The 112513-nt window shown below is 71.0% G+C and carries 107 protein-coding genes and 2 tRNA genes (1 of these 109 only partly in view); 52 read left to right on the top strand and 57 right to left on the bottom strand.

What is annotated here, in order from left to right:
• The 6 genes in view from ENE75_RS01260 to ENE75_RS01235 are tightly spaced (at most 17 nt apart) and all read right to left on the bottom strand, a layout consistent with a single transcriptional unit that may run on beyond the window.
• On the bottom strand, window positions 1-342 hold the 5' end (the start) of the coding sequence (locus ENE75_RS01260; RefSeq protein ID WP_128194830.1) for an enoyl-CoA hydratase. The gene continues 444 nt to the left of window position 1, outside the view; the window shows 342 of its 786 coding nt (coding positions 1-342); its start codon is at window positions 340-342; the stop codon falls past the left edge of the window.
• 2 nt (window positions 343-344) lie between these two features.
• A complete protein-coding gene (locus ENE75_RS01255) occupies window positions 345-1541 on the bottom strand; it encodes an acetyl-CoA C-acyltransferase (RefSeq protein ID WP_128194828.1) in 1197 nt (398 codons plus the stop codon).
• Between the two features lie 14 nt (window positions 1542-1555).
• A complete protein-coding gene (locus ENE75_RS01250) occupies window positions 1556-3952 on the bottom strand; it encodes a 3-hydroxyacyl-CoA dehydrogenase/enoyl-CoA hydratase family protein (protein WP_128194827.1) in 2397 nt (798 codons plus the stop codon).
• Between the two features lie 17 nt (window positions 3953-3969).
• The gene (locus ENE75_RS01245) at window positions 3970-4410 is read right to left on the bottom strand and encodes a DUF2147 domain-containing protein (protein WP_128194824.1); all 441 of its coding nucleotides are present in this window, start codon (window positions 4408-4410) and stop codon (window positions 3970-3972) included.
• Between the two features lie 11 nt (window positions 4411-4421).
• Entirely contained in the window at window positions 4422-6212 is a 1791-nt protein-coding gene (locus ENE75_RS01240; protein WP_128194822.1) for an acyl-CoA dehydrogenase C-terminal domain-containing protein, read from the bottom strand.
• 3 nt (window positions 6213-6215) lie between these two features.
• Entirely contained in the window at window positions 6216-6875 is a 660-nt protein-coding gene (locus ENE75_RS01235) for a TetR/AcrR family transcriptional regulator (protein ID WP_128194820.1), read from the bottom strand.
• A 179-nt stretch (window positions 6876-7054) separates the two neighbouring features.
• Between ENE75_RS01235 and ENE75_RS01230 the strand changes: the two genes are divergently transcribed.
• From ENE75_RS01230 to ENE75_RS01220, 3 genes are all read left to right on the top strand, one after another.
• Window positions 7055-7612: an HNH endonuclease gene (locus ENE75_RS01230; RefSeq protein ID WP_128196677.1), complete on the top strand. Its 558-nt coding sequence runs from the start codon at window positions 7055-7057 to the stop codon at window positions 7610-7612.
• Window positions 7613-7753: 141 nt separating this feature from the next.
• Window positions 7754-8230, top strand: a complete 477-nt coding sequence (locus ENE75_RS01225) for an outer membrane lipoprotein (RefSeq protein WP_128194818.1) — start codon at window positions 7754-7756, stop codon at window positions 8228-8230.
• A 195-nt stretch (window positions 8231-8425) separates the two neighbouring features.
• Window positions 8426-9160: a SapC family protein gene (locus ENE75_RS01220; RefSeq protein ID WP_128194816.1), complete on the top strand. Its 735-nt coding sequence runs from the start codon at window positions 8426-8428 to the stop codon at window positions 9158-9160.
• Window positions 9161-9293: 133 nt separating this feature from the next.
• Here the strand turns inward: ENE75_RS01220 and ENE75_RS01215 are convergent.
• Together ENE75_RS01215 and hrcA are read right to left on the bottom strand one after the other, a co-directional pair.
• Window positions 9294-9370, bottom strand: a tRNA-Ile gene (locus tag ENE75_RS01215).
• A gap of 45 nt (window positions 9371-9415) precedes the next feature.
• Entirely contained in the window at window positions 9416-10435 is a 1020-nt protein-coding gene (hrcA, locus tag ENE75_RS01210; protein ID WP_128194814.1) for a heat-inducible transcriptional repressor HrcA, read from the bottom strand.
• A 70-nt stretch (window positions 10436-10505) separates the two neighbouring features.
• On the opposite strand from hrcA, the gene ENE75_RS01205 reads away from it, so the two are divergent.
• From ENE75_RS01205 to ENE75_RS01190, 4 genes are all read left to right on the top strand, one after another.
• Entirely contained in the window at window positions 10506-11381 is an 876-nt protein-coding gene (locus ENE75_RS01205) for an NAD kinase (protein ID WP_128194812.1), read from the top strand.
• Between the two features lie 76 nt (window positions 11382-11457).
• Window positions 11458-13134, top strand: a complete 1677-nt coding sequence (recN, locus tag ENE75_RS01200) for a DNA repair protein RecN (protein ID WP_128194810.1) — start codon at window positions 11458-11460, stop codon at window positions 13132-13134.
• Window positions 13131-14027, top strand: a complete 897-nt coding sequence (gene rapZ, locus ENE75_RS01195) for an RNase adapter RapZ (RefSeq protein WP_128194808.1) — start codon at window positions 13131-13133, stop codon at window positions 14025-14027. Before recN ends, rapZ begins: the two co-directional genes overlap by 4 nt.
• Window positions 14017-14631 (top strand): LON peptidase substrate-binding domain-containing protein, encoded by a 615-nt coding sequence (locus ENE75_RS01190; RefSeq protein ID WP_128194806.1) that lies wholly within the window; start codon window positions 14017-14019, stop codon window positions 14629-14631. The genes rapZ and ENE75_RS01190 overlap by 11 nt, the downstream gene beginning before the upstream one ends.
• Here ENE75_RS01190 and mutY read toward each other — a convergent pair.
• The 3 genes from mutY to mutM form a co-directional block, all read right to left on the bottom strand.
• Entirely contained in the window at window positions 14624-15670 is a 1047-nt protein-coding gene (gene mutY, locus ENE75_RS01185) for an A/G-specific adenine glycosylase (protein ID WP_128194804.1), read from the bottom strand. The two genes, ENE75_RS01190 and mutY, sit on opposite strands and share 8 nt — an antisense overlap.
• Window positions 15671-15728: 58 nt before the next feature.
• Window positions 15729-17669 carry a dynamin family protein gene (locus tag ENE75_RS01180; protein WP_128194802.1) on the bottom strand — a complete coding sequence of 647 codons (1941 nt, stop codon included), beginning with the start codon at window positions 17667-17669 and terminating at the stop codon, window positions 15729-15731.
• A gap of 106 nt (window positions 17670-17775) precedes the next feature.
• Window positions 17776-18615, bottom strand: a complete 840-nt coding sequence (gene mutM / locus ENE75_RS01175; protein ID WP_128194800.1) for a bifunctional DNA-formamidopyrimidine glycosylase/DNA-(apurinic or apyrimidinic site) lyase — start codon at window positions 18613-18615, stop codon at window positions 17776-17778.
• A gap of 44 nt (window positions 18616-18659) precedes the next feature.
• Between mutM and ENE75_RS01170 the strand changes: the two genes are divergently transcribed.
• From ENE75_RS01170 to pth, 8 genes are all read left to right on the top strand, one after another.
• On the top strand, window positions 18660-20435 hold the full coding sequence (locus tag ENE75_RS01170) for a tetratricopeptide repeat protein (RefSeq protein WP_128194797.1): 1776 nt from the start codon (window positions 18660-18662) through the stop codon (window positions 20433-20435).
• Entirely contained in the window at window positions 20432-20950 is a 519-nt protein-coding gene (locus ENE75_RS01165) for a lipoprotein insertase outer membrane protein LolB (protein WP_128194796.1), read from the top strand. Before ENE75_RS01170 ends, ENE75_RS01165 begins: the two co-directional genes overlap by 4 nt.
• Window positions 20951-20952: 2 nt before the next feature.
• Complete coding sequence (gene ispE, locus ENE75_RS01160) at window positions 20953-21828, top strand: 4-(cytidine 5'-diphospho)-2-C-methyl-D-erythritol kinase (protein ID WP_199232223.1); 876 nt, start codon at window positions 20953-20955, stop codon at window positions 21826-21828.
• 39 nt (window positions 21829-21867) lie between these two features.
• Window positions 21868-21944: transfer RNA gene (locus ENE75_RS01155), tRNA-Gln, on the top strand.
• A gap of 50 nt (window positions 21945-21994) precedes the next feature.
• Window positions 21995-22957 carry a ribose-phosphate pyrophosphokinase gene (locus tag ENE75_RS01150; RefSeq protein ID WP_128194792.1) on the top strand — a complete coding sequence of 321 codons (963 nt, stop codon included), beginning with the start codon at window positions 21995-21997 and terminating at the stop codon, window positions 22955-22957.
• Between the two features lie 98 nt (window positions 22958-23055).
• Window positions 23056-23706 carry a 50S ribosomal protein L25/general stress protein Ctc gene (locus ENE75_RS01145; protein ID WP_128194790.1) on the top strand — a complete coding sequence of 217 codons (651 nt, stop codon included), beginning with the start codon at window positions 23056-23058 and terminating at the stop codon, window positions 23704-23706.
• Between the two features lie 94 nt (window positions 23707-23800).
• Window positions 23801-26212 (top strand): alpha/beta hydrolase fold domain-containing protein, encoded by a 2412-nt coding sequence (locus tag ENE75_RS01140; RefSeq protein ID WP_128194788.1) that lies wholly within the window; start codon window positions 23801-23803, stop codon window positions 26210-26212.
• A 100-nt stretch (window positions 26213-26312) separates the two neighbouring features.
• Complete coding sequence (pth, locus tag ENE75_RS01135) at window positions 26313-27005, top strand: aminoacyl-tRNA hydrolase (protein ID WP_128194786.1); 693 nt, start codon at window positions 26313-26315, stop codon at window positions 27003-27005.
• 306 nt (window positions 27006-27311) lie between these two features.
• On the opposite strand, the gene ENE75_RS01130 is transcribed toward pth, so the two are convergent.
• From ENE75_RS01130 to hisF, 4 genes are all read right to left on the bottom strand, one after another.
• Window positions 27312-27635, bottom strand: a complete 324-nt coding sequence (locus tag ENE75_RS01130; RefSeq protein WP_128194784.1) for a YfhL family 4Fe-4S dicluster ferredoxin — start codon at window positions 27633-27635, stop codon at window positions 27312-27314.
• Window positions 27636-27643: 8 nt separating this feature from the next.
• Entirely contained in the window at window positions 27644-28147 is a 504-nt protein-coding gene (coaD, locus tag ENE75_RS01125; RefSeq protein ID WP_199232185.1) for a pantetheine-phosphate adenylyltransferase, read from the bottom strand.
• A 68-nt stretch (window positions 28148-28215) separates the two neighbouring features.
• Complete coding sequence (gene rsmD / locus ENE75_RS01120; RefSeq protein ID WP_128194782.1) at window positions 28216-28809, bottom strand: 16S rRNA (guanine(966)-N(2))-methyltransferase RsmD; 594 nt, start codon at window positions 28807-28809, stop codon at window positions 28216-28218.
• On the bottom strand, window positions 28806-29594 hold the full coding sequence (gene hisF / locus ENE75_RS01115) for an imidazole glycerol phosphate synthase subunit HisF (RefSeq protein WP_128194780.1): 789 nt from the start codon (window positions 29592-29594) through the stop codon (window positions 28806-28808). The genes rsmD and hisF overlap by 4 nt, the downstream gene beginning before the upstream one ends.
• A 127-nt stretch (window positions 29595-29721) precedes the next feature.
• On the opposite strand from hisF, the gene ENE75_RS01110 reads away from it, so the two are divergent.
• Window positions 29722-30306, top strand: coding sequence for a CHRD domain-containing protein (locus ENE75_RS01110; protein WP_128194778.1), 585 nt, complete (start codon window positions 29722-29724; stop codon window positions 30304-30306).
• 42 nt (window positions 30307-30348) lie between these two features.
• Here the strand turns inward: ENE75_RS01110 and hisA are convergent, their stop codons facing one another.
• From hisA to ENE75_RS01040, 14 genes are all read right to left on the bottom strand, one after another.
• Window positions 30349-31089, bottom strand: coding sequence for a 1-(5-phosphoribosyl)-5-[(5-phosphoribosylamino)methylideneamino]imidazole-4-carboxamide isomerase (gene hisA, locus ENE75_RS01105; RefSeq protein WP_128194776.1), 741 nt, complete (start codon window positions 31087-31089; stop codon window positions 30349-30351).
• 38 nt (window positions 31090-31127) lie between these two features.
• Window positions 31128-31772: an imidazole glycerol phosphate synthase subunit HisH gene (gene hisH / locus ENE75_RS01100; protein ID WP_128194773.1), complete on the bottom strand. Its 645-nt coding sequence runs from the start codon at window positions 31770-31772 to the stop codon at window positions 31128-31130.
• A 33-nt stretch (window positions 31773-31805) separates the two neighbouring features.
• The gene (gene hisB / locus ENE75_RS01095; RefSeq protein ID WP_128194771.1) at window positions 31806-32402 is read right to left on the bottom strand and encodes an imidazoleglycerol-phosphate dehydratase HisB; all 597 of its coding nucleotides are present in this window, start codon (window positions 32400-32402) and stop codon (window positions 31806-31808) included.
• The gene (gene hisC, locus ENE75_RS01090; RefSeq protein ID WP_128194769.1) at window positions 32399-33484 is read right to left on the bottom strand and encodes a histidinol-phosphate transaminase; all 1086 of its coding nucleotides are present in this window, start codon (window positions 33482-33484) and stop codon (window positions 32399-32401) included. The genes hisB and hisC overlap by 4 nt, the downstream gene beginning before the upstream one ends.
• A complete protein-coding gene (locus ENE75_RS01085; RefSeq protein WP_128194767.1) occupies window positions 33481-33933 on the bottom strand; it encodes a PIN domain-containing protein in 453 nt (150 codons plus the stop codon). The genes hisC and ENE75_RS01085 overlap by 4 nt, the downstream gene beginning before the upstream one ends.
• Window positions 33930-34178, bottom strand: coding sequence for a CopG family transcriptional regulator (locus ENE75_RS01080; protein ID WP_128194765.1), 249 nt, complete (start codon window positions 34176-34178; stop codon window positions 33930-33932). The genes ENE75_RS01085 and ENE75_RS01080 overlap by 4 nt, the downstream gene beginning before the upstream one ends.
• Before the next feature lie 38 nt (window positions 34179-34216).
• A complete protein-coding gene (hisD, locus tag ENE75_RS01075) occupies window positions 34217-35539 on the bottom strand; it encodes a histidinol dehydrogenase (protein WP_128194763.1) in 1323 nt (440 codons plus the stop codon).
• On the bottom strand, window positions 35536-36174 hold the full coding sequence (gene hisG / locus ENE75_RS01070) for an ATP phosphoribosyltransferase (RefSeq protein WP_128194761.1): 639 nt from the start codon (window positions 36172-36174) through the stop codon (window positions 35536-35538). Before hisG ends, hisD begins: the two co-directional genes overlap by 4 nt.
• A 2-nt stretch (window positions 36175-36176) precedes the next feature.
• Complete coding sequence (murA, locus tag ENE75_RS01065; protein WP_128194759.1) at window positions 36177-37454, bottom strand: UDP-N-acetylglucosamine 1-carboxyvinyltransferase; 1278 nt, start codon at window positions 37452-37454, stop codon at window positions 36177-36179.
• A 63-nt stretch (window positions 37455-37517) separates the two neighbouring features.
• Window positions 37518-37775, bottom strand: coding sequence for a BolA family protein (locus ENE75_RS01060; protein WP_128194757.1), 258 nt, complete (start codon window positions 37773-37775; stop codon window positions 37518-37520).
• 107 nt (window positions 37776-37882) lie between these two features.
• Window positions 37883-39310 carry a DUF5666 domain-containing protein gene (locus ENE75_RS01055; RefSeq protein ID WP_128194755.1) on the bottom strand — a complete coding sequence of 476 codons (1428 nt, stop codon included), beginning with the start codon at window positions 39308-39310 and terminating at the stop codon, window positions 37883-37885.
• A 1-nt stretch (window position 39311) separates the two neighbouring features.
• Entirely contained in the window at window positions 39312-40154 is an 843-nt protein-coding gene (locus ENE75_RS01050; protein ID WP_128194753.1) for a DUF6502 family protein, read from the bottom strand.
• A 32-nt stretch (window positions 40155-40186) separates the two neighbouring features.
• Complete coding sequence (locus ENE75_RS01045; protein WP_128194751.1) at window positions 40187-41569, bottom strand: sigma-54-dependent transcriptional regulator; 1383 nt, start codon at window positions 41567-41569, stop codon at window positions 40187-40189.
• Window positions 41570-41583: 14 nt separating this feature from the next.
• Window positions 41584-42876 (bottom strand): sensor histidine kinase, encoded by a 1293-nt coding sequence (locus ENE75_RS01040; protein WP_233258941.1) that lies wholly within the window; start codon window positions 42874-42876, stop codon window positions 41584-41586.
• 235 nt (window positions 42877-43111) lie between these two features.
• Between ENE75_RS01040 and ENE75_RS01035 the strand changes: the two genes are divergently transcribed.
• From ENE75_RS01035 to ENE75_RS00990, 10 genes are read left to right on the top strand one after another with little or no spacing between them, the layout of a single operon-like run.
• On the top strand, window positions 43112-44398 hold the full coding sequence (locus ENE75_RS01035; RefSeq protein ID WP_128194747.1) for a glycosyltransferase family protein: 1287 nt from the start codon (window positions 43112-43114) through the stop codon (window positions 44396-44398).
• Window positions 44392-45642 carry a glycosyltransferase gene (locus ENE75_RS01030; RefSeq protein ID WP_128194745.1) on the top strand — a complete coding sequence of 417 codons (1251 nt, stop codon included), beginning with the start codon at window positions 44392-44394 and terminating at the stop codon, window positions 45640-45642. Before ENE75_RS01035 ends, ENE75_RS01030 begins: the two co-directional genes overlap by 7 nt.
• Window positions 45611-47014 carry a glycosyltransferase family 4 protein gene (locus ENE75_RS01025; RefSeq protein WP_128194743.1) on the top strand — a complete coding sequence of 468 codons (1404 nt, stop codon included), beginning with the start codon at window positions 45611-45613 and terminating at the stop codon, window positions 47012-47014. The genes ENE75_RS01030 and ENE75_RS01025 overlap by 32 nt, the downstream gene beginning before the upstream one ends.
• On the top strand, window positions 47011-49029 hold the full coding sequence (locus tag ENE75_RS01020; protein WP_128194741.1) for an alginate lyase family protein: 2019 nt from the start codon (window positions 47011-47013) through the stop codon (window positions 49027-49029). The genes ENE75_RS01025 and ENE75_RS01020 overlap by 4 nt, the downstream gene beginning before the upstream one ends.
• A complete protein-coding gene (locus ENE75_RS01015) occupies window positions 49026-50405 on the top strand; it encodes an aminoglycoside phosphotransferase family protein (protein ID WP_158288824.1) in 1380 nt (459 codons plus the stop codon). The genes ENE75_RS01020 and ENE75_RS01015 overlap by 4 nt, the downstream gene beginning before the upstream one ends.
• Window positions 50402-51574, top strand: coding sequence for a phosphotransferase family protein (locus ENE75_RS01010; protein WP_128194736.1), 1173 nt, complete (start codon window positions 50402-50404; stop codon window positions 51572-51574). Before ENE75_RS01015 ends, ENE75_RS01010 begins: the two co-directional genes overlap by 4 nt.
• Complete coding sequence (locus ENE75_RS01005; protein WP_128194734.1) at window positions 51565-53325, top strand: ABC transporter ATP-binding protein; 1761 nt, start codon at window positions 51565-51567, stop codon at window positions 53323-53325. The genes ENE75_RS01010 and ENE75_RS01005 overlap by 10 nt, the downstream gene beginning before the upstream one ends.
• Window positions 53318-54556: a glycosyltransferase family protein gene (locus ENE75_RS01000; RefSeq protein ID WP_128194732.1), complete on the top strand. Its 1239-nt coding sequence runs from the start codon at window positions 53318-53320 to the stop codon at window positions 54554-54556. Before ENE75_RS01005 ends, ENE75_RS01000 begins: the two co-directional genes overlap by 8 nt.
• Entirely contained in the window at window positions 54556-55311 is a 756-nt protein-coding gene (locus ENE75_RS00995; protein ID WP_128194730.1) for a polysaccharide deacetylase family protein, read from the top strand. Before ENE75_RS01000 ends, ENE75_RS00995 begins: the two co-directional genes overlap by 1 nt.
• Window positions 55299-56693, top strand: a complete 1395-nt coding sequence (locus tag ENE75_RS00990) for an alginate export family protein (protein WP_128194728.1) — start codon at window positions 55299-55301, stop codon at window positions 56691-56693. The genes ENE75_RS00995 and ENE75_RS00990 overlap by 13 nt, the downstream gene beginning before the upstream one ends.
• Before the next feature lie 44 nt (window positions 56694-56737).
• Here the strand turns inward: ENE75_RS00990 and ENE75_RS00985 are convergent, their stop codons facing one another.
• Both ENE75_RS00985 and ENE75_RS00980 read right to left on the bottom strand, forming a co-directional pair.
• A complete protein-coding gene (locus tag ENE75_RS00985) occupies window positions 56738-57505 on the bottom strand; it encodes an ABC transporter permease (protein ID WP_128194726.1) in 768 nt (255 codons plus the stop codon).
• Window positions 57502-58425, bottom strand: a complete 924-nt coding sequence (locus ENE75_RS00980) for an ABC transporter ATP-binding protein (protein ID WP_128194724.1) — start codon at window positions 58423-58425, stop codon at window positions 57502-57504. Before ENE75_RS00980 ends, ENE75_RS00985 begins: the two co-directional genes overlap by 4 nt.
• A gap of 55 nt (window positions 58426-58480) precedes the next feature.
• On the opposite strand from ENE75_RS00980, the gene ENE75_RS00975 reads away from it, so the two are divergent.
• The 3 genes from ENE75_RS00975 to ENE75_RS00965 are packed head-to-tail and all read left to right on the top strand — an operon-like array spanning window position 58481 to window position 61056.
• Window positions 58481-59140 (top strand): TetR/AcrR family transcriptional regulator, encoded by a 660-nt coding sequence (locus tag ENE75_RS00975; RefSeq protein WP_128194722.1) that lies wholly within the window; start codon window positions 58481-58483, stop codon window positions 59138-59140.
• Between the two features lie 22 nt (window positions 59141-59162).
• Entirely contained in the window at window positions 59163-59936 is a 774-nt protein-coding gene (locus ENE75_RS00970; RefSeq protein ID WP_128194720.1) for a tetratricopeptide repeat protein, read from the top strand.
• Between the two features lie 7 nt (window positions 59937-59943).
• Window positions 59944-61056, top strand: a complete 1113-nt coding sequence (locus tag ENE75_RS00965) for a flavin-containing monooxygenase (protein WP_158288823.1) — start codon at window positions 59944-59946, stop codon at window positions 61054-61056.
• On the opposite strand, the gene ENE75_RS00960 is transcribed toward ENE75_RS00965, so the two are convergent.
• Window positions 61057-62547 carry an indolepyruvate oxidoreductase subunit beta family protein gene (locus tag ENE75_RS00960; RefSeq protein ID WP_128194716.1) on the bottom strand — a complete coding sequence of 497 codons (1491 nt, stop codon included), beginning with the start codon at window positions 62545-62547 and terminating at the stop codon, window positions 61057-61059.
• The gene (locus ENE75_RS00955) at window positions 62544-64706 is read right to left on the bottom strand and encodes a thiamine pyrophosphate-dependent enzyme (protein WP_128194714.1); all 2163 of its coding nucleotides are present in this window, start codon (window positions 64704-64706) and stop codon (window positions 62544-62546) included. Before ENE75_RS00955 ends, ENE75_RS00960 begins: the two co-directional genes overlap by 4 nt.
• Window positions 64707-64794: 88 nt before the next feature.
• Here ENE75_RS00955 and ENE75_RS00950 point away from each other — a divergent pair, with 88 nt between their 5' ends.
• Window positions 64795-65739 (top strand): LysR family transcriptional regulator, encoded by a 945-nt coding sequence (locus ENE75_RS00950; protein ID WP_199232184.1) that lies wholly within the window; start codon window positions 64795-64797, stop codon window positions 65737-65739.
• Here ENE75_RS00950 and ENE75_RS00945 read toward each other — a convergent pair.
• Window positions 65694-66209, bottom strand: a complete 516-nt coding sequence (locus ENE75_RS00945) for a hypothetical protein (protein WP_128194709.1) — start codon at window positions 66207-66209, stop codon at window positions 65694-65696. The two genes, ENE75_RS00950 and ENE75_RS00945, sit on opposite strands and share 46 nt — an antisense overlap.
• A gap of 97 nt (window positions 66210-66306) precedes the next feature.
• The gene (locus tag ENE75_RS00940; protein ID WP_128194707.1) at window positions 66307-67773 is read right to left on the bottom strand and encodes a wax ester/triacylglycerol synthase family O-acyltransferase; all 1467 of its coding nucleotides are present in this window, start codon (window positions 67771-67773) and stop codon (window positions 66307-66309) included.
• Between the two features lie 262 nt (window positions 67774-68035).
• Here ENE75_RS00940 and ENE75_RS00935 point away from each other — a divergent pair, with 262 nt between their 5' ends.
• Entirely contained in the window at window positions 68036-68290 is a 255-nt protein-coding gene (locus tag ENE75_RS00935) for an acyl-CoA-binding protein (protein WP_128194705.1), read from the top strand.
• 25 nt (window positions 68291-68315) lie between these two features.
• Here ENE75_RS00935 and ENE75_RS00930 read toward each other — a convergent pair whose 3' ends face one another.
• Genes ENE75_RS00930 through ENE75_RS00915 form a run of 4 tightly spaced genes read right to left on the bottom strand, consistent with a single transcriptional unit; the run spans window position 68316 to window position 72458 of the window.
• On the bottom strand, window positions 68316-68882 hold the full coding sequence (locus tag ENE75_RS00930; protein WP_128194702.1) for a glutathione peroxidase: 567 nt from the start codon (window positions 68880-68882) through the stop codon (window positions 68316-68318).
• A 57-nt stretch (window positions 68883-68939) separates the two neighbouring features.
• Window positions 68940-69302 carry a polyhydroxyalkanoic acid system family protein gene (locus tag ENE75_RS00925; RefSeq protein ID WP_128194700.1) on the bottom strand — a complete coding sequence of 121 codons (363 nt, stop codon included), beginning with the start codon at window positions 69300-69302 and terminating at the stop codon, window positions 68940-68942.
• Complete coding sequence (locus tag ENE75_RS00920; RefSeq protein ID WP_128194698.1) at window positions 69277-70383, bottom strand: aminopeptidase; 1107 nt, start codon at window positions 70381-70383, stop codon at window positions 69277-69279. The genes ENE75_RS00925 and ENE75_RS00920 overlap by 26 nt, the downstream gene beginning before the upstream one ends.
• Window positions 70380-72458, bottom strand: a complete 2079-nt coding sequence (locus ENE75_RS00915) for a molybdopterin-containing oxidoreductase family protein (RefSeq protein WP_128194696.1) — start codon at window positions 72456-72458, stop codon at window positions 70380-70382. Before ENE75_RS00915 ends, ENE75_RS00920 begins: the two co-directional genes overlap by 4 nt.
• 77 nt (window positions 72459-72535) lie before the next feature.
• On the opposite strand from ENE75_RS00915, the gene ENE75_RS00910 reads away from it, so the two are divergent.
• From ENE75_RS00910 to ENE75_RS00895, 4 genes are all read left to right on the top strand, one after another.
• Window positions 72536-73666, top strand: coding sequence for an ABC transporter substrate-binding protein (locus ENE75_RS00910; protein ID WP_128194694.1), 1131 nt, complete (start codon window positions 72536-72538; stop codon window positions 73664-73666).
• A gap of 37 nt (window positions 73667-73703) precedes the next feature.
• Window positions 73704-74900: a M20 aminoacylase family protein gene (locus ENE75_RS00905; protein ID WP_128194692.1), complete on the top strand. Its 1197-nt coding sequence runs from the start codon at window positions 73704-73706 to the stop codon at window positions 74898-74900.
• Between the two features lie 4 nt (window positions 74901-74904).
• Complete coding sequence (locus ENE75_RS00900; RefSeq protein WP_128194690.1) at window positions 74905-76011, top strand: M14 family metallopeptidase; 1107 nt, start codon at window positions 74905-74907, stop codon at window positions 76009-76011.
• Between the two features lie 69 nt (window positions 76012-76080).
• Complete coding sequence (locus tag ENE75_RS00895; RefSeq protein ID WP_128194688.1) at window positions 76081-76869, top strand: N-acyl amino acid synthase FeeM domain-containing protein; 789 nt, start codon at window positions 76081-76083, stop codon at window positions 76867-76869.
• A 13-nt stretch (window positions 76870-76882) separates the two neighbouring features.
• Here ENE75_RS00895 and pgi read toward each other — a convergent pair whose 3' ends face one another.
• Window positions 76883-78529, bottom strand: a complete 1647-nt coding sequence (gene pgi / locus ENE75_RS00890; RefSeq protein WP_375138458.1) for a glucose-6-phosphate isomerase — start codon at window positions 78527-78529, stop codon at window positions 76883-76885.
• Window positions 78526-79479, bottom strand: coding sequence for a transaldolase (gene tal, locus ENE75_RS00885; RefSeq protein WP_128196670.1), 954 nt, complete (start codon window positions 79477-79479; stop codon window positions 78526-78528). Before tal ends, pgi begins: the two co-directional genes overlap by 4 nt.
• 107 nt (window positions 79480-79586) lie before the next feature.
• Between tal and ENE75_RS00880 the strand changes: the two genes are divergently transcribed.
• From ENE75_RS00880 to ENE75_RS00870, 3 genes are all read left to right on the top strand, one after another.
• Window positions 79587-80738 (top strand): right-handed parallel beta-helix repeat-containing protein, encoded by a 1152-nt coding sequence (locus ENE75_RS00880; RefSeq protein ID WP_128194686.1) that lies wholly within the window; start codon window positions 79587-79589, stop codon window positions 80736-80738.
• A gap of 63 nt (window positions 80739-80801) precedes the next feature.
• Window positions 80802-82247: a glucose-6-phosphate dehydrogenase gene (gene zwf, locus ENE75_RS00875; RefSeq protein WP_128194684.1), complete on the top strand. Its 1446-nt coding sequence runs from the start codon at window positions 80802-80804 to the stop codon at window positions 82245-82247.
• Window positions 82248-82279: 32 nt separating this feature from the next.
• A complete protein-coding gene (locus ENE75_RS00870) occupies window positions 82280-83185 on the top strand; it encodes a MurR/RpiR family transcriptional regulator (protein ID WP_128194682.1) in 906 nt (301 codons plus the stop codon).
• Here ENE75_RS00870 and ENE75_RS00865 read toward each other — a convergent pair.
• The 8 genes from ENE75_RS00865 to ENE75_RS00830 are packed head-to-tail and all read right to left on the bottom strand — an operon-like array spanning window position 83131 to window position 87569.
• Entirely contained in the window at window positions 83131-83421 is a 291-nt protein-coding gene (locus ENE75_RS00865; RefSeq protein ID WP_128194680.1) for an STAS domain-containing protein, read from the bottom strand. The two genes, ENE75_RS00870 and ENE75_RS00865, sit on opposite strands and share 55 nt — an antisense overlap.
• A gap of 2 nt (window positions 83422-83423) precedes the next feature.
• Window positions 83424-84026, bottom strand: a complete 603-nt coding sequence (locus tag ENE75_RS00860; protein WP_128194678.1) for an MlaC/ttg2D family ABC transporter substrate-binding protein — start codon at window positions 84024-84026, stop codon at window positions 83424-83426.
• A 15-nt stretch (window positions 84027-84041) separates the two neighbouring features.
• Window positions 84042-84407: a HepT-like ribonuclease domain-containing protein gene (locus ENE75_RS00855; RefSeq protein WP_128194676.1), complete on the bottom strand. Its 366-nt coding sequence runs from the start codon at window positions 84405-84407 to the stop codon at window positions 84042-84044.
• Complete coding sequence (locus ENE75_RS00850) at window positions 84404-84694, bottom strand: nucleotidyltransferase family protein (RefSeq protein ID WP_128194674.1); 291 nt, start codon at window positions 84692-84694, stop codon at window positions 84404-84406. The genes ENE75_RS00855 and ENE75_RS00850 overlap by 4 nt, the downstream gene beginning before the upstream one ends.
• Window positions 84695-84751: 57 nt before the next feature.
• The gene (locus ENE75_RS00845) at window positions 84752-85483 is read right to left on the bottom strand and encodes an MlaA family lipoprotein (protein ID WP_128194673.1); all 732 of its coding nucleotides are present in this window, start codon (window positions 85481-85483) and stop codon (window positions 84752-84754) included.
• Window positions 85480-85950: an outer membrane lipid asymmetry maintenance protein MlaD gene (gene mlaD, locus ENE75_RS00840; protein ID WP_128194671.1), complete on the bottom strand. Its 471-nt coding sequence runs from the start codon at window positions 85948-85950 to the stop codon at window positions 85480-85482. Before mlaD ends, ENE75_RS00845 begins: the two co-directional genes overlap by 4 nt.
• Before the next feature lie 30 nt (window positions 85951-85980).
• Window positions 85981-86760, bottom strand: coding sequence for a lipid asymmetry maintenance ABC transporter permease subunit MlaE (gene mlaE / locus ENE75_RS00835; protein WP_128196667.1), 780 nt, complete (start codon window positions 86758-86760; stop codon window positions 85981-85983).
• A complete protein-coding gene (locus ENE75_RS00830) occupies window positions 86760-87569 on the bottom strand; it encodes an ABC transporter ATP-binding protein (RefSeq protein ID WP_128194669.1) in 810 nt (269 codons plus the stop codon). Before ENE75_RS00830 ends, mlaE begins: the two co-directional genes overlap by 1 nt.
• 152 nt (window positions 87570-87721) lie before the next feature.
• On the opposite strand from ENE75_RS00830, the gene ENE75_RS00825 reads away from it, so the two are divergent.
• Complete coding sequence (locus tag ENE75_RS00825; protein ID WP_158288822.1) at window positions 87722-88906, top strand: VanZ family protein; 1185 nt, start codon at window positions 87722-87724, stop codon at window positions 88904-88906.
• Here ENE75_RS00825 and ENE75_RS00820 read toward each other — a convergent pair.
• The 7 genes from ENE75_RS00820 to ENE75_RS00790 all read right to left on the bottom strand — a co-directional run bounded on the left by ENE75_RS00820 (window position 88892) and on the right by ENE75_RS00790 (window position 95895).
• Window positions 88892-91288: a hypothetical protein gene (locus ENE75_RS00820; protein ID WP_128194665.1), complete on the bottom strand. Its 2397-nt coding sequence runs from the start codon at window positions 91286-91288 to the stop codon at window positions 88892-88894. The genes ENE75_RS00825 and ENE75_RS00820 overlap by 15 nt on opposite strands.
• 153 nt (window positions 91289-91441) lie before the next feature.
• Window positions 91442-91930, bottom strand: a complete 489-nt coding sequence (locus tag ENE75_RS00815; protein ID WP_128194662.1) for a hypothetical protein — start codon at window positions 91928-91930, stop codon at window positions 91442-91444.
• Window positions 91927-92229, bottom strand: a complete 303-nt coding sequence (locus ENE75_RS00810) for a nucleotidyltransferase domain-containing protein (protein WP_128194660.1) — start codon at window positions 92227-92229, stop codon at window positions 91927-91929. Before ENE75_RS00810 ends, ENE75_RS00815 begins: the two co-directional genes overlap by 4 nt.
• A gap of 29 nt (window positions 92230-92258) precedes the next feature.
• On the bottom strand, window positions 92259-93530 hold the full coding sequence (locus ENE75_RS00805) for a pyridoxal-dependent decarboxylase, exosortase A system-associated (protein ID WP_128194657.1): 1272 nt from the start codon (window positions 93528-93530) through the stop codon (window positions 92259-92261).
• Complete coding sequence (locus tag ENE75_RS00800; RefSeq protein ID WP_128194655.1) at window positions 93527-93955, bottom strand: TA system VapC family ribonuclease toxin; 429 nt, start codon at window positions 93953-93955, stop codon at window positions 93527-93529. The genes ENE75_RS00805 and ENE75_RS00800 overlap by 4 nt, the downstream gene beginning before the upstream one ends.
• Before the next feature lie 5 nt (window positions 93956-93960).
• Complete coding sequence (locus ENE75_RS00795) at window positions 93961-94203, bottom strand: hypothetical protein (protein ID WP_233258870.1); 243 nt, start codon at window positions 94201-94203, stop codon at window positions 93961-93963.
• Between the two features lie 72 nt (window positions 94204-94275).
• The gene (locus ENE75_RS00790) at window positions 94276-95895 is read right to left on the bottom strand and encodes an acyl-CoA ligase (AMP-forming), exosortase A system-associated (RefSeq protein ID WP_128194649.1); all 1620 of its coding nucleotides are present in this window, start codon (window positions 95893-95895) and stop codon (window positions 94276-94278) included.
• A 289-nt stretch (window positions 95896-96184) separates the two neighbouring features.
• Between ENE75_RS00790 and ENE75_RS00785 the strand changes: the two genes are divergently transcribed.
• From ENE75_RS00785 to ENE75_RS00730, 13 genes are all read left to right on the top strand, one after another.
• Complete coding sequence (locus ENE75_RS00785) at window positions 96185-97903, top strand: asparagine synthetase B family protein (RefSeq protein WP_233258869.1); 1719 nt, start codon at window positions 96185-96187, stop codon at window positions 97901-97903.
• 112 nt (window positions 97904-98015) lie between these two features.
• A complete protein-coding gene (locus ENE75_RS00780; RefSeq protein WP_128194647.1) occupies window positions 98016-98267 on the top strand; it encodes an acyl carrier protein in 252 nt (83 codons plus the stop codon).
• A gap of 49 nt (window positions 98268-98316) precedes the next feature.
• On the top strand, window positions 98317-99195 hold the full coding sequence (locus ENE75_RS00775; RefSeq protein WP_128194645.1) for a hydrolase 2, exosortase A system-associated: 879 nt from the start codon (window positions 98317-98319) through the stop codon (window positions 99193-99195).
• Window positions 99177-100106, top strand: coding sequence for a hydrolase 1, exosortase A system-associated (locus tag ENE75_RS00770; RefSeq protein ID WP_128194643.1), 930 nt, complete (start codon window positions 99177-99179; stop codon window positions 100104-100106). The genes ENE75_RS00775 and ENE75_RS00770 overlap by 19 nt, the downstream gene beginning before the upstream one ends.
• Window positions 100103-100828 carry a GNAT family N-acetyltransferase gene (locus tag ENE75_RS00765; RefSeq protein ID WP_128194641.1) on the top strand — a complete coding sequence of 242 codons (726 nt, stop codon included), beginning with the start codon at window positions 100103-100105 and terminating at the stop codon, window positions 100826-100828. Before ENE75_RS00770 ends, ENE75_RS00765 begins: the two co-directional genes overlap by 4 nt.
• Before the next feature lie 145 nt (window positions 100829-100973).
• The gene (locus ENE75_RS00760; protein ID WP_158288821.1) at window positions 100974-102551 is read left to right on the top strand and encodes a PEP-CTERM sorting domain-containing protein; all 1578 of its coding nucleotides are present in this window, start codon (window positions 100974-100976) and stop codon (window positions 102549-102551) included.
• Between the two features lie 190 nt (window positions 102552-102741).
• Entirely contained in the window at window positions 102742-103428 is a 687-nt protein-coding gene (locus tag ENE75_RS24795; protein ID WP_158288820.1) for a tetratricopeptide repeat protein, read from the top strand.
• A gap of 2 nt (window positions 103429-103430) precedes the next feature.
• Entirely contained in the window at window positions 103431-104402 is a 972-nt protein-coding gene (locus ENE75_RS00755; RefSeq protein WP_158288819.1) for a glycosyltransferase family 2 protein, read from the top strand.
• On the top strand, window positions 104399-105874 hold the full coding sequence (locus ENE75_RS00750) for a lipopolysaccharide biosynthesis protein (protein ID WP_128194634.1): 1476 nt from the start codon (window positions 104399-104401) through the stop codon (window positions 105872-105874). The genes ENE75_RS00755 and ENE75_RS00750 overlap by 4 nt, the downstream gene beginning before the upstream one ends.
• Before the next feature lie 293 nt (window positions 105875-106167).
• A complete protein-coding gene (locus tag ENE75_RS00745) occupies window positions 106168-106848 on the top strand; it encodes a class I SAM-dependent methyltransferase (RefSeq protein ID WP_158288818.1) in 681 nt (226 codons plus the stop codon).
• An 82-nt stretch (window positions 106849-106930) separates the two neighbouring features.
• Entirely contained in the window at window positions 106931-108133 is a 1203-nt protein-coding gene (locus ENE75_RS00740) for a glycosyltransferase family 4 protein (RefSeq protein WP_128194630.1), read from the top strand.
• 10 nt (window positions 108134-108143) lie between these two features.
• Complete coding sequence (locus tag ENE75_RS00735) at window positions 108144-109457, top strand: glycosyltransferase (protein ID WP_128194628.1); 1314 nt, start codon at window positions 108144-108146, stop codon at window positions 109455-109457.
• On the top strand, window positions 109454-110395 hold the full coding sequence (locus ENE75_RS00730) for a glycosyltransferase family 2 protein (RefSeq protein WP_128194625.1): 942 nt from the start codon (window positions 109454-109456) through the stop codon (window positions 110393-110395). The genes ENE75_RS00735 and ENE75_RS00730 overlap by 4 nt, the downstream gene beginning before the upstream one ends.
• Window positions 110396-110428: 33 nt before the next feature.
• Here ENE75_RS00730 and ENE75_RS00725 read toward each other — a convergent pair whose 3' ends face one another.
• Window positions 110429-112504 carry an NHL repeat-containing protein gene (locus ENE75_RS00725; protein ID WP_158288817.1) on the bottom strand — a complete coding sequence of 692 codons (2076 nt, stop codon included), beginning with the start codon at window positions 112502-112504 and terminating at the stop codon, window positions 110429-110431.
• Window positions 112505-112513: the final 9 nt, after the last annotated feature.

Here is a 112513-nt window from a genome sequence, read left to right as displayed (position 1 = left end):
CGTCGTGCCGATGCCGATGGCCGCGCCGGTGACGCCGGCCACCACCGGCTTGTCGATCTCCAGCAGCGCCTTCATGAACTGGAACACCGGCGCCTCCTCGGTGGCGCTGCCGCCGGCGCCCGGCGGACGCGCCATGAAGTCCTCGATGTCGTTGCCCGAGGTGAAGATGCTCGGCTGGCCGGTGATCAGCACCGCCCGCACGGCACCGTCGGCCGCGGCGGCGCGCAGCGCGTCGGCCATGGCCTGGTACATCGCGACCGTCAGCGCGTTCTTCTTCTCCGGGCGTGCGATCTCGATCGTGGCAACGCCGTTGAGCGTGGCGGTCTTGATGTACTCACTCATGGTCACACCCTTTCGAAGATGCCGGCGGCGCCCTGGCCCATGCCCACGCACATCGTGACCATGCCGTACTTCAGATTCTTGCGGCGCAGCGCATGAATCGTCGTCGCGGCACGGATCGCACCGGTGGCCCCCAGCGGGTGGCCCAGGGCGATGGCGCCGCCCATCGGGTTGACCTTGGCCGGGTCGAGCTTGAGCTCGTTCATCACCGCCAGCGACTGCGCGGCGAAGGCCTCGTTGAGCTCGATCCAGTCCATCTGCTCCTGGCTCAGGCCTGCGTAGCGCAGCGCAGCCGGAATGGCCTCGATGGGGCCGATGCCCATGATGTGCGGCGGCACGCCGCGCGCGGCAAAGCTGACGAAACGCGCCAGCGGCGTCAGGCCGAAGGTCTTCACGGCCTTCTCGCTGGCCAGGATCAGCGCACCGGCGCCGTCACTGGTCTGGCTGCTGTTGCCGGCGGTGACGCTGCCCTTGGCAGCGAACACCGGGCGCAGCTTGCCCAGGCCTTCGAGCGTGGTGTCCACGCGCGGGCCTTCGTCGATCTCCACCGTGCGGCTTTTGGCGACCACCTCGCCGCTGGCGAGGTCCGGCGTGCGGCTGGTCACGGTGACCGGCGTCATCTCGTCGGCGAACTCGCCGGCGGCGATGGCGGCCAGCGCGCGCTGGTGCGACTGCAGCGCGAACGCGTCCTGGTCCTCGCGCGAGACCTTCCACTGCGCGGCCACCTTCTCCGCCGTCATGCCCATGCCGTAGGCCAGGCCGATGTTCTCGTCGCGCGCGAACACCTCGGGGTTGAAGCTGGGCTTGTTGCCGGTCATCGGCACCAGGCTCATGCTCTCCGCGCCGCCGGCGATCAGCACGTCGGCCTGGCCGGTGCGGATGCGGTCGGCAGCCATCTGGATGGCCGTCAGGCCGCTGGCGCAGAAGCGGTTGACGGTGGCCCCGCCCACCGAATGTGGCAGGCCGGCCAGCACCATGGCCACGCGGGCCATGTTCATGCCCTGCTCGCCCTCGGGGAAGCTGCAGCCGATGATCGAATCCTCGATCGCCTTCGGGTCCAGGCTGGGCACCTGGCTCATCGCGTGCTTCACCGCGGCGACCAGCAGGTCGTCGGGGCGCGTGTTGCGGAAGTAGCCGCGGCCGCTCTTGCCGATCGGGGTGCGCGTGGCGGCGACGATGTAGGCGTCTTGAAGTTGAGTCATGTTCGTCGCTCCGATCAGTTGCGCACCGGCTTGCCGGTCTGCAGCATGCCCATGATGCGTTCCTGGGTCTTGGGGTGCTCGAGCAGGCCGCAGAAGTGCTTGCGCTCCAGCGTCATCAGGTATTCCTCGTTCACCAGCGAGCCGGCGTCCACGTCGCCACCGCACACCACGTCGGCGATCAGGCTGGCGATGTGGAAGTCGTGCGCGCTGGCAAAGCCGCCGTCGCGCAGGTTCACCAGCTGGCCCGTGATGGTGGCTCGGGCGTTGCGGCCGGCCACCGGGAACAGCGCCTTGTGCGGCGGGCGGTAGCCGGAGGCCGACATGGCCTTGGCCTGCGCGATGGCGACGAACAGCAGCTCGTCCTTGTGCGGCACGATCACGTCGTCCCACAGCAGCCAGCCGCTGGCGCGGGCTTCGATGGCGCTGGTAGCCACCTTGGCCATCGCGGCGCTGGTGAAGCCGTCGGTCAGGAATTGCAGCAGGTCGGCCTTGGCGTTGCCGGCGGCGGCCATCTCGGCCGCGCGGCGTGCGATGTAGGCCAGGCCGCCGCCGCCGGGGATCAGGCCCACGCCCACCTCCACCAGGCCGACGTAGCTCTCCAGGTGCGCCACGCGGCGCGCGCAGTGCACGGCCAGTTCGCAGCCGCCGCCCAGCGCCAGGCCGCGCATCGCGGCCAACACCGGCACCTGGGCGTAGCGGATGCGCAGCATCGCGTCCTGCAGCTTCTTCTCCTCCGGCGCGATGCCCTTGGCGCCGAGCTTCATGAACACCGGCAGCAGCGACTCCAGGTTGGCACCGGCGGAGAACACGTCGTCGGGCGACCAGATCACCAGGCCCTGGTACTTCGCCTCGGCGATCTCCACCGCCTTCAGCAGGCCCTCGGTGACCGCCGGGCTGATCAGGTGCAGCTTGGCGGTGATGCTGGCGATCAGCACCTCGCCGTCCAGGCTCCACACGCGGATCTCGTCGTTGGCGAACTCCTCGGTGCCGCTCTTCAGCGGGGCCGCGGCGCCGCTGCCCAGCACGGCCTCGGGGAAGTGCTGGCGCGCGTAGACCGGCAGCGTGCTGCGCGCCACCCAGCGCGCGGTGGCGGCGCTCCACGAACCTTCAGACCGGTGCACGCCGCCGGCGGCGGCCACCGGGCCGTCGAACACCCAGGCCGGCAGCGGCGCGCTGGACAGCGCCTTGCCGGCGTCGATGTCCTCCTTCACCCACTGCGCCACCTGGGCCCAGCCGGCCTCCTGCCAGAGCTCGAACGGGCCCTGCTTCATGCCGAAGCCCCAGCGCATGGCGAAGTCCACGTCGCGCGCGCTGTCGGCGATGTCGTGCAGGTGCACGGCCACGTAGTGGAAGCTGTCGCGCAAGATGGCCCACAGGAACTGCGCCTGCGGGTGGCTGCTCTCGCGCAGCAGCTTCAGGCGCTCGGCCGCGGGCTTCTTCAGGATGCGGTCGACCAGCGGGTCGGCCTTGGCACCACCCTTGACGTACTCACCACTGGCGGGGTCGAGGCGCAGGATGTCCTTGCCCACCTTCTTGTAGAAGCCGGCGCCGCTCTTCTGGCCCAGCGCGCCCTGCTCGATCAGCTTGCCCAGCACCGCCGGCGTGGCGTAGCTGGCGTAGAAGGGGTCGTCCTTCAGGTTGTCCTGCAGCGTCTTGATGACGTGGGCCATCGTGTCCAGGCCCACCACGTCGGCGGTGCGGAAGGTGCCGCTGCTGGCGCGGCCCATCTTCTTGCCCGTGAGGTCGTCGACGACGTCGTACGACAGGCCGAAGTTTTCGGCTTCCTTGATCGTGGCCAGCATGCCGGCGATGCCAACGCGGTTGGCCACGAAGTTGGGCGTGTCCTTGGCGCGCACCACGCTCTTGCCCACCGCGGTGGTGACGAAGCTCTCGAGCTGGTCGAGGATGTCGGGCATCGTCGCCGGCGTCGGGATCAGCTCCACCAGGCTCATGTAGCGCGGCGGGTTGAAGAAGTGGATGCCGCAGAAGCGTGGGCGGATGCTCTGGGGCAGCGCCTCGCTCAGCTTGGTGATCGACAGGCCCGAGGTGTTGCTGGCCACGATGGCGGCCGGGTTCAGCGCCGGCGCGATCCTGGTGTACAGGTCCAGCTTCCAGTCCATGCGCTCGGCGATGGCCTCGATGACGAGGTCGCAGCCGGCCAGCAGATCCAGGTGCTCCTCGTAGTTGGCCGGCTGGATCAACGCCGCGTCGGCCGCCACACCCAGCGGCGCGGGCTTGAGCTTCTTCAGGTTGTCGATCGCGCGCAGGGCGATGCCGTTCTTCGGGCCCTCCTTGGCCGGCAGGTCGAACAGCACCACCGGCACCTTGCAGTTCACGAGCTGGGCGGCGATCTGCGCGCCCATCACGCCGGCGCCGAGCACGGCGACCTTGCGGACATGGAATCGGTTCATGGGTTCTCCAGGGAAAGTCATTCGGCGCGTTGCCAGGTCTGGGTGCGGCCCAGCAGCGGCATGCCGATGTAGCCGCGCACGTCCAGGGCCTTGCCGCCACTCTTGGGCGACAGGCGCACCTTGTAGGTCTTGCCGTTGTTGGGGTCGAGGATGACACCGCCGTCCCAGACGGTCTCCTCGCTGTCGCTCTTCTTCACGCCTTCCAGGATGGTCATGCCGATGATGGGCTGACCCTTGCGCGCATCGGTGCAGGCGTCGCACACCGGGTCGGCCTTGGGCGGGTTGATGAGCTTCTCGATGCGGCCGACGAGCACGCCGCCCTGCTCGACGATGCGCACGTAGGACTTCTCGGTCTTCGTCTCGTCGTCGATGGTCTTCCACAGGCCCACGGGCGTGGCCTGCGCCAGCGCCAGGGGCGCGGCCAGGCTGAGCAGCAGGGCGGTCAGGTGCTTGCGCATCGGGTGTCTCCTCAGAACAGCGCTTCGTCCATCGCCATCAGCGGCGCCACGCCGGCGCGCGCGCTGCGGATCAGGCTGGCCGTCTCCGGTAGCAGCTTCGCGAAGTAGAAGCGCGCGGTGGCCAGCTTGGCGGTGTAGAACGGGTCGCCGGAATTCTGCTTCTCGAGCGCGATCTTGGCCATGCGGGCGAAGAAGTAGGCAAAGCAAAGGTGGCCCACCACGCGCAGGTAGTCCACCGCCGCGCCGCCCACCTCGTCGGCGTTGCCCATGGCCTTCATGCCGAGTTCCATCGTCAGCTTGGTGACCTTGTCGCCCAGGTCGGCCAGCGGGTTGACGAACCCCTGCATCTCCTCGCGCACGCCTTCGTCCTCGACGAACTGCTGGATCAGCTTGCCGAAGGCCTTGAGCTTCTTGCCGTTGTCGCCCAACACCTTGCGGCCCAGCAGGTCCAGCGACTGCACGGTGTTCGTGCCCTCGTAGATCATGTTGATGCGCGCGTCGCGCACGAACTGCTCCATGCCCCACTCGCGGATGTAGCCGTGGCCGCCGTAGACCTGCATGCAGTGGCTGGTGGCCAGCCAGCCGTTGTCGGTCAGGAAAGCCTTGATGACCGGCGTCAGCAGGGCCACGAGGTCGGCGGCCTCCTTGCGCGCGTCCTCGTCGTCGCTGCTGAGTTCCTGGTCGATCAGCAGCGCGGTGTAGATGGCCAATGCGCGGCCGCCTTCGGCGTAGGCGCGTGCGGTCAGCAGCATCTTGCGCACGTCGGGGTGCACGATGATGGTGTCGGCCGGCTGGTCGGGGTGCTTGGGGCCGCTGAGGCTGCGCATCTGGCGGCGGTCCTTCGCGTAGGCCACGGCGTTCTGGTAGGCCACCTCGGTCAGGCCCAGGCTCTGGTTGCCCACGCCCAGGCGCGCCGCGTTCATCATCACGAACATCGCGGCCAGACCCTTGTGCGGCTCGCCCACCAGGCTGCCCACGGCACCGTCGAGCACGATCTGGCAGGTGGCGTTGCCGTGGATGCCCATCTTGTGCTCCAGCGCGGCGCAGTGGATGGCGTTGCGCTCACCCACGCCACCGTCGGCGGTGGGCAGGAACTTGGGCACCACGAACAGCGAGATGCCCTTGCTGCCGGCCGGCGCGTCCGGCAGGCGCGCCAGCACCAGGTGCACGATGTTCTCGGCCAGGTCGTGCTCGCCGGCGGAGATGAAGATCTTCTGGCCAGTGAGCCGGTAGCTGGCGTCGGGCTGCGGTTCGGCCTTGGTGCGCAGCAGGCCGAGGTCGGTGCCGCAGTGCGGCTCGGTCAGGCACATGGTGCCGGTCCACTGGCCGCTGGTGAGCTTGGGCAGGTACAGCGCCTGCTGCTCTGGCGTGCCGTGTGCGTGCAGGGCCTCGTAGGCGCCGTGGCTCAGGCCCGGGTACATGGTCCAGGCCTGGTTGGCCGAGTTCAGCATCTCGTACAGGCACTGGTTCAGCGTGATCGGCAGGCCCTGGCCGCCGAAGGCCGGGTCGCAGCTCAGGCTGGGCCATCCCCCTTCCACGTAGGCGGCGTAGGCCTGCTTGAAGCCCTTGGGCGCGCTGACCTCGTGGGTGGCCTTGTCCAGCGTGCAGCCTTCGGCGTCGCCGCTGGCGTTCAGCGGCGCCACCACCTCGGCGGCGAACTTGCCGGCCTGCTCCAGCACCGCGTCGATGGTGTCGGCATCGATCTCCGCGTGGCGGGGCAGCAGCTTGAACTGGTCGGCGGCGCCAAGCAGTTCATGCAGCACGAACTGCATGTCGCGAAGCGGCGGGGTGTACGTGGGCATGGACTACTCCTGAGGAAGCGAAGCGGAAGACGGGGAGGTGGACGCAGCGGTCTGGTAGTCGGCCACGACGCGCGCGAAGCCGCGGCGCGCGCGGTCCAGCGTGCCGGGGTTGCGCAGGAAGCGCGCGTCGTGGTGCAGGGCCAGGATCAGGCCGTGGATCTCGAACAGCATCTGCAGCGGGTCGGTGTCGGGGCGAAGTTGGTTCGCTTCGATCGCCTGGCGGATCGCGCGTTCCAGTGCCGCGTGCCAGGCGCGGACCATCGAGGCCAGCGCGTCGCGCACCGGGCCGGGCCGGTCGTCGAACTCCACCGCGCCGCTGATGTAGATGCACCCGGAATCGAGTTCCACCGACACGCGTCGGACCCAGTTCTCGAACAGCGCGCTCAGGCGCGGCAGGCCACGCTCCTCGCGGATGGCGGGGAAGAAGACCTCTTCCTCGAAGCGCGCGTGGTACTCGCGGATGACGGAGATCTGCAGTTCTTCGCGCGAGCCGAAATGGGCGAAGACGCCCGATTTGCTCATGCCGGTCACCTCGGCCAGCGCCCCGATGGACAGGCCCTCCAGCCCCATGTGCGACGCCATGCCCAGCGCCGCATCCAGGATGGCGGCGCGGGTCTGCTGGCCCTTCTGCAGGGGACGGGGGGAGATCGGTGAGGTGGACACGGCGCAAGAAAACGAACGTTCGTTCTATTTTGCAGATCCGCGTGTCCAGCGCCGTGTCAAATCCGTGTGATTTCTAGGGTCGCACGTCTAGATGTCGACCCGGTGAACCGCGGGGGATGCCCTGGAAACCCAGCGGGGAGATTGAAGCCGGCACGGCATTTGCAGTACGCTACGCCGTGATGGATGTGCTGCAGCTCGACGTGTCGGGCCGTCCCCAGGCCTGGATCAGCACCCGTGAAGCCGCGGTGCTGTATGCGTGCGACAGCGTCGCCTGGACCCTGGGCGAGGCCTGCCGCGTGATGCGCGGCGGCATCCAGCGCAGCACCGGCCTGCAGTCGCGCATCGAGGTCCACCCCATCATCGCCGTCCGCGGTGTGGTGCCCAGCCGGGCTTGGCGGACCGTGCCCACGCTGAGCAACCCCAAGCTCTTCGTGCGCGATCGCAATGTGTGCGCTTACTGCGGTGGGCGCTTTGCCTTCGAGGACCTGACCCGCGAGCACATCGTGCCCGTGTCACGAGGCGGGCAGGACACCTGGATGAACTGCATCACCGCCTGCAAGGCCTGCAATGGCCACAAGGGCAGCCGGATGCCCGAAGAGGCGCACATGACGCTGCTCTACCTGCCCTATGTGCCCAGCCTGCACGAGGACATGATCCTGCGCGGCCGCCGCATCCTGGCCGACCAGATGGAGTTCCTGCTCGCCTCGGTGCCGCGCACGAGCCGACTGCACGGCTGAAAGGGTGAGAAGCGGGCGGCGCCCGACAGGGCGCGTCCCCGGTCGGACATTCACGTCACTTTGCGCGCCGGCACATTTCTTCACAGCCTGCCGGTGCACCATCGGGGCCACAATGACGTTGCGCTGCCCTGGAGGACCGACATGAAACGCCTGCTGCTTGCCCTGACCGTGGTCGCCCTGGCCGCCTGCACCACCACCAGCCCCGACGTGATCCAGCGGGGTGACGCTCAGCGCCTGTCCACTGTGACGGACGCCACCGTGCTGTCCGTCCGGTCCGTGACCGTCGACGGCACCCAGTCCGGCGTCGGTGCCACTGCGGGCGGCGTGGTGGGGGGCATCGCCGGCGCATCGCGCGGCAACAGCCGCGAATCGGTGGCGCTGGGCGTCATCGGGGCGGTGGTCGGCGGCGTGATCGGCAACGCCGTCGAGCGCAGTTCCACCCGCGAGGACGCGCTGGAGATCCTCGTCCAGCTCAAGAACGGCGAGCGCCGCGCCATCGTGCAAGCCAAGGGCGACGAGAACCTTCAGCCGGGCGACCCGGTGATCCTGGTGTCCACCGGCGGCAAGGTGCGTGTGACCAAGGCACCGCCGACCACGACCAGCGAACCGCGCAGCTGATCGGCGCGAGCAGGGGCAGGCGCCCCCGCCCGCAGACGTCAGGCCGTGCCCGGAGGCGGTGGCCTCCTTTCCACCATCGGCCTGCACCACACCTGACCCGACTTGGGTACGTGACCCTTCGCCGTCGGTGACGACCTGCTCATCTCTTGACATGCGCGCACGGCGAGAATGTCGCCGAGCCAGGAAAGGAATGCCGTGTTCGAGAAGGTCGTCCCCGTCAACCGCGAACGCCACGCCAAGACCCGCATCCGCGAGATGAAGGGCTTCGGTTTCGCCGCGAAGTTCCACATCGCCTACGTGACGATGCATGAGTTCTCGCGTGCCGCCGCCGTCTACCCCATCGTGTTCGTCGAGGACCAGGAGAAGGACAGCTTCCGCCCGGTGGCGCTGATCGGACTGGAGGCCGGCGAGAACCTGTTCGTCGGTGCCGACGGCAAGTGGGAGGCCTCCTACGTGCCGGCCATCATCCGCCGCTACCCGTTCGCGCTCGCCGCCACCGGCAGCGAAGGCCAGTTCACGATCTGCATCGACGAAGGCAGCCCACTCGTCAGCGACACCGAGGGCAGCCCGCTGTTCGACGACAAGGGCGAGCCCACCCAGGTCATCGAGAACGTCAAGCGCTACCTGGCCGAGCTGCAGCAGATGGACCAGCTCACGCAGCAATTCTGCACCTGGCTGAAGGCCAACAACATGTTCACGCCGCTGAACATGCGCGTGCGAGACCACGACAAGGTCAAGAACATCGCCGGCTGCTACGTGGTCAACGAGGAGCGGCTGAACAACCTGTCCGACGAACGCTTCCTGGAACTGCGCGGCAAGCGCTTCCTGCCGGCGATCTACGCCCAGTTGATGTCGCTGGCCCAGGTGGAGCGCCTGATCTCGCTGAAGGACCGACGGGTCGCCGAAGCTGCCAAGGCGGTCGCCGAGTAGAGGCACGTTGGCCCGAAGGACTGACACCGCTGCCGGATGCACAAACGCACGGGGCCTCCAGAGGTGCCGGAGTAGATGCGCTCCAGCCCGATGATTGCCGCACCAAGGAAAGCGCAGCGGCTCCCCTCGACATTGGTAGGCCGTGTTGGACTTGAACCAACGACCAAAGGATTATGAGTCCTCTGCTCTGACCAACTGAGCTAACGGCCCGCCAGCGTGGATTCTAGGAGGCGGGCCGGCATGGGACCGCCGAACCTACTTCTGCGACAGCGCGTGCCCCACCAGCCGCGCCGTGATGTCGACGATCTGGATCATGCGGTCATAGGGCATGCGCGTGGGGCCGATGACCCCCAGCGTGCCGACCACGCGGCCATCGACCTCGTAGGGCGCCGTCACCACGGACAGCGACTCGTAGGGCACCACCTGGCTCTCGCCACCGATGAAGATGCGCACGCCTTCGGCGCGGCTGGACACCTCCAGCAGGCGCATCAGCTCCGTCTTCTGCTCGAAGAGGTCGAACATGCGGCGCAGGCTGCCCATGTCGTCGGCCAGGTCGCTCACGCCCAGCAGGTTGCGCTCGCCGGAGACGACGACGTTGTCGCTGCTCTCCTGCATCACCTCGCTGCCGGCATCCACGGCCGCCTGCATCAGCGTGGCGATCTCGCCGCGCAGCGCGTCGATCTCAGACTTCAGGCGCGCACGCACCTCGTCGATCGTCAGCCCGGCATAGTGAGCGTTGAGGAAGTTGGTGGCCTCCTGCAGTTCACTGGCGGTGTAGTCACGGGCCGTGAAGATGACGCGGTTCTGCACGTCGCCGTCGGGCGCCACCAGGATCACGAGCATGCGCTTCTCGCCCAGGCGCAGGAACTCGATGTGGCGGAACACGCCAGCCTTGCGCGGCGCACTGACCACGCCGACGAAGTGGCTCAGGTTGGACAGCAGCGACGCCGCCTGCGTGATCACGCGCTGCGGCTGGTCGGGCTGCAGCAGGGCCGCCACCTCGGCGTCGGGCTGCGCGGCGTCCAGTGGGCGCACCGTGAGCATGGTGTCGACGAAGAGCCGGTAGCCGCGCGCGGTGGGCACGCGGCCGGCCGATGTGTGCGGGCTGGCGATGAGCCCGGCCTCCTCCAGGTCGGCCATCACGTTGCGGATGGTGGCCGGCGACAGGTCCAGCCCCGAGGCCCGCGAGAGCGTGCGCGACCCCACCGGCGTGCCGTCGGCGATGTAGCGCTCCACGAGCGCTTTCAACAGGGTTCTGGCGCGGTCGTCCAGCATGGTTTTCATTGTAGTGACGCGGCGCTCCCACGCCCTTCGCCGGCAGATTCCCTATGGTGTAATGCGCCGCATGCCGAGCCGCTTTCGACATGCTGCCATCGTCGGCAAGTACCAGGCGCGCGGCATCCGCCCGCTGCTGGAGGAGATCGCCCAGTTTCTGGTCGCCCAGGGCCTGGACGTGTCCTTCGAGCGTGACACCGCACAGGCCACCGGCGTCACCGACTACGACGTGGTCGCACCCGGCGCGCTGGGTGTGGCCTGCGACCTCGGCGTCGTCGTGGGTGGCGACGGCACCATGCTCGGCATCGCGCGCGAGGTGGCGCGTCACGGCTTGCCGCTGGTGGGCATCAACCAGGGCCGCCTGGGCTTCATCACCGACGTGCCGGCCAACCACTGGCGCGAGGCCCTGGGGCCGATGATCGCCGGCGACTACGAGGAGGAGCACCGCAGCATGCTCGAGGGCTCGGTGTGGCGCGACGGCGAGCGCATCTTCTCCGGCCTGTCGCTCAACGACGTGGTGGTCAGCCGTGGCGCCACCGCCGGCATGGTGGAGGTGCGCATCGACGTCGGCGACGACTTCGTGGCCAACATGCGCGCCGACGGCGTCATCGTCGCCACACCCACCGGGTCCACGGCCTATGCGCTGTCGGCCGGCGGGCCCATCCTGCACCCGGCCATCGGCGGCTGGGTGGTCGTGCCGATCGCGTCGCACACGCTGTCCAACCGGCCCATCGTGCTGCCCGACGCCGGCGAGGTGCGCATCGGCATCGTGCAGGGCAAGGACGTGTCGGCCAACTTCGACATGCACAACCTGGCCAGCCTGCTGCACGGCGACCAGATCCGCGTGCGCCGATCGGCGCACAAGGTGCGCTTCCTGCACCCGCGCGGCTGGAGCTACTACGCCACGCTGCGGCGCAAGCTGCGCTGGTACGAGGGCGTGGTCTGATGATGCCCCCGGCTCGCTTCGCTCGCGGCCCCCGAGGGGCGCATCAGGCCCTTCGGGCGGCCGGGCGGGCCTGACCATGCTGAGACGTCTGTCGATACGTGACGTGGTCCTGGTCACCGAACTGGACCTCGACTTCGGCCCCGGCTTCACCGTGCTCACCGGCGAGACCGGCGCGGGCAAGTCCATCCTGATCGACGCGCTGCAGTTCGCGCTCGGCGCGCGGGCGGACGCCGGCCTGGTGCGCGAAGGCGCCTCGCGGGCGGAGGTCAGTGCCGAGTTCGACCTGCCGTCCGCCCTGCGCGCCTGGCTGGACGATGCAGGGTTCGCCGCCGACGAGGGTCTCCTGCTGCTGCGCCGCAGTGTGGACGCACAGGGCCGCAGCCGCGCCTGGATCAACGGCAGCGCGGCCACCGTGTCGCAGCTGCGCGAGGCGGCCGAGGCGCTGGTGGAAATCCACGGCCAACACGCCTGGCAGAGCCTGACCAAGCCGGCGGCCGTGCGCGCGCTGCTGGATGCCGAGGCCGGTGTCGATGGCCGGGCGCTGCGCGCGGCCTGGGACGACTGGCGCGTACGGCGCGCCAACCTGGACGACGCGCGTGCGCGCCGCGACGGCCTGGACCGCGAACGCGAACGACTCGCCTGGCAGATCGGCGAGCTCGAAGCGCTGGCGCCAGCCGAAGGCGAATGGGCTGACCTGGAGGCGGAGCACGAGCGGCTGGCCCATGGGCAGGCACTGATCGACGGCGCGCAGTCGGCCATCCAGGCGCTGTCCGAAGGCGAGCCTGCGGCCGATGGCCTGCTGCAGCGTGCCATCGACGCCCTGGACGAGGTGGTGCGCCACGACGCGCAGCTGGCCCCGGTGCTGGACGTGCTGCGCAGTGCCCAGGCGCAGGTGGACGATGCGGCGCACACGCTATCGGCCTACCTGGGCCGGGCCGAGCCCGACCCGCAGCGCCTGGCGGAACTCGACACGCGGCTGGCGGCCTGGCTGTCGCTGGCTCGGCGCTACCGGCGCCAGCCCGACGAGTTGCCGGCACTCCTGGCCAGCTGGCAGGCCGAGCTTCAGGCGCTGGATGCGGCGAGCGACCTCGATGCGCTGGAGCGCGGCTGCGCGGCGGCCGAGACGGCCTGGCGACGCGAAGCCAAGGCGGTGTCGGCTCTGCGCCGCAAGGCTGCCCCGAAGCTGGCCAGCGCCGTGACGGCGGCGATGCAGCAGCTGGGCATGGACGGTGGCCGTTTCGACGTGGCCCTGGTGCCCGAGGACGCCCCGCAGGTCCACGGCTTGGAAGGCGTGGAACTGCGCGTGGCCGGCCACGCCGGCAGCACGCCGCGGGCCCTGGCCAAGGTGGCCTCGGGCGGCGAGTTGTCGCGCCTGGCCCTGGCCATCGCCGTCACCACGGCAGCGCAACAGGTGCAGGCGGGGGCGCCGGCCCCGGCGCTGATCTTCGACGAGATCGACGCCGGCGTCGGCGGGAGCGTGGCCGACAGCGTGGGCCGGCTGATGAAGCAGCTCGGCGCCAGCGTGCAGGTCTTTGCCGTCACCCACCTGGCGCAGGTGGCCGCCTGCGCCGACGGCCACTTCGTGGTCAGCAAGGCGCTGCAAGGCGAGCGCACCGTGAGCGACGTGCAGCCCGTGGCCGGCGAGGCCCGCGTCAGCGAGATCGCGCGCATGCTCGGCGGCGAACGGCTGGCGCCGGCCACCAGCCGGGCGCACGCCGAGGCCATGCTGGGCCAGGGCGGTCGAGGCCGATGAACGCACCAGCGGGCACGCCCGGCGGGGCCGAGGTGGTGCTGGTGACCGGCATGTCCGGCTCCGGCAAGTCGGTGGCGCTTCACGCCCTGGAGGACGCGGGCTACTTCTGCTGCGACAACCTGCCGCCGGAACTGCTGCGCGACTTCATCCGCCTGGAGCAGGAGCGCTTCACGTCCCGCGTGGCGGTGGCAGTGGACGTGCGCACGGCCGGGTCGCTGCCGCAATTGCTGCCCTTGGTCCGCCAGCTGCGCGACGAAGGCCAGCACGTGCGCGTGCTCTTCCTCGACGCCAGCCCGGAGACGCTGCTGCGGCGCTTCTCGGAGACGCGGCGCCCGCACCCGCTGACCGCGGTGGAGGGCGAACTCTCACGGGCCCTGGTGGAAGCGCTGGAGATGGAACGCCAGCTGCTGTCCAGCGTGCGCGACATCGCCACCGTGGTCGACACCAGCCAGCTGCGCCCGGCGCAACTGCGCACCTGGGTGCGAGACCTGGTCGGCGTGCCGCCGGCGCACCTGACCCTGGTCTTCGAGAGCTTCGCCTTCAAGCACGGCGTGCCGCTCGATGCCGACCTGGTATTCGACGTGCGCGTGCTGCCCAACCCGTTCTACATCCGCGAGCTGCGGCCGCTCACCGGCCGCGACGAACCCGTGGCCCAGTACCTGCGTGCGCAGCCCGAGGTGGAGACGATGATCGGCCAGATCGAGGCCTTCGTGCGCCACTGGCTGCCGGCGCTGCGTGCCGACCAGCGCGCCTACCTGACGGTGTGCGTGGGCTGCACCGGCGGCCAGCACCGGTCGGTCTTCATCACCGAGACGCTGGCGGCACGCTTCCGCCGCGAGGTGACGACGCTGGTGCGTCACCGTGAACTGGACGCCAAGGCCGATGGCCACTGACACCGGCACGCCGCTGCCGCTGTTCCCGCTGCAGACGGTGCTCTTTCCCGGCGGTCTGCTGGGGCTGAAGGTCTTCGAGGCCCGCTATGTCGACCTCGTCACGCGCTGCCTGCGCGAGCGTACGGCCTTCGGCGTGATCTGCCTGCGCCAGGGCGTCGAGGCCGGCCGTGGCCCGGTGGCACTGGAGCCGGTGGGCGCGCTGGCCCACATCGACGAAGTCGACAGCGAACAGGCCGGCATCCTGCGGGTGCGCTGTCATGGGGGCAGCCGGTTCGCCCTCGATGGCGACCCGGTGCAGCAGGCCGGCGGCCTGTGGACCGCACCGGTGCAGCCCGTCGAGGACGACCCGGCCGAGGTGCCAGACCCGGCCATGCTGGGCACGGTGCAGGCGCTGGCCCAGGCCATCGCCAACCTGCGCACGCAAGGGCAGCTGCCCTTCCTGGAGCCCTACCGGCTCGACGATGCCGGCTGGGTGGCCAACCGCTGGTGCGAGATCCTGCCGATACCCCTGGCGGCCAAGCAGAAGCTGATGGCGCTGGAGTCGCCAGGCCTGCGGCTGAAGATCGTCGACGAGTACCTGCGCGGCAAGCAGGTCGTCAGCTGATCAGCCTTCGTATCGGCGCCGGCAGGCCAAGCGCCAGCGCGTCGTTGCGGTCGAACCAGCGGCCCTCCAGACCGGCAGGCACCGTCGCGTCAGCGGCCAGCACCACACGCACCGGGGTCAGGGTCCAGTCGGCATGGGTCAGCACGTGCACGAAGGCAGGGTCCACCTGCGCGGCCGCGCCGGCCGCGGCTGCCAAGTCCAGCCAGACCGACACGTCGTCGGCCTGCGGCAGCGTCCACAGCCCTGCCCACACGCCGCGCGGCGGGCGCTGCACCAGCCAGACCTGCTCCCCTTGCGCCAGCCACAGCAGCGCGTGCGCCCAGGCGCGACGGCGCAGGTTGCGTGTTTTCACCGGATAGGCCTGTGGTCGACCCTGGGTCTTCGCCACGCACCGCGCCGTCAACGGGCAGGCATCGCAACGCGGCTGGCGGGTGGTGCAGACCGTGGCGCCGAGGTCCATCAGGCCCTGCGTGTAGGTCTCGATGCCGGTCTGGGGCAGCAGCGACTCGGCCAGCGTCCACAACTGCTTCTCGTGCCGCGTCTCGGCGAGGTCACCGTCGAAGCCCAGCACGCGCGTGAGCACGCGCTTGACGTTGCCGTCCAGGATGGCCACGCGCTCGCCGTGGCAGAAGGCGGCGATGGCCGCAGCCGTGCTGCGCCCGATACCCGGCAGCGTGGCGAGGCCGGCGGCACCGTCCGGGAAGCGGCCACCGTGCTGCGCCACCACCGCCTGCGCGCAGCGGTGCAGGTTGCGCGCCCGGCTGTAGTAGCCCAGGCCGCTCCACTGCGCCAGCACGTCGTCCAGCGGTGCAGACGCGAGGGCCAGGACGTCCGGAAAACGCGCGAGGAATCGCGCGTAGTAGTCCAGCACCGTGCTGACCTGGGTCTGCTGCAGCATGATCTCCGACAGCCAGACCCGGTAGGGGTCGCGGGTCTGCTGCCACGGCAATGTGTGGCGGCCATGTTGCAGCTGCCAGGCGATGACGCACTCGGCCAGACCGGCGCCCTCAGCGCCGGCAGAGGACGGCGAGCCGGACATCAGACGACCTTCGCCCTTGAAGGGCTACGGTGTGAGCGCTTGGGGCGGCCCGGCGCGCTCACGCCGCGTCGGCCGGGGCCAGCAGGCCGAGCGCGATGGAGACGGTCTCCGAGGTCAGGCGGTCCAGGCGCTGCTGCAGGTCGCGCAGGTGCACGTCCTGCGCCTCGACCTCGCCGATGCGCTGCTCCAGCTCGCCGGCGGCGGCCTGGATGCGCTCCAGCGCCTCGCGCCGGCGCTGGAAGGCCTTGCGCCGCTCGCGCAGCTGCTGCTCCACCTGCACGCCAGCGGACTTGCTCCACATCTCGATGTCGCCGGCGGCGTTCTCGAACACCACCCGCAGCTTGGACAGCAGCATGCGGCGGAACTGTTCGACGAAGCCCGGCACCGCCAGGCGCCAGGCCTGCGAGAAGCCGACATAGCGGCCGTAGTTCTGCGCGATCAGGTCCAGTTCGGCCCGGTAGCGGGCGAGGTCCGGGGCCATGCCCACGGTGAACGCGAAACCGAACTCGCTGTTGAGCTGCCCGAAGCTGCCGTCGAGCATGTGCTGCATCTCGCCGGCCTTGGCCTGCGCCGCGTCGATGGCGCCACGCAGGCGCTGGAACAGCAGTTCGAAGGGCTTGCGCGCGCTGATCGCAAAGCCCGAGGCGCCGGCGGCCGACTGCATGGCGCTAACCTCGGTGCGCAGCTGCTCGCTGGACAACCCGGCCAGCGCCTCACGCTGCAGCCGCGCCTGCACCACGCGCATGGCCTGCAGCCGCGCCGTGCAGCGCTCGAACTCGGCGGACTCGGTCTCCACGCGCTCAAGCATGAGACGCACCTTGGCACCGCTCTTGCCGCGCAGGCCGCGCAGTTCGAGCATCTGCTCGGCGTTCTGGCGCCGGCGGTCACCGAGCCGGCGCGCCGCGGCCTCGCGCATCTCGCGCAGCGTCTCCACCGTGGCCTGCGCCAGCAGTTCGGCCTGGCGCGGCAGCAACTCACCCGCCAGGGCTGCTTCCAGTTCGGGCAGCCGGCTGCGGCGCAACGCGGCCTCGTCCCCGGCCACACGCGCCGCCAGCGCCTCGCGCGCCGACAGCGGGAACACACGCCCCGGTTCCAGGCCCAGCGTCTCGGCCGTCTGCTGGCGCTGGCGGTCGATCTGGGTCTGCACGTCCTCGGCGGCCAGCAGGGGGTCGGCCAAGGCGTCGATCTTGTTGAGCACCACGAAGCGCTCGACCGCCGAACCACCCAGGTGCTCGCGCCACACCGACAGGTCCGACTTGGTGACGCCGGCGTCGGCCGCCAGGATGAAGACCGTGGCGTGCGCCGCCGGCAGCAGCGACAGCGTCAGCTCAGGCTCGGCGCCGATGGCGTTCAGGCCGGGCGTGTCGATGACGACCAGGCCGCGCTGCAGCAGCGGGTGCGGGTAGTTGATCAGCGCATGGCGCCAGGCCGGCACTTCGACCAGGCCCTCGGCATCCTGCGGTGGGTTGTCGGCCCCTTGTTCCGGGTGCCAGAAGCCCAGGCGCTGGGCCATCTCCACCGGCACCCGCTGCGTCAGCGTCACCGCGGACAAGGCACGGGCCAGTGCCTCGGGCTGGCTGGGGTCCAGTGGCATGCGCTGCCAGGGTTCGGTGCGGCCCCGAAGCTCAGCCAGCGACAGGCCGCCCAGCCGTGTCTCGATGGGCAGCAGCGACAGCGTGGGCGGCTCCTCCGCGTCGTGGAAGAGCTCGACCGGGCACATCGTGGTGCGCCCGGGCGTGGCCGGCAGCACGCGGCGGCCGGTGTCGGCGAAGAAGATGGCGTTGATCAGCTCCGACTTGCCGCGCGAGAACTCGGCCACGAAGGCCAGCATCAGCCGGTCGGCCAGCAGACGGTGGCGCAGGGCCTCGAGCCGGGCGTCGTCGCCGGCCGCGCCGAGGTCATGGTCTGCCAGGAAACGCGCGTACGCCGCCACCTGGCGGTCGAGTGACGAGCGCCAGGCGGCCTGGGTGTCCAGGCGGGAGACGAGCGGGCTGTGCATGAGCGTCCGGGTCATCCTAGCGCAGCCCTCGGCCGGCTCCCAGGGGCGAAACACTTGCTGACAGGGGAGGCGGTCCGACTGCGCACGGCATCACGAATGGCGGGCGTCAGCGCTTCTGGCAGCCTGGGCACCAGTAGGTGGCCCGCTGCGCCTGCACACTGCGGCGCACGGTCTGCCCGCACCGGTGGCAGGGCTGGCCGGCACGGCCATAGACCGCAGCGTGGTCCTGGTAGGCGCCGTCCATCCCATGGGCATCGTGGAAGTCGCGCAGCGTGCTGCCGCCCAGCGCCAATGCGCGCGACAGCGTGGCCCGCACGGCCGCCAGCAGCCGCGCCGCGCGCGGCCGGCTCAAGCGGTCGGCACGCAGGCCGGGGTGGATGCCGGCCTCGAACAGCGCCTCGCAGGCGTAGATGTTGCCGGCGCCGACGACGATGTCGCCCGCCATCAGCACCGGCTTGATCGGCGCGCGGCGCCGCTTCAGGGCCGCATGCAGGAACTCCGGCGTCAGCGCCTCGTCGAAGGGCTCATGCCCCAGCGACGACAGCAGCTTGCGCGCCGGATCCGCGTCCAGCGCGGCCGACCAGACCACGGCACCGAAGCGGCGTGGATCGGTCAGCCGCAGGGTGCCCTGCGTGGTGGCCAGCTCGAAGTGGTCGTGCGGGCCGGCCGGCGCCGGCACCGCGGGCTGGAGCGCCAGCGAACCCGACATGCCCAGGTGCAGCAACAGGCCGCCGTCGGGTGCACCACCGGCCGCGTGCAGCGGCATCCAGAGGTACTTGCCGCGTCGGGCGATCGGGCCGATGGTGCGGCCGATCAGCCGTACCGCCGGGTCGCAGCCCAGCGGCCAGCGCAAGGGTTTGCCCAGCCGAACACCGAGGATCCGTGCGCCCTGCAACGGTCCGTCGAGGCTGCGACGCGTGACCTCGACTTCGGGGAGTTCCGGCATGCGGGCATTATGTGAGAATGAATTTCAATCGACGTGGAGTGGCCATGCCTGAGGTATTGCGCGGGCGCAAGCTGCTCGCGGCCGTCGCCCTGAGCCTTGCCTGCGGGACGGCGTGGGCCGACGTGCCGGCGCAGCGCAGTGCGCTCGATGCCCCGCTGTTCTACCAGCTGCTGCTCGGCGAGATGGAGCTGCGCAACAGCCAGCCCGGGCAGGCCTATCAGCTGTACCTCGACGCCGCGCGGCGCACCCAGGACGCCCAGCTGTTCCGGCGCGCGATGGACATTGCCCTGCAGTCGCGGGCCGGTCGCGAGGCCCTGGAGGCCACGCGCGCCTGGGCCCAGGCGCTGCCCGACTCGACCGAGCCGCTGCGCCTGGAACTGCAGATCCTGACGGCCCTGAACCAGCTGGACGCCGCCGGCGAGCCGCTGGCAGCCCTGCTGCAGAAGACGCCGGCCGCCGAACGCGGCGGCATGATCGCTGCACTGCCACGCTTCTTCGAGCGTGCCACCGACAAGCGTCGCACGGCCGAGCTGCTGGACACCGCCCTGGCGGCCCATGCCGCCGACCCGGCCACACGTTCCCCGGCGCTGGTGGCGCGCGGGCGCGCCTGGCTCGCCGCGGACGACCCCGACCGCGCGCTGGCGCTGGCACGCGAAGGCGCCGCCGACGACCCTGCAGCCCCTGGCCCGGCACTGCTGGCCATGGAACTGCGCACGCAGCGCCCCGAGGCCGAAGCGCTGGTGACGGCCCATCTGGCCCGGTCCGATGCCGAGCCAGCGCTGCGCCTGGCCTGGGCACGCGTGCTCACCGCCGCACAGCGCTATCCGGAGGCCATCGCGCAGCTGGAGACCGCCACCACTCAGCAACCCGACCAAGCCCCACCCTGGCTGATGCTGGGCGCGCTGCAGCTGGAGCTGCGGCACACCGAGCAGGCCGAGGCGGCACTGAAGCGCTACGTGGCCCTGGTGCAGCCCGCCGCCCCGGCCCAGGGTGCGGCCAGCGCACCGGCAGCCGACGCCGGGCCCGATGAAGCGGCCGACACGCCCGCCGACCAGGGCCTCGTGCAGGCCTGGCTGATGCTGGCCCAGGCGGCCGAGCAGCGCGGCGACTTCCCCGCCGCCGAGGCGTGGCTGGCCCGCATCGATGATCCCCAGCGCGCCCTAGAGGTGCAGGCGCGGCGGGCCACGCTGATGGCTCGCCAGGGCAACGTCGACGCGGCCGTGGCGTCGCTGCGCCAGGTGCCGGAACGCTCGGCGGCAGACGCGCGGGCCAAGCTCGTGGCCGAGGCGCAGCTGCTGCGGGACGTCAAGCGCTGGCAGCCGGCCTACGACGTCTTCGCCCGCGCCGTGGAACGCTTCCCCGAGGACGTGGACCTGCTCTACGAACAGGCCATGGTGGCCGAGAAGCTCGACCGCCTGCCGGACATGGAACGCCTGTTGCGTCGGGTGATCGAGATCCAGCCCGAACACGGCCACGCCCACAACGCGCTGGGCTACTCGCTGGCCGATCGTGGCGTACGGCTGGAGGAAGCCCGCACGCTGATCCGCAAGGCGCTGGACCTGATGCCCGGTGACCCCTTCATCACCGACAGCCTGGGCTGGGTGGAGTTCCGGCTCGGCAACCTCGACGAAGCCGAACGCCTGCTGCGCCAGGCCTGGGCGTCGCGCCCCGACACCGAGATCGGCGCCCACCTGGGCGAGGTGCTCTGGGCCCAGGGGCGCCGAGACGAAGCACGCCGCATCTGGCGCCAGGCGCAGGCGCGCGACGATGCCAACGATGTGCTGCGCGAGACCCTGGCGCGGCTGCAGGTCGGGCTGTGAGGCTCCTCCCCCTGGCCGGCGCGGGGCTCGCCGCGCTGCTGTCGGCCTGCGCCAGCCTGCCCGAGGCCCCGCCCGCGCTGAGCGGCCGGCTGGTGGTGTCGGTGGCCGCCTCGGCCGAAGGGCCTGCCAAGGGGTTCAACGCTGCGTTCGACCTGCTGGGCGATGCACAACGGGGCCGGCTGGACCTGTCGACGCCCTTGGGGCCGCGCCTGGGCACGGCCAGCTGGGCTCCCGGCGAGGCGGTGCTGGACGATGGACGCACCACGCGGCGCTACCCCGACCTGGGCAGCCTGGCGCAGGACCTCCTGGGTGAGCGGATGCCGCTGCAGGCGCTGCCGGACTGGCTGCGCGGTCGGCCCTGGCCGGGGGCGGCGCACACCGTGACGGCCGACGGCTTCGATCAGCTGGGCTGGACGCTGGACACCTCGCGGCTGGCCGACGGTCTGCTGCTGGCCAGCCGTGCGGCGGCGCCGGCCATGACGCTGCGCGTTCGGTTGACCGGGGGCGCGTCGTGACCCTGCGCGCGCTGTTCGACCTGCCCGCACCCGCCAAGCTGAACCTGTTCCTGCACGTGATCGGCCGGCGGGCCGACGGCTACCACCTGCTGCAGTCGCCTTTCGTGCTCATCGACTGGTGCGACACCCTGCACCTCGAGCGCCGGGTCGACGGCCGGGTGCAGCGCCACGACATCGGCGCCACGCTCCCGGACGACGACCTTTGCCTGCGCGCAGCGCGCCTGCTCCAGGCCGAAGCGTCCCAGCCCCTGGGCGTGGACATCACGATCGAGAAGCGCCTGCCCTGGGGCGCGGGCCTGGGTGGCGGAAGTTCCGACGCCGCCACCGTGCTGCTGGGCCTCAACCAACTCTGGGGTCTGCACTGGCCGCGCACGCGGTTGGCCACACTGGGCGCAAGCCTGGGCGCCGACGTGCCCTTCTTCATCGGCGGGCAGGATGCCTTCGTCGAAGGCATCGGCGAACGGCTGCGCCCCTTGCAGCTGCCGCGCCAGTGGTACGCCGTGGTCAAGCCGCCCACGCCGCTGCCTACCGCGCAGATCTTCACCCACCCGGCACTCACACGCGACACGGAAGCTGTTATAGTTGAGGGCTCTCTCGACGACGCATGTCGCCAGATGGATTGGGCCGGTGGCCAGGGTCGCAACGACCTGCAGCCGGTGGCCGAATCCCTCTGCCCCGAGGTGGCGCAAGCCGCCCGGTGGCTCGAGGCCCGATTCGGCAACAGCCGCATGACGGGCTCGGGCAGCGCGGTGTTCGCGAGGGCTGGCACAGGCGACGTTCCCGTGGCGACGTTTCCGCAGGCTGAATTGCCGGCGGGCTGGGAAGGTCGGATGTGCCGGGGTCTGGGCCGGCATCCGCTTGCGGACTGGGCCGACTAGAACGGTTCGAGGGTCTCGGCGTCAGCCGGGGTCCTGTGTAGGGGAGTCGCCAAGTTGGTTAAGGCATCGGATTTTGATTCCGACATGCGAGGGTTCGAGTCCTTCCTCCCCTGCCAAATCCTCTGACCCACCGTCCGGGCCTTGCCCGGCGCCCCGGAGTCCCAGCGTGCTGTTCAACACCGTGCTCTTCACCGGCAACGCCAACCCGGCGCTGGCCCAGGAGATCGCCGGCCACCTGGGCGTGGAGCTCGGCAAGGCGGCGGTCGGCCGCTTCTCCGACGGCGAGGTCACGGTGGAGATCCGCCAGAACGTGCGCGCGCGCGACGTCTTCGTCGTCCAGCCCACCTGCAGCCCGACCAACGAGAACCTGATGGAGCTGCTGATCATGGCCGATGCGCTCAAGCGGGCCAGTGCCCGCCGCATCACCGCCGTGATCCCGTACTTCGGCTACGCCCGCCAAGACCGCCGCCCGCGCAGCACGCGCGTGCCCATCAGCGCCAAGGTGGTGGCCAACCTGCTGGAGACGGTGGGTGTGGAGCGCGTGCTGACGATGGATCTGCACGCCGACCAGATCCAGGGCTTCTTCGACATCCCGGTCGACAACATCTACGCCAGCCCGGTGCTGCTGTCGGACCTCAAGAGCAAGAACTACCGCGACCTGGTGGTGGTGAGCCCCGACGTCGGCGGCGTGGTGCGCGCGCGTGCGCTGGCCAAGCAGCTGGGCTGCGACCTGGCCATCATCGACAAGCGCCGCCCGGCGGCCAACGTTTCCGAGGTCATGCACGTGATCGGCGAGATCGACGGGCGCAACTGCGTGATCATGGACGACATGATCGACACCGCCGGCACGCTGGTGAAGGCGGCCGAGGTGCTGAAGGACCGTGGCGCCAAGAGCGTCTTCGCCTACTGCACGCACCCGGTGTTCTCCGGCCCGGCCATCGAGCGCATCGCCGGGTCGCAGCTCGACGAGGTCTGCATCACCAACACCATCCCGCTCAGCGAGCCGGCCAAGGCCTGCGGCAAGATCCGCCAGCTCTCGGTGGCCTTCCTGTTCGCCGAGACCATCCGCCGCATCAGCGACGGGGAATCGGTGACCTCGTTGTTCGCGGAGCAGAACAGCAATTTTTGACGAGAGGACGGCCTGTTCGAGGCCGTCGAAGCGGAGGGGCCGTCGGCCCTTTCTTTCTGTACGGCCCTGGTCGCGGGGCCTTTTGAACTGGAGTGAACATGAAATTCACCGCTTACGAGCGCAGCCTGCAGGGGACCGGAGCGAGCCGCCGCCTGCGCCGCGCCGACAAGGTGCCGGGCATCGTCTACGGCGCCGGCACGCCCACGATGATCGAGCTCGATCACAACGCGCTCTTCTTCGCGCTGAAGAAGGAAGCCTTCCACTCGTCCATCCTCGAGATGGAACTCGCCGGCAAGACCGAACAGGTGCTGCTGCGCGACTTCCAGGTGCACGCCTGGAAGCCGCTGGTGCTGCACGTGGACTTCCAGCGCGTGGACGCCACCACCCGCCTGCGCAAGAAGGTGCCGTTGCACTTCGTCGGCGAGGAGAACTCGCCCGCGGTGAAGACCGACAAGTGCCTCGTCAACCACGTGATGAGCGAACTCGAGATCGAGTGCCTGGCGCAGAAGCTGCCGGAATACATCACGGTGGACCTCAGCGAGCTCAAGAAGGGCGACAGCATCCACGCCCGTGACCTGAAGCTCGACGCCGGCATCAAGATCGTGCGCCACGGCAACAAGGACATCACCATCGCCAGCGTGGTCGAGCCCAAGGCCGAGGAAGAGATCATCGCCACGCCGGTGGCCGCGCCCGAGAAGGGCAAGGGCAAGGGCAAGGGCAAGAAGGACGAGAAGCAGAACAAGAAGTGAGGGCGGCGGGGCCCCGCCCCGCACGCGTCACGCACAGGCCGGCCGGGTTCACCCGCGCCGGCCTTGCTGTTTCCGGCGGGCAGAATCGCCCGCGATGTCCATCCACACCGTCGCGCCGCCCGGTGGCCTCCGGGAGGTCGTGGCCGCGGCAGCGCTTCGGCTGCTGCTCCAGGGCCTGCTCAAGCCGGTGCTGTCGCCCCGCGTGCCGCTGGCGCTGCAGCGCAGCTGGCTGCGCGGGCTGGCGGCGCTGACCCTGGCACCACGCGGCGTGCGCTTCGAGCGCAGCACCCTGGCCGGCGTGCCGGGTGAATGGGTGCAGCCGGTCGCCGCCAGCGGCGTCGGCGCCCTGCTCTACCTGCATGGCGGCGCCTACTGCATCGGTGCACCGCGCACGCACCGCGCCATCACCGGCCACCTGGCCCGCTTCAGCGGGCGGCCGGTCTTCGTGCCCGACTACCGGCTGGCGCCGGAACATCCGTTCCCGGCAGCGCGCGACGACGCGCTGGCCTGCCTGCAGGCGCTGCAGGCGGCGCACGGGCCGGTCGTGATCGCCGGGGACTCCGCCGGCGGCGGCCTGGCCCTGGCCACCGCGCTGGCGCAGCGCGACCACGGCGGGCCGATGCCGGCTGGCCTGTGGCTGCTCTCACCCTGGGTGGAACTCCCGGCAGGCCAGGCGGACGCTTCGACGGCGCCCGCGCCACCGGGCGAGGCCATGCTGTCGGCGGCCTGGGCGTCGGCCTGCGCGGCCCACTACCGCGGCCCCACGCCCGCGTCCGATCCCGGCTGCTCGCCGCTGCGGGCGGAGCTCGCGGGCCTGCCGCCGGTCTGGCTGCAGGTCGGCACCGATGAACTGCTGCACGCCCAGGGCCTGCGCCTGCACGACCGGCTGGAGGACGCCGGGGTGCCGGTGTACGCGGAGGTCGCACAGCGGCGCTGGCACGTCTGGCAGCTGCACGCCGGTGTGCTGCCGGGCGCCACGGCGGCGGTGCGGCGCGCAGCAGCGTTCTCCGCCCAGGTGCTGGCGGGTGAGCAGCCGTTGACGGCCCCGCCCGCGCCCGGCGCGGCGCGCCGCCACCGCGTGCTCGTGCTCGGCGCCGGCATGTCGGGCCTGTGCACCGCCATCCAGCTCAAGCGCGCCGGCATCCACGATTTCGTGATGCTCGAGCAGAGCAGCGGCCTGGGCGGCACCTGGTGGGACAACCGCTACCCCGGCGCGCGCGTGGACGTGCCGGCGCCGCTGTACAGCTTCTCCTTCGCGCCCTACCCGCACTGGCGCCGCCGCTTCGCCGCGGCACCGGAGATCCAGGCCTACATGGAACATTGCGCCACACGCTACGGCGTGCGGGCGCACCTGCGGTTGGGCAGCACGGTGACGGCGGCACATTGGGACGAGGCGGCGGCGCTGTGGTGCCTGCGCACGGCCGACGGCCGGACCTACGAGGCCCCCTGGTTCGTCTGCAGCACCGGGCCGCTGAGCCAGGCCCGCTGGCCGGACATCCCGGGCCTGGCGGACTTCGCCGGCACCCGGCTGCATTCGGCACGCTGGGACACCCAGGTGCCCCTGGCCGGCCGGCGCGTGGGCGTGATCGGCACGGGTTCCACGGCGTCCCAGCTCATCCCGCCTCTGGCGTCCCAGGCGACGCAGCTCACGGTGTTTCAGCGTACGGCGAACTGGGTGCTGCCGCGGCTGGACCGCCGCTATGGCGTGATCGATCGCACCCTGATGCGCGTGCCGGGCGTGGCCAGGGCGGTCCACCGGTTCTGGTATGCCGTGCTGGAATGGGGCCGGCGCGGGTTCGACGAGGGCACGGCCGCCCGCGCCAGCATGCTGCGGCTGGCACAGAAGCAGCTGGCCGTGGTGCAGGATCCGGCGCTGCGCGCGGCGCTGCAGCCACCCTACCCGCTGGGCTGCAAGCGCATCATCTACAGCAACGACTTCTACCCGGCCCTGACGCAGCCGAACGTGAGCCTGGTGACCGAGGGCATCGAACACATCACGCCGCAGGGCGTGCGCACCACCGATGGCCGCGAGCACCCGCTGGACGCACTGGTCTGCGCCACCGGGTTCGACACCACGCACCTGCTGGCATCGATCGACCTGCGCGGCCGCGACGGGCAGCGCCTGGCCGATCTCTGGCACGACGGCCCGGCGGCCCATCGCGGCGTCACCGTGCCCGGCTTCCCCAACCTGTTCCTGATGTTGGGCCCGAACACGGCCACCGGGCACACCAGCACGCTGCTGTTCGTGGAGCCGCAGGTGCGCTTCGTGATCGACGCCATGCAACGCACCGAGGCCGCTGGCCACAAGACATTCGAAGTACGGCACGACGCCTTCGACCTTCACAACGCCGGCCTGCAGGCGCGACTGCGAGGCAGTGTCTGGAGCCAGTGCCGCAGCTGGTACCGCACCGAGTCGGGCCGCATCACGGCGCTGTGGCCCGGGTTCACGGCCGAGTACGTGCGCGACCTCACTCACCCCGACTGGCGCGAGTACGACATCGCCTGAGGCGGGCGACGTCGGCGCGCCCGCCTGCGCGGGGGAGCCCATCGGGGGGCCCCGCCCGGGTGGACGCGCCGCGCGAGGTCGGCCGGGATAATCCCGGACCATGATCAAGCTCTTCGTCGGCCTGGGCAACCCGGGCGCGGAATACGAGGCCACGCGGCACAACGCCGGCTTCTGGTGGATCGACGCCCTTGCCCAGCGCTGGGGTGCCCGCCTGGTCGCCGAAAGCGGCTACAAGGGCCTGCTGGCCCGCGTGAATGGCAAGGCGGCCGACGGCGGACCGGTCTGGCTGCTCGAGCCGATGACCTACATGAACCGCTCGGGCGTCAGCGTGGCCGCGCTGGCGCGCTTCTTCAAGATCCCGCCGGCGCAGATCCTGGTCGTGCACGACGAACTGGACCTGCTGCCCGGCCAGGCCAAGCTCAAGCTCGGCGGCAGCGCCGCCGGGCACAACGGCCTGAAGGACATCCACGCCATGCTCGGCACGCCGGACTACTGGCGGCTGCGCCTGGGCATCGGCCACCCCGGCGTGAAGGCCGAGGTGGTGAACTACGTGCTCAGGAAGCCGGCGCCCGACCAGCGCGAGGCCATCGAGCGCAGCATCGACAAGACGCTGGACGCCGTGGACCTGATGCTCGCCGGCAGCATGGACAAGGCACTGGCCGCGGTGCATGCACAGCCGCCGCGGCCGAAACCGCCCAGGCCTCCCAGGCCCGCCGGACCGCCGCAGGCCGTGGCGGGCGAGCCCTCCCCTCCGCCGGCCCCGGCCGGCCCCACGCCCGGAGAGACCCCATGACGCCTCGATGCATGTTGCTGGCCACGCTGTGCCTGGCCGCCACGGTGCAGACGTCCACGGCGCAATCCATCTGGCGCTGCGGCGCCGACGGCGCCCGCTTCCAGGCCGTGCCCTGCCACGACGGCCAGGCGGTGGCGCTGAGGCCGGCGCCGGACGCCGCTGCCGTTCAGGAGGCCCGCGACGTGGCGCAGCGCGAGCGGCTGGCCCTCCAGGCCCTGGGCGAGGAGCGCCGGCAGCGATATCGCGACGCCGCAGAGCGCGGCCTGGGCCCGGCCGGCATCGAGCCGCTGCCGCGACCCGCGGCGACTAAGGCTCGGAAGCCGAAGGCAGAGAAGCCGCGGACGGCGACGCCGTGGGTGACACCTGCTGCACAGACAGCGAAGTCCCGCCCTGCAGCCTGACGTACTTGGCCATCAGCTGCTCGCGCGTCTCCACGTGCGCCGGATTGACCGGGATGCACGCCACCGGGCAGACCTGCACGCACTGGGGTTCGTCGAAGTGGCCCACGCACTCGGTGCAGCGCGCCGGGTCGATGACGTAGATCTCCGGGCCCAGCGAGATCGCCTCGTTGGGGCACTCGGGCTCGCAGACATCGCAGTTGATGCAGTCGTCGGTGATGATCAGGGCCATGAGGAGGTTCAGACCTCGGTCTGCGCGACCCGTTCCTGGAGCCGCCGCAGCACCGACGGTGCCACGAACTTGGAAACATCACCGCCGAGGCTGGCAATCTCGCGCACGAAGGTGCCGCTGACGAACTGGAACTGGTCCGACGGGGTCATGAACACCGTCTCCACCTCGGGCATCAGCTGCCGGTTCATGCCGGCCATCTGGAACTCGTACTCGAAGTCGCTCACGGCCCGCAGCCCGCGCACCACGACCTTGGCGCCGTTGGCGACGACGAAATCGCGCAGCAGGCCGCGGAAGGCGATGATCTCGATGTTGGGGTACGGCGCGGCGATCTCGCGCGCGATGTCCAGCCGCTCGCCGAGCGTGAACATGGTGCGCTTGTGGTGGCCCGCGGCCACGGCCAGGATCAGGCGCTCGAACAGGCCGGCGGCGCGGCGCATCAGGTCCTCGTGGCCCAGCGTCATCGGGTCGAAGGTGCCGGGGTAGACGGCGGTCAGCACGGTGCGGGTGGTCATCGGCGGCTCCTGGGCTCCTTGTGGTCGGGCGCGGCGCGAAGCGGTCCGGCCCGGGGCTCTCCTCGGGCTCAGTCTACCTGCAGCAGTTGGGCGCTGACCGCACCAGCGCGCAGGCGTCGGTGTTCGCGCAGCCCGGCCGGCAGGGCCGCCAGCGGCTCCGGAGCCTCCAGGTACAACCAGCCGCCGGGCACCAGCAACGGCTGCGCAGCCTGCACGGCCGGCCCGGCCAGACCGGCGTCGAACGGCGGGTCGAGCAGGATCAGCTCGAATGCGGCCGGCGCCTGACGCGTCATCCACGCCAGTGCCTCGGCCGGCACCACCTGCACCATGTCGGCCTTCAGCCGGGCCTTCACGTCCAGCAGGCCGCGCACCAGTGCAGCATCGCGCTCCAGCAGCACCACCGACGCCGCACCGCGCGAGGCGGCCTCGAAGCCCAGCGCCCCGCTCCCAGCGAAGGCATCGAGCACGCGCCAGCCGGTCAGGTCCTGGCCGAGCCAGTTGAACAGCGTCTCGCGCACGCGGTCCGGCGTGGGGCGCAGGCCGGGGCGGTCGGCCACGGGCAGCTTGCTGCGTTTCCACTGGCCGCCGATCAGGCGGACCTCGTGTGGTCCGCCGCCGACCGGGCGGCCAACGTGCGGCGCTGCCGCCCGCCGCACCGTCACTGGCGCACCGGCACGCCGTCGCGGGCCAGCAGCGCCTTGGCCTGGCCCACGGTGAACTCGCCGTAGTGGAAGATGCTGGCGGCCAGCACCGCGTCGGCGCCGCCGAGGCGGATACCGTCGGACAGGTGCTCCAGCGCCCCGACACCGCCGGACGCGATCACCGGCACCGGCACGGCGTCGCTGACGGCGCGCGTGAGCGCGAGGTCGAAACCGGTCTTGGTGCCGTCACGGTCCATGCTCGTCAGCAGGATCTCGCCGGCGCCCAACTCGGCCATGCGCGTGGCCCAGGCCACGGCGTCGAGGCCGGTGTTCTTGCGGCCACCGTGGGTGTAGACGTCCCAGCCGGCATCGGCGCCCGTCAGCAGCTGCCCGTCGGCATCGCGCCGGGCCTTGGCGTCGATGGCCACCACGATGCATTGCGCGCCGTACTTGTCCGATGCGTCGCGGATCACCAGCGGGTTGGCCACCGCGGCCGAGTTGAAGCTGACCTTGTCGGCGCCGGCGTTGAGCAGGCGGCGAACGTCGTCGACGGTGCGGACGCCACCGCCCACCGTCAGCGGGATGAAGACCTGCGAGGCCACGGCTTCGATGATGGGCAGGATCAGGTCGCGAGCGTCGCTGGTGGCGGTGATGTCGAGGAAGGTCAGCTCGTCGGCACCCTGCTCGTTGTAGCGCGCCGCGATTTCCACCGGGTCGCCGGCGTCGCGCAGTTCGACGAAGTTGACGCCCTTGACGACGCGGCCGCCGGTGACGTCCAGGCAGGGGATGATGCGTTTGGCGAGCATGGCGGCTGGATTATCCGGGTTGTCCCGGCCCCCAGTTTGACAGGCCGGGCCGGGAAGCCTCGGGAACGCCGGTGCGTGCGCCCTTCCACGGAGCGCAAGTCCGCGCGCCGATTCGACGGAGGATCCCATGCTGCCTTTGCTCACCCGAACGGCGGCCATAGCCGCGTTGCTGGCCGCCGGCCCGGCCCTGGCCCACACCGTGGTCTACGAGGCCCTGCTCGACGGCCCCAGCGACGCGCCGCCGGTGGCCAGCCCCGGCACCGGCTGGGCACGCGTGACGCTGGACGACCACGATTTCACGATGCGCGTGGAAGCCAGCTTTGCTGACCTGGTGGGCAACGTCACTGCCTCGCACATCCACTGCTGCACGGCGGCAGCGGGCAGCGGCACCGCCGGCGTCGCCACCCCGGTGCCGACCTTCCCCGGTTTCCCGTCGGGCGTGAACGCCGGCAGCTACGACATGAGCTTCGACCTGACACAGGCTTCGAGCTGGAACCCGGCCTACATCAACGCCAACGGCGGCACCACGGCCGGCGCCTTCGCGGCCCTGGCCACCGGCCTGGCCGATGGCAAGGCCTATCTCAACATCCACAGCAGCTTCGCACCGGGCGGCGAGATCCGCGGCTTCCTGGCGCCGGTGCCGGAACCGGCCACCGTGGCGATGATGCTGGCCGGCCTGGGCCTGCTGGCCGCACGGCAACGGCGCGCCTGAGCGCCCGATGGCCCGGGGCCGCTCGCGCGAAAGCGCGCGGCCTCAGGCGCCGAGTTCGTCGGCGCGCCGTTGCGCGGCGGCGAAATCCAGCGCGCCGGTGTAGATGCTGCGCCCGCAGATCACGCCGGTCACGCCTTCGTCCTCGACGGCGCACAGGCGCTCGATGTCGGCGATGCCGGCCAGCCCACCGCTGGCGATGACCGGGATCGTCAGCGCCTCCGCCAGCTTCACCGTGGCCTCGATGTTGATGCCGGTGAGCATGCCGTCGCGGCCGATGTCGGTGTAGATCACGCCCTCGACACCGTAGTCCTCGAACTTCCTGGCCAGGTCCACCACCTCGTGGCCGGTGAGCTTGCTCCAGCCGTCGGTGGCCACCTTGCCGTCCTTGGCGTCGAGGCCGACGATGATGTGGCCGCCGAAGGCGATGCAGGCCTCCTTCAGGAACCCGGGGTTCTTGACCGCGGCGGTGCCGATGATGACGTAGCTGATGCCGTCGTCCAGGTAGCGCTCGATGGTGTCGAGGTCGCGGATGCCGCCGCCCAGCTGCACCGGGATGTCGTCGCCCACCTCGCGCAGGATGGCCTTGACCGCGCCTTCGTTGACCGGCTTGCCGGCGAAGGCGCCATTCAGGTCGACCAGATGCAGGCGGCGCGCGCCGGCGTCCAGCCAGCGCCGGGCCATGGCCGCAGGGTCGTCGCCGAAGGTGGTGGCGGCATCCATGTCGCCTTGTTCCAGGCGGACGCAGTGACCGTCCTTGAGGTCGATGGCAGGGATCAGCAGCATGGCGCGGTGCGGGCCGGAAGGGTGACGCGGGGTGGAGGTCAGGGGGACCAGTCGAGGAAGTTCCGGTAGAGCTGCAGGCCGTGGGCTGCGCTCTTCTCCGGGTGGAACTGGGTCGCGAAAATGTTATCCCGCGCCACTGCGCAGGTAAAGCGATCGCCGTAGTCGCTCTCCCCGGCCACGTGGGCCGGCTGTGCCGGATCGGCGTAGTAGCTGTGCACGAAGTAGAAGTAGCTGGCGTCCGGCACATCGGCCCACATCGGATGCGGACGCTGCACGACGCGGTTCCAGCCCATCTGCGGCACCTTGTAGCGGCTGCCGTCGGGCTGCAGCCGGCCTTCGAGCCGGAAGCGCTTCACACGGCCCGGGATCAGGCCGAGGCCCGGCGTGTCCTGCTCCTCGCTGTGGTCCAGCAGCATCTGCATGCCCACGCACACGCCCATCAGCGGCTTGTGCGCGGCGGCGTGCAGCACGGCCTCGCGCAGGCCGGAGCCGTGCAGTTCGCGCATGCAGTCGCGCATCGCGCCCTGGCCGGGCAGCACGATGCGTTCGGCGGCGAACACCTCCTCGGGGTTGGCCGTCACGATGACCTTCACGTCGGCAAAGCGCGCCGCATGCGCCACGGCCTGCGACACCGAGCGCAGGTTGCCCATGCCGTAGTCGACAACGGCGACGGTGCGCGTCATCGATCGCTCTCCAGCCTGGTGGCGGCCATGACGTTACAACGAGCCTTTCGTCGACGGAATCATCCCGGCGCTTCGCGGGTCCGGCGTCAGCGCCATCCGCAGCGCACGGGCGAAGGCCTTGAACACCGTCTCGCACTGGTGGTGCGCGTTCTCGCCCTTGAGGTTGTCGATGTGCAGCGTCACGCCGGCGTGGTTGACGAAGCCCTGGAAGAATTCGTAGGTCAGCTGGGTGTCGAAGCCGCCGATCATGCCGGCCTTGAACGGCACGTGCATGTGCAGGCCCGGGCGGCCGGAGAAGTCGACCACCACGCGCGACAGTGCCTCGTCCAGCGGCACGTAGGCGTGGCCGTAACGGGTGATGCCTTTCTTGTCGCCGACCGCCTGCGCCACCGCCATGCCCAGCGTGATGCCCACGTCCTCCACCGTGTGGTGGCCGTCGATGTGCAGGTCGCCCTGGGCCTCGATGGTGAGGTCGATCAGCCCGTGGCGGGCGATCTGGTCGAGCATGTGGTCGAAGAAGCCGATGCCGGTGGCCAGCTGCGCCTGCCCGCTGCCGTCCAGGTTCACGGCCACGCGGATCTGCGTTTCCTTGGTGTCGCGGCGCAGGTCGGCCGTGCGGGTTGTGCTCACAGGGACTCCTTCAGCGCTTGCATCATGCGGTCGTTCTGCTCCGGCGTGCCCACCGTCAGGCGCAGGCAATTGGCCAGCAGCGGGTGCAGGCCGGCGATGTGCTTGACCAGCACGCCGCGCGCCTTCATGCCGTCGAAGGCGCGCTGGGATTCGGGCACGCGCACGAGGATCATGTTGGCCTCGCTGGGGAAGGCGTGCACGCCCGGCAGCGTGGCCAGTTCGGCCTGCAGACGCTCGCGCTGTTCCCGCAGCACCGCCGCCTGGCGGGCGTATTCGTAGCCGTTCTCGAGCGCAAACAGCGCCGCCTCCACGTTCAGGCTGCCCACGTTGTACGGCGGGCGCACCTTGTCCACCTCGGCGATCAGCGGTGCGGCACCGCACAGGTAGCCCAGGCGCACACCAGCCAGGCCGAACTTGGACAGCGTGCGCAGCACCATCACGTGCGGCTGGTCCGCGAGCTTGGGCATCCAGGTGCGGGACGCGAAGGGCTGGTAGGCCTCGTCGATCACGACGAAGCCGTTCTGTTCGCGCACGGCCTCGACGACGGCCTGCACGTCGGCCTCGTCCCACAGGTTGGCCGTGGGGTTGTTGGGGTAGGCCAGGTAGGTCAGCGCGGGGCGGTGTTCCGCCACCGCGGCCAGCATCGCCGGCACGTCCAGCGCGAAGTCCGCCGTCAGCTGCACGCCGACGAAGTTCAGCCCGCGCAACTGGGCCGAGAGCTGGTACATCACGAAGCCCGGCAGCGGCGCCAGGATCGTGGCACCCGGCCGCCAGCAGGCCACCGACAGCAGGTCGATCAGCTCGTCGCTGCCGTTGCCCAGCATCAGCGCGCAGCCGGCGGGCAGTTCGGCGTAGGCTGCCAGGGCGCCCTTGAGGTCGTCCTGCCGCGTGCCGGGATAGCGGTTGAGTTCCACCGCCGCCAGGCGCTCGCCGAGTGCGCGCTGCAGGTCCGGCGGCAGGGTGAAGGGGTTCTCCATCGCGTCGAGCTTGATCAGCCCGGCACTGGGTTGCACGGCATAGGCGTGCATGGACTGCACGTCCTGGCGGATCGTGGCGTGCAGGCGGTCGGCGAGCGGGGTCATGCCGTGTCTTCCAGGACCGATGGCCCGACAGTGAAGGGGTTGAGAACGCGCACGCCATCGAGCCACTGGTCGTGCTGGAGGTCTTCGCTGAGCAGGAATCCGCAGGCCTGATGCCGAGCCGCGGACACCATCAGCGCATCCCAGTAGGCGAGCCCGTACCGTGCCTCCATCGCCCAGGCCGTTTCCACCGTGGCGAAGTCGACCTGCCAGGGGCGCCACTGCTGGTAGCGCCGCACCCAGGCCTGCGCATCGTCACGCGAGACGCTGGCGCCGAACTTGCGCAGCGCGTTCCAGTAGAACTCGTTGAGCACCTGCGTGCTGAGTCGCCCGCAACGCCCCTGCCAGCAGGCAGACAGCCATTGCCGGGCCTGCTCGCGCTTGGCCGGCACGCGATCGTCCACCGCGTAGAGCAGCACATTGGTGTCGACGAACACGAGCGCGGGACTCACGGCCGCACGCTCCGCCACGATGCACGGTCGTAAATCTCGTCGCGGGTGAGGTAGCGGTCGCCCGAGAAGCCAAGGCTCTTGAACTGCAGGGCCTCGCGCATCGCACGCTCGTAGGCATCGTCGTGTCGCATCTTCTCGGCCAGCATCTCGCCAATCAGCCGGGAGACGCTGGTGTTGCGCCTTGCAGCCTCCAGCCGGGCCCATTCGGCCACATGCTCTTCCATCGTGACGGTGACGTTTTTCATGACAGAACACGAACTTCGTGCAACACGAACTCAGTGTATCACTGGATTCGTGGCTTCAACCGAAGCTCCGCCGCCTGCGCATGCGCCTGCAGGCCTTCGCCATAGGCCAGCTCGGCCGCGATCGGACCTAGCGTGTGAGCGCCCGCTTCGCTCACCTCGATGAGGCTGCTGCGCTTCTGGAAGTCGTACACCCCCAGAGGCGAGCTGAAGCGCGCCGTGCCGCTGGTCGGCAGCACGTGGTTGGGCCCGGCGCAGTAGTCGCCCAGGCTCTCGCTGGTGAAGGCGCCCAGGAAGATGGCGCCGGCGTGCTTCAACAACGGCTCCCAGCGGTGCGGGTCGGACGAGGAGATCTCCAGATGCTCCGGTGCGATGCGGTTGCTGATGGCGCAGGCCTCGGCCATCGAGCGCGTGTGGATCAGCGCCCCGCGGCCGACCAGGCTGGCGCGGATCACGTCGCGGCGCGGCATGCCCGGCAGCAGGCGGTCGATGGCGGCCTGCACCTGTGCGATGTAGCCGGCGTCCGGGCACAGCAGGATGCTCTGCGCCAGCTCGTCGTGTTCGGCCTGGCTGAACAGGTCCATAGCCACCCAGTCGGCCGGCGTGCTGCCATCGGCCAGCACCAGGATCTCGCTCGGCCCGGCGATCATGTCGATGCCCACCTGGCCGAAGACGCGCCGCTTGGCGCTGGCCACATAGGCGTTGCCGGGGCCGGTGATCTTGTCCACGCGCGGCACGGTGCCCGTGCCGTAGGCCAGCGCCCCCACCGCCTGCGCACCACCGATGGTGAACACACGGTGGGCGCCGGCCACGGCGGCCGCGGCCAGCACCAGCGGGTTGCGTTCACCCTTCGGCGTGGGCACCACCATCACGATCTCGGGCACGCCAGCCACCTGGGCCGGGATGGCGTTCATCAGCACGCTGGACGGGTAGGCCGCCTTGCCGCCGGGCACGTAGATGCCCACGCGGTCCAGCGGCGTCACCTTCTGGCCCAGCAGCGTGCCGTCGGCGTCGCGGTACTGCCAGCTGCGGCCACAGGCGTCCAGCTGGCGCTCGTGGTACTGGCGCACGCGCGCTGCCGCGGCCTCCAGCGCCGCACGTTGTGCGGGGGTGATCTGTCCGAGCGCGGCCTGCAGGGCCTCGGGGCCGAGTTCGAGATCGGCCATCGCCGCCGCGGTGACGCCGTCGAAACGCGCCGTGTACTCGAGCACGGCCGCGTCGCCGCGCTGCCGCACGTCGGCCAGGATCTCGGCCACGCGCGACTCGATGGCGGCATCGGTCTCGGCCGACCAGTGCAGCACGCGGTTGAACTCGGCCTCGAAGTCGGACGCGCGGGTGTCCAGGTGGCGGATGGCAACGCTCACGACACGGCCTTCGCGAAGACGTCGATCAGCGCGCGCACCGGTTCGCGCCGCAGCTTCAGCGCCGCCTGGTTGACCACCAGGCGCGAGGAGATGTCCATGATGTGCTCCACCTCGACCAGGTTGTTGGCCTTGAGTGTGCTGCCGGTGGACACCAGGTCGACGATGGCGTCGGCCAGGCCGGTCAGCGGCGCCAGCTCCATCGAGCCGTAGAGCTTGATCAGGTCCACGTGCACGCCCTTGTCGGCAAAGTGCTGGCGCGCGATCTGCGTGTACTTGGTGGCCACGCGGATGCGCGAGCCCTGGCGCACGGCGCTGGCGTAGTCGAAGTCGGCGCGCACGGCCACGCTCATGCGGCAGCGCGCGATCTTCAGGTCCAGCGGCTGGTAGAGACCGTCCTCGCCATGCTCGATCAGCACGTCCTTGCCGGCCACGCCCAGGTCGGCACCGCCGTACTGCACGTAGGTGGGCACGTCGCTGGCGCGCACCAGCACCACGCGCAGGTCGGGCCGGTTGGTGGCCAGGATCAGCTTGCGACTCTTCTCCGGATCGTCCAGCACGGTGATGCCGGCCGAGGCCAGCAGCGGCAGCGTGTCGTCGAAGATGCGGCCCTTCGACAGCGCCAGTGTGATGGGCATGGTCAGGACACCCGCTCGATGTGTGCACCCAGCTGCCGCAGCTTGGCCTCCATGCGGTCGTAGCCGCGGTCCAGGTGGTAGATGCGGTCCACCGTGGTCGCCCCGTCGGCCACCAGGCCGGCGATGACGAGGCTGGCGGAAGCGCGAAGGTCGGTGGCCATGACGCTGGCGCCACTGAGCCTTTCCACGCCCTGCACCAGCGCCGTGTGGCCGTCGACCTCGATTTGCGCGCCCAGGCGCAGCAGTTCGTTGACGTGCATGAAGCGGTTCTCGAAGATCGTCTCCGAGACCTTGGCCGCGCCCTCGGCCACGCAGTTCACGGCCATGAACTGCGCCTGCATGTCGGTCGGGAAGGCCGGGTACTCGCTGGTGCGGAAGCTCACCGCCTTCGGGCGCTGGTGCATGGCCACGCGCAGGCCGCCGTCCACGGCCGTGACGGACGCGCCGGATTCACGCAGCTTGTCGATCACCGCGTCCAGGTGATCGGCACGAGCGCCGCGCAGCAGCACGTTGCCGCCGGCCGCCGCCACGGCGCAGAGGAAGGTGCCGGTCTCGATGCGGTCGGGGATGATCCGGTGTGGCACGGCCGGCGCATGCAGCGCAGTCACGCCCTGGATGCGGATGCGATGCGTGCCCTGGCCCTCGATGCGCGCGCCCATGGCGATCAGCATCTCGGCCAGGTCGGTCACCTCGGGCTCCTGCGCCGCGTTCTCCAGCACCGTCTCGCCGTCGGCCAGGGCCGCAGCCATCATCAGGTTCTCGGTGCCCGTGACCGTGACCATGTCGGTGGTGATGCGCGCACCGTGCAGCCGCGCGGCCTTGGCAACGATGTTGCCGTGCTCGACCACGATGTCGGCACCCATGGCCTGCAGGCCCTTGATGTGCTGGTCCACCGGGCGCGACCCGATGGCGCAGCCGCCGGGCAGCGAGACCACCGCACGGCCGAAGCGTGCCAGCAGCGGGCCGAGCACGAGGATGGACGCGCGCATGGTCTTGACCAGCTCGTACGGCGCCTCCGGCACGATCGGTCCGGTGGCGTCGATCACCACCTCGTCGCCGGCATCGGCCGAAGCGGTGTCCACACGCTCGGCGCGCGCACCCATCGTGCGCAGCAGCTTCAAGGTGGTGGCCACGTCCTGCAGCCGCGGCACGTTGGCCAGCCGCACCGGCGCGCCGACGAGCAGCGCCGCGCACAGTTCGGGCAGGGCCGCGTTCTTGGCGCCGGCGATGGCGATTTCGCCTTCGAGCCGGCGGCCGCCGTGGATCAGGAGTTTGTCCATGCAGGTGCGTCCGTTGGGCGGCGCACTGCGTGAAGCGGGGATGGCTGCGCGACGCCCTGGTGGTCAGGTGCGGTGATGGGCCTGGGCCGAGAACTCGGCCGGGGTCAGCGTCTTCATCGACAGGGCGTGAATCTGTTCGCGCATTCTATCGCCCAGGGCCGCGTAGACCCGCTGGTGGCGGGCGATGCGGCTCTTGCCGTCGAATTCCGGCGACACGATGGTGGCGAAGAAGTGCCGGCCATCGCCCTCGACCTCGAGGTGGCTGCACGGCAGGCCGGCGGCGATGAACTCGCGCACCTGCTGGGGAGTGGGATCGGCCATGCCAGGATTATCCGCGAGGGCCACAAGGCCCTGCGGCCCGGCTGGCAAGCCGGGCCGCTTCGCAAGTCGAACAACAGTCCGCAGGGACTGTTCCGTGTCCGGGTTACTCAGTCCTCGAGTTCGAACTCTTCCCAGATGACGGTGTTGCCGCTGCGCCGGCCCTTGGCCTCGACCGGGCGGCCGTTGCCCAGCGCCGCGAAGAAGGCGGTGCGGCCGATCACCACGTCCTCCTCGCGGAAGGCGCTGTCGGGCAGGCCGGTGGTGTCGATGGTCACACCCAGGATGGTCAGCGTCGGGTCGGTGGCAGCGGAGACGCTGCCGCGCAGATCGACGTCGCTGTCGGGCGAGCGGGCCTCGAGCTCGGTGGCCACGACCAGCGCGTCGCCCACCGGGCGGCCGCGCAGGCGCACGTGCAGGCCGGGCACTACGTCGGCCAGCGAGGCCAGGTCCTTCAGCTCGGTCTGCGCCGTCAGCTGCACTTCGATGCCTGGCAGGCCGGCCAGCGTGATGCGGTCACCCACCACGGTGAGCACGTCGGCCTCGACGCGGGCACCGGCCTTGAACTCCACCTTGGTCGCCGTCATCACGCCGTCGGTAATCGGGCCTTCGGCCTCGAGCTTGGTACCGATGGCGAAGTCGGCGGCGACACCGTCCTCGAACACCGTGCTGCCGGTGGTCAGCACGCGCAGGCCGGCGACCATGAAGTCGCTGACGGTGCCGGAGACGACGTAGCCCTCGATCTCCGCCTTCGGGCTGCTGGCGATGCGCGGGCCCGACGGCTCCACCTTGCTGGCCGTGAGCGTGCCGCACACCGGCGTGCCGGCACAGGCCGACCCCTTGGCCTCCACCGCCAGGCCGACCCAGCTGCCGGCAGGCATGTCGCTGACGTCGGCACCGGCATAGGACACGGTGAGCGCGCCCACGGTGAAGGTGGACGCGGCCGTGTCGTGCGCCGCCACGAAGCCGGTGACCACGAAGGGCGGCGTGGCTAGCGTGCTCTTGCGCTCGATGTAGGTGGCCGCCACCGTGCCCGCCGTCTGCGGCAGGCCATGCACCTCCACGTAGTCACCCAGGGTCGGCCGCACGCCGTTCTCGAACCGCGTCCCGGCGTCCACCGTCACCGTCTGGCCCATCACCACGTAGCGGTCGGCAGCCGCCTGTTCGACGCGGCCCTTCAGCGCGCTGTCCACCGTGACCCGCGTGGCCGTGCCGGCCGTCGCGTCGCCTTCGACGCGGGCCACCATGCCCACGCGCAGGTCGGACTGGGAGGCGTTGTCGTCGTCGTCGCGGCGGAAGCTGGCGCTGCTGGTGTCGTAGCGCACGCCATTGACCCAGACGCTGCCGAAGCCGGTGATCTCGCCATAGGCTGCACCGGTGCCGCCGATGCCGCCACCCCCACCGCCGCCGCCGGTGCCGTCGCCGCCGGTGCCGGTCCCACCGATGCCGCCGCCGCCGCCGCAGGCGGCCAGCAGCACCGCGGTGGCCGCGGCCAGGATCGCCACCCAGCGGCGACGCGTTGTCGTGGTGATGTTCATGTCAGTTCTCCTGCCGTTGTTCGGGCGCCGCGGGCGCCTCGAAGTAGTAGATGCCCAGCCCCAGGCGCACGCGGGGCGCGTCGGGCTGGTCGGGCGGGTTGCCCACGTCGTGCTCGGCCAGCCAGGCGTCCAGCCGCTCGAGCAGCTGCTGCGCCTGACGAGCGCTGAGGTCGCGGAAGGCCGGCCGCACATCGGCCGGCATGGATCGATACATCACCTTGCGCTGGAAGCGCGCGTCGGTGCTGCCGTGCTGCAGGTTGTGGTCGATGGTGTCGATCAGGTCGCTCACGTCGCTGCCCAGGATGCCGAGCTTCTCGATCTCGCCACCCTGGGGCACGTAGGCGCGCTGCACCAGGCGCACGCGCCCGTCGCTGCCCAGCTGCACGGCGCCAACGCTGACCAGTTCGTCCAGTACCGCGCGCGCCGGCATGTCACCGCTATAGCGCCGCACCAGGGCGGCGAAGCTGGTCTCGCCGTCCTGCAGCGCCAGCAGGGCGGGCTGGCCGTCTGCCGCTTGAAAGTCCGCATCGCGGGTCCAGCCGGTCACGACGCGCGCCGCGCGGTTGTAGCCTTCCTGGCTGGCGGCGCGCACCGGTTCGGGCTCGGCCACCAGGCGCTGCACGTCCTTGCGCGTCAGGCCTGTGAGGATGGAGGCCCGGGAGATCGTCGGCTTGCGCCCGGGCAGCGCAAAGTCTTCCATCGACGCCTGCACGTAGGCATGCTTGGCCAGCTCCTCGAAGGCCGAGAAGGGCACGTGGTACCTCAGCAGCAGTCTCACCAAGGGCCGCAGCAGGCGCATCAGCGCGGCGTTCACGGCGAGGTGCAATCGGTTGGCGGCATCCATGTTTGGGAGTTTTATCCCAAACTGACCGAGTGTCAAGGCCTTTCGCCGAGCCCGTGCTTGTCGATGCGGTAACGAAGCGTGTCCCGGCTGATGCCGAGCTCACGTGCCGCGCGGCTGACGTTGCCGCCGGTGCGGGCCAGCGCCTCGGTCAACGCCAGACGCTCCATGTCGGGCAGGGTCGTGGTCGCGTCCGCCGTCAGGCGCGCCACCGGCACGGCCATGGCCTCGTCACGCAGCGCCAGGTCCTCGAGGTCGAGCGTCGCGCCACGCGCCAGCAGCACCGCCTGCTCCAGCAGGTTGCGCAGTTCGCGCACGTTGCCGGGCCAGGCGTGGCGCTGCAGCGCGTCCCGCGCCCGCGGGGTCAGCGTCGGGCAGGGCCTGCCGTAGCGTGCGGCGTGCGCGGCCAGGAAGCCGTCGGCCAGTTGCAGCACGTCGTCACCACGGTCGCGCAGTGGCGGCAGGTCCAGTTCCACCACGCGCAGGCGGAAGTAGAGGTCGGCGCGGAAGCGGCCCTCGCGCACCAGGCGGTCCAGTGGCTGGTGGGTGGCGGCGACGATGCGCACGTCCACCTGCTGCTCGCGCAGGCTGCCCAGGCGGCGCACCCGGTGCTCCTCCAGCAGCTTCAGCAGCTTGGCCTGCAAGGGCAGCTCCATGTCGCCGATCTCGTCGAGGAACAGCGTGCCGCCCTCGGCCGTCTCCACCAGGCCGAGCTTGCGCTCGCGGGCATCGGTGAAGGCACCGCGCTCGTGGCCGAAGAGTTCCGACTCCAGCAGCTGCGCCGGCAGCGCGGCGCAGTTCAGTTCGACGAACGGCCGGTCGCGCCGCGCACCGCTGAAGTGCAGCGCGCGCGCGACAAGCTCCTTGCCGGTGCCGGTCTCGCCGCGCACCAGCACCGCCGGTGGCGGCCCGTCCTGCAGGTGGGCCTCGGCCTGCAGCAACTGGCGCAGGCGGTCCTTCAGGCGCAGCATGCCGGGCGAGACACCGCGCAGTGCCTCCAGCGCGGCACCATCGGCCTCGCGTCGGCGGTGGTAGGCCAGCTCGCTGTCGCGCTGCGTGGCCCCGGCCGCGCGTTCCAGCAGCAGGCGCAGCTTGGCCAGCGGCACGGGCTTGGTCAGGAAGTCCAGCACGCCGGCCTTCATGGCCTCCACCGCCATCTCCACGTCGCCGTGGCCGGTGACCATGATCACCGCCGGCGAGGCGTCGAGTTCCCGCAGCCGCGCCAGCATCGCCATGCCGTCCATGCCGGGCAGGTGCACGTCGAGCACGATGGCATCGGGCCGGAACTCGGCCATGCGCGCCAGCGCTTCTTCCGCGCTGCCGGCGATCTCCACCTCGAAGCCGTGGCGCCCCAGGTAGGTGGCCATGTTGCGTGCGAGGACCTCCTCGTCCTCGACGATCAGCACCGCTGTCGACATGTCGTCAAGCTCCTTCAGGCCGCCGCGCGGCGCAAGGTGATCTCCACCCGGGTGCCGCCGCCGGCGGCATCGTCGATGCGCAGCTGGCCACCGTGGCGACGCAGCACCCGGCGCGCCAGGGCCAGGCCCACGCCCAGCCCCTGGGGCTTGGTCGTGAACAGCGGCTGGCCGGCGCGCTGTCGCGCCTCCTTCGACAGGCCAGGGCCGTCGTCCTGCACACCCAGCGTCAGCGTCGTGGCGTCGGCGCGCGCGTCGAAGCACACGCGGCCACCGCGCGGCAGGGCCTCCAGCGCATTGGCCAGCACGCTGCGCAGCACCTGGCCCACCAGCAGCGGGTCGGCCAGCACCGGCGGCAGGTCCTCGGGCAGTTCGGCCTGCAGTTGCACACGTCGTCGCTGGGCTGCGATGGCCACTTCGTCGCAGGCGCTGTGCACCAGCGGCGCCAGCGCCAGGGCCGCCGGCCGCAGCGGCGTGTCGGCCGCGTAGCCCAGCCATTCGCGCAGCCACGCCCCCAGTCGGTCGCATTGGGCCACGATGTCGGCCGCCTCGGTGCGCGCCGCGGGGGCCAGCTCCTGCACCAGTTCCGCCGAACTGCGGATGGTGGCCAATGGGTTGCGGATGCCGTGCGCCACCACGCTGGCCATCTCGCCCACCACCGCCAGCGCCTCGTTGTCCAGCAGCCGGCGCTCCTGACTCTGCATGATGCGGTCGGCCCGCCGCACCAGGCCGAACAGCGCCAGGAACAATAGCGCGCCGAAGGCCAGCGCACCGAGCGTGATCCAGCGGCGCAGGTCGGCCAGCAGCAGCGTCAGGCCACGCGGGTGCTTGTAGAACTCGATGGCGCCCAGGACCTCCTGCCCCGCAGCGTCCCGCACGGGCACATAGATCTCGACGAACAGTGCCTCGGGCGTGACCAGGGCCACGTGCTCGGCCTTGGTGTCGAGCTCGTCGCCGGCGTCCACCTTCTCCACCACGACGTCGCCGCGCAGGGCCAGGTCGAGTTCCGGGTTGGGCCCGAACTGGCGCCCGATCAGCGTCGGGTCGCTGGACCAGATCACCCGCCGCTGGCGGTCGTAGACGTTGGCGCGCAGCACGTCCGGGATGCGCGCGATGTGCTCGAACGACACCAGCACGTCCGGTGGCAGCGGCCCGGGAGCCGCCAGGAAGCGCTGCAGCGGCGTCTCCACCAGGATCAGGCTCTGCACGAAGTCCCGAGTTAGCGTGCCCTCCTGCCACAGCATGCGCTGGGTCACGAACCAGCCCAGCAGGCTCACGCTGCTGGCCGTGATGGCCGCCACCAGGGCCATCGACACCAGCCCGAACCAGCGTGTCAGGCGAAAGCGCCGCGCGCCCCCCTGCGCCCCCACCACCCCCTGTTCCGGGTCATTTGCCCCACCCAAGCCTGGGGCACCGGTGTCTGGCGGTTCGCCGCTTCTCAATGAAATCAACAACTTGCGCTCCTGTCCCCGGCTGGCCCGGTTCTTGTTCATGTGATTGGGACAGTTTTCCCACATTTTGGCAAGTCTGGGTTCGGGAGATTTCATGAAGCGCGTGATGATCTATTCGCACGACACCTTCGGCCTCGGCAACATCCGGCGCATGCTGGAGGTGGCCCGCCACCTGGTGGAGAGCAGCGACGACGTCTCGGTGCTGGTGATCACCGGCAGCCCGATGCTGCATGCCTTCCGCATCCCGCCGCGGATCGACTACGTCAAGCTGCCCTGCCTGGCCCGCGATGTGGCTGGCCAGTACGGCGCCCGCAGCCTGCCGCTGACGCTGGCCGCCACCGTGAAGCTGCGCGCCAACCTGATCCGCAGCGCGGTGGCCGACTTCGCGCCCGACCTGATCCTGGTCGACAAGAAGCCCTTCGGCGTCGAGGACGAACTGGCCGGCGCGCTGGCCGAACTGGCGCCGGGCATCGCGCGGCCGCGCCTGGTGCTGCTGCTGCGCGACATCCTCGACAGCCCGGAACGCACGGTGCCGATCTGGCGCAAGAACGGCTACTTCGAGGCCATCGACACCCACTACGACGAGGTGCTGGTGGTCGGCTGCCCGGAGGTCTACGACCTGCGCCGTGAGTACGCCTTTCCGCCGCTGGCCGCGGCCAAGGTCTCGTTCTGTGGCTACATCGCCCGTGAACCCGGGCGCGTCACGCGGGGCGCCGCGCGCCAGGCGCTGGGCGTTGCCGATGCCACGCCGCTGGTGCTGGTCACACCCGGTGGCGGCGAGGACGGCCACGGCCTGATCACCGCGGCACTGGCCTCGGCCGCCGACTGGCCGGCCGCCACGCGCCCGCACCTGCACATCGTCTGCGGCCCGGAACTCGACGCCGACGCGCGGGCGATGGTGCACGCCCGCGCCGCCCGGCTGCCGGCGGTCAGCGTGCAGGACTTCAGCGACGACATGATGTCGCTGCACGCGGCGGCCGACGTGGTGCTCGCGATGGGCGGCTACAACACCGTGTGCGAGCTGCTCACGCTGCGGCGCCGCGCGGTGCTGGTGCCGCGGGTGCTGCCGGGCACCGAGCAATGCATCCGTGCCGAGCGCCTGGCGGCGCTGGGGCTGCTGCGCATGGTCCACCCCGAGGCCCTGACGCCGCGGCGCCTGCGCGAGGCCCTGGAGGCCGAACTGCAGGCCCATGCCCGGGCCCTGCCGCAACCAGTGCTTCGCCGGCTCGACGGTCTGGCGCAGGTCACGCGCGCCCTGCGCACCCAGCTCGGCCTGCTGCCGCCGGCCGCCGGCGACAGCGACTTCGGCGGCCTGGACGACCCCGCCGTGCCGTCGGCCTGGCAGGCCGTCAGCCTTTCGGAGCGGCGGGCCGCATGCTGAACACCGCCCCCACGGCACCGCGGCCCCTGGCCGTGCTGGTCAAGCGCTTTCCCAAGCTGTCGGAGACCTTCGTGCTCGAGGAAGTGCTGGGGCTGGAACGGTTGGGCCTGCCGCTGTGCCTGTACACGCTGGCGCCGGCCAGCGACGAGCTCGTGCACCCGCAGGTGGCCCAGGTGCGTGCGGTGGTCGTAGGCGTGCCGGCCCGCCTGCGCGATGCGCCCGGGGCGTTCGCCTGGCGCCATGCCCGGCTGCTGGCCGGCGCCCCCTGGCGCTACCTGCGTGCGCTGCGTGAGGCGCTGCGCGCCGGCGGCCCGGGCGCGCGGGCCTTCCTGCGCGGCGGCTGGCTGGCCGCCCAGCTGCAGGACGACCGCGCGGCGCACCTGCACGCCCACTTCGTCGACGAACCGGCGGACGTGGCCGGCGTGGCCGCGGTGCTGGCCGGCCTGGCGCACTCGCTCTCGGCGCACGCCAAGGACATCTACCTGGCACCGCCGGCCGCGCTGACGCGCCGGCTGGGCGACGCGTCCTTCACCGTGACCTGCACCGAGGCCAACCGCGCCGCGCTGCAGGCGGCGCACCCGCAGGCGGTGGTGCGCCGCATGTACCACGGCATCGACGCCACGTTGTTCCATCCGGCGCACCGCACCAGCCCGGCCCTCGTGCCGCGCCTGCTGAGCGTGGGTCGCCTGCGCGAGAAGAAGGGACTCGACACGCTGATCCTGGCCTGCGCCCGGCTGCAGCGCCAGGGCATCGGCTTCACCTGCGACATCGTGGGCTACGGCGAACAGCAGGCGGCGCTGGAAGCGCTGATCGACCAGCACCGGCTCGGCGGCCACGTGCGCCTGCTCGGCAAGCTCAACCGCCCGCAGGTGCTGCAGCGCTATGCGCAGGCGAGCGTGTTCGTGCAGCCGTCCCGGGTGGCCGCCGACGGCGACCGTGACGGCATCCCGAACGTGCTGCTCGAGGCCCTGGCCTGCGGGCTGCCGGTGGTGGCCACCCGCGTCTCCGGCATCCCGGAGGTGATCGAGCCGGGCCGCAACGGCGTGCTCGTGCCGCCGGACGACCCAGCCGCGCTGGCCGACGCCATCGCCGCGCTGCTGGCCCACCCCGGCCAGGCCGCCGCGCTCGGGCGCGCCGGGCGCGCCACCGTGCTCGAGCACTTCGACAACACCCGCAACCTGCAGACCCTGATCGGCCTGCTGGAGACCCTGCATGCCCAACCCCATGCCTGCGCCGCCCACTGAGCAGCCGTCCAAGGCCACAGCCCGCGTGGCCTACGTGATGAACGCCTTCCCGCGGTTGTCGGAGACCTTCATCGCCCACGAGATCCACGAGCTCGAGCGCCTGGGTCTGCCGCTGCGCCTGTACGCCGTCAAGCGCGAGCCCGAGCCGCAGGTGCACCCGGTGGTCGCGCGCATCCGCGCGCCCCTTCAGCACCTGCCGGCGGTCACGTCGCTGGGCGGCAGTGCCTTGCTGCCCTGGCTGTGGCGCAACGCCGGCTCCTTCGCGGGCGACCACGCCGCGCTGCTGCGCCGCCGGCCCGTGGCCTGGCTGCGCACCGCCGGCAGCGCACTGGCGCTGGCCTGGCGCCACCGCAAGGCCGACGCCCAGGGGCGCACCCGGCTGCGCAAGGTCTTCGTCAAGGAGTTCCTGCAGGCCGGGCACATCGCCGCCGAGGTGCTGCGCCGCGGTGACGTCGGCCACCTGCACGGCCACTTCTGCCACGGCGTGGCCACCATCACCTGGTTCGCCAGCCGGCTCAGCGGCCTGCCGTACAGCTTCACCGCGCACGCCAAGGACATCTACCAGCCCGAGCTCAACCCCGGCCGCCTGCTGGAGCGCAAGATGGCCGGCGCGCGCTTCGTGGCCACCTGCACCTGCGCCAACGCCCAGGTGCTGCGGCAGCGGCACGTGCGGCCCGACGAGGTGCACATGGTCTACCACGGCCTGGACACCGAGGTCTTCCGGCCGCCGACCCGCACGCCCGACGACGACCGGCCGCCGCTGCTGCTGGCCGTCGGCCGCCTGGTGGGCAAGAAGGGCTTCGACCATCTCGTGCGTGCCTGTGCCCAGCTGCGCGACGCCGGCGTGGCCTTCCGCTGCCTGATCGTCGGCGAGGACGGGCCGGCACGCGCGCCGCTGGAAGCGCTGATCGCCGAACACGGCCTGCAGGCGCAGGTCGAGCTGCACCCGCCGATGACCCAGGACCGCCTGCGCGCGCTGTACGCCGAGGCACGCGTCTTCGCCCTGCCCTGCCAGGTGATGGCCGACGGCGACCGCGACGGCTTCCCCAACGTGCTGGCCGAGGCGATGGCGATGGGCGTGCCGGTGGTGTCCACCGCCATCTCCGGCATCCCCGAGATGATCGACGACGGCGTGCACGGCCTGCTCGTGCCCGAAGGCGATGCACGCGCGCTGGCCACGGCCGTGGCGCGCCTGCTGCTGGACCCGGCACTGCACGCCCGGGTGGCCGGCGCCGCCCGCCAGCGCATCGAGGAGCGCTTCGACGCCCGGCAGACCACGCGCGCGCTGCGCGACCTGTTCCTGGCCCAGCTGGTCCCGGCGCCCGCGCCGGCCCAACCGCTGACGCGCACGCTGGACGAGGCGCTGCCATGAAGCTCGACCCGCTGCTGCGCTGGCCCTGGTCGGCGCTGGACGACGCGGCGCTGCTGGCGCACTGGCGCTCGCCGCGCGACGTGCACGTGGACCTGCGCGTCGACCCCGACGAGTGCCCGCCCGAGCATGTCGAGGCGCTGATGCAGGACCGCTGGACCTTCAACGGCGAGACGCACGTCTGCCCCGACGGCACGCCCTGGCTGGACAACCCCAGTGCGGATGTCGAATGGCACATCCTGCTGCACAAGTTCTACTACGCGCCCGGGCTGGGCCAGGCCTGGCTGAGCACTGGCGACCCCGCCTATGCCCGCCGCTGGGCCGCGCTGATCGACGACTGGATCGCGCAGGTGCCGCCGGGTTTCATCGCCGCCGACGTCACCGGCCGCCGCGTGCAGAACTGGCTCTACAGCCTGCGCGCCTTCGCCGACGCGCGGGCCGCGCGGCACGCGCCGGTGGACCCGGCGTTCTTCCGCCGCCTGCTGCACGCGCTGCACGCCCAGGTCGAGCACCTCTGTGCCCACCTGACGCCCAAGCGCAACCACCGCACGCTGGAGCTCTACGCCATCTTCATGGCCGGCGTCGCCCTGCCCGAGATGCAGCGCGCCGCGCACTGGCGGCAGTTCGCGCTGGCGCAGACGCTGGAGAACCTGCGCGCCGACCTGCTGCCCGACGGCGTGCACTGCGAGCTCTCCACCGACTACCACCACCTGGCGCTGCGCAACTGGCTGCTGCTGCGTGACCTGGCCGAACGCCACGGCGAAGCCGTGCCGGCGGAGATGGACACCCGGCTCGCAGCGGCGCTGCGCTTCGCGCTGCACGTCCACAAGCCCGACGGCAACGTGCCCAGCCTGTCCGACGGCGACATGCGCGCCTACCCGGAACTGCTGGCCCGCGGCGCCACGCTGCTGGACGACCCGGCGCTGCAGTGGGCCGCCACCGGCGGCCGCGAAGGCCGACCGCCGACCGAGCGGATCGCGCACTTCCCCGACGCCGGCTACACGGTGCTGCGCAGCCACTGGGGCGACGCCGACGAAGCCTACGCCGACGCCCAGTACCTGGTCTTCGACACCGGCCCGGTGGGCGAGGGCAACCACGGCCACTTCGACGCGCTGTCCTTCGAGCTGGCAGCGCACGGCCGCTCGCTGGTCGTCGACCCGGGCCGCGGCACCTACAGCGAAGCCGGGCCGACCAACTGGCGCGTGCACTTTCGCCACACCGCGGCGCACAACACGGTGTGCGTCGACGGCCTGCCGCAGACGGCCTACCTGCCGCGGCCGGTGAAGGCGGCATCGCGCCACGCGAGCGGCGCCGTGCGCCACCGCATCGCCGGGCCCGGGCCCGACACCACCCTGTGCGAACGGCACGACGCCGATGGACTCGTGCTGCTGCACGGCCGCTGCGCCAGCCACGCCTACGACATGGTGCACGAGCGCTGCATCGTCTTCGTCGACGGCGGCTACTGGATCGTCAGCGACTGGCTGCGCGGGCCGACCGCGCACGAGGCCGTGCTGAACTTCCAGCTCGGCGCGCCGGCACTGGGCCATGCTACGCTGGCCGCCGACGGGGTGCTCGACAGCCCAGGCCTGCGCGCCGCCTCGGCCCGGCGCCCCGGCCAGGCCTGGCGCCTGGCGCCTGGCTGGGTGTCGCCGCGCTACGGGCAGATCCTGCCGGCCCCACGCTGGCAGTGCAGTACGCACGGCGGGCACATCGACTTCGACACCGTGCTGCTGCCCTGCGCCGGCACGCCGCCGCCGCTGCGGCTGAGCCTGCAGACGGTGCACGACGACACCGGCCACGAGGCCACGCTGCTGCGCATCGACACCGTGATCGCGGGCCGCCCGGTCACCGACCTCTGGTTCCACGCCCGCGGCGGCGGGACCGGCCCCTGGCCCATCGACGGGGGGCGCTTCCAGGGCCGCTGGCTGCACCGCCGTCTCGGCGACGGCGCGTGCGATCGCATGGATGCCGGCGCGCGATGGTTGTCCACCGCGGCGCCCAGCGGCGTGCCGGCATGAACCACCTGCCCCACGATCCGCTGCTGCCGGCGCTGCCGCAGGCGCTCGACGGTGCGGCCATGGCCGACACCTGGTCCACCGCCCTGGCGGGCGGCCCGTGGCGGGTGGCCCGCTGCGACGTGGAACGCGTGAAGTACCGCCCGTTGCGCAACCTGTCGGTCTGCTATCGGCTCACGTTGGGTGACGCGGCCGGCGGCCGCCACCTGACGCAACGTGTGGCCGCGCGCTTCTGCCACGGCGGGGCGGCGGCGGACCGTGCGGCCCGCGCACTGCGGCGGCCGCCGGGACGTGCGCCGATGGCCACCACCGCCGGGCCGGCCGTGACCCACCACGTGGGCCTGGACATGGTCGCGCACTGGTGGCCCTTCGACCCGCGCCTGCCTGCCGCCCGGCTGCTCGCCGACGGCACCCTGGCCCGCGACTGGCTGCCCGCCCTGCTGGCCGACGCCGGCGAGCAGGCCCGCTGCCTGCACCACCGGATCGACGTGGTGCAGGTGGTGCCCGAGCACCGCATGACGCTGCGCGCCGACGTGCTGCTGCAGGATGGCCGCCGTCGGCTGTTCTACGCCAAGGCCGACGCCGAGTGCCGTGGCCCGCGCACCCAGGCCGTGATGCAGGCCTTGTGGGATGCGCCGGCGCGCCAGGCGGGCCGGCTGCACGTGCCCCAGCCGCTGGGCTGGCAGGCCGGGAGCGGGCTGCACTGGCAGGCGGGCATCGCCGGCACGCCGTTGCTGGACCTGGAAGACCCCGTCACCGCAGCCGGCGCTGGCGCGGCCGGCGAAGGCCTCGCAGCCCTGCACGGCGTGGCCACCCCCGCAGCGCCGCTGGACGCCGACCAGTTGGCCGCGCGGCTGGCCGAGGTCGTGCAGACCCTGGGCATGGTGGTGCCGCAGGAGCGACCCCGCCTGCAGGCGCTGGCGCAGGACCTGGCGGCCCTGCCGGCCACGCTGCGCAGCCCCGTGACACTGCACGGCGACCTGCACCCACGCAACCTGCTGCGCGACGACGCCGGCCGCCTGCACCTGATCGACCTCGACAGCGCGCGCAACGGGCCTGCCGCGCTGGACCTCGGCGCCTGGGCCGCGGACGCGCTCTACCGCGCCCTGCTGGCCGGCCAGGCACCCGGCCAGGCGCTCGCGGCGGTGCACGCCTTCGTCGATGCCTACGCCCGGGTCGGCGGCACCCGGCCCGACGCCCGCACGCTGGCACGTGCCACCGCCTGGCAGCTGCTGTGCCAGCGGGCTTGGCGCTGCGCGATCAACCTCAAGCCGGGCCGCTTTGCCCTGGTGTCGCCGCTGCTGGGCCTGGCCACCGCGCTGTCCACGCAAGGCCATGTCGACGCCGCGGCCGACCTGCCCTCATCGGAGGCCGCATGATGGTCCTCGGCCTGCCCCGCGAACTCGCCGGGCTCGGCAGCGCGCTCGCGCGCCACTGGCCTTGCGGCACCCCCTACGGCCTGCGCATCACCAGCGTCCGGCGCAGCGCGTCGCGGCAGCGCGACCCCCACCCCTGGCGGCTGGCCCTGGAGGTCGACTGGCACGACGGCGCACGCCGTGGCCGCCAGCGCCTGCATGGCCTGACCTGGCGCGACGGCGGCAGCCATGCCGCCTGGGCCCAGGCCCGCACGCAAGCCTGGGCGGATCCGGCCGCCGGCCCGTCGCTGCTGCACCTGCCCGAACTCGACATGCTGCTCTGGGCCTGGCCAAACGACCCGGGCCTGCCGCAGCTGCCCGCCCTGCTCGACCCCGCGGCCTGGCCAGCCGGGCTCGGGCCGGTCGACCTGCACCGGCACCAGCCGGGCCACCGCGCCTCGCTGCGCCGCCAGGGCGTCTGGGCCAAGACCCTGGCCGCGCCCGTGGCCAGGCGGCTGGCCTGCCGCTTCCGTCACTTCGCGCAGGTGCCGGCTGCGGTGATGCACGTGCCCCGGCTGATCGCGGTTGATGCGCACACCCTGTTCCAGGCCGATGCCCCGGTGCGGCCGCTGCGCCTCGCTGACCGCCCCGCCGACCATGCCCCGGCCCTGGCCGCCGCCCTGGCCGCCGTGCACCAGGCGCCGCGCCACCTGGGCGGGCGGCGCAGCGGCGACCACTGGCCGCGGGCGATCGAGCGGCGCCGGCGCAAGCTGCGCCGCGTCCTGCCCGTTGCGGCACCGATGATCGATCGCGTGGCCGACGGGCTGCTGGCCCAGGCGCACGCCGTGGCAACAGGCCCGTCGACGCTGCTGCATGGCGACGCGCACCTCGATCAGTTCGGCGTCGATGCGCAGGGCCGGCTGTGGATGTTCGACCTCGACGAGATGTGCTGTGGCGACCCGCTGGAGGACCTGGCCGCCGTGCTCTCGCGCGATGGCCTGCCGCCGGGCATTGCCGGCCGCCTGCAGGCGGCCTACCGCGAGGCGGCCCCGGCGCTGTGGTGCCCGCAGCGCCTGCGCTGGCACCGGGGCGCACAGGCCCTGCTGCAGGCCACGCGCGCCTTCGTGTTCCAGGTGCCCGACTGGGCCGCCGTGGCCGAACGCCGCCTGCAGGAGGCCCGCTCATGGCTGTGACACCAGGCGTGCGGCGCGTGCGCCGCGTGGTGGGGGACACGCTGCGGGCCAACCGGCGCGCCGCGGTGCTGGCACTGGCAGCGCTGGCCGGCACCGTGGTGGTGGAGCTGGCGGCCCCCTGGCCGCTGAAGCTCATCCTCGACCAGGTGCTGCTGGGCCAGCCGCTGCCGGCGCACTTCGCGCCGCTGGCGCCGCTGTTCGCTGCCGGCGCCTGGCCGGCGCTGACGGCGCTGGCGCTGTCCATCGCCGCCATCGCGCTGGCCGCCGGGGTGCTGGGCTACGTGCAGCTGCTGTGCACGGCACGCATCGGCCAGCAGGTCACCTGGCGGCTGCGCGGCGAGCTGTTCGCCCACCTGCAGGGCCAGTCGCTGGCCTGGCACCGGCAGGCGCGCACCGGCGAACTGCTGACCAAGGTGGCCGGCGACACGGCGATGCTGCGCGACGTGGTGGCCGAGGCCGCGCTCACCCTGCTGCGCCATGCGCTCACGCTGGCCGGGATGCTGACGCTGATGCTGATGCTGAACCTGCGGCTGGGCCTGGTGGTGGCGGCCACGCTGCCCCCGCTGCTGCTGGCGATCTTCCTGCTCAACCGGCGCGTGAAGGAACGCGCCCGCCAGCAGCGCAAGCTCGAAGGCCGCATGGGCAGCCGGCTCGCCGAGGTGCTGTCGTCGATCGCGCTGGTGCAGGCCTTCGGGCGCGGGCAGTGGGAACAGCGCCGCTTCCGCGACGAGACCGCGGCCAACGCCGAGAGCGGCCTGCGCGCGGCGGCGGCGCATGCCGCGGTGGTGCGCACGGTGACGGTGCTGGCCGCCGCGGGCACGGCGATCACCGTGCTCTTCGGTGCCGCCGAGGTGCTGGCCGGCCGGCTGGCACCGGGTGAACTGCTGGTCTTCCTGGCCTACGTCACGGCCATGTTCAAGCCGGTGCGCGACGGGGCCAAGCTGTCGGCCCGCTTCGCCCGCGCCGGCGCCAGCCTGCAGCGCGTGCAGGCGCTGTTCGACGCCGAACCGGAGATCACCGACGCCCCCGACGCCCGCGCCATGCCGGTGCCGGCGGGCGAGATCGCCTTCGAGGACGTGCACTACAGCGCCGGCGGCCGGCCCGTGCTGCGCGGGCTGTCGCTGCGCATCGCACCCGGCGAGCACGTGGCCCTGCTCGGTGCGTCCGGCGCCGGCAAGTCCACGCTGCTGGCGCTGCTGCTGCGGCTGGCCGAACCAGACAGTGGCCGCATCCTGATCGACGGCGCCGACATCCACGGCTTCACGCGCGACAGCCTGCGCCGGCACTTCGGCGTCGTGCTGCAGGAGCACCTGCTGCTGGCGGAATCGGTGCACGCCAACATCGCCTACGGCCGGCCCGAAGCCACGCGTGCGGAGATCGTGGCCGTGGCCGAGGCTGCCTGCGCCGACGCCTTCATCCGCCAGCTGCCGCAGGGCTACGACACGGTGCTCGGTGAGCGCGGCGCGCCGCTCTCCGGCGGCCAGCGCCAGCGCCTGTGCCTGGCGCGTGCGCTGCTCTGCCGGCCCGCGGTGCTGGTGATGGACGAACCCACCGCCGCCGTCGACGACGACGCCGCCCGCGCCATGCACGCCGCCGTGGCCCGCGTGCATGCCGGCCGCACGATGCTGGTCATCACGCACGACGAGCGCGGCCTGGACCGCTGGGACCGCGTGCTGCGCCTGCACGACGGCCGTGTGAGCGAACTGCAGCCCCGACCCCCGCTGACCCTCGTGGAACCCCGCCATGCCTGAGACACCCCAGTTCACCTCACCCGCGGGCAACGCCAGCACCTTCGGGCGGCCGGGCGGTCCTCGCGACACCCGCCCCACCCTGCTCTTCTACTGCCAGCACTCGCTGGGCATCGGTCACCTGACACGCTCGTTCGCGCTGGTGCAGGCCCTGGCGGCGCACTTCCGCGTCGTCTTCCTCAACGGCGGTCCGCTGCCCCCGGGGCTGCCGGTGCCCGAGGACATGGAACGCATCGACCTGCCACCGCTGGGCATGGACGACGGCCACACCGTCGTCAGCCGCAGCAGCACCGACGTCGTGCTCGCCCGCGCGCGGCGGCGCGCGCTGATCGAGACGGCGGTGCGCGTCACCCGGCCGGCCGTGCTGCTGGTGGAGCTGTTCCCCTTCGGCCGCAAGAAGTTCGTCGGCGAGATCGTGCCGATGATCCGGCAGGCGCGCGAACAGCCCGGCGGGCGGGCGCTGGTGGTGTGCAGCCTGCGGGACCTGCTGGTCGACGCCCGCCCCGACCAGGCCCACCACGACGACCGCGCGCGCTGGATGGCCGACCGCTGGTTCGACGCCGTGCTCGTGCATGCCGACCCGGCCTTCGCCCGCCTGGAGGACAGCTTCCGCCCCCACCAGCCGCTGCGCACGCGCGTGGTCTACACCGGTTTCGTCCAGCCGCAGCGTGCGCCGGTGGCCAGCGCGGCGCCGGGCCGGCACCTGCTGGTCTCCGCCGGCGGCGGCCTGGTCGGCGAGCCGCTGTTCCAGGCCGCCATCGCGGCCCGCGCCCACTGGCCCGACGCGCCGCCGATGCGCATCGTCGCCGGCCCGTTCCTGCCCGACGCCGCCTGGCAGGCGCTGCAGGGACACGACGGCGTGGAGGCCGTGCGCCAGGTGCCCGACATGGTGGCCGAGATGCGCCTGGCGCGCGCCAGCCTCAGCCAGTGCGGCTACAACACCGCGATGGACCTGCTCGCTGCCGGCGTGCCGGCCCTGGTGGCGCCTTACGAGACGGCCACCGAGAACGAGCAGCGGCAACGCGCGGCCCGGCTGGCGGCGCTGGGCGCGCTCCAATGCCTGCCCCCCGGCGATACGACGCCGACGGCACTGGCACGCGCGCTGCAGGCCCTGTGGCACTTCACGCCGCAGCCGGCGGCGCTGAACCTCGACGGTGCACGTCGCAGCGCCGACTGGCTGGCCGCCCGCGCGGTCAGCCGCGACGCCGGCACCACAACACGGAGGGTCGCGTGATGGCCGACGCCCTGATCCAGGCCCTCGACCGCGCCGCCGGCCCGCATGGCCTGTTCATCCGCTGCGACGACGGCGGCTGGGATGCGCCGGCCCTGTTCGCGCTGATCGACGTCACCGCCGCCCACGGCGTGCCGGTGGACGTGGCCATGATCCCGGCGGCCACCGAGGCACCGCTGGCGCAGGCGCTGGCCGCCCGCCACGACGCTGCGCCGGCGCTGCTGGGCCTGCACGTGCACGGTTGGTCGCACACGAACCACGAACCCGAGGGCCGCCGCTGCGAGTTCGGCCCGGCGCGCCCGGACGCGGTGCTGCGCGGCGAACTCGCCGCCGCACGCCAGCGCCTGCACGCCCTGCTCGGCGACCGGCTCGACCCGATCTTCACCCCGCCGTGGAACCGCTGCACCGACCGGCTGCCGCCGCTGCTGGCCCAGGCGGGCTGGCTGGCGCTGTCGCGGGAATCGCGTGCGCCGGCACAGGCCGCATTGCCCGAGCTGCCGGTGCACGTGGACTGGAGCCGGGTGTGGCGGGACGCCGTGGCCGCCGGCGCCGACCCGGCGCCTTGCCTGGCGGACGCCATGGCGCGGGCCGTGGACACCCACGAGGGCCCGGTCGGCCTGATGCTGCACCACGCGGCGATGGACGCCCGGCAGCGTCGTCTGCTGTCGGCACTGCTGGCCCGCTGGGCCGGCCACCCGAAGGCACGCTGGGCGCGCATGCGCCACTGGCTGGAGGCCATGCAGCCATGCGCCGCCTGAAGACCTGGCTGGTGGCCGCGGCGGTGGGTGGCGCGGCAGGTGCGTTCGCGGCAGGTGCGTTCGCGGCAGGTGCGTTCGCGGCCGGTGACCCGCCGGTCGCCCGTGGCGACCGCACGCGCAGCGCCGCCCCGATCAGCGGCCAGTGGCGCGGCGCCGACTACAGCTGGCACTTCGGCTACGAGCTCACGCTGGGCCAGCGCCGCAACCTGGACCTCGACGACACGCGCGACCGCGACCGCCGTCTGCGCGACCAGGAAGCCACGGCGGCGCTGGCGCTGCGCTGGTCACCGACGCTGGATGCCGCGCTGGAACTCAAGGCCGTGAGCGAACGGCGGCGGCGGCCCGGCACGCTGCAGGTGCGCGACGGTCTGCAGCGCGGCGAAATGTGGCTGCGCGTGGGCGCGCCGGCGGACGGCCTGTCGCTGCAGGCCGGCCGCGTGCCCTGGGTCGAAACGCGCGGCTGGTGGTGGGACGACGACCTCGACGGCCTGCGCCTGCACTGGCAGGGCAGCGACGGGTCGGCCACGCTCGGGCTGGCGCGCGAACTGGCCGCCAGCGACTCGGCCGACGGCGGCATCGCGCCCGAACAGCGGGGCGTCACCCGCGTCTTCGCCCAGGCCGGCCGCACCCTGGGTGGTCTGCACCTGGACCTGTTCTGGCTCCACCAGACCGACACCAGTGGCCAGCCGGCGGCGGGCACATCCGTGTCCGACGACCGTCAGGACAGCACCGACCTGGACGCCGACTGGCTGGGCCTGCGCGTGGGCGCCAACGGCCGCTTCGGCGACGGTGGCCACCGGCTGGCAATGTGGGCCGACTTCGCGTGGCTGTCGGGGCAGGCGCAGGTCACCGGCTTCGACGGCGCCGTGGCGGGCGCCACCGCATCGCGGCGGCAGCGCGGTCATGCCGTCGACCTCGGCCTGCAGTGGCGCTCGCCCTGGCCCGGCAGCCCCGGGCTCGTGCTCGCCTGGGCCCGCGGCAGCGACGGCTTCCGCCAGACCGGCCTGCAGGAGAACAAGCAGCGCTGGCTGGGCGTGAAGCGGTTCAGCCGCTACGGGGAACTGCTGGACCCCGAACTCGCCAACCTGCAGGTGCTCAGCATCGCGGCCGGCCTGCGCCCGACGCGGCGCAGCTCGGTGGACCTGGTGTGGCACCGCTATGCGCTGGCGCAGGCCGACCAGCCGCTGGTCGACAGCCGGCTCTCGGCCACGCCCGACGGCCACCACCGCGACCTGGGCCAGGCCTGGGACCTGCTGCTGGCCTGGCGCGAGTGGGAGCACGCGTCGCTCACGCTGACGCTGTCGCGCTTCGCGCCCGGGCCGGCGTTCGCCCCGCGCGACGCGGCGCGCGGTGTCGAACTGGGCCTGGACCTGGCCTTCTGAAGCGGGCGGGCGGCCGGCCGCGACAGTGCCGCGTCAGTGCCGCGTCAGTGCCGCAGCTTGTAGCCGCTGGCCAGCAGCCGCAGCGCGATCGCGGCGGCGACGGCAAAGGCCGCGGCCACACCCGCCAGGCTCAGCCAGGGCGAGACGTCGCTGACGCCGAAGAAGCCGCGGCGGAAGCCGTCGATGATGTAGAAGAAGGGGTTCAGGTGGCTGGCCGTCTGCCAGAAGTCGGGCAGCGAGTGCACCGAATAGAAAACGCCGGAGAGCATCGTCATCGGCATGATCAGGAAGTTCTGGAACGCGGCCATCTGGTCGAACTTCTCGGCCCACAGGCCGGCGATCAGCCCCAGGCTCCCCATGATGCCGGCGCCCAGCGCCCCGAACGCCAGGATCCACCACGGCTCGGCCAGCCGCAGCGGCACGAACCACACCGTGACCGCCAGCACGCCGGCGCCCACCGCCAGGCCCCGCACCACCGACGCGCCCACGTATGCCACGAACCAGGCCCAGTGCGACAGCGGCGAGACCAGCAGGAACACCAGGTTGCCGGTGACCTTGCTCTGGATCAGCGAACTGGAGCTGTTGGCGAACGCGTTCTGCAGCACGCTCATCATCACCAGCCCCGGGATCAGGAAGCTGGTGTAGGCCACGCCGGGGTAGACCTCGACCCGCCCTTCGAGCACGTGGCCGAAGATCAGCAGGTACAGCAGCGCCGTGATCACGGGCGCGGCCACGGTCTGGAAGGCCACCTTCCAGAAGCGCAGGATCTCCTTGAGGAACAGCGTGCGCGCGCCCGCCAGCAGGTTCGTCATTGCTGCCCCTGCATGATCTCGAGGAACACGTCCTCCAGGTCGGCGCGGCCGATCTCCAGGTCCTCCACGCGCACACCCGCCGCGCGCAGCCGGCCCAGCATGGTTTCCACCTCAGCCGCATCGTGTGCCGTCACCTGCGCGATGCGGCCAGTCACGCGCGCCTGCGCCGCGATGTCGTCCGGCAGCGCGTCATCGGTCTTGAAGCGCAGCATGGTGCTGGCCGTGCCGGCGAGCAGGTTGGCGGTGCGGTCCAGGGCGACCACCCGGCCCTTCTTGAGCATGGCGATGCGGCTGCACAGCGCCTCGGCCTCTTCCAGGTAGTGCGTGGTCAGCAGCACGGTGTGACCCTGCTTGTTCAGCTTCGCCACGAACTGCCACAGCGTCTGGCGCAGTTCCACGTCCACACCCGCGGTGGGTTCGTCGAGCACGATCACCGGCGGCCGGTGCACCAGGGCCTGGGCCACCAGCACGCGCCGCTTCATGCCGCCGGAGAGCTGGCGCATGTTGGCGCCGGCCTTGTCGGCCAGGCCCAGGCCTTCGAGCAGCTCGTCGATCCAGGCGTCGTTGCCGCGCACACCGAAGTAGCCGCTCTGGATGCGCAGCGTCTCGCGCACGCTGAAGAACGGGTCGAACACCAGCTCCTGCGGCACGATGCCCAGCGCATGGCGGGCGGCCACGTAGTCGGCGCGCACGTCGTGGCCCATCACCGTGACCTGGCCCTGCGTGGCGTGCGCCAGGCCGGCCAGGATGGAGATCAGCGTGGTCTTGCCGGCGCCGTTGGGGCCCAGCAGGCCGAAGAACTCGCCGGGGGCGATGTCGAAGCTCACGCCGTCGAGCGCCTGCAGCGGCCCGCGGGGGGTGGTGTAGACCTTGGAGACGGCGTCGAAACGGACGGCTGGTGCGGAAGCGGGGGCGGGCATGAGGGGCGCGATTCTACGGAAGGCCCTTCGCGCCTGCCGGTGCCAGAATGGCCGCATGCCGCCGAAGAAGCCGCCGCGCCGCACCGCCGAACGCATCCTGGAGGTGACGCTGACGCTGTTCAACCGCTTCGGCGAGCCGAACGTCAGCACCACGCTGATCTCGGCCGAGCTGAACATCAGCCCCGGCAACCTGTACTACCACTACCCGGCCAAGGACGAGCTGGTCAACTCGCTGTTCGCGCGCTACGAGACGGCGCTGGACGAACTGCTGCAGGCGGCGGAATCGGTGTCCAACGTCGAGGACGCCTGGCTGTTCTTCCACATGCTCTTCGAGCTGATCTGGCAGTACCGCTTCCTGTACCGCGACCTCAACGACCTGCTGAGCAAGAACCGGCGGCTGGAGACGCACTTCCAGCGCCGCCTGCAGCAGAAGGTGCGTGCCGTGCGCCAGGTGATCGACGGCCTGTCGCGCCACGCCGCGGTGCAGATCGACGCCGAGGCCGCCGGCCCGGCCGCCGAGGCCATGGTGGTGGTGCTGACCTACTGGCTGAGCTACGAGTACGTGCGCGACCCGCGCAATGCGCTCGAGCCCGAGAGCGCCGGTGCGGCGCTGGGCCGCGGCGCCTGGCACGTGCTGAGCCTGCTGCACCCGTACCTGGACCCCGGCTCGCGCGCGCACCTGCGTGCACTGGCCGACCCCTACATCGGCAACTGACATTCACCGAGGAGACCCTGCCATGGCCAAGTGGACCGCCTTTCCGTACAAAGACAAGTCCTACACCTACGACACCGCCGCGCTGAAGAAGCAGTGGGCCCGGCTGCACGCCGGCGACGCCGAGCCCTGGCCCAAGGACGAGGCGGTGCAGGCGGCGTGGGCGCTGTTCCATGCCGGCGAGTTCCAGAAGGCCTTCGACGCCGGGCTTGCCGCCGGCGGTGCCGGCATCACGGTGGCCAACAAGGCGCAGTGCATCTACGCCAACTACCTGGAGAAGAGCGAGAAGGCGCGCCTGGCGATGTTCCTGGAGGCGTCGGAACGCGCCGAGGCGCAGCAGGCCACCGAACCCAAGAACCCCAACGCCCACTACTGGCAGGCCTACGCCCTGGGCCGCTACAGCCAGGGCATCAGCGTGGCCAAGGCGCTGGCGCAGGGTCTGGGCGGCAAGGTCAAGACCGCGCTGGAAACGACGATCTCGCTCGCGCCCAAGCATGCCGACGCGCACATCGCGTTGGGCTCCTTCCACGCCGAGGTCATCGACAAGGTGGGCAAGCTGCTGGGCCGCACCCAGGGCGCCGACACCGCCACCGGCCTGAAGATGTTCCAGCAGGCCATCAAGCTCAACCCGGGCAGCGCCATCGCGATGATCGAATACGCCAACGGCCTGGTCATGCTGGAGGGCGAGAAGAAGATGAAGGACGCCGAGAAGCTCTACGCCGACGCCGCCGCCTGCGCGCCGATGGACGCGATGGAGCGGCTGGACGTGGAGATGGCCAAGGCCGAGCTGGAGGAATGAGCGCCTGGTGTCCGATGTCCTGATCGTCGGCGCCGGCCCGGCCGGTCTGGCCGTGGGCGGCGCGCTGGCGATGGCCGGGCAGCCGTCGGTGCTGTTCGAGCGCGGCCCGTCGGCCGGCACCGCCTGGCACCACCACTACGCGCGGCTGCACCTGCACACGGTCAAGGAACTGTCCGCGCTGCCCGGCCTGCCCTTCCCGCCCGACGCGCCGCGCTACGTGCCGCGCCAGGGCGTGGCCGACTACCTGGCGGCCTACGCCGCCCACTACCGGCTGGAACTGCGCTACGGCCAGGCCGTGACCCGCATCGTGCGCGACGGTGCCGGCTGGCAGGTGCACATGGTCGACGGCACGGCGCATCGCTCCCACGCCATCGTGCTGGCCACCGGTGCCAACGCGACACCGGTGCGGCCAGCACTGCCGGGCGAGACCGGGTTCGGCGGTCGCATCCTGCACAGCCATGCCTACCGCGACGCGTCACCCTTCGCCGGCCAGCGCGTGCTGGTCGTGGGCATGGGCAACACCGGCGCCGAGATCGCGCTCGACCTGGCCGAGGCCGGGGTGGCCACCACGGTCTCGGTGCGCTCGCCCATCAACGTGGTCAGGCGCGACGTGCTCGGCCGGCCGACGCAGCGCACCGCCATGCTGCTGGCCAAGCTGCCGCCCGCCTGGGGCGACCGCCTGGGCGTGTGGCTGCGCGACCTGACCGTGGGCGACCTGACGCCGCTGGGCCTGCGCACGCCGGCCCTCTCGCCGCTGCGCCAGCTGCGGGAGACCGGCCGAACGCCGGTGATCGACCTGGGCACGCTGGACCTGATCCGCGCCGGCCGCATCGCCGTGCGGCCGGGCGTCCGGACCCTCACGCCGACCGGGGTGCAGTTCACCGATGGCCGGGAAGAAGCCTTCGACGCCCTGCTGCTGGCCACCGGCTACCGGCCGGCGGTGCAGGCACTGTTCCCGGACCTGGCCCTGCCAGTGGACGCACGCGGTCTGCCGCGCGAGGTCGTGGGCACCGGTGACGCCGCGGGGTTGTACTTCGTCGGCTTCGAGCTGACGCGTCCGGGCGGCCTGCTCAACACCATCGCCGACCAGGCGCGCACGGTAGCCCGGACGCTGGCCTGATCAGCGCGCCGGCACCGGCTTGCGTCGGTAGAAGCGCACCGGCTGCTCACGCGGCGGCCGCGGTGGTGCGCCATGGGCGGCCAGCGTGGCGTCCAACGCACGGCCGGCGTCGTCGGCCAGCGCGGCTTCCCGCGCCGCGCGCACGGTGGCCGCGTCACGCGTGGCCAGCACGTCCACGATGTGCAGCAGGCTGGCCTGGCCGCGTTCGTTGGTGCTGCCGTAGCCCTTGATCAGACGGCCGCACAGCGCCAGTTCCAGGCCCAGCGCCGGGTCGCGCTGCGCACCGGCCTGCACGGCCGCCAGCCATCGCTCGATCAGCGCCTGCTCGCGCGCGAAACGCTGGCCACGGCGCCGCCAACCCTTGAGCCCCGCCACGAAGCGCAGCGCCAGCGCGCCGCGCAGCGTGTGCGTGCCCACCTTCAGCGGCAGCGCCCAGGGGTCGCGGCCGGCGGCCACGCGCCGGCGGTCCCAGGCCTGCAGCCGCGCGGCCAGTCGCTCGGGCAGCAGCGCGGCGAACTCGGGCACGCCGGGCTTGAAGTGGTCGTAGAGCTTGACGATCTCGTCGTCGCCGGCCTTCACCTCGCGCCGCACGCGGGCCTGGCGGCTGGCGGCGAGCTTGAGCGCGGCCACGCGCACGATGTCGTCGAAGGCCATCCACAGCGCCAGCCAGCGCGCCAGTTCCTGCTGCACCGCCGGCCAGGCGGCGAAGCGGTCCAGGCGCTCATCGTACAGCCGCGCATAGGCCTCGTCCTGGTAGCTGGCCACGCGGGCGCGGCCCAGGGCGCGCAGGTCCGGGGCCGGTGCGGGCTGCAGTGCCGCCTCCACCGCGGTCCGCTGCTCGCGCTGCCGCGTCACCGCGTCGAAGGCGAGCGCAAAGCCGCGCAGGCTGGGTTCGACACCCTTGCCGCCGGCGCGGATGGTGTCCTCGTAGACGCCGCGGGCGAAGGGCAGCACGCCGCTGGCGGCGATGGCGCCCAGCATCACGGCGCTGATCACGGTGCCGGCCTGCTGCGCCAGCGCCGCCAGGTCCAGCAGTTCCGCCTGCTTCGCGTGGCGCTGCAGCGCGGCCACCAGCGCGCCGGTGTCGGCCCGGCCGTCGGTGGGCTGCATCTTCTCGGCGGTGGTGAGGGTGCGCGCGGTGGAGCTGATGACCACGGTGCGGTCGGCGCTGACCATGCCGTTCGCGACCTGTCGCGCCGTCTCCAGCAGCTCCGACGACACCAGCAGGTCCACGCCCCCGGGCACCGGGTTGAGGCTGAAGACCGGGCGCCGGCCCGGGTGCGTGGACGCCGGCTGCGGCCAGACCTCGATGTAGTACGTGGTGGCACCGGTGCGCTGCGCCACGCCGGGCACCGAGGTGCTCTGCGCCGCATGGCCGGCGCGCACCGCGGCGCCGTACAGCCACTCGGCGAGCACGCCGCCTCCTTCGCCGCCGAGGGCGCAGATCAGGACGCAGGTGGGGCGCATGGGTGTGACTTGTGCGGTGCTCATGCCACCACCTCCGGGCGCAGCCAACTGGTGACCGTCTCGCGCCATCGGGCGACGAAACGCTCCCAGCCGCCGGCGTTCTTCACCACCTCGGCGCGGTAGAAGCTCGGGCACAGCGTGGCCGCATGCGCGTTGGCACCGCACAGGCCGCAGCCCACGCAACCGTCGATCACGGTCGCCACCGGGTCCACCCGCAGCGGATCGGGGTTGTCCTTGACCGTCAGCGTGGGGCAGCCCGACAGGCGGATGCAGGCGTGGTCGCCGGTGCAGACGTCCTCGTCGACACCGTACTTCACGCGCTCCACGCGCTCGCCGCGCTTGAGGCGCCCCGCCACGAAGGGCTTGAGCCGCCGCTGGCGCTCCAGCTGGCACTCGCCCTCGGCGACGATGACCTTCAGGCCGGCGAAGTCGGTGGTCAGCGCCTCCTCCACCGTACGCCGCATCGCATCGACCTCGTAGGTGTGCACGGTGCGCAGCCAGGGCACGCCCATGCCCTTGAGCGTCTGCTCGATGGTCTGGTTCTTGTGCGCCAGGCTCTGGTGCACGGCGGCGTTGCGTTCGGCCTCGGCCTTGGCCTCGTCGTCGGGCGTGCTGATGATGTCCTGCGTGCCGGTGGCCGAGGTGTAGCCGTTCTTCATGATCATCAGCACCGCGTCGTCGCCGTTGAACAGCGCCGCCTGCACGCCGGTGAGCAGGCCGTTGTGCCAGAAGCCGCCGTCACCCATGATGGCCAGCGTGCGCTGGGCCATCAGCGGGCCCACGCCGGCGCGGCTGGCCAGGCTCATGCCGTAGCCCAGGATCGAGTGCCCCGAGTGGAAGGGCTCGAAGGTGGCCAGCGCGTGGCAGCCGATGTCGGCCGCCACGTGCACGCGGCCCACCTCCTGCTGCGCAAGTTTCAGCGCGCTGAACACCGGGCGTTCCGGGCAGCCGACGCAGAAGCCCGGCGGGCGCGGCGGCAGCGACGCCACCGGCACGTCGGCCCGGCGCTCGGCGTTGGCGGCCAGCCAAGCCTTCGCCGCGGCCAGGTCCACCTGCGGCAGGTGGCGCTCGCCAAAGGCGATCAGGCCCTGCACCAAGGTCTCGACGTTGTATTCGCCGGCCGGCGGCATCAGGTCCTTGCCGTGCACCGCAGTGTTCAGGTCCTGCCGCCGCAGGGCCTGGATCACGTCCTTCTCGATGAACTCCGGCGTGCCCTCCTCCAGCACCAGCACGGCGCGCTTGCCGGCCGCGAAGGCGCCGATGGACTTCGGTGCCAGCGGGTAGACGACGTTGAGCACGTGGATGGGCACCCGGCTGTCGCCGAAGGCATCGGCCAGGCCCACCGTCTGCAGCGCGCGCTGCAAGGCGTTGTAGAGGCCGCCCTGCACGATCAGGCCGACGTCTGCCAACTCGCCTTCGAAGGTCTCGTTGAGCCCGTGCTGCTCGATGTAGGCCTGCGCCGCCGGGATGCGCTGCTCCACCTTGAGCTTCTCGTGGCGGAAGGTGACCGGCGGGTGCGCCAGCTTGCCGTAGTCGAAGGGCGCCGGCTCGTCGATCCACGCATGCGTGCCGTGCCGGGGCGCCACGTTGTCCTGCGCCTCGAAGCTGCCACGCACGTGGCAGGCGCGGATGCGCAGGCCCAGCATCGCCGGCATGTGGCTGGCCTCGCTGAGCGCGAAGGCGTGCTGCACGCAGTTCACCATCGTCGGCAGGTCGGGCCGCGGGTCGAACAGCGCCATCGTGCTCTTCATCGCAAAGGCGTGCGTGCGCTCCTGGATCACGCTGGCGCCTTCGCCCGTGTCCTCGCCCACCACGATCAGCGTGCCGCCGGTGACGCCCGGCGACGCCAGGTTGCTCAATGCATCGGCCGCCACGTTGGTGCCGACGATGCTCTTCCACGTAACACAGCCGCGGACCGGGTAGTGCAGGCTGGCCCCCAGCATGGCGGCGGCCGAGGCCTCGTTGGAGCAGGCCTCCACGTGCACGCCCAGCGTGTCCACGTAGGGCTTGGCCTGCACCATCACGTCCAGCAGGTGCGACACCGGCGCCCCCTGGTACCCGCCGATGTAGGCCACGCCCGACTGCAGCAGCGCCTTGGTGATGGCCAGGATGCCTTCGCCATGGAAGGCCTGCCCGGCACCGAGCTGCAGCTGCTTGATCTGTTCGGTGAACTGGACTTCCATCGCCATCGTCTCCCGGAAGGATCGCGGCACTCTAGGCAGCGCCCGGGTCGGCGTCCATGCCGCCGCCTTTGCATCTACCATGCACAGCATGAATGTCGGTGACATCGACCTGAATTTGCTGCATGTGTTTGCGGCGGTGCACCAGACCGGCAGCGTCAGCCGCGCCGCCGAACGGCTGGGCCTGTCGCAACCGGCCGCCAGCCACGCCCTGACCCGGCTGCGCCTGCTGCTGCACGACCCGCTGTTCGTGCGCGCGCCCGGCGGCGTGCGACCCACGCCGCGCGCCGAGCGGCTGGCGCCACAGGTGGTGGCCGCGCTGCAGCTGCTGGATGCAGCGCTGCAGGAGAGCGACCGTTTCGACGCCGCGAAGGCACGCCGACGCTTCGTGCTGCACATGAGCGACATCGGCGCCGACGAGTTCCTGCCGCTGCTGCTGCGCGACCTGGCGCAGGACGCGCCAGGCGTGACGCTGGAAGTGGTGCAGCGGCCGGCGGACGCGATCGGCCCGGCGCTGGAACAGGGCCGGCTGGACCTGGCCTTCGGCTACCTGCCGGGGCTGGCGGGCAGCGAACAGGCCACGCTGCTGACCGAGCGCTACGTGGTGCTGCTGCGCCGCGGCCACCCGCTGTCGCGCGCGCTGCGCGGGCGGGCGGCGCTGCAGACGCTGGAGTTCGTGGTCGTGCACAGCCATGCGGTGCCGGCGCGCGCGCTGCAGCAGCTGGGGCTGGAATCGCGCATCCGCCTGACGCTGCCGCACTTCATGGTGGTGCCGCCCATCCTCGAGGCCACCGACCTCGCCCTGGTGCTGCCCCATCGCCCGGCCGCTCGCTTTGCCGCCCGCCATGCGCTGCAGGTGGTGGAGGTGGACCTCGGCCTGCCGCCCTTCCCGGTGGCCATGCACTGGCACTGGCGGCACACGGCCGACCCTGGCCACCGCTGGCTGCGCGAGCGCGCGCTGGCGATGCGTTTCGGTCCGGCCGCTGGTGTTCAGCGCAGCGCTGCGTCACGACCGAAGGCCACGCGCACGAGTTGAATGAGCACGCCACCGTCCTGCGGCGACAGCGACACGGTGCGGATCTCCTCGTCGTCGACGCCGGCCTTGAACAGGTAGCCACCGGCCGGCGGGTCGCCCTTTCCGCAGCTCGGGCCATCACCGGCGGCGGGCTGGCTGCAGTCGCGCCACGGGCCGCGGCGGGCCATGGCGCTGCGGTAGAAGCGGGCCACCTCGGCGATCGGCGCATCGCTCTGCAGCTTCACCACCGCCAGCCGGAAGCCCAGCGAGCCCCCCCATATGCTGACGTTCAGCGCCGGCTTGTCGCCGCCGTCGTGCGGCGACACCAAGCGCGCGCCGGGGTAGAGCGGCAGGCCGATGTCGGTGGCGTCGACGCTGCCGCTGAAGTCGGCCCCGGCATACGGGGGCGGCGGGGAAGGCGGTGCGGCGCAGGCGCACACGGCCAGGCTGGCCAGCAACGGGGCGAGAAGGCGGGAGATGGCGTTCGGCATGGCGGCCTCCGGGGATCGATGGCGTCAGCATCGTCCCGATGCCGTCGCCGATCCAGCCGGGTGCGACAGGCCGCACCGCGGGCCGACGGACCCGCGCCTACACGTCCTCGCCGGACCAGGGCAGCATCAGCGTCAGCCAGGTCAGCTTCTCGAACTCCGGCGCAAAGCGGTCGATGATGGCCTGCGGGTCGGGGCACAGCGCACGGTCGGTGATGAGACCGAACTGCACGCCGCCGCCGTAGCTGAGGATGGACACGCCCACGCCGATGTCGCCCGACGCCGGCACCCAGAACATGGTCTGCTTGAGCGTGCTGCCGCAGAGCTTGAGCGGCTGCGCCGGACCGGGCACGTTGGTCATCACCGCGGTGGCCTTCTTCGCGAACATGCCCAGCACCAGGTCCTGCATCGGCTTGATGAACAGGCCCGACAGCGCCAGCACCCCAAAGGCCAGCAGCGGCTGGTAGCTGCCCTTGAGCTCGTTCATGCGGGCGCGCACGGCGAACACGCGCTCGACCGGGTTCTCGATGCCGATGGGCAGCACCAGCGGCGCCAGGCCGAAGCGGTTGCCCAGCTTCCAGGCATGCTCCAGCGGCCGCAGGTTCACGGGCACCATCGCGCGGATGGCTTTGTCGGCCGGGTCGTCGCCCTGCCCGGCCAGGTACTCGCCGATGGCGCCGGCGGCGCAGGCCAGCAGCACGTCGTTGACCGAGCAGCCCAGGCCCTTGCCGACGATCTTGACCTGGTCCAGCGGCAGCGGCTCGCTCCAGGCCACGACCTTGTGGCCCGCGGGCTTGCGCTTGAGCAGGGTGGGCGAGTCGTCGGCCATCAGTGCCAGCGCCGCCACGTCGTTGACCGCCTGCATGCCGATGCGCGCCACGTCCATCGGCGCCGCAGCGCCGGCCAGCGCCTGCGGGCTGGACAGCCATTCCAGCGACTTGGCCACGCCGCTGCCGTACATGCCGATGGCCTTGACGGTGAGGTCGGTCATCGGCTCCAGCACGGCGCGGGCCAGCCAGTCGCCTTCGGACGCGTGCTCGCGCAGTGCGGCCTTCTCGCGCCGGCGGCGCGTGGGTGGGTCGCTGCCGCCGTCGGTGAGGCTCATCATCACCGAGATCAACGCGATGCCGTCGCCGATGCAGTGGTGCACGCGAGCGATCATGGCGCTGCCGCCGTCGTAGGTCTCGACCAGGTGCATCTGCCACAGCGGGCGCGCAGGGTCCAGCGGCGTCATCGCCAGCTCGCCGCACAGGGCCTGCAAGGCATGCTGCGCCTGCAACGGTGTGTGGCCGTCGGCTGGCAGGTCCAGCACCGCGGGCACCACGTGGCGGGTGATGTCGAAATCCTCGTCCTCGACCCACAGCGCGCCCATGGCGTCGTGCACCGCCTTCTGGCGGAAGCGGTCGTACTTCAGCAGCTTGTCGGCCATGCGCTCGCGCAGGGCCTCGAGCGACACCGATGGCTGCAGCAGCCAGACACCGACGATCATCATCAGGTTGACGTCGTTGTCCATCCGCAGCCAGGCGGTGTCCACGCGCGACATGCGCTCCGGGGCGGCGGCGGGCATCGGGGGTCTCCTGGGGTAGGCGCTCTAGAGTGGCAGGGACGATGCTGGGTAACATCGTCAGCGTCAACCCGAGAGTTTCACTCAGAGGGTGGGCGTCCATCCGGCGTGCACGAGCAGACGATCCAAGCGGTCCGAATCTAGGCGCAAAGCGCAGCCATAGCTCGGGCTATGGCGAGCATTTGCAACGACGAGTCGGACCGCTTGGGTCGGATGAGCGGGCATGCGGGATGGGCTCTCACCCTCTCACCACACGGAGTCCTGTATGGCCGACCTGAAAGCCGCGTTCGAGAAAGCCGTCGCCGAGAGCAAGCAGTTGCCGGAGAAGCCGGACAACATGACGCTGCTGAAGATCTACGCGCTCTACAAGCAGGCCACGCAGGGCGACGTGGAAGGCAAGCGCCCGGGCTTCACCGACATGGTGGGCCGTGCCAAGTTCGACGCCTGGGCCGAACTGAAGGGCAAGTCGGGCGACGAGGCGATGCAGGACTACATCGACCTCATCGAAGGCCTGAAGTAGGCCCGGCCGCCTGGGCGGCGCCGATTCAGCGCGCCGCCAGGGCCTGCTCGATGGCCGCCGTCAGCGCCGGCCCGGTGGGTTCGGCGTTGCTGCCGAAGTGCGCCACCGGCTTGCCATCGCGGCCCACCAGGTACTTGTTGAAGTTCCACTGGGGCGCCGTGCCGGTGGCCTGCGCCAGCTGGCGGAACAGCGGCTGCGCCGCCGCGCCGCGCACCGGCCCGGTGGCGAACATCGGGAAACTCACGCCGTAGTGATTGAAGCAGACCTCGGCCGTCTTGGCCGCGTCGGCATCCTCCTGGCGGAAGTCGTTGCTGGGGAACCCCAGCACCGTGAAGCCGCGGGCGCCGTAGCGTTTCTGCAGCGCCTCCAGCCCCTTGAACTGCCCGGTGTAGCCGCAGTAGCTGGCGGTGTTGACGACCAGCACCACCTTGCCGGCCTGCTGGCACAGCGACTGCGGTTGCTCGTCCTGCAGCCGGGGCAGGGTGTGGTCCAGCAGCGGCGGGCAGGCGGCGAAGGCCGGCGTGGCGAGGCCGGATCCGAACAGCGCGGTGACGGCGGCGGCGGCCAATATGGAACGGCGGCGGTTCTTCATGCCCGCATCGTGCCGCGCCGACGCCGTTGCTGCAGCGTCAGGGTCTTGACCCGAGCCTCAGTCCGACGACTTCTTGCGCGCCGGCTTGGCCGCGGCCTTCTTGGCAGGTGCCTTGCCAGCCGACTTGGCCGCGCCCGCCAGCAGGCTGTCCAGGTTCTTCTGGATCTCGCCCTCGATGGTCTTGCTGAAGGCCCCGAGCAGGAAGCCGAGCTTGGCGTCGAGGTCGAAGTGGTCGGCGGCGACGATCAGCCGGCCGTTGCAGCCGCTGCGGCGGAACTCCACGGTGTCGCTGGTCTCGCCCTCGATCACCGAGCATTCCATGTCGAACTTGCGCTCGACCTCCTCGGCCCATTGCCAGGCGATCTTGCGCGCCTTGGCCAGGCCCAGGCTGTGTTCACGGTGAATGCGGATGTCGGGCATCGGAGACTCTTTCGTCGGACAGCGCCGCGAGTGTGGCGGCTCGTTCGGCCTTCGGCAAGCCGGCGAGCCGGCGCACGGCGGCGTAGAAGCGGGTGAAGTCGGCGCCCTCGCGCTCGAAGAGACGGAGGAAGGCGTCGACCTGGCCATCGTAGGCCGCCTGGATGCCGAAGGCGGCGTTGTTGGCCTCGGCGAACCAGCGGTCGTAGCCGGCAAAGCCGCCCCAGCGCTCGGTCTTCATCGCGGCGTGGTCGGCCTGCAGGCGCGCCAGGCGATCGGCCTTGGCGGCGCGCCTGGCCGTGTCGTCCAGGGTCGGGTCGGTGTAGATCGCCGCCAGGTCGTCGCGCACCGCCAGCGTCAGCGCCCGGAAGTCGCGCCGGCGGGCGTCGAAGGCTGCGTACTCGGCGCGTGCCGCGTCGGTGGACTGCGCCAGCCAGCGCTGGCCGCCCAGCCGTTCCACCGCGGTGGCGAAGGACTCGTTGAACATGGTGTCGCCCTCGGCGTAGGCCACCTGGTGCGCCAGTTCGTGGAAGATCAGGCGGGCCAGTTCGCCCTCGGGCCACTGGATGAAGGTGGACAGCAGCGGGTCCCCGCCCAGCCACTCGGTCTTGCCCAGCGTGGAATACGCGGGCACGCCGTAGACCTTGACCTCCCAGCCCTGGGTCTTCAGCGTGGCGGCCAGCGCGTCGGCTTCGGCGCGGTCGTAGTAGCCCCGGTAGCCCACGCAGCCCACCACCGGGAAGCACCAGGTCTTCAGTTGCAGCGACAGCTCCGGTGCCGCGACCACGTTCCACACCGCGGCCGGGCGGTCCAGCGCGGCGTAGCGCCGGTAGCTGGCGCCGTCGGGCAGCTTCAGTTCGGCCACCGCGAAGTCGCGCATGCGGCGCGCCAGCGCCAGCCGCTCGCGCAATGCCGGCGGCGTGTCTGCGGCGGCGATCCAGTCGTCCACCGGCTTCGCACGCCAGACGATGTCCAGGTGGCCGGTGACCGACTGCCGCAGGTAGCCGGCCTCGGCCAGCGTGTCGCAGCCGGCCAGGCCCACCGCCGACAGCACCGCCAATGCGGCAGCGGTCCAGCGCCTCACGCCGGGGCCACCTCCACCAGGCAGTCGTAGAAGCTCGGGGCGCGGCCGATGTCGGTGAGCCGCTGGTGGGTGAGCTGGTTGACGTTGGTGCCGTCCAGCCCGAACTTGCGCCACCAGATGCCCAGGCCGTTGACCACGCCGGGGCGGGCCCGCGTGCTCACCTCGGCCTTGCAGCGGTACTCGCCGCGGTCGTTGAACAGGCGCACGACCTGGCCGCTGGCGATGCCGCGGGCCTCGGCGTCCAGCGGGTGGATCTCCACCAGCGGCTCGCCCTCCACCGAACGCAGGCTCTTGACGTTGACGAAGGTGGAGTTCAGGAAGTGGCGTGCCGGCGGCGAGATCATCGCCAGCGGGTAGCGCGCAGCCAGGTCCGGCGCGACCTCCGCGCATTCGTGGTTGGGCACGTGGTCGGGCAGGTCCCAGCCCGACGGCGTGACACAGGCGCGGCCATCGGGGGTGGGGAAGGCGCCGTCGGCGAACGGCGCCTCCGGCAGCTTCAGCTTGACCCAGCCCCGCTCCTGCAACGCGGCCCGGTCGACGTGCGACGGCTTCCAGGCCTGCGCCGCGAGGGTCTCGTCGTCGTCGGCGAAACACGGTTCGTTGAATCCCATGCGTTCGGCCAGCGCGCGGAAGATGGCCGTGTTGGGCCGCGCCTGGCCCAGCGGCGCAACAGCCGGGTGGTTGTCCAGCACGTAGGTGTGGCCGTAGGCGCCGTGGGTGTCGCGGTGCTCCAGCTGCGTGGTGGCGGGCAGCACGATGTCGGCGTGGTCGGCGGTGTCGGTGAGGAAGTGCTCCAGCACCACGGTGAACAGGTCGTCGCGCCGGAAGCCGGCGACGACCTTGGCACTCTCCGGCGCCACCGCCACCGGGTTGCTGTTGTAGACCACCACGGCCTCGATCCTCGGGCCGAAATCAGGCGACGACTCGCGCAGCAGGTCGTCGCCGATGGTGCTCATGTTGATGGTGCGCGACGAGCGCTGGCCATGGTGCGTGGCCAGCAGATCCGGCCGCTGCAGCGCGGCATCGTCGCGCGCGGCCTTGAACCAGCCGGAACTGCTGAGCAGCAGGCCACCGGCGCGGTGGCGCCAGGCGCCGGTGAGGCAGGGCAGCAGTGCGATCAGCCGGGCCGCATTGCCACCGCCGTGCACGCGCTGCATGCCGTAGTTCAGGCGGATGGCCGCGGGCTCGAGCGTGCCGTAGTCCCGCGCCAGCGCGCGGATCTGCTCGGCCGGCACGCCGCAGACGGCGGCGGCGCGCTCCGGCGGCCACTGCAGCGCCCGCTCGCGCAGCGCCGGCCAACCGCCTTCGCCCTGCTGCACGTGGCGGGCCACGTAGTCCTCGTCGACCCAGCCATGGACGACCAGTTCGTGCATCAGGGCGAGCGCCAGCGCGCCGTCGGTGCCGGGGCGCAGCGCGAGGTGGTGGTGGCACTTGTCGGCCGTCTCGGTGCGCCGCGGATCGATGCACCACAGCACCGCACCGGCCCGCTTGGCCTGCTGGGCGAAGGTCCAGAAGTGCAGGTTGGAGGCGATGGAATTGCTGCCCCAGACCAGGATCACCCGGCTTTCGGCGAAGTGTTCCAGGTGCATGCCCAGCTTGCCGCCGTAGGTGGCGGCCAGCGCGTCGCCGCCGGCGCTGGCGCAGATGGTGCGGTCCAGCAGCGACGCGCCCAGGCGGTGGAAGAAGCGCGCCGCCATGCTCTCGCCCTGCACCAGGCCCATGGTGCCGGCGTAGCTGTAGGGCAGGATGGCGCGCGGGTCGCGCGCGGCGATGGCGCTCAGCCGCGCGGCCACAGTGTCCAGGGCTTCGTCCCAGCCGATGGGCTCGAAGCGGCCCTCGCCCTTGGCGCCGACGCGCCGCAGCGGCGTCAGCACACGCTCGGCGTGGTAGGTGCGTTCCGGGTAGCGGGAAACCTTGGTGCACAGCGCGCCGTGGGTGGGCGGATGATCGGGGTCGCCCGACACCCGCACCACGCGGCCCTGCTCCACCTGCACCCGCAAGGCGCAGGTATCGGGGCAGTCGTGGGGACATGCACCGTGAATCGTTCTCGACTCGCTCGACTTATCGGCCAGCATTGACGAACTATTGCACATCGCCCCATGACAGGGCCCATGTGGCCTTTACATTGCGCGCTTTCCAGAGTCAGACCGCCATGACCTCGCTGAACCGTCGCCAGGTGCTCCGTGCTGCCGGGGCCACCGCCGCCGCCCTGGGCCTGCCTGCGCTGGCCCAGAGCACCCGGATCGTGCTCGGCCAGTCCTGCGCCACCACCGGCCCGGCGGCCCAGTTGGGCCTGCAGATGAACCGTGGCGCGCGGCTGGTGTTCGACGCCGTCAACGCCGCCGGTGGTGTCAACGGCCAGACGATCGACCTGCGCCTGCTCGACGACGGCTACGAGCCCGACCGCTGCAAGGCCAACACCGAGAAGTTCATCGGCGACGAGGTCTTCGCGCTCTTCGGCTACGTCGGCACGCCGACCTCGCTGGCCGCGCTGCCGCTGGTCAACGACGCCAGGATCCCGTTCTTCGGCCCCTTCACCGGCGCCGAGGCGCTGCGCGACCCGTTCAGCCGCTGGGTCTTCCACGTCCGGGCCTCGTACTTCGACGAGACCGAGCTGCTGGTTCGCCAGCTCACGTCACTGGGGCTGACGCGCATCGCCGTCTTCCGCCAGAACGACAGCTACGGCCAGGCCGGCCTGGACGGCGTGGTGCGGGCGCTGAAGGCGCGCAACCTGGAACCGGTGGCCGTGGGTGGCGTCGACCGCAACACCGTCAACGTGGCCGACGCAGTGAAGGCCATCGTGCCGAAGATGCCGCAGGCGGTGGTGCAGATCAGCGCGTACAAGAGTTGTGCCGCCTTCATCCGCGCCGCGCGCAAGGCCGGCTACGGCGGCACTTTCTACAACGTGTCCTTCGTCGGCACCCAGGCCCTGGCCGACGAACTCGGCCCCGATGGCGCCGGCGTGGTGGTCAGCCAGGTCATGCCCTACCCGTTCAACACCACCACGGCCATCGCGCGGGAGTACCGGGCGGCGGTGGAGAAGGTGCCCGACGCCAAGATCGACTACGGCAGCATGGAGGGCTACGTGGCGGCCAAGGTGTTCGTCGAAGGCCTGCGGCGGGCCGGCCGTGCGCCGACCCGAGACGCCCTGGTGAGCGCCATCGAGTCGATCCAGCGCCTGGACCTCGGCGGCTTCCACGTCGGATTCGGGCCGCGCGACCATTCGGGCTCGCACTTCGTGGAGATGTCCATGCTGACCGGGGACGGGCGCGTGCGCCGCTGATCCCGCAGGGGCATCGGGGCGGTCGTACACTGCCCCGATGCAGCTCATCGACAGCATCCTGGCCGACGCGCAGGCCATCGCAAAGATCCGGCGCGACATTCACGCCCACCCGGAACTCTGCTTCCAGGAACAGCGCACCGCCGACGTCATCGCCCAGGCACTCACGGACTGGGGCATCCCCATCCACCGCGGCATGGGCAGCACCGGCGTGGTGGGCATCGTGAAGAACGGCACCTCCAGCCGGGCCGTCGGGCTGCGTGCCGACATCGACGCGCTGCCGATGACCGAGCACAACCGCTTCGCCCATGCCAGCAAGCACCCGGGCAAGATGCACGCCTGCGGCCACGACGGGCACACCGCGATGCTGCTGGCGGCGGCCAAGCATTTCTCGAAACACCGCAACTTCGACGGCACGGTGTACCTGGTCTTCCAGCCGGCCGAGGAAGGTGGCGGCGGTGCGCGCGAGATGATCAAGGACGGGCTGTTCGAGCAGTTCCCGATGGAGGCCATCTTCGGCGCCCACAACTGGCCCGGCATGGCCGCCGGGCAGTTCGCCGTGAAGACCGGCCCGGTGTTCGCCAGCTCCAACGAGTTCAGGATCACGATCCGCGGCAAGGGCGCGCACGCCGCGCTCCCGCACAACGGCATCGACCCGGTCCCGGTGGCCTGCCAGATGGTGCAGGCCTTCCAGACCATCGTCACGCGCAACAAGCGGCCGATCGACACCGCGGTGATCTCGGTGACGATGATCCACGCCGGCGAGGCCACCAACGTCATCCCCGACAGCTGCGAGATCCAGGGCACGGTGCGCACCTTCACCACCGAGGTGCTGGACCTGGTGGAGCAGCGCATGCAGCGCATCGCCGAGGCCACCTGCGCCGCGTTCGATGCCGAGTGCGCCTTCGAATTCCACCGCAACTACCCGCCCACGGTGAACCACCCGGCCGAGACGGACTTCGTGCGCCGCGTGCTGGGCGAGGTGGTCGGCCCGCAGAATGTGCAGGAGTTCGAGCCGACGATGGGTGCGGAGGACTTCAGCTACTTCCTGCAGGCCAAGCCCGGCTGCTACTTCCTGATCGGCAACGGCGACGGCAACCACCGCGAAGGCGGCCACGGCATGGGCCCGTGCATGCTGCACAACCCCAGCTACGACTTCAACGACGAACTGATCCCGATGGGCGCCACCGCCTGGGTGCGCCTGGCCGAGGCCTGGCTGGCCCAGCCGCGGGGCTGAGCGCATGGCCGCGGCCGACAGCGACAGCGCCGAGCGCTTCTTCGCGCAGACCTACGCCGAGGCCCGCGCCGGCTTCCTGGCCGCGGCCGATGCGGGCGGCCTGGACGTGCAGTCGCACACCCACCCGCTGCGCGGCCCCGACGGCGAGGTGCTGGCCATGGACGTGGTGCGCGATGGTCCTGCCGACGCTGCCGCGGTGCTGCTGGTCTCCAGCGCCTGCCACGGCGTCGAGGGCTTCTGCGGCTCCGGCGTGCAGCGTGCGTTGCTGGCCGATGCCGGCTTCCGCGCCATGGCGGCCAGCGCCGGCGTGGCGGTGCTCTACATCCATGCGCTGAACCCCTGGGGCTTTGCGTGGTGGCGGCGCACGACGCACGAGAACGTCGACCTCAACCGCAACTTTCACGACTTTCACGGGCCGCTGCCGGAGAACGCCGCCTACGACGAACTGGCCACCGCCATCGTGCCCGCGCAGTGGCCGGCACCGGAGGCCGACGCGCGGCTGGCAACGTACACCGCGACGAATGGCGACCGCGCGCTGCAGGCGGCCATCACCGGCGGCCAGTACAACCATCCGCAGGGCCTGTTCTACGGTGGCCGCGCGCCCACCTGGAGCCAGCAGACGCTGCGCCATGTGCTTCAGGACCACGGCCGCCGCTGCGCCCGGCTGGGCTGGATCGACCTGCACACGGGCCTCGGCCCGAACGGCCATGGAGAGCGCATCTTCGCCGGCGGGAACGACGAAGCAGTGCTGGCTCGGGCCCGCGCCTGGTGGGGGGAAGCCGTGACGTCGATCTATGACGGCTCGTCGACCTCGGCCCTGCTCAGCGGCCTGATGTGGCTGTCGGCTGACCAGGAGTGCCCCCAGGCCGAGTACACCGGCATCGCGCTGGAGTACGGCACAGTCCCGATGCCAACGGTGATCCAGGCGCTGCGGGCCGACCAGTGGGCCGAGAACCATCCGGAAATCGACCCCGCCCTGCGCCAGCGCCTCCGTCGCCAGGTGCGCGACGCCTTCTACACCGACACGCCCGCCTGGAAGGCACAGATCGTGGCCCAGGGCCTGGAAGCCGCCCGGCAGGGCGTGACAGGCTTGGCGGCACCGCCCCCCTGATCGGGGGTGTGCTGCCGGGGCCGGGGCGTACACTCGACGGCTCACTGCCCTCCGGCTGCATCACCTGTCATGGCCGACGACTATCCCAGCACGCTGATCGCAGCCTCGCTGCTCACGCGGCGCAAGGCCAAGGGCATGCTCGTCGAAGGCACGCGGCTGGACCTGCTGCCCGATGGCGCAGACGGCCCGCCGCGCTTCAAGATCAAGGCGGCCGAGCAGGAGTCGCGCCGCAGTTTGATCGGCGGCCTGCTGCGCAGCCGCTACGCCTGGCGCGGCTACCAGTCGGTGTCTCTGGCGGCGTCGCAGACGCTGGACCGGTTCACCCTGGTGGCGCTGGACGACGAGCAGCCGCTGGGCACCATCACCGTGGGTTTCGACATGGGCAAGGCGCTGAGCGCCGACGACGCCTTCCGGCCCGAACTGAACCAGCTGCGGGCCGAGGGCAAGCGGCTGTGCGAGTTCACCAAGCTGGCCGTGGACCCCACCACGGCCACCAAGCGGGTGCTGGCTGCACTCTTCCACGTGGCCTACATCGTGGCCCACCGCGTGCGCGGCTTCGACCACCTGGTGATCGAGGTCAACCCGCGCCACCAGCGCTACTACGAGCGCATGCTGGGCATGACGCAGCTGGGGCCGGAGCGCATCAACCGCGGCGTCAATGCACCGGCGATCCTGCTGACCACGCCGTTCGCCCACATCCGCGAGCAGATCGCGATCTACGGTGGCCAGCCGGAACGCACGTCGGAGGTGCGTACGCTCTACCCGTTCGCGTTCTCGGCCGACCAGGAGGCCGACGTGGTGCGGCGCCTGGAGAACATGTCCGACCGGCAGACCTTCGTCGGCGACACGACGATCTGAGCGGCTCCGGCCGTCAGGCCCGCACCCGGGCCAGCAGGCCGGCGGTCGATGCGTCGAGGCCGGTGGCGTCGCCACTGTCCAGACGCGGCAGAAGTTCCCCCGCCAGCGCCTTGCCCAGTTCCACCCCCCACTGGTCGAAGGCGTTGAGGCCCCAGACCGCCGCGCTGGTGAAGACGCGGTGCTCGAACATGGCGATCAGTGCGCCCAACGACGGCGGCGTCAACGCGTCCAGCACGAAGGTCGTGCTCGGTCGGTTGCCCGGGAAGCTGCGGTGGCGCGCGATCATGGCCGGATCGGCGCCCGGCGCGGCGGTGGGCGGGCGTTCGCGTGCCGCGTCGGCGGCGGTCTTGCCTAGCATCAGTGCCTGGCTCTGCGCCAGGCCGTTGGCCAGCAGCTTGGCATGCTGGCCGGTCAGGCTGTCGCGCACGGCGGCCGGCAGGTCGGCACGGTCGTGGGCCGGCATCTTCACGAGGATGAACTCCACCGGGATCACGTCCGTGCCCTGGTGCAGCATCTGGAAGTAGGCGTGCTGGCCATTGGTGCCCGGCTCACCCCAGACCACCGGACTGCTGCCCGCCGCCAGCGGCTGGCCGGCCAGGTCCACACCCTTGCCGTTGGACTCCATCTCCAGCTGCTGCAGGTAGGCCGGCAGGCGCTTCAGGCCCTGGTGGTACGGCGCCAACGAGCGGCTGGTGAAACCATGGAAGTTGCGGTACCAGACGTCCAGCAGGCCAAGTTGCACCGGAAGGTTTTGCGTCAGCGGTGCGGTGGCGAAGTGCCGGTCCATCGCGTGCGCGCCGGCCAGCAGCGCGCGGAAGTGCTCGGCGCCGATGGCGATGGCGATCGGCAGGCCGATGGCGCTCCACAGCGAGTAGCGGCCGCCCACCCAGTCCCAGAAGCCGAAGGTCTCGGTGATGCCGAAGTCGGCCGCGGCCTTGACGTTGGTGGTGGCGGCCACGAAGTGGCGCGCGATGTCGGCGACGCCCAGCCCGCTGGCCGGGCCGGCGTCCAGGAACCAGGCCCGCGCCGTCTGCGCGTTGGCCAGGGTCTCCTGCGTGGTGAAGGTCTTGCTGGCGACGATGAACAGCGTGCGCGCCGGGTCCAGGCCACGCAGCACCGGCACGATGTCGTGGCCGTCGACGTTGCTGACGAAGTGCAGCCGCAGGCCGCGGTGCGCGTAGGCGTCCAGCGCCGGCACCACCATCGCCGGGCCGAGGTCGCTGCCGCCGATGCCGATGTTGACCACGTCGGTGATGCCGCTGGTAGCGGTGTCGCGCACGCGCTCGGCCAGCGCCAGCATGCGGTCCAGCACGCCGTGCACGTCGTCGCTGAACGGCCCCTGGCCGCGCGGCGCGCGCAGCGCGGTGTGAAGCACGGCGCGGCCTTCGGTGGTGTTGATGGGCTGGCCGGCGAACATGGCATCCCGCCGGGCCTCCAGCCCGCACTCCGCCGCCAGGTCCAGCAGGAAACGCCGCGTGGCCACGTCGATCAGGTTCTTCGACAAGTCAGCGAAGACCTCCGGCGCCTGCAGGCTGAAGGCAGCGAAGCGGCCCGGGTCGCGGGCGAAGGCCTCGCGCAGGTCCAGGCCCCGGCCGTGGGCCTCGAAGTGGCCGCGCAGCGCGGTCCAGGCGCGCGTGGTCTCGGGCCGCACCACCGTCACGCCTTGGCCTCCTCGATCAGCCGGTCGAGCTTGATGGCGTCGGCGGCAAAGGCGCGGATTCCCTCGGCCAGCTTCTCGGTGGCCATGGCGTCCTCGTTGAGCGACCAGCGGAAGGCCGGCTCGGCATGGCTGACGGCGTGGATCGTCGCCGCCTTGGCCTCGGCGGCGTCCAGCTGGCGCGGCACCGGCGCATCGGACGCCTGCAGCGCCGCCAGCAGCTCCGGGCTGATGGTCAGCAGGTCGCAGCCGGCCAGCGCCAGGATCTGGCCCACGTTGCGGAAGCTCGCACCCATGACCTCGGTGGCGATGTCGTAGTGCTTGAAGTAGCGCCAGATGCGCGCCACCGACTGCACGCCGGGGTCGTTGACGCCGGCCATCGCCGCGTCGTCCCAGGCCGCACCGGCGGCCTTCTTGTGCCAGTCGTAGATGCGACCGACGAAGGGCGAGATCAGCGTCACGCCCGCCTCGCCGCAGGCCACGGCCTGGCAGAAGGCGAACAGCAGCGTCAGGTTGCAGTGGATGCCCTCGCGCTCCAGCGCGCGGGCGGCCTGGATGCCTTCCCACGTCGAGGCGATCTTGATCAGCACCCGCTCGCGGCCGATGCCGGCCTTCTCGTACAGCCCGATCAGGTGCCGCGCACGGGCCACCGTGGCGGCGGTGTCGAAGGACAGGCGGGCATCGACCTCGGTGCTCACGCGCCCCGGCACCACCTTCAGGATCTCCAGCCCGAAGCGCACCAGCACCTCGTCGACGATGCCCGCCAGCGGCGCGCCGCGGTGCGCGGCCACGGTCTCGTCCAGCAGCGGCCGGTAGTCGGGCTGCTGCACGGCCTTCAGGATCAGCGTCGGGTTGGTGGTGGCGTCGCGCGGCGCGTACTGGGCCAGCTGGCGGAAATTGCCGGTGTCGGCCACGACGGTGGTCAGGGCCTTCAGGGCGTCGAGCTGGTTCACGGGCGGTGTGGCGGTGGCACTCATGTGCAAATTAGACCGCATCCCCCGGGCCTGGCGGCGACAACGCGGTTACATCTGGTCAGCGCGCCGGCATACTGCGCGCCGTGATGCGCCACCTCGTTCTCTCCGCGGCCCTGGGGCTCGGCCTCCTGATACCGTCGTCCGCCTGGGCGGAGACCCTCATCGTCGGACCCGAGGGCGTGCCGATGGCCCTTGGGGAAGCCCTGAAACAGGCGCGGGACGGCGACGTCATCGACCTGCTGCCCGGCCTCTACAAGGGCACCGTGGGGGTCATCGAGCAGAAGCGGCTGACGATCCGCGGTGTCGGTGATAGGCCGGTGGTCGAGGCCGATGGCCGCCACGCCGAGGGCAAGGCGATCTGGGTCGTCCGCAACGGCGACGTCACGATCGAGAACATCGAGTTCCGCGGCACCCGCGTGCCCGACGCCAACGGCGCCGGCATCCGCTTCGAGAAGGGGCGGCTGACGGTGATGCGCTGCCGCTTCGTCGACAACCAGACCGGCCTGCTGACGGCCAACTTCCTCGACGCCGAACTGCGCATCGAAGACAGCGAGTTCGTGCAGGCCGTGCGCCAGGAAGGCAGCCTGCCCCACCTGCTGTACGTGGGCCGCATCGGCCGCTTCGAGATCACCGGCAGCCGCTTCCACCAGGGCTTCGAAGGCCACCTGATCAAGTCGCGTGCCAAGGTCAACCGCATCGCCTACAACCTGATCGTCGATGGGCCGGACGGCAGCGCGTCCTACGAGATCGACCTGCCCAACGGCGGCGATGCCGTGGTGGTCGGCAACATCCTGGCGCAGAGTGCCCAGACGCAGAACCCGGTGATCGTGTCCTACGGCGCCGAAGGCAAGGCCTGGGACACCAATCGGTTGCTGCTGTCGCACAACACGCTGGTCAGCGACTACCCGCTGGCCTGGTTCCTGCGCAGCTGGCCCGAGAAGCTGGGCGAAGGCACCAGCATCCGCGCCGTCAACAACCTCACCGTGGGGCCGGGCGTGTTCTCGTTCGGGTCCGCCGGCCGCTTCGACGGCAACTGGCCCACCGTGGCCTCGTCGCTGGTGGAACCGATGCTGCTGGACTTCGCGCTCAAGCGCGACAGCTGGCTGCGCGGCCGCACCGACGACCCGCGCGGCCTGGCCGGCGACGAGGCCGTGCCCACGGCCGAGTTCACGCTGCCCGTGGGCACACGGCCGCTGGCGCCGCCGGCGGCCTGGTCGCCCGGCGCGCTGCAGCGCTGATTGACCCGCCCGGGCAACTCGGGCATCATCGCGAACGTAATTTAGTTACATCGCGAGCACGCCATGTCCTTCGACCTCGTCTTCTTCGGCGGCACCGGGGACCTCACCTGGCGCAAGCTGATGCCTGCGCTGTTCCAGGCGTTCCGCCACGGCAAGCTGCCGGCGGGCGGTCGCATCCTGGCCGTGGCGCGCGACGAGCGCAGCGACGACGCGTACCGCGATTTCATCCGCGAGCGCTTCGCCGAGGTGGACAGCGCCAAGCGCCCCAGCGACGCGGAGTTCGCCGAGTTCGCGCAGCTGCTGCACTACCGCCGCATGGACCTGAGCCAGCCCGAGCACTACGCCGGGCTGAAGCAGTGGGTCGACGCCCGCGGTGCGGACACCGTGGTGCTGTACCTGGCCACCAGCCCCTACCTGTTCCCGGTGATCTGCGAGCAGCTCGGCGCCGCCGGCCTCAACGGCCCGAACGTGCGCGTGGTGCTGGAGAAGCCGCTGGGCCACGACCTGGCCAGCGCGCTGGAGATCAACCGCGTGGTGCGCTCGGTGTTCGCCGAGTCGCAGGCGCTGCGCATCGACCACTACCTGGGCAAGCCGGCGGTGCAGAACCTGATGGCGCTGCGCTTCGGCAATGCGCTGTTCGAGCCGTTGTGGCGGCGCGAGAGCATCGCCAACATTCAGATCACCATCGCCGAGAGCCTGGGCGTGGGCACGCGCGGCGATTACTACGACAAGACCGGCGCGCTGCGCGACATGGTGCAGAACCACGCGCTGCAGCTGCTGACGATGATCGCGATGGAGCCGCCGAGCACCAGCGACGCCGACGCCATCCGCGACGAGAAGCTCAAGGTGCTGAAGTCGCTTAGGCCCTTCACGCCGGAGACGGTGGCGCGCGACGTGGTGCGCGGCCAGTACCGCGCCGGCGCGGTGGACGGCAAGGCCGTGCCGGGCTACCTCGAAGAGGTGAAGGTGCCACCCGACAGCCGCTGCGAGACCTTCGTGGCGCTGCGCACCGAGGTGCAGAACTGGCGCTGGGCCGGCGTGCCTTTCTACCTGCGCACCGGCAAGCGCCTGGGCGCGCGCAACGCACAGATCGTCGTCACCTTCCGCGAGGTGCCGCACCCCATCTTCCCGGGCACGCGCTGCGCCAACAAGCTGGTGATCAACCTGCAGCCCGAAGACGGGCTGGAGCTGCACCTGCTGGCCGCCAAGGGCAGCGGCAACAACGACCTGCTCTCGCCAGTGTCGCTGGACCTGGACTTCGACAAGGCCTTCCCCAGCGAGCGCGTCGGCGCCTACGAGAAGCTGCTGCTCGACGCCATCGCCGGCCGGCTGAACCTGTTCGTGCGCAGCGACGAGCAGGAACAGGCCTGGCGCTGGGTGATGCCCGTGCTCGAGGCCTGGGCCGCCGACCCCACGCCACCGCGGCCCTATGCCGCCGGCGGCTGGGGCCCGGCCGCGGCCAGTGCGCTGGTGGCGCGCGACGGCTGCACCTGGGCCGAGGAGCAGTAGCCGCCCACGCGGCTGCGCCCACAATCGCGGCCATGCTCGACCGCATCCGCGCCTCCATCCCCGCCCTGCCCCCGGCCGAGCAGCGCGTGGCGCGGCTGGTGCTCAGCGACCCGCGCAGCTTCGCGTCGCTGCCGGTGGGCGAACTGGCCGAGCGTGCCCACGTCAGCAAGCCCACCGTGGTGCGCTTCTGCCGCAGCGTGGGCTACGACGGCCTGGCCGACTTCAAGCTCAAGCTCGCCGGCACCGTCAACGAGGGCGTGCCCTTCGTGCACCGCGCGGTGGACGACGACGACAAGGCCGGCGACATCATCGTCAAGGTGGTCGACAACGCGGTCAGTGCGCTGCTGAAGTACCGCAACAGCGCCGCCGGCGGCGCCGTGGAACAGGCCATCGCGCTGCTCACCGAGGCCGGGCGCCAGGGCCGGCGCATCGAGTTCTACGGCGTCGGCAACTCCGGCATCGTGGCGCAGGACGCGCAGCACAAGTTCTTCCGCCTGGGCGTGCACGCGGCCGCCGTCAGCGACGGCCACGTGCAGGTGATGAGCGCCACCATGCTGGGGCCGGGCGACTGCGCCGTGATCATCAGCAACTCCGGCCGCAGCCGCGACCTGGTGGACGTGGCGCAGATCGCGCACCGCAAGGGCGCGGCGGTGATCGTCATCACCGCCAGCGGCAGCCCGCTGGCCCACCTGGCGCTGCAGCCGGGTCACGTGCTGCTGGCGGCCGACCACCCGGAAGACTTCGACCGCTACAGCCCGATGGTCTCGCGGCTGCTGCACCTGATGATCGTGGACATCCTGACCACCGGGGTGGCGCTGCGCCTGGGCAGCGAGAAGCTGCGGCCGACGCTGCAGGAGATCAAGAAGAACCTGCGTGCCCGGCGCTATGCCGAGCCGGCGCCACCACCGTTGCCGTCGAGCAGCGACCCGACGCCGTAGAGCTTCGCCAGCGCCATCAGCTTGGGTGGCGCGCCGGCGAGCGTGAAGCCCACGCCACGCGCCTGCGCCAGCCGGCGCGCCTGCAGCAGCAGGGCCACGGCCGCGGTGTCCACCTCCTGCAGCGCCGACGCATCGACCGCCAGGTCGCCACCCGCGGCCAGCGACGCCTCGATGGCCCGCAAGGCCACCGACGCGTCGTCCATCGTCACCGACGCCGGCAGGGTGACGGACGCCATGCTCACTTGCCCGCCGCCTTGTTGCGCTCGGCCAGCTTGGCGATCAGGCCGTCGATGCCGCCGGCCTTGATCTCCTGGCCGAAGCTGTTCTTGTACTGGTTCACCAGCCAGATGCCGAGCACGTTGACGTCGTAGATCTTCCAGCTGTCGCCGGCCTTCTCGAGCCGGTAGTCGAGCTGGATGGGCTCGCCCTTGCCCTTGACCTCGGTACGCACCAGCACCTCGGTGTCGTCGGGGTTGGCGCGGAACGGCTTCATCTGCACCGTCTGCTCCTTCACCTGTGCCAGCGCACCTGCGTAGGTGCGCACCAGCAGCAGCTTGAACTCGGCCTGCAGCTTCTCTTTCTGCTCCGGCGTGGCCTGGCGCCACGGCAGGCCCACGGCCGAGGCCGTCATGCGCGGGAAGTTCAGGTAGGGCAGCACCTTGGCGTCCACCAGCGCGATGACCTTGCCCACGTCGCCGGCCTGGATGGCCGGGTCGGCCTTCACGGCGTCGATGACCTCGTTGGAGAGGTCGCGCACCAGGGCATCGGGCGCCACGGCGGCGAACGCGGTGCCCAGTGTCGTCACAGAGAACACCAGGGTCGCGAGGAGTTTCTTCAGCATCAGGGTAGGTTCCTTCTAGAAGAGGTCGAGACCGGCCGCAGCCGCCAGGACATGCGCCTTCAGCGCAGGCAAGTCGTTGCGCACGGTGCGCCAGACGACGGGCAGGTCAACCTTGAAGTAGCCATGCGCCACGGCGTTGCGCATCTGATACGCGGCGGCCAACGGGAGTTCCGGATGGGCAGCCGCAAACTCAGGGGCATGCCGCTCGATGTTGCGGCTGGCTTCACCAATGATCTCCAGATTGCGGACGACAGCATCCTGGGTTCGCTCGTCGTCAAGAAACACGGGTTCTGTCATGTCGCCGGTGTAGCGCTCGATGCGCTCGATGGCCGTGACGACATGCCCGAGATAGTCCTTGAGACGATTCGGATGGGCCGTCAAAGTGGTCGCGCCTGTTCGAGGACTTCGTCTCTGAACGCCAATGGCAGGGCACCCGGTGTCACCACATCGACCGGCACGCCCAACAACTGCTGCAGCGCATGGCGTATGGCGCCGATGTCCATCAACGTGGTCTCCGGCGTCGGGTCCACCAGCAGGTCGACGTCGCTGTCACCATGAGCGGCCCCCGATGCCACGGACCCGAAGACACGCGGATTGCTGGCGCGATGTGCAGCCACGACGCGTTTCACGTCGTCGCGCCGCTGATGAAGGATGTCGGCAGGGTCCATGGCAGGCACAGGCTGCAATTGTGTTCCAGGCCTCAACGCTGAACGCCCCCTACCGGTTCACTTCGGCTCGTCGAACCGCTCTTCCGGGGGATTCCCGTCGTAGACCTGGTTCAGCCGGCGCGCCAGGTAGGCGTCGCGGATGAAGCTGTAGCGGTCCAGCGCAATGTCGTCCAGCAAGCGCGTGGCACCGAGCAGGCTGGCGCGCGTGTCGACCACGTTGAGCGCCAGCGCGCCGTTGCGCACGGCTTCGTCCTGCGTGTAGCGCGGCGCGGTTTCCGGCTGCATGTCCACCACGCGGCCGGTGGTGTCGCGCAGCGTGGAAGGCCCGAACAACGGCAGCACCAGGTACGGCCCTGGGGGCACGCCCCACACGCCCAGCGTCTGGCCGAAATCCTCGCTCTGGCGCTCCAGGCCCGCTTCGCCAGCCACGTCCAGCAGGCCGCCCAGGCCGAAGGTGGTGTTCACCGCCATGCGCAGCGTCATGTTCAGCGCCGGCTCCAGCTTGCCCTGCAGCAGGTGGTTCACCGCCGACCAGCCGTCGCCCAGGTTGCCGAAGAAGTTGCCGATGGCCGTGCGCGCGAACTGCGGCACCACGTCTCGGTAGGTGGTGGCCACGGGCTTGAGCACCGCGTTGTCCACACCGTCGTTGAAGGCCTGAACGCCGCGGTTGAAGCCCTCGAACGGGTCGGCCGGGTTGCCGTCATCCTGGGCCGCCGCGGCCGTGGACAGCAGCGCCAGCGCCAGGCACAGCGGCAGCGCGCGCGACGTCAGGTTGGCGCGCGGCCTCACTGCCCGCTCCCCGCCTTCTCGGCCGAGTTGGCCAGGAACTGGCCGATCAGGTTCTCCAGCACCACGGCCGACTGCGTCTGCGAGAAGCGGCCGCCGTCGGCCACCATCTCCTCGGCCGGGCCGGGCTCGAGGCCGATGTACTGGTCGCCCAGCAGGCCGGAGGTCAGGATCTTGGCGGCCGTGTCCTTCGGGAACTTGAAGTCCTGCTGGAGCTTCATCGTGACCACGCCTTCATACGTGACGGGATCGAGGCCGATGGACGTGACACTGCCCACCTTCACCCCGGCGCTGCGCACCGGCGCCCGCGGCTTCAGGCCGCCGATGTTCTGGAACTTGGCCGTCACCGTGTAGGTGGCCCCACCGTTGAAGTTGCCCAGATTGGCCGCGCGGAAGGCCAGGAAGACCAGCGCCAGCAGGCCCAGCAGCACGAAGAAGCCGACCAGGGTTTCGATGCCTTTGCGTCCCATGTTTCCTTTGTCCCTTGTTGGCCGACGTCCTTACGGCGTGGAGAACATCAGCGCCGTGAGCACGAAGTCCATGCCCAGCACGCCCAGCGAAGCGATCACCACGGTGCGCGTCGTCGCATAGGCCACGCCTTCGGGCGTGGCCTCGGTCTCGTAGCCCTGGTACAGCGCCACGGCCGTGCAGATGACGCCGAACACCGCGGCCTTGACGATGCCGTTGCCCACGTCGCGCCAGACGTCCACGCCGCTCTGCATGATCGACCAGAAGTTGCCGCCGTCCACGCCGATCAGCCCCACGGCCACCACCCAGGCCCCGAGGATGCCCACCGCGGAGAACATCGCCGCCAGCAGGGGCATGGCGACGATGCCGCCGATGAAGCGCGGCGCCAGCACACGCTGGCGCGGGTCCACCGCCATCAGCTCCATCGCCGCCAGCTGCTCGCCGGCCTTCATCAGGCCGATCTCGGCGGTCAGCGAGGTGCCGGCGCGGCCGGCGAACAGCAGCGCCGTCACCACCGGGCCGAGTTCGCGCACCAGCGACAGGTTGACGATCAGGCCCAGGCTCTCGGTGGCGCCATACGTGACCAGCGCGTAGTACATCTGCAGCGCCAGCACGAAACCCACCGCCAGCCCCGACGCCAGGATGATCAGCAGCGAGCGGTTGCCGATGGCGTGGATCTGGTGCACCACCAGGTAGAACCGCCGCAGCGCCCCGGGCAGCACGCGCAGCAGGTCCAGGAAGAACACCGCCGCATGGCCGAGGCCCTGCAGCATGGCCAGCGTGCGGGCACCGAGGCCAGCGACGAGGTTGATCACGGCCGCACCCCGAAGTCGTCGGCCAGTTCCGGCGCCGGGTAGTGGAACTTCACCGGCCCGTCGGGTTCGCCACGGACGAACTGGCGCACCTCGGGGTCGGTGGAGTCCATCAGATCCTTCGGCGTGCCCTGGGCCACGATGCGGCCGCCGGTGGCCATCAGCACCACCCAGTCGCTGATGGCCATGCACTCCGGCACGTCGTGCGAGATCACCAGCGACGTGGCGCCGGTGGCGTCGTTGAGCGTGCGGATCAGCTGCGCGGCCACCCCCATGCTGATCAGGTCCAGCCCGGCGAAAGGCTCGTCGTACATGATCAGCTCCGGATCCAGCGCGATGGCGCGCGCCAGCGCGATGCGCCGTGCCATACCGCCGGAGACCTCGGAGATCCTCAGCCCCGCCGCACCGCGCAGCCCCACCGCGTTGAGCTTCATCAGCACGATGTCGCGGATCATCGCCTCGGGCAGGTCGGTGTGCTCGCGCAGCGGGAAAGCCACGTTGTCGAACACGCTGAGGTCGGTGAACAGGGCGCCGAACTGGAACAGCATGCCCAGCCGCCGGCGCACGCCGTGCATCTGCGCCTTGTCGCGGATGTCGAGCACCTGGCCGTCGAAGACCACGCGGCCGCTGTTCGGCGCGTGCACGCCGCCGATCAGGCGCAGCAGCGTCGTCTTGCCGCAGCCCGAGCCGCCCAACACCGCCGTGACCTTGCCACGCATGAAGCGCAGCGACACGTCGTTGAGGATGGTGCGGCGTTCGTCGTAGCCGAACGTGACGCGGTCGATCTCAATCAGGGCGTCGGAAGGCAAACCGGGCGGGTGCAGGCCCGGCGGCCCGCGGTGATGGACAGGTCCGAGGATTGTGTCATGGGGTCCTCGACCCTCCGGGTTCGCCCGGATTTCGCGATGTAAAGCGATGTGTGGGGTTGCATGCCGGCACGCACGGGGAGAATCCGGGCGCCGTGACCCCTGCCCTGCCCCCCGCGCCGCCGCCAGCCGACGCCGCGCCCCGCGCCGAGTCCGGCGCCTGGGCGTGGACGAGCGGGGTCGTGGCCGCGCTCATCCTCTACGGCAGCTGGTTTCCGTTCCACTGGATCCACCCGCATCCGGACGAGGCGCTGTGGGCGCTCACCAACCTGGATCTCTGGACCAGCCGTGAGGACTTGCTGGGCAACGTGGTCCTGTTCCTGCCCTGGGGGTTGGCTGCGGCCATGGCCGCCACGGCCCGCCGTGGCCGCCCCTGGGCCTGGGTCCTGCTGGGCGGCGCCGGGCTGGCGTTGCTGGCGCAGGCTGGGCAGTTCTTCGAGGCGCACCGGGACCCGCGCTGGGCCGACGTGGTGTGGAACCTCGTCGGCGCCGGGCTGGGTTGGGCTGCGTCGGGCATAGTGCCGCGGCGGGCCGGCCAGGCCGGCACCGCTGCGTGGGCGCTGCTGGCCGGCAGCGCAGGGGCCGCGTGGCTGCCCTGGTGGCCGAGCCTCGACCCGGCGCGGTTGCAGTGGCACTGGGCCCGGCTGACGGAGCTGGGCGCCTGGCAGGGGCCTGAGGCCGCGATGATGGCCGGGCTGACGCTGGTGGCCGGCTGCGGCGCCGCGTGGCTGCTCGGCGGGCCGACCACATCCCACGGGCCAGGCCGCACACCGGTCAGCGCCATCGTCGCGGCCGGCCTGGTGGTGGTGCTGGGTCAGGCGCTGGTGCCGGGCAGCCGCTTCAGCGCCGGCGGCGTGCTCGGCGGCCTGCTCGGCATCGGCTTGGCGCTGGGCCTCTGGCGCCATCCGCGTGCCACGGCCGTGGCGCTCGGCACGCTGCAGGTGCTCGGCGGCCTGGCGCCGTTCGACCTCCAACCGCAGCCGGTGCAGGCCCTGCACTGGCTGCCGTTCGAGGCCCTGCTGGGCGGCTCGATGCTGGGCAATGCCCAGGCCCTGGCGCGCGACGCCTGGCTGTGGGGCTGCGCCCTGTGGTTCGCCCGCCAGGGCGGCTGGCCGCTGGCGCCGGCCACCGCCGTCTGTGCCGCGCTGGCACTGGCGGTGGAGGCGGTGCAGTGCTGGATGCCGTCGCGCACGGCCGACGTGACGCCGGCGCTGATCGTGCTGGGGCTGGGGTGGGGGCTGGCAGCCTGGCGCGCAGCCCACCGGTCATCGCGAGGCTGACCGCGCCGTGGACGCCGGCCGCGGTACCGCCGCGGCAGGGGCGGGTGATCGCAGCGTGGCCGCCAACCCGAGCAGCCACAGGAACGCAAACGCCACGCGCGGAATGTCCAGCAGGCTGTCGAAGGCGCCCACGATCAAGAAACCGACGATGCCTGCCAGCAACGGTGGCGTCAGCGGGTGGCGGCGGGCACGGCCCAGCGTCAGCCGGGCCACGGCGAACACCAGCAGCGCCGCGAACCCCAACAGCCCCAGCCAGCCCTGCTCCACGCGCAGGTGCAGGCCCAGGTTCTTGGCGTGCCAGGGCAGGTGGTGGCGGTCGCTGGACGGCAGCCAGCGCGCCAGACCATCGTCGAAGCCGCCGTTGTGCAGCAGGCGGCGGCCCAGGCTGTCGGTGACTTCGATCTCGTCCAGGCGGATCCACCCGCCCCGCGTGTCCAGCGCCACCGAAAACACCGGCGACTGCCAGCCCGGCGCCGCCTTCAAGGTCAGTTCGCCGGTGTGCCAACCGGGCTGCGGTTCGCGCGCCGTGCCGCCCACCGGGGCCTGGGCCGTGCGACAACCGGCGTCGTAGAGCAGGTGCTTGCTGCAGATCTCCACGTGCAGGCGCACCGGCGCCGGCGCCTCGGCGCGCCAGCGCACGCGCACGGCACCCTCGGGCGCAGCGATGCGCTGCGACAGGCGGAACAGTTCGCCGAAGCCCAGCGTGTGTTTGCCGCCGGTGAGCACCAGCGTGCCGCCGCCATCAGGTCCCGCCTGCCAGCGGTAGTCGCCGACCTGGTCGGTGGCCTCGCCGCTGAGGGCGAAATGCGCTGCGAAGCGCCCCGGCCCGATGCCCCACCAGTTGGACGCCTCGTCCTGCGCCAGCGACAGGCTGCGCTGCCAGTGGTGCAGCCGCCCCTGCCAGTCCTCCCCGGCCGTCGCCAGCCGACCTTCCAGGTAGCTGCCGCCCGCAAAGGACCCCACCACCATGCCGGCCACCGCCATCGCGCCCAGGGCCGACCCGCGCCAGCGGCCGCCCGGCGCCCCGCGCCAGCGCGGCCAGGCCGCGCCGCAGGCCGCCGCGGCAGCCAACAGCAGCACGCTGGCGGCCATGCCCCAGCGCGCTGCGCTTTCGCCCCAGTGCAACGCCACGCCCAGCGCCGCCACCGCGGCCGCTGCCCACGCCGCCCAGCCCAACGGTGCGGCCCAGGCGCCCGTCTGCCGGCGGCCCGGCGCGCTCCAGGCGGCGGCGCAGGCCAGGGCGCACACCGCGTAGAGCACGTATGGTGCCTTCAGCGCACCGGGCAGCGCCAGCGCCAGCGCCGCGGCCAGGGCCCCCAGCACGGCCCCCACCGCCACGACGCCCGCGGCCCGGCCCGCCGACGGCCCGCCGTGCTCCTGCGCCGGGTCCTGCTGCCAGTGCCAGAAGAGCAGCAGCATCAGGCCGTACAGCGCCGCCAGCCCGCGCCAGCCGCTGCCAGAGAAGGCCAGCGCCGCCGCCACACCGAACACCGCCACCCAGCCCAGCAGCACGCCAGGGCCGGTGGACGGCCCACCCGCCGCGGCGGGCACGCGCGGCGTCATCAGCCACCAGACGACCACGCCCGCCAGCGCGCCGGCGTACAGGCCGCGCGAGAACGTGGTGAGTACCGCATAACCCGCCAGGCACAGCACGCCCACCGACAGCAGCACCGCACGCCGCCCGTGCGTCGCCGCAGCGGCCCACAGCCCGAACGGCAGGGTCAGGGCCAGGAAGCCGTCCAGCGCCGCGCCGCCGATGTGGGCTTCCCAGAACAGCGCGGTGGTGCGGTAGTCGGTGCTGAAGTTGGTCAGGCCGGGCCAGGCCCAGCGCTCCCAGGTGGCCACGGCGGCCACCACGGCCAGGCCCGCCCAGGCGCCGTGGCCCACGACGCGCGCAGCGGCCTCCGGGGCCCTGGCCTGCAAGGCCTGCCACAGCGGCCAGGCCAGCAGCGCCCAGGCCAGCGGCTTGACGGTGCGCAGCACGTTCATCGGTTCGCGCCAGCCCTGCCACCAGCCCCAGGCGAAGCCGTCGGCGTCCCAGGCGCCGGCGTCGTGCAGGCCGCGCCAGGTACCCACCGCCGTCAGCCCCACGACCATCAGCACCAGCAGCCACCACACGCGCGCCGCACCGTCGGTGGCGGGCTGACGCGTCGGCAGGCCCACGGGCCAGGCCAGCCGGGCCCAGCCGCCGGCCAGCAGCGCCAGCAGCAGCAGGTCGAATTCCTCGGCCAGCATCCAGCCGGTCCAGGGCGCCAGCCCAGCCACCGGCAACAGGGCCAGCAGCGCCACGGGGATCCACAGCGGGCGCCAGGCGGCGAGCACGGCCAGCAGGATGAGCGCGGCCGCTGCAAGCGCGGGCGCCAACGGGTGATGGGCCGACATCCAGAGCGCTGCCGAAGCGCAGGCCAGTGCGCACAGGAGGGCCAGCCCCCGGCCCATCGGCGATGGCGATCGGCTCGCTTCCGTCACCGCAGGCGCTGGCATGCGGAGCGCCACGGATGTTCGGGCGTCAGGCAGTGCAGGATCACCGGAGCGTCAGATCAGCCGGCGCTCGCGCGCATATCGCGTGCACCGCTCGGCGAAGGCCACCAGCATCGGCACCGCGTCGTGTGCCCCGGTGACGGCCTCGGCCAAGGCCTCGGGCTTGCGGATGTACTCATGCACCATGCGGTTGCGCAGCGCTCTCGCCGCCAGCCAGGCTTCGCTGCCTTCGGCGAGCAGGCCCAGTCGCGCCGCCCGCTCCAGGTTGTCCAGCACACTGCCGACCGGCTCACCCAGCCGGACCAGCAGCGCGGGCAACAGCTTGTCCCCTGCGGTGTCCTGCAGGCGCGAGAAGCGCGCCACGAACGCATCCAGCCGCTCCGAGAGGTCATCATCGGTACGCAATGCCTTCGCGCGATCCGCCGTGAAAGGCACGGAGAACAGGCGCCCGTCGGTGGTGCGCAGGTGTTCGGACTCCAACGCCACCGTCTCCAGCAGGAAACGCAGCCGGGTGGTCTGTGCGTCGAGGCCGGGCGCCGTCACGACAGCCGCACGCCCTCGGCCAGCGCCACGGCGTGAACCGGCTCCGGCGTCGTGCGCGGGTCCAGAACGAGCACATCGATCTTTCGATCACCGAGCAGGCGTTGCAGGCGTGCGGTGATCCGCGCAGCCAGCCAGACCGGCCTGTCCACCGGCACGGGCGACTCGACCAGCAGGTCGATGTCGCCGCCCTGAACATCGTCGCGCAGCCTCGAGCCGAAGAGCCGCACCTGCACGCCCGGCCCGGCCAGGTCGCGGGTGGCTTCTACGATGATCCGGCTCTGCTCCGGGCTGATGCGCATGCGCGGGATGGTAGCCCGGTGCGCGGGGTTCAAACCAGCACTTCCGTCACCACCGGGTGCCCCAGGAAGGCCTGCGGGCTGGCGCTGGCACCGTAGGCGCCGGACTGGAAGATCACGGCCAGGTCGCCCACCTCGGCCACCGGCAGGTTCATGCGGTCGGCCAGCAGGTCCAGCGGCGTGCACAACGGGCCGACCACCGACGCCACCTCGCGCGCACCGCCTTCGGCCGACGAACCGGAACGCGTCACCAGCGTCGCCGGGTAGTTCTTGCGGATGACCTGGCCGAAGTTGCCGCTGGCCGACAGGTGGTGGTTCAGCCCGCCGTCGCAGACCAGGAAGACCTGGCCGCAGGAGACCTTGCGGTCGACGATGCGCGTCACGTAGAGGCCCGCCTCTCCGACGAAGTAGCGCCCCAGCTCGATGACGATGGCCGCCAGCGGCAGTTGCGTCTTGGCTCGTGCGCAGATGTCGTCCAGGTTGGCCCCGATGGGCGCCAGGTCCAGCCGCTGCTCGCCCGGGAAGTACGGGATGCCGAAACCACCGCCCAGGTTCAGGAACTTCACCGGCGTGGGCGCACCCTCGGCCAGGCGCAGCGCCAGCTCGTAGCTCTTGCGCTGCGCTTCGCAGATGCTCTCGGCACGCAGGTTCTGCGAACCGGCAAACAGGTGGAAGCCCTCGAATCCCAGGCCGCCGGCGCGGACGAGGTCCATCGCCGCGCCGACCTGGTCCACGTCGATGCCGAACTGCTTGGGCCCGCCACCCATCTTCATGCCCGAGCCCTTGAGCTCGAAGTCCGGGTTCACGCGCAGCGCCACGCGGGCCGACAGGCCAAGGGCCTGCTGCAACTCGGCCAGCACGCGCAGTTCGCGCAGGCTTTCCACGTTGACCAGCACGCCGGCGGCCAGCGCCTGGCGCAGTTCGGCGTCGCGCTTGCCGGGGCCGGCGAAGCTGATGTCCTTCGGATCCGCACCGGCGTCCAGCGCCACCTTCAATTCGCCGGCCGAGGCCACGTCGATGCCATTCACCAGCCCGGCCATGAAACCCACCACCGCCGGCATCGGGTTGGCCTTCATCGCGTAGTGCAGTTCCACCGCCGCCGGCAGCGCGGCGCGCAGTTCGGTCACGCGCTGGCGCAGCAGCTCACGGCTGTAGGCGTAGAACGGCGTGCTGCCCACGCGCTCGGCCAGGCGGGTGAGCGGGATGCCGCCCACCAGCAGGTCGCCGCCAGGGGTGACGGGGAAATGCTGCGAGGGGGCGTGGACGGGCGCCGAGCGTGTCGGTTCGGAAGTGGGTGGGGTCATGCGTGGAGGTGTTCGAACCTGAGGCCGGCGAAGCGGGCGAAGTCGCGGTCGAAGGACACCACCGTCGCGCCATGCTCGATGGCGATGGCGGCCAGGTGGGCGTCGGTCGTGAGGTTGCCGGCGGTGCCTACGCCGATCAGCAGGGCACCCAGCAAGGCGGCGTGGCGCGGCCCCGGGTGCAGCACCATGACATTCGGGTGCGACAACCAGCCATCCATCATGCGCAGGGCTTTGTCCACCGGCATCGGCACCGGGAAGATGCGGCCGTTGGTGAACAGGCGAAGGAATCCGAGCAGCGCCACCCAGGGCAGGCCCACGGCCGCACCGCTGCCGAAAGCAGCTTCCCGTCGATGGCGTGCCACGGCGTGGTAGGGCGCTTGGCCCTGGCTGGCGCACAACAGCACGTTGACGTCGGGCAGCCACATGGGGCTCAGCCTCCCCGCGCCAGCTTGGCGGCCAGCGCCTGGTCTTCCAGTTCGGCCGCCAGCTGGCCGGCCTTCGTCAGGTCGACGAGCGGCACACCGCCGTCGAAGACACGCTGCACGAACGGCGCGGGCGGCGCCATATCGCCGGTGCGCAAGCCCCGCCGCAGGGCGTCGTTGACCACACGTTTGAACGGTACACCCCGTTCGCGCACGGCACGCTGCAACAGCCGTTCGACGTCGGGTTCCAAGGTGATGGTGGTTCGCATGGCATCAACGCATCAAACAAGAAGCATTAGGATGCGTCATGAGTTCGGCGACGGTCAAACGCCCTGCCGCTCCATCCACTGCGTGGACAGCAGCTTGCGGTCGATCTTGCCATTGGGGTTGCGCGGCAGCGGGCCCACCGCGGGTTCCACGCCGGCGGGCACCATGTAGGCGGGCATGTGGCGCTTGCACTCGGCCAGCAGCGCCGGCACGTCCAGCGCATCCGCACCCGCTGGTGGCGTGGCAATCACCTGGATGGCCTGGCCCAGCTGCGGGTGGTCCACGCCGAAGGCCACGCATTCGCCCACCAGCTTCGTGGCGTAGAGGATCTCCTCGACTTCGGTGGGGCTGACGCGGTAGCCCGAGGTCTTGATCATCTCGTCGCGACGGCCCACGAAGTACAGGAAGCCCTCGGCGTCCTTGCGCACCGTGTCGCCGCTGAACACCGCGTACTCCGGCAGCTGCAGCCCGGCCACGCGGCCGCCGTGGCCGGGAGCCAGCAGCTTGTAGCGCTCGGCCGTCTTCTCGGGGTCGTTCCAGTAGCCCTGACCGACCAGCGCACCGCGGTGCACCAGTTCGCCCGGCTCGTCGGGCCCGCATTCGCTGCCGTCCTCGCGCAGCACCAGGATCTCGGCGTTGGGGATGGCCTTGCCGATGCTGTCTGGCCGGCGGTCCACCTCCTCCGGCGGCAGGTAGGTGCTGCGGAAGGCTTCGGTCAGGCCGTACATCAGGAAGGGCCGGGCCTTCGGCACGCGGGCGCGCAGCGCATCGAGCGTCTCGCGCGGCATGCGGCCGCCGGTGTTGGCGAAGTAGCGCAGGTGCTCGCCAATCTCGGCAGGCCAGTCCAGCGCCGTGAGCTGGATGTACAACGGCGGCACGGCCGTCAGGCCGGTGACCTTCTCGCGCGCCATGGCCTTGAGCACGTCGCGCGGCAGCAGGTAGTTCAGCAGCACCACGCGGGCGCCGGCGTGGAAGGCGGTGGTCAGCTGGCTGAAGCCGGCGTCGAAGCTCAGCGGCAGCGCGGCCAGCAGGGTGTCGTCCGGGCCGTTGCCCAGGTAGCTGGCCACGCTCTTGCCGCCGGCCACCATGTTGCGGTGGCTGAGCACCACGCCCTTGGGCCGGCCGGTGGAGCCGCTGGTGTAGAGGATGGCGCAGAGGTCGGTGTCGATGACGCGGTGGCCGGCGCGCGGTGGCGCGACCAGCAGGTCCGCCCAGCGGTGCAGGCCGATGCCGGGCGGCATGGCCGGCAACTCGGCCGGGCCTTCGGTGACCACCACATGGCGCAGATCCGGGCACTCGTGCAGCACCGGTGCCAGCAGGGCCAGCCGCTCGGGCGAGGTGACCAGGATGCGCACGTTGCAGTCGCGCGCGATGTAGACCACCTGCTCCGGCTTCAGCAGCGGGTTCATCGGCACCATCACGCCGCCCGCTGCGGGGGCGGCAAAGCTTGCGACGACGGTCTCGAAGCGCTTGTCGAGCCAGATGGCGACGCGGTCGGTGCGGGCGAGGCCGAGGGCCGCGAAGCCGGCGCAGACCGAACGCACGGCGTCCTGCAGCGGCTGGTAGGCCCAGGTCTTGGCGCCGGCGGTGAGGGCTGTCGCATCGCCGGCCCGGTCGGCGGCACGGGCCACCAGTTCATGCAGGAGTGAAGCTTCCGTCACGGTTCTCGCATCCATGTCCAGGGTGAGCGGCCAGATGGCAGCGCGCACACGACAGCCGCGCATTGTCGGCGCGGCGGCTTCGTCCGGAGGCACTGACCGGCCGCCGACAGCCCCGGGAGTTGCGCAATCTGACCGGACCGCAGGCCGCGCGAACCTTGTCGGGCACCCGACAAACCACCGATTCGGCAACTTTGGCGCATCGCCCGCGGTCCTCGGCCCGACGCTGCGTGTCTGCCCCGCTAGCATCGGTGCCCCGGCACCTTGAGCGTTGCCGCCCTGGCCGCCATTGGCCGCAACTGGTCCGATGTCCGACACCCTGCCCGTCGACTCCCCCACCACCATGCAGGCGACGCCCACCGTCTTCGCGCTTGGCGTGCCGCGCTTCGCCGACGCCAGGCTGGCGCACATGGCGAAAGCCGAAGGCTCAGGTGCTGCGTGGCAGGCCGCCGTCGCGGGCCGCCATCGCGATCAGGCCGTTGCCGCAGCGGCAGCCACCGCGGGGAACTTCGCGGTCGGCCTGACCGATGCACAGGGCCGCGTGTTCCTGGCCGTCGACCGGTTCGCCGAGCAGACCCTGTGCTGGCGACGCATTGGCGACCGCATCCACTACGCCGAGCGTGCCGACACCCTGGCCGCGCTGCACCCACGCGCCGAGATCGACCCACAGGCCGTCTACGACTACCTCTACTTCCACGTCATCCCCTCGCCGCGCACCGTCTTCCGCGGCGTGCACCGGCTTCCGCCCGCGCACTACCTCTGGTTCGAGAACGGCGAGATCACCGTCGAGCCCTACTGGCTGCCGCAGTTCACCGCAGCCGCATCGGCGAATTTCGACGAACTGGCCGCGGCGTTCCGGCAACGTGTGCGCAGCGCAGTCGCCGCCGAACTCGACGGCAGCAAGCCAGCCTGCTTCCTGAGCGGCGGCACCGACAGTTCCACCGTCGCCGGCATGCTCAAGGACGTGGCCGGGCGTGCGGCCACCTACTCCATCGGCTTCGAGGCCGAGGGCTACGACGAGATGGCCTTCGCCCGCATCGCGGCCAGGCGCTTCGGCACCGAACATCACGAGTACTACGTCACACCGGACGATCTGGTGCGCAGCATCCCCGACGTGGCGGCGCATTACGATCAGCCCTTCGGCAACAGCAGCGTGCTGCCGGCCTACTACTGCGCACGGATGGCGCGCGAGGACGGCGTCACCCGGCTGCTGGCCGGCGACGGCGGTGACGAGCTCTTCGGCGGCAACGCGCGCTATGCCAAGCAGCGCGTCTTCGGCTACTACGACGCGGTGCCCGCCGTGCTGCGCAGCGGCGTTCTGGAACCGTTGCTGGAAGGCACGCCGCTGGGCGCCCTGCCGCTGGCGCGCAAGGGCCGCAGCTACGTGCAGCAGGCCAAGGTGCCGTTGCCGGAACGGTTGCAGCAGTACAACCTGCTGCAACGCATGGGGGTCGCACAGGTGTTCACGCCAGACTTCCTGGCCCGGGTGGACATGCAGGACACGAGCCGCCAACAGCGCCAGGTGTGGCAACTCCCGCCCGGCAACCCGAGCACCCTGAACCGCATGCTGGCCTTCGACTGGCGCTACACGCTGGCAGAAGCCGACCTGCCCAAGGTGCGTGGCAGCACCTCGCTGGCCGGCGTCGGCGTGGGCTTTCCGTTGCTGGATGCCGCGCTCGTGGACTTCTCGCTGCAGTTGCCGGACGACTACAAGCTCAAGGGGCAGAAGCTGCGCTGGTTCTTCAAGGAGGCGCTGCGCGGCTTCCTGCCGGACGAGATCCTGGTCAAGAAGAAGCAGGGCTTCGGCCTGCCCTTCGGCGTGTGGGCCACACGTCACGCCGGCCTGAAGGCGTTCGCCGCCGACAGCCTGCATTCGCTGCAGCAGCGCGGCATCGTCCAGGCCAGGTTCATCGACACCCTGCTGAAGGACCACCTGCCGGCCCACCCCGGTTACTACGGTGAGATGGTGTGGATCCTGATGATGCTGGAGCAGTGGATGCAGGCGCAGGAGCGCGCCAAAACGTAGAAAGCTCACGACACCGCGGCATTGCGGCGCCCGGACGCATACGCGACGGTTTCTAGAATCGCGACCAGATCGAACGTACGCGCCCCATCCCGGCGCACCGACCGGAAACCCCATGGACACCCAGACCGAAGTCCTGCGCATCCTCGACGAAGTGCTCAGCCTAGGCGGCCGCGCCCTCACGTTCGACGCGAACACCGCCCTGCTGGGCGCCATTCCAGAACTCGACAGCATGGCGGTCGTGACGCTGATCACGTCCCTCGAAGAACGGTTCGACATCACCGTGGACGACGACGAGATCGGCGGCGACACGTTCGCGACGGTCGCCAGCCTGCGCGACTTCGTCGCCGCCAAGACGGGCACTTGAGCTTCGGGCCAACGCAGCGGTCCCTCGACGGCATGGGTTGCGCCGCGCCATGACCCCGCCGCCGCTTCAGGCCTTCCTTCGCCCGGCGGCATCTGGCGGGCAGCGGCTCTACCTTCACCATACGCCGCCGGCCGGCGTGCCCACCCTGGGAGCGCTCCTGTATCTGCCTCCCTGGGCCGAGGAGATGAACAAGAGCCGCCGCATGGCAGCCCTCGCGGCGCGTTCGTTCGCTTCGGCGGGTTGGGCCGTTCTGCAGATCGATCTCCTGGGTTGCGGCGACAGCAGCGGCGACTTCGCCGATGCAACCTGGGATGCATGGCTGGACGACGCGTGCGAAGCAGCGCAATGGCTGGTGCAGCAGCATCCCGGCGTGCCTCTCTGGCTCTGGGGGCTTCGCGCCGGCACGCTGCTGTCCGCGGCCACTGGCGCTCGCCTGCCGTTCGAGGCCAATCATTTGCTCTGGCAGCCGGCAACGCGTGGCCAGACCGTGCTGCAACAGTTCCTGCGCATCAAGGCGGCCGCAGACATGGCCTCCGGGCAGTCCAAGACGGCCATGGCTGCGCTGCGCGCTCGCATCGAAGCGGGTCAACCCGTGGAGGTGGCCGGGTACACGCTCAGCCCCGGGCTGCTTGCCGGTCTTCAGGCTGCCACGCTGGACCCGCCGCGCTCGGGGCCGGCACCGGTGGAACACCGTCAGCGCATGCTGTGGCTCGAAGTTGCCACGCAACCGGCCGGCGAACCTGGGCCTGCCGCGCGCACCGCGCTGGCGGCCTGGTCGCACGCGGGCTGGTGCAGTGCCTGGCATGCCGTGCAGGGAAGTCCCTTCTGGCAGACCGTGGAGATCGAGGAGGCACCCGCGCTGATCGACCTCAGCCTGCAACTGCTGCCTGAAGAGCGCAACAACGCGCGATGCGGCGGACCGGCATGAGCGGCCATGGGGCGTTCTCGGAGGAAGCCCTGAGCTTCGACTGTGCGGGTGAGCGCCTCGTCGGCATCGCCGCCGTGCCGAAGAAGCAGGCCCTTGGCGACATTGCTGTGCTGATCGTCGTTGGCGGGCCGCAGGTGCGGATTGGAAGCCACCGGCACTTCGTACAGCTGGCGCGCACCCTCGCCTCGAACGGCGTGCCGACGCTGCGCTTCGATGTGCGAGGCATGGGCGACTCCAGTGGTGAACGTCGCGACTTCACGCAGCTCGACGACGACATCGAGGCCGGCATCTCGACGTTGCAGCGGCACTGTCCCGAAGTGCGCCGCGTGGTGTTGTGGGGGCTGTGCGACGGCGCATCGGCAAGCCTGCTGTACCTGTTCGCCACTGGCGATGCGCGCGTCGCAGGGCTGGTGCTTCTGAACCCGTGGGTCCGCTCCGCGGAAACCCTGGCCCGCGCCAACGTCAAGCACTACTACCGAGACCGCCTGAAGCAGCCCGAGTTCTGGCGCAAGCTGCTCTCCGGCCAGGTTGCAGCCAAGGCAGTGGCTGAACTGATCGGCAACCTGCGGACCGCCATGACCCGGCCGGGTGGCGCTGACAGGTCCGCTGCCAACAGCCGGCCCGGGCCCGACAGCCCGTTCACCGACCGCATGCTGCACGCGGCTCGGCTGTTCGACGGCCCCATGCTGTTCGTCCTGAGCGGCCGCGACTACACGGCCAAGGAATTCCTGGAGACGGTCTCGGCCGAGCAGCGATGGCAGGACGTGCTGGGCCGCGCCACCACCACGACCTGCCACCTGCCGGACGCCGACCACACGTTCTCCGCACCGGAGCACGCCAGCGAGGTCGACGCACGGACGCTGCAGTGGCTCCAAGGCGTCTGCGGCACGCAAGACGCGGGGCAGCCGTGATCGCGCGCTGGCGTGCCCTGGCCGCAGAGTTGGGCGGTGCCCGCGTCGCGGCGCTGTATCTGGTCCACCGGCTGCTCCAGCGGCTGGCAGGCAGCCGTGCCGGTGTGGTGCCGTACGTGCTGGTGGCACAGCCGGTCGGCAACCAGGCACTGAAGGCGGTCCGACCCGACCCCGGCACCACCGTTCGCCGCATCGACCCGAACGACCCGGTGGTCTCCCGGTTCCCGCGCCCGGCCGCCGTCATCGCCCAGCGCTTCGGCGCGGGCCACGAATGCCACGTGGCCTGGGTCAAGGGCGTGTTCGCCGGCTACGTGTGGATCGCCAGGTCCAGTTACGACGAGGACGAGGTTCGCGGTCGCTATGTGATGGCCGACCCGGCCAGCACGGTCTGGGACTACGACGTCTACGTGGAGCCGGCCTACCGCGCGACCCGCACGATGGCGCGGCTGTGGGCGGCCGTGGACGCAGCGCTGGCGGCACAGGGCGTGCGCTGGAGTCTGAGCCGCATCAACCGGTTCAACGCGGCATCGCTGCGCAGCCACGCCCGGCTGGGCATCCGGACCGTCGGCCACGTCACCGTCCTGAAACTGGGCACGTGGGAAGCGGCCTGGGCCCGGCCGCTGGATGGTTCCCAGCGGCAGTGGACCGTGGGCCGGTCCGGCGGCTTCGTCATGGCGCTGCACCCGCCCGAGACGCAGCCCACGCGCCACCCCGCCGGCTGACGCTGCTGCGGAGAACACAGGCGCCGCTGCGGCGAGTGCGCCAGCAGCACACCAGGATGCGGCACTTCCCCCGCGATCCGGGGGCTTCTCGCCCGCGTGGCCGCTTGATAGCGTCAGATTCGGTGGACTGTTTTCCTGGAAGCAGTTGCCGCACCACCTACAGCCAAACCGTGAGGAGCCCAGCATGTCGTCATCCCGCAGGTCCAGCAAGTCCGGCGCGCAGGTACCCGTCACGGCGTGGCGCTCGGTCGCGATGGCGGCGGCGCTCTGCGTGTCGATCCCGGGCGCCGCGGCGGATCTCAGCTACCTGCAGGGGCTGCTGGATGCCACGCCCGAGGGCGGCTGGGTCCAGGTCAACACGACCGCGTTCTCCAGCGCATGGGCCAGCCCGGCCGAGGGCGGGCTGTCACCGGGCAGCTACTCCAACCCGGCAACCGTCGTCACCGCCTGGAGCTCGATGGCCTGGGACTCGCAACGGGGCCAGTTGCAGCTGTGGGGTGGCGGACACGCGAACTACATGGGCAACGAGATGTACCTCTGGCAGGGGACGGACGGCACCTGGACGCGCGGGTCGCTGCCCACCCGGATGACGCAGTACGGCAGCACGTCCACCTTCTTCACCGTCGACGACGCCTCCCCGCAATCGGCGCACACCTACGACAACAACCTGTACGTGCCGGTGAACGACATGTTCGTCACCTTCGGCGGCGCCGCCTTCAACAGCGGGGGCAGTTTCGTCGTGCGCGGCCCTGACGGCAAACCCGTGCCGGCCGGCCCCTGGATGTGGGACCCGCGAAAGGCCGACGCCAACAAGGTCGGTGGTGTCGACGGCTCCGGCTACCTGCCACAGACGCTGGGCGGCAACATGTGGACGAACCAGCGTGGCAACTGGGTGGGCAGCGGCCCGGGGCCCAGCCAGATCGAGACCGCCACCGCCTACCGCACCGAAAACGGCAAGGACGTCATCTACGTCACCTCCGACTCCAACGCCTCCGGGTGGCAGTCCTTGTATAGATACGAACTGGGTGATGTACGTGCGGGCGAAGCAGGACGGTTCAACCGCGTCGGAGTGAGCTGGTATGCCCCCGCTTTCCAGAGCACCGCGGCGATCGATTCCCACAACGGCCTGTTCGTGCAAACATCCGCAGTCAGCCCCAACTGGGCCGGCCTGAGCGTTTGGGATCTGAATGCCCTGCCGTCCGACGGCGCGGGGAGTGTCGTGGACTGCACGTTCACATTCGACCAGCAGTCCGATCGCTGCCTGTTCGATCGCTACATCACACTGGTTGACGCCACTGGTGCAGCGTTCGAAATCAACCGCCAACACGGCATCGCGTTCGACGAAGCATCCGGCAAGTTCTTCCTCTGGGATGGGCGGGATCGTGGCACCGTATGGGCCACGGAAGCCGAGTTCACCACCGACGGCGCCCTGGACACCATCTGGACCGTGGTGGAACTCCAGAGCACCACCGCCACGCAGCCCGACGGTGACTTCTCGGTCAACGGCATCGAATCCGGCGTGCTGGGCAAGTGGCTGTACGTGGCCGAACTCGGCGCGTTCATCGCCCTGGACCAGTTCGACAACACCACCCGGGACGCCGCCGTCTGGCTATACAAGCCGATGACCGCCCCGGTGCCCGAGCCTGCTTCGGCCGCACTGCTGCTGGCCGGTGCCGGCGTGCTCGTGGCCTGGCGGCGCCACAAGGCCGCGGCGCTGCGCTGAGACACCACTGCCGCGCGCGGCAGCGGTGTGCATTCCTGCACCGCTGCTGCGTATGCCGTGCCGGCTGGCGCTGCTAGGATCAGCGCGGCGAGGGCGCCGCTGCAGCGCCCGACGCATCGGTGCCGGGGGCGAGCCTCGGCCGTTGCCGAGGTCACTGCTCCACATGTCTGCCCCACCACCGCTGAACACCTTGCTGCGTGCTGCATGCGTGTCGTTCGGCCTGCTGGCATGTGCTGCACCGGCAGTCTGGGCGCAGACCGGGCCGCAGGCCTGCGGCAACCCCTTCGTCAACCACTTCGGCCCCTGGGACTACCGGGCCACGACGGCGGAGCAGCGCGCCATCGTGGAACGCGTGCATTTCACGCCCGGCATCGAGGCCATGGTGCGGCCAGGCACCACCATGATGCAGGACATGGCCGCCGACGTGGCCTACACGCTGGAGGTCTACCCCAACCACCACCGTGCATTGCTGACCATGTGGCGCCTGTCCGACCGGCACCATGCCGACCCGGCCCCGGGCGGCAAGATCACCGTGGAATGCTGGTTCGACCGGGCACTCCGCTTCCGGCCCGACGACACCGTGGCGCGCAGCATGTACGCCCAGTTCCTGCACGCCCGGAAGCGCCCTGCGGACGCGGAGCGCCAGCTGGACATCGCGCTGGAGCACGCTGGCGAGCGCCCGATGTCGCACTACAACATCGGGCTGCTGTACTTCGAGCTCGGGCGCCACGACAAGGCGCTTGCGCAGGCGCACCGGGCCATGGCCCTGGGCCTTCCGCGGCGGGAGCTCATGGAGTCGCTGGTGCGTGCAGGGCAGTGGCGCGAACCCGAGGCCGGCCCGGGCGCAGCCTCGGCTGCCGCGACGCCCGGCGGCTGACGGTGAACATCCCCCCGCACGCGCCGTACGTCAGTGTCCTGATGCCGGCGTACAACGCCGCAGCCACCATCGACGCCGCGCTGGACAGTGCGCTGCGGCAGCAGGGCGTGACACTCGAGGTCGTCGTGGTCGACGACGGATCGCAGGACGACACCGTCGCCCGCGCACGAGCGCACGGCCCATGTGTGCGCGTCGTGAGCCAGGCCAATGCGGGGCCACAGGCGGCACGCAACCGCGCGCTGGCCGAGGCCCGGGGCCAATACGTGGCCTTCCTGGACAGCGACGACCAGTGGCTGCCCGGCAAGCTCGCTGCCCAGTGCCGGGCCCTGGGCCGGAACACGTCGGCCGCGGCCGTGTTCACGGGTTGGCACTTCTGGCACCCCGAGGCCAACGGCTCCTTCGTTGCACCGGCTGCGCTGGTGCACTCGGTGGTGACCGACGACATCGACCGGGCGCTCAGTGGCTGGCTCTACACGCGGCTGCTGCTGGACGTGTGCATGCTGACGACGACGGTGATGGTGCGCCGGGAGACGCTGCAGCGCCTGGGCGGCTTCGACCCCGACCTTCGCGTGGGCGAGGACTACGACCTCTGGCTGCGCCTGTCGCGGGAAGGCCCCATCATCAAGCTCGCGTCCGTGGGTGCGCTCTACCGGGTGGCGCCGGGCAGCACGTCCCGGCGCCCCTACGTGCGCAACTGGGAACTCGAGGTGGTGCAGCGCGCGCTGTCGCGCTGGGGCGGTACGGGCCCGGACGGCGCCCAGGTGGACACGCAGGCCCTGCAGCGCAGACTGCAGCGCCTGGAGCTCGACCACGCCGGCACCCACCTGCTGCAGGGTGACGCGCGGCTGGCCTTGCAGGGGTTCGGCCGCCTGCTGCGCAACGAACCCACGCGGCCGCGCTGGTGGTTCAAGACCGCCCAGGCACTGCTGAAGACCGGCGTGCAGCGCCTGACGAACGCCCCCCAGGTGCGATGACGAGCGTTCGTAAGGCCCTGGCGCTGTCCTTCCTGGAGCGCTACCTGTCGATCCTGCTTGCGTTGGCAAGCAACATGATCCTGGCACGGTTGCTGACCCCGCACGAGATCGGCCAGTACTCGGTGACGCTGGCCGTGCTGGGCGTGGCCCACGTGCTGCGGGACTTCGGCATCGGGAGCTACCTCATCCAGGCGCCGGAGGTCGACGACAGCCAGATCGGCACGGCCTTTGGTGTTTCGCTGCTGCTGGGCGGCGGCCTGTTCGCAGCGGTGTTCGCGCTGGCGCCATGGGCGGCCGGGTTCTACGGCGAATCAGGCATGACGCTGACGATGCGCATCGCGGCGCTGAGCTTCCTGGTGCTGCCGTTCTGCACGGTCAGGATGTCGTTGCTGCGGCGCGAGATGAGGTTCAAGGCCCTGCTGTACGTGTCGCTGACCGCCACGGCGATCAGCCTCGTGGTGACCGTGCTGCTGGCTTGGCAGGGCATGGGCAGCGACAGCATGGCGGTGGGCGCCGTGCTGCAGAACCTCTGCACGGCGGTAGGCACCTGGCTGGCCTCCGACGATCGCCGGGTCTTCCGGCCCACCTTGGTGCATTGGCGGCCGGTGCTCGCCTTCGGCGGGCAGAGCGCAGCGACGAACGTCGTGACGACGCTGTCGATGGACGCCAACGATCTGGTGGTCGGCAAGGTGCTGGGGTTTCAGCCGGTCGCGCTGGTCAGCCGCGCGCAGGGCGTGGTCAACCTCTTCCACCGAGACGTGATGAACGCGGTACGCAACGTGGCGCTTCCCGCCTTCGCGGAAGCACACCGGGGTGGAGACGAACTTGTTTCGCGGTTCCGGCACAGCGTGGCCATCGTGACCGGTTTTGCATGGCCCTTCTACGGATTCCTGTCCATCTTCTCGTTGGAGTTCCTGCGGGTCATGTTTGGGCCGCAGTGGGACGCAGCAGCTCCGCTTGTACCCGTGTTTGCACTGGCCGGTGCGATTGGCGCCCTTACAAGCCTGGTATCAACTGCTCTGGTCGCAGTTGGAAGGATCGAACTCGTTACAAGAACCGAGTTCGTCGTTCAGCCCATGCGGCTGGCCATTGTGATAGGGGCTGTGACCATCTGGGGGACCATCGAATCGGTGGCATGGGCATTCCTGCTGGCGGCTCTCCCGGCTGCCCCGATGTTCCTTGCCGCAGGCGAGCGGGGAGTCCCCGGTCTCCGTCGACGCCTCCTCCGAACTACAGGCCCCTCGCTCGCGGTCACAGCGGCAGCGCTAATGCCGTCGATTGCGTATGTTGGATTCATGGGTTGGTCGCGATCGGAGCCGCTTCCTCTGATCGGTACCACTCTCGTCATCTGCGGTGGGATCATTCTTGGCATTCTTGTCGGCGAAAAGACAGATCATCCGGTCACACGGGAACCGCTATATCAAGAACTTCGTCGTAGGTTCGTGTTCCACCGTAGCATCGCGCCACGTTGAGCAGGACTTGGCAGCGAGCACCGCTGCGCGTGATCGAGCACGAATCACGCATCTCCGCGAAGCCGTTGCTGAGTCGGGCAACCAGCCATCGGAGGTCAGCTTCGGGTATCACGTAGTAGCCGTTGCTGCAACGGTCGAGCGCTTTGCTGCATCGGCCACGGCGCTCTATGCTGCCCCTGCGCACTACTGCCCACATTGCCTCGTCGCAGCGAGCGATTCCACAGTTAGCCTATGGGGAGACGCCGCATCGCGCCGCGAGGCGCGGGATCGCGGAGAACCAACCAGTGATGACAATGCTTGAACTCTTGACACTGGCGGTGGCCAGCGCTGCACTGGCGCTATGCGCCGTGGTTCTGCACAAGGTCAGGCGGCTGCATGTGGCGTCCTACCAAATCGCCGATGACGCCGCAGCTGCCCGCCGGGAAACTGAAGCATTGTTTGGGCAACTGCAGGCTGCTGACGCTCTGCGCCGGCTCCTGCAATTGGAGGCGCCGCTGCCCGCGATGCGCGGCTGGGCTGGGTCGCCCGACTTCCTGCTCCACCTCGCACGCGCGCTGCTCGATCAGCGTCCGGAGGCCGTTCTGGAATGCAGCTCGGGTGCTTCCACCGTCATCAGTGCCCGTTGTCTTCAGTTGAACGCGCGGGGTCACGTGTGGAGCCTGGAGCACGACGCAACCTATGCCGAGAAGACGCGTGCGATGCTGAAGGAACACGGGCTGCAGGATTGGGCCACGGTGCTCCACGCGCCGCTGCGCGCCCGCTCCGGCGAGGCCCCTTGGTACGACGACAGTGTCCTGCCTGACGCCATGCCGCCCGTCGGTACGCTGGTGATCGACGGCCCCCCCGAAAGCACTGCGCCCCAGGCTCGCGCACCGGCCTTGCCCAGGCTGAAGTCTCGCTTGGCACCCGGCGCGAGGATCTTCGTCGACGATGCCGATCGCCCCGCGGAGCAGGCCATGGTGGCTGCATGGTAACGCGATCATGGCCCTTTGCTGGTCGAGCGCCTGCATGCCGAGAAGGGGCTCGCCGTCGTGACGCTCTCTGCCTGAATGCCAAATGGTCCCGGCGCACTCCCCTCGCGTAGCCCTGCTCTGCCCTGGCCTAGGCCGGGTTCTGCGCGGCCACGAGACATTCGCCCGCGGCCTGTTCGACCTGCTGCGTGACAGTCTGGACGTCACGCTGTTCAAGGGTGGCGGCGACAGCTCGGCCCGCGAGGTGGTCGTGCCCCACATCCCCCGGGACGCTGCGGGCCTGGATGGCGCCCGCCTGCCCGTCTCGCCCAAGTGGCATGCCGCCGCGCTGGGTGACGAGCGCATCCGCGTAGAAGGCGAATCCTTCGCCTGGGGTGTGCTGGGCGCGCTGCTGGAAGGCGGTTTCGACGTGCTGCACGTGCTGGACCGCGACGTGTGCAGGGTGCTGCACGCCAACCGCCACCTGTTCGCGCGCACGCCCACCCTCCTGTTCGCCAACGGTGGCGCCATCCCGGCGCGGGACCTGCCGCCGTGCGACTTCGTGCAGGAACACACATCGCACAACCTGGCGCAGAGCCTGAAGGGGCGCAGCTTTCTGATTCCGCACGGTGTCGACACCCAGCGCTTCCGGCCCGATGCGCCCACCGACTTCCGCGCGCGCCACGGTATCCCGGCCGATGCGACGCTGCTACTCAGCGTGGGCACCATCTGCTACTGGCACAAGCGCATGGACCACGTGATCCGCGAGGTGGCTGCGGTCGCGGACCCCGGTCTGCACCTGGCCATCGTGGGGCAGGAAAGCGAGGACGCGCCCGCCATCCGGGCGCTGGGCCGGGAACTGCTGGGTAACCGGGTGCACTTCGATGCGCTGCCGCACGAGGAACTGCCTGCCGCCTATGCAGCCGCGGATGCCTTCGTTCTGGGCAGCGTGTTCGAGACCTTCGGCATCGTCTACATCGAAGCCATGGCCGCAGGCCTGCCGGTGATCTGCACGCACCACCCCAACCAGAAGGCCATCGTGCAGGAAGGCGTGTTCATCGACATGGAGGCCTCGGGGGCGCTGGCCGCCGCCGTCGGGCCGCAACGGCGACATGGCTGGGCATCGCTGGGCGCACGTGCACGCGAGATTGCCTGTACGCAGTACGACCTGGGCACGCTGAAGAGCCAGTACCTCACGAAATACGCAGACATCGCCGGCAGGTCTGCTCCCCTACCGCGCTGGAATGCAGCACGCAGATTGCGTCAGAACCTCGAGGGTACGTGGCGAAAGGTCGCAAGCAGGCTGTAGTGGCGGTTGAATGCGTTCGAGTTCCGAGCTCCTTTCCACGCTTGGCGGTAGCCTGGCCTTAGGCACACAGTGGTGGCATGCCACCCACAGCCGCAGCTCATCGCGGTCGCCAGATAGGCGGCATGTTGCGCTGTTTTCATGGGCATTGCCACCGAACTCGAACGCCGGTGTTCACCGGCCGCTTTCATTTCTGCGGCACGGTGCGCGTCTTGGATGGCGGTTCTCCACGTTCCAGGGTGTAGCACCCGCCAACCAATCAGAGCACGGCGAAGAGTTGCTGAGCCGCCTTCCCGACGGCATTCGACGGACTGTCGTACCTGATACTCGTAGACCCGCCAGTTGGCGACTGTTTCCAAAGGTCGATGGCAGCTTTGCCAATGCCGTTCAGGCCGCATTGCTGGCCTTTGAGCATCTGCGCAACGATCCGCCAGCGATGGTGTTGGCTTCGGGCCCTCCATTCTCGATGTTTCTCACCGCTCGCTGGGTGGCAAGGCATTTCGGTGTCCCGCTGGTACTTGACTATCGCGACGAATGGACAGAATGTCCTTTCGATTTCGTGAGTGCCGGCCCCGACGATAGGCGTTATGAGCAGGCTTGCCTGGCTGAAGCGAGCGCGGTGATCTTCACCACTGAGTCGCATCGTGAGCACCAGCTCCGCACGTTCAGTGGCCTTTCTCGTGAACGCACACACGTGCTGCCGAACGGATGGGAGCCCGAGGACTTCGCCGAACCGGTCGGGTCTGCGACAGTCTTGCCACGTCAGGGACCGCTTCGTCTTGCGCATGTCGGCACGCTGTCTGGCCATACCTCGCCACGGCACTTCGTGGACGCGCTTGATGCAGCGTTGGCCTCGGCGCCCGAATGGCGCCAGAAGCTTCGAATTGAGTTCATAGGGCGCAGGTCACCCAGGGAGCACGCAGATCTGGTGCAGAGTCGCAACGCGGATCTCATCAGCATCGTGGACCATGTGCCGAAGACCGAGGCTGTGCAACGTATGCAGGCGGCTGACGCGTTGCTACTGCTGGCGTCTGCAGACTTGGAGCGCTACCTGCCGGGCAAGCTCTTCGACTACATCGCGGCTCGGCGCCCGGTCTTGGTTTGCGGTTGGCCTGGCGAGAGTAGCCATGCGTTGGTAGACCAATTGGGTATGGGTGTTCTCTGTCAGCCTGACCGCCCTGGCGCGATGCTGGATGCGCTGAAGATGCTCGAACAACGACGCAACTCACCGGCCAATTCTGAGGTTGAGTCTTGGCTCAACAGGCATAGGCGCGATGTCATCGCCCAGCAGGCCTTCGCCCTGTTCGGCCGAATTTGCCAAGCATGAAGTGCGCTGTTGTCATCCCGACCTACAACCGCAGGACGACGGTCGGGGTGGCCATCGATTCAGTCCTCGCGCAGCAGGCCCTGCCGCCGGGCTGCGCGCTGACGGTGATCGTGGTGGACGACGGCTCCACCGACGGCACCGTGGCCGCGCTGGAAGCCGCCTATGCCGGAAGGCCGGTCAAGGTGTTGCGCAACCTTGGCGCCAAAGGGCCAGCCGGCGGGCGCAACACGGGGCTGGCGGCCGCCGCCGACTGCGACGCCGTGGCACTGCTGGATTCCGACGACCGCTTCCTGCCGCACCACCTGGCCGAGGCGCTGGCCGTGCTGCAGTCGCATCCCGGCGTGGGCCTGGTGTTTGGCCGTGCACGCTATCTGCAGGGCGGCAGGCCGGTGGACTACATGGGCCCGAACTTCGACCGCAAGCTCGCGCTGGCGCCCAAGCAGCAGGACGACGGCACGCTGTCGGTCTTCGGGCCGGGCTTCTTCAGCCACCTGCTGGAACAGGGCTGCTGGTTCAACCTCTCCAGCGTGGTGCTGTCCGCGGCAGCGGCACGCGAACGGATGCGCGAGGATCTTCGCGTGGCGGAGGACTACGAGTTCTGGCTGCGGCTGTCGCGGCGCTTCGGTGCGGCGTGCCTCAAGCGCGAGCAGATCGAGTACACGCTGGGCGAGGACAACATTTCCTTCGAGTCCGACGCGCGGGTGGAAGGGCATGCACCCCAGCTGCTGCGCGCCTACGACCACATGCTGCACTACGAAGGCCTGACCGCCGCGGACCGCGCCCGTGTGCACCGGCGCATCGCCGACGAGCTGTTCGACTGGGCGTGGCGCGCCCGGCAGCGCAAGCAGCGCGGCACCGCCGCTCGGCTGCACCTGCGGTCCATGCGCCACGGCCGGCGCACGGACAACCTGCTGTCACTGCTGAAGTGCCTGGCCTGACACCCCGGCCGCCCGGCGCACGGCCGGGCCGGGTCAGGGGCGCTGGTGGCCGTGGAACGCGAAGAACGCGTCCAGGTTGCTGGAGACACCCCAGGGCAGGGGCAGGCCGTAGTAGCCGAAGCCGTTGGCGCCATACAGCAGGCTCAGCCCGCGGTTGGTGAACTCGCGTTCCCCGCGGCGGATGGACTCACCGAGAGCGCGGTCACCGGCTTGCCTGCGCGAGATCACCACCAGGCCCTCGTTGGCACCACCGCACACCAGCCTGCCGTTGCCCACCGCACCGGCGGTGGCATAGTTGAACTTGCCCCATTGCCCCACGCTCGCGTTCTCTTCGTACCACTTCCACTCCTTCAGCGCGCCTTCCCAGTTGGTGTAGGTCACGCCCGACGGCAGGTGCACGTAGGGATACCCGTACTGGCGGTTGCTCCAGGTCCAGACGAACACGGTGCCGCGCGGGCCGAAGCTGCCGTCGCCGACCGCGATCTTCATGTACGTGGCGTTGCCGTCCAGCGGCACGTCGCACACCACCTCCACCACGCCGGTCTGCAGGTGCACGCGCCGCACCTGCTTCATGGCGAAGGAGCCGAAGTAGAGCCAGGGGTCGTCGGCCAGCTTGTACAGGCCTTCGGGCGCAACGCAGTCCTCGGCCTGGATGGTGGCGATGTCGGCCTGTCGGTGCACGAAGCGGTTGACGTCCACGGTGGCCAGGGCAGCGCCCGAGACGACGGTGCGCACGTAGGCGCCGGTGGTGGCGTCGTAGGCGGCGATGCGGTGCGCCTTGCGCTCCGAGACGTAGATCAGGCCGTCGTGGTACACGATGTCCCAGGCGTCCGCGCTGTTGGTGACGAATTCGGTCACCTTGGGCGGCACCGTGCGGCTGGTGGCGCTGAAGGCACACTTGATCACACGGTTGTTCTGCGTGTCGGTCAGGAACATCACCGGGCCGACGGCATGCGGCTGTTCGTTGCCCTCCGCGGCGATGCGTGCGGCAGCCTCGTCCACCACCAGCGTGCGTTCGTCCCAGGCCATGCCCCACAGTTCGTGAAAGCCGCGGCGCTCTTCCGGGATGGCCGACCAGTCCCCCACCAGTTCCATCTCTGCCGGGTCGCCCCAGTAGCTGGGCAGGCTGGCGTGGCGGTACCCCACGAGCGTGGTGATAGTGCCGTCCTCGGTGACGCGCGCGATGCGCCACGGGTCGCACACATACAGAGTGTTGCGCGGGCGGCCGTCGGGCGCGGCCTGCCCGATGGACACGTGGGTGGTCATCATCAGGCTGCCCACGCCGCGCGGGCCGTCCAGCGACGGCAGGCGCGGCGACTTGGCCACCATGTCCGACCAGAAATAGGCCTGGAGGTCGTAGCTGGTGGTGATGCCGTCGACGTTGTGGCTGGGCCGGTGGGTATCGCCGAAGCGCACTGGAACCAGCTGCATGCAGTTCATCTCACTGCGTGGCAGCAGGTCGGCGAAGGCGGGGTAGTCCCGCCGCGGCACGGGCAGCGCCGTGGGGTTGTAGCGGCCCGGCGCCTTGGCATAGGCGCACCAACCCGGGGTCGTCTGCGTCAGTTCGTAGGTGCCTCGAACCACCGGCGTGAAGGCCTGCGCCGGGGCAGCGCCAGTGCCTCGCTTGACGAACACGAACCAGGTCGGCGAGGTCTCGTCGCCGGTGAGCCCGCGGATGGTCAGGGCCCGCCAGCCATCGGCCACGCCGGAGAAGTCGGCGTCGAAGACGGCCGACGTGGTGCTGCCCGCCGTCACGGTGACGGCGGCGATCTCCGTGCCGTCGCAATGCAATGTGTAGCGGGCGCCCTTCAGCGCCGTCGGGGCGCCGCCGTCGGCGAAGTTGAAGCCGTGAAACGGCACCTCGGCGCGCGGTGTCTTGATGACCTGCAGACGCCGGTAGCGCTCGTAGCGGCTGTCCTGGTGGAACCACTTCAGCACCACCATGGCCCGCATGTTCTGCGCTTCGAGCACGATTCGCGGGTCGACGCTGACCGGCGGCGCCTCGGGCGCGGCTTCGGGGGGCAGCGCCGGCGCCGGCACGGGTGCCGGCGTCGGAGCGGCGGCAGGGGGTGGCGGTGCAGGCGCGGGGCTGGGGGGCGCCGCAGCCACGTCTGAACG

Source organism: Rubrivivax albus, assembly GCF_004016515.1.
In the GTDB taxonomy this organism is placed as follows: Bacteria; Pseudomonadota; Gammaproteobacteria; order Burkholderiales; family Burkholderiaceae_C; genus Rubrivivax; species Rubrivivax albus.
The sequence above is the reverse complement of the archived record's forward strand: the minus strand, read 5'-3'. Positions and strand labels throughout refer to the sequence as shown.

Bases quoted from the DNA above. Each gene is read 5' to 3' on its own strand.
- ENE75_RS01255 (WP_128194828.1), bottom strand. From the start codon at position 1,541: ATGACTCAACTTCAAGACGCCTACATCGTCGCCGCCACGCGCACCCCG.
- ENE75_RS01250 (WP_128194827.1), bottom strand. From the start codon at position 3,952: ATGAACCGATTCCATGTCCGCAAGGTCGCCGTGCTCGGCGCCGGCGTG.
- ENE75_RS01245 (WP_128194824.1), bottom strand. From the start codon at position 4,410: ATGCGCAAGCACCTGACCGCCCTGCTGCTCAGCCTGGCCGCGCCCCTG.
- ENE75_RS01240 (WP_128194822.1), bottom strand. From the start codon at position 6,212: ATGCCCACGTACACCCCGCCGCTTCGCGACATGCAGTTCGTGCTGCAT.
- ENE75_RS01230 (WP_128196677.1), top strand. From the start codon at position 7,055: ATGGATGTGCTGCAGCTCGACGTGTCGGGCCGTCCCCAGGCCTGGATC.
- ENE75_RS01225 (WP_128194818.1), top strand. From the start codon at position 7,754: ATGAAACGCCTGCTGCTTGCCCTGACCGTGGTCGCCCTGGCCGCCTGC.
- hrcA (WP_128194814.1), bottom strand. From the start codon at position 10,435: ATGCTGGACGACCGCGCCAGAACCCTGTTGAAAGCGCTCGTGGAGCGC.
- ENE75_RS01205 (WP_128194812.1), top strand. From the start codon at position 10,506: ATGCCGAGCCGCTTTCGACATGCTGCCATCGTCGGCAAGTACCAGGCG.
- recN (WP_128194810.1), top strand. From the start codon at position 11,458: ATGCTGAGACGTCTGTCGATACGTGACGTGGTCCTGGTCACCGAACTG.
- rapZ (WP_128194808.1), top strand. From the start codon at position 13,131: ATGAACGCACCAGCGGGCACGCCCGGCGGGGCCGAGGTGGTGCTGGTG.
- ENE75_RS01190 (WP_128194806.1), top strand. From the start codon at position 14,017: ATGGCCACTGACACCGGCACGCCGCTGCCGCTGTTCCCGCTGCAGACG.
- mutY (WP_128194804.1), bottom strand. From the start codon at position 15,670: ATGTCCGGCTCGCCGTCCTCTGCCGGCGCTGAGGGCGCCGGTCTGGCC.
- ENE75_RS01180 (WP_128194802.1), bottom strand. From the start codon at position 17,669: ATGCACAGCCCGCTCGTCTCCCGCCTGGACACCCAGGCCGCCTGGCGC.
- mutM (WP_128194800.1), bottom strand. From the start codon at position 18,615: ATGCCGGAACTCCCCGAAGTCGAGGTCACGCGTCGCAGCCTCGACGGA.
- ENE75_RS01170 (WP_128194797.1), top strand. From the start codon at position 18,660: ATGCCTGAGGTATTGCGCGGGCGCAAGCTGCTCGCGGCCGTCGCCCTG.
- ENE75_RS01145 (WP_128194790.1), top strand. From the start codon at position 23,056: ATGAAATTCACCGCTTACGAGCGCAGCCTGCAGGGGACCGGAGCGAGC.
- ENE75_RS01140 (WP_128194788.1), top strand. From the start codon at position 23,801: ATGTCCATCCACACCGTCGCGCCGCCCGGTGGCCTCCGGGAGGTCGTG.
- pth (WP_128194786.1), top strand. From the start codon at position 26,313: ATGATCAAGCTCTTCGTCGGCCTGGGCAACCCGGGCGCGGAATACGAG.
- ENE75_RS01130 (WP_128194784.1), bottom strand. From the start codon at position 27,635: ATGGCCCTGATCATCACCGACGACTGCATCAACTGCGATGTCTGCGAG.
- coaD (WP_199232185.1), bottom strand. From the start codon at position 28,147: ATGACCACCCGCACCGTGCTGACCGCCGTCTACCCCGGCACCTTCGAC.
- hisF (WP_128194780.1), bottom strand. From the start codon at position 29,594: ATGCTCGCCAAACGCATCATCCCCTGCCTGGACGTCACCGGCGGCCGC.
- ENE75_RS01110 (WP_128194778.1), top strand. From the start codon at position 29,722: ATGCTGCCTTTGCTCACCCGAACGGCGGCCATAGCCGCGTTGCTGGCC.
- hisA (WP_128194776.1), bottom strand. From the start codon at position 31,089: ATGCTGCTGATCCCTGCCATCGACCTCAAGGACGGTCACTGCGTCCGC.
- hisH (WP_128194773.1), bottom strand. From the start codon at position 31,772: ATGACGCGCACCGTCGCCGTTGTCGACTACGGCATGGGCAACCTGCGC.
- hisC (WP_128194769.1), bottom strand. From the start codon at position 33,484: ATGACCCCGCTCGCCGACCGCCTGCACGCCACGATCCGCCAGGACGTG.
- ENE75_RS01080 (WP_128194765.1), bottom strand. From the start codon at position 34,178: ATGAAAAACGTCACCGTCACGATGGAAGAGCATGTGGCCGAATGGGCC.
- hisG (WP_128194761.1), bottom strand. From the start codon at position 36,174: ATGCCCATCACACTGGCGCTGTCGAAGGGCCGCATCTTCGACGACACG.
- murA (WP_128194759.1), bottom strand. From the start codon at position 37,454: ATGGACAAACTCCTGATCCACGGCGGCCGCCGGCTCGAAGGCGAAATC.
- ENE75_RS01060 (WP_128194757.1), bottom strand. From the start codon at position 37,775: ATGGCCGATCCCACTCCCCAGCAGGTGCGCGAGTTCATCGCCGCCGGC.
- ENE75_RS01055 (WP_128194755.1), bottom strand. From the start codon at position 39,310: ATGAACATCACCACGACAACGCGTCGCCGCTGGGTGGCGATCCTGGCC.
- ENE75_RS01050 (WP_128194753.1), bottom strand. From the start codon at position 40,154: ATGGATGCCGCCAACCGATTGCACCTCGCCGTGAACGCCGCGCTGATG.
- ENE75_RS01045 (WP_128194751.1), bottom strand. From the start codon at position 41,569: ATGTCGACAGCGGTGCTGATCGTCGAGGACGAGGAGGTCCTCGCACGC.
- ENE75_RS01040 (WP_233258941.1), bottom strand. From the start codon at position 42,876: ATGGCCCTGGTGGCGGCCATCACGGCCAGCAGCGTGAGCCTGCTGGGC.
- ENE75_RS01035 (WP_128194747.1), top strand. From the start codon at position 43,112: ATGAAGCGCGTGATGATCTATTCGCACGACACCTTCGGCCTCGGCAAC.
- ENE75_RS01030 (WP_128194745.1), top strand. From the start codon at position 44,392: ATGCTGAACACCGCCCCCACGGCACCGCGGCCCCTGGCCGTGCTGGTC.
- ENE75_RS01025 (WP_128194743.1), top strand. From the start codon at position 45,611: ATGCCCAACCCCATGCCTGCGCCGCCCACTGAGCAGCCGTCCAAGGCC.
- ENE75_RS01020 (WP_128194741.1), top strand. From the start codon at position 47,011: ATGAAGCTCGACCCGCTGCTGCGCTGGCCCTGGTCGGCGCTGGACGAC.
- ENE75_RS01015 (WP_158288824.1), top strand. From the start codon at position 49,026: ATGAACCACCTGCCCCACGATCCGCTGCTGCCGGCGCTGCCGCAGGCG.
- ENE75_RS01010 (WP_128194736.1), top strand. From the start codon at position 50,402: ATGATGGTCCTCGGCCTGCCCCGCGAACTCGCCGGGCTCGGCAGCGCG.
- ENE75_RS01005 (WP_128194734.1), top strand. From the start codon at position 51,565: ATGGCTGTGACACCAGGCGTGCGGCGCGTGCGCCGCGTGGTGGGGGAC.
- ENE75_RS01000 (WP_128194732.1), top strand. From the start codon at position 53,318: ATGCCTGAGACACCCCAGTTCACCTCACCCGCGGGCAACGCCAGCACC.
- ENE75_RS00995 (WP_128194730.1), top strand. From the start codon at position 54,556: ATGGCCGACGCCCTGATCCAGGCCCTCGACCGCGCCGCCGGCCCGCAT.
- ENE75_RS00990 (WP_128194728.1), top strand. From the start codon at position 55,299: ATGCGCCGCCTGAAGACCTGGCTGGTGGCCGCGGCGGTGGGTGGCGCG.
- ENE75_RS00985 (WP_128194726.1), bottom strand. From the start codon at position 57,505: ATGACGAACCTGCTGGCGGGCGCGCGCACGCTGTTCCTCAAGGAGATC.
- ENE75_RS00980 (WP_128194724.1), bottom strand. From the start codon at position 58,425: ATGCCCGCCCCCGCTTCCGCACCAGCCGTCCGTTTCGACGCCGTCTCC.
- ENE75_RS00975 (WP_128194722.1), top strand. From the start codon at position 58,481: ATGCCGCCGAAGAAGCCGCCGCGCCGCACCGCCGAACGCATCCTGGAG.
- ENE75_RS00970 (WP_128194720.1), top strand. From the start codon at position 59,163: ATGGCCAAGTGGACCGCCTTTCCGTACAAAGACAAGTCCTACACCTAC.
- ENE75_RS00960 (WP_128194716.1), bottom strand. From the start codon at position 62,547: ATGAGCACCGCACAAGTCACACCCATGCGCCCCACCTGCGTCCTGATC.
- ENE75_RS00955 (WP_128194714.1), bottom strand. From the start codon at position 64,706: ATGGAAGTCCAGTTCACCGAACAGATCAAGCAGCTGCAGCTCGGTGCC.
- ENE75_RS00950 (WP_199232184.1), top strand. From the start codon at position 64,795: ATGAATGTCGGTGACATCGACCTGAATTTGCTGCATGTGTTTGCGGCG.
- ENE75_RS00945 (WP_128194709.1), bottom strand. From the start codon at position 66,209: ATGCCGAACGCCATCTCCCGCCTTCTCGCCCCGTTGCTGGCCAGCCTG.
- ENE75_RS00940 (WP_128194707.1), bottom strand. From the start codon at position 67,773: ATGCCCGCCGCCGCCCCGGAGCGCATGTCGCGCGTGGACACCGCCTGG.
- ENE75_RS00935 (WP_128194705.1), top strand. From the start codon at position 68,036: ATGGCCGACCTGAAAGCCGCGTTCGAGAAAGCCGTCGCCGAGAGCAAG.
- ENE75_RS00930 (WP_128194702.1), bottom strand. From the start codon at position 68,882: ATGAAGAACCGCCGCCGTTCCATATTGGCCGCCGCCGCCGTCACCGCG.
- ENE75_RS00925 (WP_128194700.1), bottom strand. From the start codon at position 69,302: ATGCCCGACATCCGCATTCACCGTGAACACAGCCTGGGCCTGGCCAAG.
- ENE75_RS00915 (WP_128194696.1), bottom strand. From the start codon at position 72,458: ATGCTGGCCGATAAGTCGAGCGAGTCGAGAACGATTCACGGTGCATGT.
- ENE75_RS00910 (WP_128194694.1), top strand. From the start codon at position 72,536: ATGACCTCGCTGAACCGTCGCCAGGTGCTCCGTGCTGCCGGGGCCACC.
- ENE75_RS00905 (WP_128194692.1), top strand. From the start codon at position 73,704: ATGCAGCTCATCGACAGCATCCTGGCCGACGCGCAGGCCATCGCAAAG.
- ENE75_RS00900 (WP_128194690.1), top strand. From the start codon at position 74,905: ATGGCCGCGGCCGACAGCGACAGCGCCGAGCGCTTCTTCGCGCAGACC.
- ENE75_RS00895 (WP_128194688.1), top strand. From the start codon at position 76,081: ATGGCCGACGACTATCCCAGCACGCTGATCGCAGCCTCGCTGCTCACG.
- ENE75_RS00880 (WP_128194686.1), top strand. From the start codon at position 79,587: ATGCGCCACCTCGTTCTCTCCGCGGCCCTGGGGCTCGGCCTCCTGATA.
- zwf (WP_128194684.1), top strand. From the start codon at position 80,802: ATGTCCTTCGACCTCGTCTTCTTCGGCGGCACCGGGGACCTCACCTGG.
- ENE75_RS00870 (WP_128194682.1), top strand. From the start codon at position 82,280: ATGCTCGACCGCATCCGCGCCTCCATCCCCGCCCTGCCCCCGGCCGAG.
- ENE75_RS00865 (WP_128194680.1), bottom strand. From the start codon at position 83,421: ATGGCGTCCGTCACCCTGCCGGCGTCGGTGACGATGGACGACGCGTCG.
- ENE75_RS00860 (WP_128194678.1), bottom strand. From the start codon at position 84,026: ATGCTGAAGAAACTCCTCGCGACCCTGGTGTTCTCTGTGACGACACTG.
- ENE75_RS00850 (WP_128194674.1), bottom strand. From the start codon at position 84,694: ATGGACCCTGCCGACATCCTTCATCAGCGGCGCGACGACGTGAAACGC.
- mlaD (WP_128194671.1), bottom strand. From the start codon at position 85,950: ATGGGACGCAAAGGCATCGAAACCCTGGTCGGCTTCTTCGTGCTGCTG.
- ENE75_RS00820 (WP_128194665.1), bottom strand. From the start codon at position 91,288: ATGTCGGCCCATCACCCGTTGGCGCCCGCGCTTGCAGCGGCCGCGCTC.
- ENE75_RS00810 (WP_128194660.1), bottom strand. From the start codon at position 92,229: ATGCGCATCAGCCCGGAGCAGAGCCGGATCATCGTAGAAGCCACCCGC.
- ENE75_RS00805 (WP_128194657.1), bottom strand. From the start codon at position 93,530: ATGACCCCACCCACTTCCGAACCGACACGCTCGGCGCCCGTCCACGCC.
- ENE75_RS00800 (WP_128194655.1), bottom strand. From the start codon at position 93,955: ATGTGGCTGCCCGACGTCAACGTGCTGTTGTGCGCCAGCCAGGGCCAA.
- ENE75_RS00790 (WP_128194649.1), bottom strand. From the start codon at position 95,895: ATGGATGCGAGAACCGTGACGGAAGCTTCACTCCTGCATGAACTGGTG.
- ENE75_RS00785 (WP_233258869.1), top strand. From the start codon at position 96,185: ATGTCCGACACCCTGCCCGTCGACTCCCCCACCACCATGCAGGCGACG.
- ENE75_RS00780 (WP_128194647.1), top strand. From the start codon at position 98,016: ATGGACACCCAGACCGAAGTCCTGCGCATCCTCGACGAAGTGCTCAGC.
- ENE75_RS00775 (WP_128194645.1), top strand. From the start codon at position 98,317: ATGACCCCGCCGCCGCTTCAGGCCTTCCTTCGCCCGGCGGCATCTGGC.
- ENE75_RS00770 (WP_128194643.1), top strand. From the start codon at position 99,177: ATGCGGCGGACCGGCATGAGCGGCCATGGGGCGTTCTCGGAGGAAGCC.
- ENE75_RS00750 (WP_128194634.1), top strand. From the start codon at position 104,399: ATGACGAGCGTTCGTAAGGCCCTGGCGCTGTCCTTCCTGGAGCGCTAC.
- ENE75_RS00745 (WP_158288818.1), top strand. From the start codon at position 106,168: ATGCTTGAACTCTTGACACTGGCGGTGGCCAGCGCTGCACTGGCGCTA.
- ENE75_RS00740 (WP_128194630.1), top strand. From the start codon at position 106,931: ATGGTCCCGGCGCACTCCCCTCGCGTAGCCCTGCTCTGCCCTGGCCTA.
- ENE75_RS00735 (WP_128194628.1), top strand. From the start codon at position 108,144: ATGCGTTCGAGTTCCGAGCTCCTTTCCACGCTTGGCGGTAGCCTGGCC.
- ENE75_RS00730 (WP_128194625.1), top strand. From the start codon at position 109,454: ATGAAGTGCGCTGTTGTCATCCCGACCTACAACCGCAGGACGACGGTC.